Origin of the sequence: Streptomyces sp. NPDC047853 (assembly GCF_043204535.1) — a bacterium.
In the GTDB taxonomy this organism is placed as follows: domain Bacteria; phylum Actinomycetota; class Actinomycetes; order Streptomycetales; family Streptomycetaceae; genus Streptomyces.
The window spans coordinates 1-115343 of the sequence record NZ_JBIDCI010000004.1 but is presented as its reverse complement, the minus strand read 5'-3'; the positions used below and the strand labels follow the sequence as shown (position 1 = coordinate 115343).

Genomic DNA, 115343 nt, shown 5'->3' with positions numbered 1-115343 from the left:
GGGCTTACCACCGCACCCACGGACTGCCGGTGTGCATCACCCGGTGTTCCAACAACTACGGCCCGTACCAGAACCCCGAGAAAATGATCCCGCTCTTCGTGACCCGGTTGCTGGACGGGCGGAAGGTTCCGCTCTACGGGGACGGCGGAAATGTGCGGGACTGGTTGCACGTGGACGACCACTGCCGGGCCATCGCGCTGGTGGCGGAAAAGGGAGCGGCGGGCGAGGTCTACAACATCGGCGGTGGTACCGAACTGACGAACCGCGACCTCACCGGGCGGCTGCTGCGTATGGTCGGCGCGGACTGGTCCATGGTGGAGAACGTGGCCGACCGAAAAGGCCACGACCGCCGGTACTCGGTCGATATCACGAAGATTTCCGCGGAACTCGGATATCGCCCGCGGATCTCCTTCGACGAAGGACTGGCAGAAACCGTCGAATGGTACAAGAAGCGGCGGGACTGGTGGCAGCCGCTGAAGAACCGCGGCACATCAGTTCAGTAGATTGAATTCGAGAGGTCGAGAGGTCGAGAGTCCGCTGCATCGGACCGTTCTCTCATCGATTCGAATCGTGGATATGGGCGGTCATAGCACATGGCACGTTCGCGTAGGAAAACCGTCGGAGGAGTATCCGCGCGCTAGCGGCCGGCCGTGGCGGCGGGCACCAGCCATGCGGCGATCTCCTCGGTCACCGCCGGAGCGTGTGCGTTGAGATAGAAGTGACCACCCGGGTAGACGGTCATCTCGAACCGACCCGTGGTGTGGCCGGCCCATGCGCGGACCTCGTCGGTCGTGGCCTTGGGGTCGGCGTCCCCCGTCAGGGCGTAGACGGGCGTCGACAGCGGCGGACCGGGCTCGTAACGGTAGGTCTCGGCGGCCTTGTAGTCGGCGCGGATCGACGGCAGGACCATGCGCCGGATCTCGTCGTCCTCGAGCAGTTGGGACTGGGTGCCGTCCAGACGGCTGATCTCCGCCAACAGGCCCTCGTCGTCCCGCAGGTGAACCCGCTCGTCCCGGGGCGCGCTCGGTGCCCGCCGCCCGGACGCGATGAGCGCGACGGGCAGGCAACCACGTGCCTCCAGGCGCAGAGCCACCTCGAAGGCGACCGTGGCACCCAGAGAGTGCCCGAACAGCGCCAAGGGCTTGTCCTGCCACGGACCGAGGACCTCGACGATCTGGTCGGCCAGGTCCCGCACCGTCTCCAGACACCGCTCGTTCCTGCGGTCCTGCCGGCCCGGGTACTGCACGGCCAGGGTTTCGACACGCGGAGCGAGACGCTGCGAGACCGGGAAGTAGTAGCTCGCGGAGCCACCCGCGTGCGGCAGGCAGAGCAGACGGACCGGTGCCTGGGGTGCTGGATGGAAGCGGCGCACCCACAGGTCGCTCGCGTCGCTTGTCGCCATCGCGTTCGTCGTCCCTTCCGATCGGTGTCGTCCGCCTCCCCGGATGGGAGACGTCCTCGACGTTCGCCGCCCGCGTCCGCCCCCCGGCGCGCGGTCACACATCGGCCCAGGCCCAGACGATCGCAGTGCCGCCGGCCGCCGACAACCCCTAACGAACGCGGACGACCGTCTGGTAGGGGGTGTGTTCACGAGGCAGCGGCGGGAGCCCGGGGCGGGCCGGCTCGGCGAGCCCCCGGTCGGGACCGCGGTGCTCGGCCCCGACCGGGCGCCCTGTTCCGGCCGGCCTACGCCATCGGTTCGGCGAGGGCCATGAGCCGGTTCGGCAGGTCGGTCCGGCTCTTGACGTCCAGCTTCCGGTAGACCCGGGTGAGGTGCTGCTCCACCGTGCTCACCGTGATGTACAGCTCGTTGGAGATCTGCCGGTTGGTACGCCCACGGGCCGCCAGTACCGCGACCCGGCGCTCGGCCTCGCTCAGCAGACCGTCCTGGTCCCGGGTCTCGAAGCCGTCCGAGGACGCGTCCGAGGGCGAGCCCGCCGTCGGCGTCGCCCCGCCGGTGGCAGCCCGCCGCTGCATCATCTGCTGCGGCAGCGCCGCGGCCCTGCCCGAGCCCTGGGCCAGCTGGTTGGCACGAACGAACAGCCGGGCCCGTCTGGACTCACCGGCCTGCGGAAGCGTCTGACTCGTGTCGGACAGGGCCCGGGCCAGCTCGTGCTGGTCGCTGCACGCCTGCAACACGGTCACCGCCTTGGACAGCAGCTTGCGCCGGAGAACCGGCGTGGCCGTGGAAGCGAGCAGCCGCAGCGCCCGGCCCCGGGTGCGGTCGTCCAGTCCACGGGACACCTGGAGCTGCTCCCGGAGCAGTTGTGTGGCGCGCGTTGCGTTGCCGAGGCCGAGCTGCACCCGGGCCTGCTCCAGGCGCCACGGGAACAGACCGGCCACGTCGATGCCCCAGGAACGGACCAACTCACCACTCCGGTGCAGATCGGCCGCGGCCGCCTGGTGCTGCCCCGTGGCCAGATGGTGCCGGCCCCGGGCGATCAGGTAGTGCGCGCCCACCGGAGTGCGGAAGACACCGGCCGGTACCGGCTGCGACAGCCAGCGTTCGGCCTCGAACAGCCGGCCACTCTCGGTCGTGCACGTGATCAGGGTGCCCAGCGGACCACCGACGGCCACGCCCCAGGCGGGCGCCGGCAGGTCCTCCAGCGCCAACCGCGCGCCCCGCTCGGCCGCGTCCAGATCGCCCAGGCGCAGCGTCGCTTCCGCGTGGATCGCCCGGATGACCCCCCGCCAGGCCGGTATGTGCTGGACGCCCTGTCGGGCGAGCAGCCGTTCGCCCCAGGCCACGACCCGGTCGGAGGGGCCGGCGCAGAGCAGGGCCAGCAGGGGAGCGGTCAGCAGGCCCAGGGAGCCACTGTCCAGGTGATGCCGCTCCAGCAACTGCTCCGCGGCGGCCACGATGTCCACACCGCCGGTCGGCATCAGGGCGTTGCCGAGCACCGACACGGCCTGCAGCAGCGGACTGCCGGAGTTCGTCGCCGTCGCCGCCCGCATCCAGGAGCCGGGATCCTCCCGTACCGCCCCCAGGTAGTCCGGATGGGACAACGCGATCAGCAAGCGGATCAGCCGCAGCTCGTGCGACGCGGGGCCGTGGTCGTCCGCGCCACAGCCGCTGATCGCCTCGGCCGCCTCCTCCGCACGACCCTGCCACAACAGGTACGGCACCGCGGACACGGCCGTCGAGTGAGACGACTCGTCGGACCGCGCCGCCTCCACCAACTGGCTCACCTGACCGGTCACGGCCAGCGGATTGACCTGCCACCGGGCAGTGATCAGCATCGCCATCAGGGAGTTGCGCCGGTCCTTGTCGGTCTCGGCCCGGCCGCCCAGGCGCAGACACGCGGCGGCGTGGTCGGGGCGGCCGGTGGACAGCGCGTGCGCCGCGGCGTCCCGGAGGACGGGCACCACCCAGGCAGCGTCCGTCCACGCGGAGGCCACCAGATGCTCGGCGACCACGCTCGCTTCGGCACCGTTCTCGTGCAACACCTCGGCCGCCCGCTGGTGCAGCCGCCGCTGCTCCTCGGCCGGCATGTCGGAACGCACCGCGAGCAGGATCCGTGGATGGCGCAGCCGGCCCGCGTGGACGAGCCCCGCGCCCTCGAGGACGCGGACGGCGGGCACGGTGGAGTCGGGCAGCACGTCGAGCAGCTGACCGAGCAGCTCCGGTGAGGCCGGGCGGTCCAGCGCCGCGAGGGCCTGGGCCACCAGGCGAACGCCCGGCTCGTGGCGGTAGAGGCAGTCGAGCACGGCCCTCTCGAAGGTGTCACCGGCCCTCGCTCCGCCGTCGGGGGCGCTGTTCGTCCCGCGGTGGGCCCGTTCGTCGACCAGCGCCTGGGTCAGCAGCGGATTGCCGCCGGTCACCCGCAGAATGCGCCTGGCCTCCTCGTGCACGTCCGGTGCGGCGGCCTCGGTGCCGTGACCGCCGTGCGCCCCGGCCTCCTCGCCGAGCAGCCGGGAGACGGAGTCGACGGTGAGGAGCGGCAGGGTGACCCGGGTGAAGCGAGGCAGACTGCGCAGCTCCGCGTGGAACAGCGGATGCGCCGGGCGCAGCGTCGTCGCCTCCGAGAGCAGCACCATGATGCGTGCGTTTCTCAGTCTTCGGGTGACATAGAGCAGACAGTGCAGTGAGGCGGCGTCCGTGTGCTGGAGGTCGTCGACCGCCAGGACCAGAGGCCCTCGGTTGGCCAGGGTCAGGAACGTGTCGAAGGCGGTCCGCAACAGCGGTGCCCACAGTCCGTCCGCTGTCAAGGCCTCCGCTAAGATCTCGGGCGCCGCGCCGCTCCTCGCCTCCGCCGTGGGTACCGCGAGCGCGACCTCGCGTATCAGCTCCTCGACCTCCCGGACACCGTCGGATTTCAGCCGAGCGCTGTGCAGGAGTTGACCGAGCACCCCGAAGTGGAGTCCTTGCTCGGCGCGTGACCCGGCGGCGCTCAGAACCTGCCCACCGGCGGTGGTGGCCCACTCCCCGAAGGTCTCCAGTACCTGCGTCTTACCGCTTCCCACGGCGCCGGTGACCAGCGCCACCTGTCCGTGTCCGTGCTTCTCACAGGCGTGGAACGCCCAGCGTAGATGGGCCAGTTGTTCGTCTCGATGGACCAGCATGACTGGCGTCTGCCTCCCCGTTAGCAGTTCCGAACGGGGATTGCCAGGCGCCGGCCGGCACAGCATCCGCAGCTCCCCCGTTCACACGTGTCCGAGCGCGTGCAAGGGTGACCCCTGGGCCACGTCTGGGCGGCCCTTCTGAACTGTTTCGAACTCAACTCGTCCTCGACTTGGACAAGTTTTTTGAGAATCTTTCACAGTTACCGGCCATGCCACAACGGCATCGCCACTAACAACGTGACGGATGACATGACGAGTTGTCGACGAGACGGGGGAGCCGGCCGCGAAGCCCCTGGTAGACGTGCTGCTGTCGGCGAGCGACGTAGCCGTTTGCCGACTGAGGGTCATGTTCACCGGTCCGTCGCCCGCGCGGGACGGGACCCTGGCCGGGTGCGCGCCGTCCGAAACCGGCCGGCGCGTCTAGGGGCGCGGGCGGGCGATTAGGGGTGCTGCCGATGGCCTGATGCGAGGAGGATCGGAGGCAGGGTCGTCGTGTTGGAAGGTAGGGCTGGTATGTCGCTCCAGGAGCCTGTCTCGCCGGTCGGGGAGTCGCCCACGTCCACGGCGGACCGCATCGCCGATCTGGCCGCCCGGCACGAAGAGGCCGTCGTCCTGGCCGAGAAGAAGGCCGCGGACCGGCAGCACCTCAAGGGGAAGCTCACCGCCCGCGCGCGCATCGACCTGCTGCTCGACCCCGGCTCGTTCGTCGAACTCGACGAGTTCGTGCGCCACCGGACCGTCGAGGCAGGCATCCCGCGCCCTTACGGCGACGGGGTGGTGACCGGTCACGGCACCATCGACGGACGTCAAGTGTGCGTCTTCTCCCACGACTTCACCACCCTCGGCGGCAGTATGGGCGAGGCCTTCGGCAGCAAGGTCGTGAAGATCTACGACTTCGCCATGAGCGTCGGCTGCCCCGTCATCGGCATCAACGACTCCGGCGGCGCCCGCATCCAGGAAGGCGTGATGTCCATCGCCTACTACACCGAACTGGGCGTCCGCAACGTTCACTCCTCCGGCGTGATCCCGCAGATCTCCCTCATCATGGGCCCCTGCGCGGGCGGTTCGGTCTACTCGCCGGCCCTCACCGACTTCACGGTCATGGTCAAGGACATCTCCTACATGTTCGTCACCGGACCCGAGGTCGTCTCCGCCGTCATGGGCGAGCAGGTGACCGCCGCGCAACTCGGCGGCCCCGCCGTCCACGCCGAGGTCTCCGGCAACGCGCACTACGTCGGCGACGACGAGCAGGACGCCATCTCGTGGGTGCAGACCCTCCTCGGCTACCTGCCGCCCAACAACCTGGACCCGGCCCCGGTCTACGACCACGACTGCGCCCCCGGCATCACCGAAGCGGACCTGGCTCTCGACACCGTCATCCCCGACAGCGAGCAGCAGGTGTACGACATGGCCGACGTCATCACCGCGGTCCTCGACGACGGCGACTACCTCGAGATCCATCCGGACTTCGCCCGCAACATCATCTGCGCGCTCGGCCGGGTCGAGGGCCACTCGGTGGCCGTCGTCGCCAACCAGCCCGGACACCTCGCCGGCGTGCTGGACATCGACGCCTCCGAGAAGGCCGCCCGCTTCATCCGCTTCTGCGACTCCTTCAACATTCCCGTCCTCACCTTCATGGACGTGCCCGGCTACCTGCCCGGCGTCGGCCAGGAGCACCAGGGCATCATCCGGCGCGGCATCAAGCTCTTCTACGCGTACGCCGAGGCCACCGTCCCCAAGATCACCGTCATCACCCGCAAGGCCTACGGCGGCGGGTACGCGGTGATGGGTTCCCGGCAGATCGGCGCCGACCGCGTGATGGCCTGGCCCACCGCCGAGATCGCCGTGATGGGCGCCAACAGCGCCGTGCCCCTCCTGCACCGCCGCGAGCTGGCCGCCGCTGCGCCCGAGGAGCGCGCGGCGGTCAAGGAGAGCCTCGTCGACGACTACCGGCGCAGGTTCGGCAATCCCTACGAGGCCGCCGCGCACGGCTACGTCGACATGGTCATCTCGCCCTCCCGCACCCGGCACGAGGTCGCCAGGGCGCTGGCGAGCCTGCGGAACAAGCGGCAGGCGCGCCCGGCACGCAAACACGGGAACATTCCCTTGTGACGTCGTTCGTCGTGCCGGCCGCACCCGTACGCGGCCCCACCGGTGTGCGCGGGCCGCTCCGTCACCGGCCGGGTGACGGAGCGGCGAGGTCGATCAGGTCGCCGCCCTCGTACAGCGCGCGGCACGCACGGCGCTGCACCTTGCCGCTGGAGGTCTTGGGTATCGCGCCCCTGCGCACGAGGAGGACCGTGTCGACCGTCAGGTGATGGTGGTCGTGGACGGCGCGGACCACCCGTGCGCGCAGGCTCTCCGTGCCATGGGACCGCACCGTCCGGCCGTCGGCCTCGACGACGAGCACGAGGTGCTCCTTCTCGTCGCGTTCGACGGCGAACGCGACGGCGCAGTTGGGGTGCAGGCCGTCCACGGACTTCTCCGCCGACAGTTCCACGTCCTGCGGGTAGTAGTTGCGGCCCTGGTGGATGATCAGGTCCTTGAAGCGGCCGGCGACGTGCAGTTCACCGTCGTGCAGGAAGCCCAGGTCACCGGTGCGCAGGTAGGCCCGCCCGTCCTCCGGGCGCCCGTCGGCGTCCCTCATCCGTGCGCGGAAGGTCTCCGCGCTCGCCTCGGGCCGCCCCCGGTACTCCGCCGCCACGCACGGTCCGTGGACCCAGATCTCGCCGATGACGTCCGGCGGGCAGCCGCGCGAGGTGCCGGGATCGACGATCCGCACCTCGGTGCCCGGGACGGTGCGGCCGCTGCTGGTGACCGGGACGGCGCCGGGTGTCCGCGCGTCGACGATCTCGGCGCGGCCCTCCCGCAGCGCCGTCGCGGACAGCCACACGGCCGTCGGTTCGCGGTCCTGGTCGCTGCCGGTGACCTTGAGGGTGTTCTCGGCGAGTCCGTAGCCCGGGCACATGGCCTCGGGCCGGAAGCCGTGCGGGACGAAGGCCTCGGTGAAGTCCCGGATCGCACGCCAGCGCACGGGTTCGGCGCCGTTGGCCGCCACGCGCCACGAGGAGAGGTCACCGACCCCGCCGGCCTTCCCCTCCGCCGCCACCCGCGCGCACATCTCGTAGGCGAAGCTGGGCGCCGCGGAGTGGGTACCGCGGAACCGGGCGATCGCCTCCAGCCAGCGGGCGGGCCGGCGGATGAAGGCGGCGGGCGCCATCAGGTACGAGGGGATACCGGCCCACAGCGGCATGACGACGCCGAAGAGCATGCCCATGTCGTGGAAGAGAGGGAGCCAGTTGACCACGGTGCCCTCGGGTGCGCACGGCCACAGGGCGTCCGTCTCGGCGACGTTGGCGAGGAAGTTGGCGTGGGTGACGACCACGCCCTTGGGGTCGCCGGTGGAGCCCGACGTGTACTGGAGCAGGGCGACGTCGTCCAGACCGGGAGCGGGACCCCGTACGACCGGCCCCGGCACGTCGTCCCCCACCGAGGCGGCATCGGCGGTGTCGAGGACCGTGAGGCCGAGGAGGTCCTCCAGGTTCCCGAACCGGTCCTCCAACTCCAGCCTGGCGGAGGTCTCGGTCAGCACGGCCGTGGCGCCGGCGTCCTGCGCGATGCGGCGGATGCGCTCCACGTCCTTGAGGTGGCGCGGTGTCTGGACGGGCGCCGCGGTCACCTTGGACGCCATGCATCCCAGGAGCGTACGGACGAACTCCAGCCCCGACGGATACATGAGCACGGCGCTCTGTCCGCTCATGCCCCGGGCGGCGAACCACCGGGCCCGGACGTCCACCGCATCGGCGAGCTCGCGGTAGGTGAGCGACTCCCGGGGGTCCTCACCGTTGTACAGGAAGACGTAGGCGGTGTCGTCGGGTTGCCGCTCACCGCGTCGGCGCACCAGTTCGGGCAGCGTCGGTGTGCCGCCGTCCGGGCGGACGTCATCGAGAACAGTGGCCATGGGGCAGGTCTCCTTGTCCTGTGGTCCTTCTGCCGACAGCCGGTGCAGGTGGCCGCCGGACGTGCCGGAGCCGTTCGAGGCCGGCGTGCCGCCCGGGGCGCGACACGGCAGCACGCCGAGCACGGGCGGACGGAGTGCGGGGGACAACGACCGGCCTCGCGGTGGTGCACGGGGTCACGGCCGCGGCCGCACGCTCCGTGCACGGGCCGGCGAGGGCGTCGACGTGCGGGTGATGGCGGCGCGGTTCCTGTGCGGGGCGCGGAATCGGTCAGCCTGGGGAAGGGGCGGCGTGGGGGTCGGTCACTCGGGCCCACGCCGAGAACGGCCGGGACGCCGACACGGCAGCGTCCTGCGGCAGAAGGATGTCAGAAGCATACGTCGGCCGCCGCCCCGTGCCTTTCGTGATCACCCCTAAGTTGCCTGCGCAGCCCCTACCGGGAGCCGGAGGGCCGATGCGCCCGCTCGTCGACCGGGCGCGGTCGCCGCCCGGGACGCGCGTCGGGGTGGCCGAGGTCAGGTGCGGGGGAGGTAGGGGTTGTTCCCCGTTCGCAGCAGTCCATAGGTTCTGAGCGCGAACCGAGCATAAGGAACGAGTCCGAACTGTTTCCGTCGGCGGGCCCGCCTGGAGGACGACAATGCGCATACTCTTCGTCACGCACGCGGAGAAGACGCACTTTTTCAGCATGGTGCCGCTGGCCTGGGCACTGCGAACAGCGGGCCACGAGGTCCGGGTCGCCACCCAGCCGGACATGGCGGAGGGCGTCAGCGAGGCGGGGCTCACAGCGGTTCCGCTGGGCTGCGACCACCGGTGGAAGCAGGTCATGGAGGCCAACCAGGACGAGGAGTGGCCGGCCCGGGTCGCCGAGGCCGTCACCCACTCCGCGGACCTGGGGCACGACGAACTCCTGCGGTTCTTCGACGAGACGACCGAGCGGTACTTCCGCATCGTCAACAACGACGAGTTCCTCGACGCGCTGGTCGAGTACTCCCGGTGGTGGCAGCCCGACCTGATCGTGTGGGAGCAGTTCACCTGGGCCGGCGCCGTCGCCGCCCAGGTCACCGGCGCCGCGCACGCCCGCATGCTGTGGGGGGCGGACGTGGTCACCCGCTCCCGCGACGACTTCCTGGCCCGGCTCGCCGAGCGTCCCGAGAGCGAGCGGGTGGACCCGCTGCGGGACTGGCTCACCGAGGCCCTCGCCCGGCACGGTGCCGCCTTCGACGAGACCGTGGTCAACGGGCACTGGACGATCGACACCAACCCGCCCAGCCACCGGATCGACAACGGACTGACCGTGGTCGGTGTGCGGTACGTGCCCTACAACGGGCGGGCCGTGCTCCCCGAGTGGCTGGCCGCCGAGCCCGCGAAACCCCGCGTCGCCGTGACCGCCGGCATCTCGGTCCGCAGCTACTTCGGGTTCGACATCTTCGGCATCAGCGCCCTGCAGGCGTTCGCCGGGCTGGACATCGAACTGATCGCCACACTGCTGCCCGGCCCGGGAGAGTCGGTGGACGACGCACCGGAGAACACCACCGTCGTCGACTTCGTGCCCATGCACGGGCTGCTGCCCAGCTGCTCGGCCGTCATCCACATCGGCGGCGCGGGGGTGCAGTCCACCGCCGCCTACTACGGCGTCCCCCAGATGATCCTGCCGGGCCTCTGGGACACCAAGGTCCGCGGCGCCCTCCTGGACCAGTCCGGCGCGGGCATCTCTGTGCCGGCCGAGCAGTTCACCCCCGAACAGGTCCGTGAGAACCTGGTCCGCCTGCTGGAGGACCCGGCCTTCCGCGAGGGAGCCGCCGCACTCCGCAAGGACGTACTCGCCGCGCCCTCGCCCAACGAGGTCGTCCCGGTCCTCGAGGACCTCACCGCCCGCCACCGCGCGAACGGTTGAGGGGAGGGCCGCGGCCCGGAAGGAGGAGAACGGTCATGACCACGCGCGTATGGGACTACCTCGCCGAGTACGAGGCGGAGCGTGCGGACATCCTCGACGCCGTCGACCAGGTGTTCCGCTCCGGACAACTGATACTCGGACCCTCCGTCGCCAGCTTCGAGGCGGAGTTCGCCGCCTACCTCGGACTGGCGCACGGCATCGGTGTCGACAACGGCACCAACGCCCTCGTCCTCGCGCTGCGCGCCCTGGGCGTGGGACCGGGCGACGAGGTGATCACGGTGTCGAACACCGCCGCCGCCACCGTCGTCGCCGTCGACCAGGTCGGAGCCACCCCCGTCTTCGTCGACGTGCGCGAGAGCGACCACCTGCTGGACACCGCCCAGGTCGAGGCCGCGATCACCCCTCGCACCCGCTGCCTGCTGCCCGTCCACCTCTACGGCCAGTGCGTCGACCTCCCCTCGCTGGAGGCTGTCGCCACCCGGCACGACCTGACGATCATCGAGGACTGCGCCCAGGCGCACGGTGCCAGACGGCACGGCCGACTGGCCGGCACCACCGGCAGGGCCGCGGCGTTCTCCTTCTACCCGACGAAGGTCCTCGGTGCCTACGGCGACGCCGGAGCGGTGGTCACCGACGACGCGGAGACCGACGCCGCGCTGCGCAGGCTCCGGTACTACGGCATGGACGAGCAGCGCAGCGTCGCCCGGACTCCCGGTCACAACTCCCGACTCGACGAGATCCACGCCGAGATCCTGCGCCGCAAGCTGCGGCGGCTCGACGGGTACATCGAGGCCCGCCGCCGGATCGCGGCCCGCTACGACGAGGCGCTCGCCGACACCGACCTGGTCCTGCCCGCGGTGACACCCGGCAACGACCACGTCTACTACGCCTACGTGGTACGGCACCCCCGGCGCGACGCGATCATCGAGGCCCTTCGGCCGCGAGGCGTTCACCTCGGCGTGCACTACCGCCGGCCGGTGCACACCATGGACGGGTTCGCCCACCTGAAGCAGGCCGAGGGCTCGCTGCCGGTCACCGAGGCGCTGGCGGACGAGATCGTCTCCCTGCCGATGTACCCGTCGCTCCCCGAGGAACAGCAGGACGAGGTGATCGCGGCCCTGCGCGAGGTGCTGCGCACCGTCTGAACCGGGCGGGCCGTCGCGGCGGACCGCACGGCTCAGCGCGCCCGCGTCCCGGTGAGCGGCCGGGAGGCGGGCGCGCGGCGCGGTCGGCGCTCAGCGGGAGAGCCGCAGGGGGAGTTCCAGCAGCCCGTGCAGGTTGAAGTGACTGTTGATCGGCAGGTCCTCGCGGAGCAGCTCGATCTTCGTGTACCGCTCCAGCAGCTTCGAGAACACGGTGGCCGCCTCCAGGCGCCCCAGCACCGCGCCCAGGCAGAAGTGCGGACCGGCGCTGAACGCCAGCGTCTTCGGCTCGGTACGGGCCAGATCCAGGCGGTCGGGGTCGGGATAGCGCTCCGGGTCCCGGCCGGCGGCGTCCAGGAACCCGATCACATGGGAACCCGGCGGAATGACCTTGCCGCCGAACTCCATCTCCGCGGTGGCGATCCGGCTGGACAGGGTCACCGGCGGGTCGAACCGGGACAGCTCGTCCACGGCGGTCGCCATCAGCCCCGGATCCGCACGCAGCGCCTCCAGCGCCTCGGGCTGGCGCAGCAGGGCCAGCATGCCGTTGCCGATCAGGTTGACCGTCGTCTCGTGCCCCGCGTTGAAGATGAGCAGGATGTTGGCGACGACCTCCTCCTCGGTGAGCTGCTCGTTGTCCTCCGCCGTCATCAACACCGACAGCAGGTCGTGGTCCGGGTCGGCGTCGCGCCGGGAGGCCATCAGGTCCAGCAGGTAGGCGCGGAACTCCGGCTCCGCCTTGTTCATGGCGATGCGTCTGCGGGGCGTCACATCGGGGTCCAGGATGTAACCGACCTTGTCCGTCCAGTCACGGCACTTCGCGCGGTCCTCGACGGGTATCCCCAGCAGCTCCCCGACCACCGCGACGGGCATCGGCAGCGCCAGGTCCCGGATCAGGTCGACCTCGCCCTCGCCCATGCTGTCGAGCAGACCGTCGACGATCTCCCCGATGCGCGGCCGCAGACGGTCGATGTAGCGCGGCGTGAACACCCGCGCGATCAGCTTGCGCAGCCGCCGGTGCTCGGCTCCGTCCTGCAGCAGCAGCCACTTGCTGACGCTGCGCATGGCCGGGCAGGTCGGCCCGCCCCGGCTCATCGCCCACCCCGGGTCCTTCGGGAAGGCGCTGGAGGAGTGCGGTGAGCGCAGCAGCGCCTCGACGTCGTCGTACCGGGTGAGCAGCCAGTACCCTGCCGCGATCTCGTGCACCGGATCGGCCTCGCGCAGCCGCTTGTAGTAGGCGAACCTGTCGGCGGCGAGGGCGGGATCGTTCGGGTCGTAGAGAACGCTCATGCCGTCCATCCCCTTGTTCGCCGGCCGATGTCTGCCCCACAGGCTAAGTGGGCCGCCGAGACGCCGAGAACCCCTAAAGCCTGGTCACAGAGGTGCCGGGCCGGGCCCGGCGGGAACTCCCGCTGATCGGTTAGGGGTTGAGGCTAGGGGGGCGTCCTTCCGTAGGGTGACGGCCGGTGCAGACGGGCTGCTCGACGCGCGGGGAGTGACGGCATGTCGGAGCTTGAGGCGGAGCGCAGGGCGCAGTACCAGACGACCGTGGTGCAGGGGGCCCTGCGCACCGCGGCTGCGGGCGGTGACCCGTACGCCTCGATCCTGCTCGTCCCGGACGATCCCTACCCGTTCTACGAGCAGCTGCGCGAGCGGGGGACGCTGCACCGCAGCGCGGTCGGTGTCTGGACGACCACCAGTCACCGCGTCGCGAACCAGATCCTGCGGGACCGGCGCTTCGGTGTCCGTACGCCGGAAGGGGAGAAACCTCCCGAGTTCATGCCGTTCGACAACTCGATGCTCGGACTGGACCCGCCCGACCACACGCGGTTGCGCAGGCTCGCCACCCCCTCGCTCAACCCGCGCCGGCTCGCCCACTGGCAGCCGTACGTCGAGCGGTTCACCGACGAGCTGATCGACGAGATGCTCGCGGGTCGCGGTCAGGTCAACTTCATGCGGGCCTTCGCCCAGCGGCTCCCGCTGCGGGTGATCGGCGACCTGGTCGGCATCCCGCCCCACCACCGGCAGCTGTTCTTCCGGCTCAGCCGCCGCATGGCCTACCTGCTCGACGGCGTGGCCACCGTCCCGGCGGCGCGGGGCGTGGTGGCGGCCATCGGCGAGATGACGGTGATGTTCCGGGAGATCATCGCCGAGCGGCGGGCCGACCCGCGCGAGGACCTGATCAGCGATCTGCTCCCGGCGGTCGAGGACGGCCGGATGACGATGGACGAGATGGTCCCGCTCTGCATGTTCCTGCCGCTGGCCGGCACCGAGACCACCGTCAACCTCATCGGCAACGGCCTGCTGGCCCTCCTCGAACACCCCGAGCAGTGGGACATGCTGGTCGCCGACCCGTCGTGGGCGGCCGCCGTCGTACGCGAGACCCTGCGCTACGACCCGTCGGTGCAGCAGTACCGACGGATCGCGCACACCGACCTCCAGCTGGAGGGCGAGACGATCGCCGCGGGCGAGGAGGTGGCCATCTGCGCGGGCGGCGCCAACCGGGATCCGGAGGTCTATCCCGATCCCGGACGGTTCGACATCACACGGGACCCGGGACCGGAGAACCTGGCCTTCTCGGCGGGCATCCACTTCTGCCTCGGCGCCGCGCTGGCCCGTATGGAGGCGGAGACCGCCCTCGCCGCCCTCGCCGCCCGGGTACCCGAGATCCGCCGGGCCGGACCGGTGCGCAGGCGTGGGTCCTTCATCGTCCGCGGGATGCTCCAGTTCCCCGTCGACCTGCGCTGAGTACCGGCAGCGGAGGTGGCGCGACCCGCGCGTGGCGCGGTGACGCGAGATAAGGGGCGGCCTCACCCCATAGGGGTTGTCCGCCTTCGCGAGGCGTCCATAGCGTGCGGACGCGGATGTGTTGGACACGGCACCCGCGCCATGGCGGCTCCGGGTGGACCGTGGCCGAGCGGGAGCCTGGGAGGCACTGGCAGATGGCAGAGGACGAGACGCTCCGGGACTACCTCAAGCTGGTCACGATCGATCTGCGCAGGACGAAGCAGAAGCTGCGCGACCGTGAGGCCGCCGACCAGGAGCCGATCGCGATCATCGGCATGAGCTGCCGCTACCCGGGCGACGTCCACACGCCCGACGACCTGTGGCGGTTGGTGGCCGCGGAGCAGGACGCGATCTCCGGCTTCCCCGGGGACCGGGGCTGGGACCTGACCCGGCTCTTCGACGGCGACCCGGACGGCGAGGGGCACAGCTCCGCACGCCAGGGCGGCTTCGTCCACGACGCGACCGCCTTCGACGCCGACTTCTTCGGTGTCTCCCCCCGCGAGGCGCTGGCGATGGACCCCCAGCAGCGGCTGCTGCTCCGGGCGGCCTGGGAGGTGTTCGAGCACGCCGGCATCGACCCCCACTCGGTCCGCGGCACCCGCACCGGGGTGTTCGCGGGCGGCAACGACCAGGGCTATCTGCGGCTGCTGGCGAACGAACCCGGCTCCGTGGGACACCAGCTGACCGGGGGCGCGACCGCCGTGATCTCCGGCCGGGTCGCCTACACCCTCGGCCTGGAAGGGCCCGCGGTGACCCTGGACACGGCGTGTTCGTCGTCGCTGGTCGCCCTGCACCTGGCCTGTCGGTCACTGCGCAGCGGCGAGAGCACGCTCGCCCTGGCCGGTGGCGTCACGGTCATGGCCACACCCGGCGTGTTCACCGAGTTCACCCGACAGCGCGGACTGGCCGCCGACGGCCGCTGCAAGTCCTTCTCCGTGGACGCCGACGGCACCGGCTGGTCCGAGGGCGTCGGCCTCCTGCTGGTCGAGCGGCTCTCCGACGCCGTGCGCAACGGCCACGAGGTGCTGGCGGTGGTGCGCGGCAGCGCCGTCAACCAGGACGGCGCGTCCAACGGGCTCACCGCCCCCAACGGACCGTCCCAGCAACGCGTCATCCTCCAGGCGCTCGCCGACGCCCGCCTCTCCGCGTCCGACGTGGACGTGGTCGAGGCGCACGGTACGGGCACGAGGCTGGGGGACCCGATCGAGGCGCAGGCGCTGCTCGCCGCCTACGGCCAGGACCGGCCCGAGGGGCGCCCGCTGCTGCTCGGCTCGGTCAAGTCCAACATCGGGCACGCGCAGGCCGCGGCGGGGGTCGCCGGTGTCATCAAGATGGTGCAGGCGCTGCGCCACGAGCAGCTGCCCCGGACGCTGCACGTGGACGAGCCGTCCGCGCAGGTGGACTGGTCCGCGGGCGCGGTGGAGCTGCTGACCGAGGGACGGTCCTGGCCCCGGGGGGAGCGGCCGCGCCGGGCGGGTGTGTCGTCGTTCGGGGTGAGCGGTACCAACGGCCACGTCATCCTGGAGGAGGCGCCCGCCGCGAGCGCCGTGGAGGAGACGGCCGAGCCCGGGGCGGGCACGGAAGACGGACTGTTGGCGTGGCCGCTGTCCGGCCGCTCCGCCGACGCGCTGCGCCGCCAGGCCGGGCGGCTGCTGCCGGTGGCCGCCCAGGCGCACCCGGCCGATGTGAGTCACTCCCTGGCGACGGGGCGTGCGGCGCTGGAACACCGGGCCGTCGTGCTCGGTGCCGGCCGGGAGGAACTGCTGGCCGGGCTGCGGGCGTTGGCCGAGGGCCAGGACACACCGTCGGTGGTGTGCGACAGGGCCGTGCAGGACGGTCTGGCGCTGCTGTTCTCGGGTCAGGGCTCGCAGCGGCTGGGGATGGGCCGGGAGCTGTACGAGGCCTTCCCGGTGTTCGCGGAGGCTTTCGACGCGGTGGGTGCGGGTGTCGATCTCGAGCGTCCGTTGCGTGAGGTGGTGTTCGGCGAGGACGCGCGGTTGTTGGAGCGGACCGTCTACGCGCAGGCGGGACTGTTCGCGCTCGAAGTGGCGCTGTTCCGCTTGGTGGAGTCCTGGGGTGTGGCCCCGGATGTGCTGGTGGGGCACTCGATCGGTGAGCTGGCGGCGGCGCACGTGGCGGGGGTGCTGTCGCTGGAGGATGCCTGTGCGTTGGTCTCCGCGCGAGGACGGTTGATGGACGCGTTGCCCGAGGGCGGGGCGATGCTGGCCGTGGAGATGGCCGAGGAAGCTCTGGAGCTGCCGGACGGGGTGGACCTGGCGGCGGTCAACGGACCCACGTCGGTGACGGTCTCGGGCGAGGCGGAGGCGATCGCGGAGCTGGAGGAGCGGCTGCGGGCCCAGGAGACACGCGTCAAGCGGCTCGCGGTCTCGCACGCCTTCCACTCACGGCTGATGGAGCCGATGCTGGCCGACTTCGCGGCCGTCGCGCGGTCGTTGACCTACCACGCCCCGCGGATCCCGGTCCGCACCACGGCCCCCGGTGCGATCGACACCCCGGAGTACTGGGTGGGTCAGGTGCGGGAACCGGTCCGATTCGCGGACGCCGTGCGCCAGGCCCGTGACATCGGTGCCGGTGTGTTCCTCGAACTCGGTCCGGACGGTGTGCTCTCCGCCCTGGTCCCTCACCTCACCGAGGACGCGACCACCGCCCCCGCCCTGCGTCCCGGCCACGACGAGCACGCCACACTGCTGCGTGCCCTCGCGTGCGTCCACGCGCGCGGTGCGGATCTCGACCGGGCCGCCGTGTTCGCGTGCGCTGGTGGCCGCCGTATCGCGCTGCCCGTGTACGCCTTCGCCGCCGACCACTACTGGCCCTCCGGTGTCTCCTGGGCCGGTGATGTCGCGTCCGCCGGCCTCGGTGTCACCGATCACCCGCTGCTGGGCGCGGGGGTCGCGCTCGCGGAGGACGACGGGTACCTCTTCACCGCCCGGATCTCGACGGCCACCCAGCCCTGGCTGGCGGAGCACCGGGTGCACGGCCGGATCGTGGTGCCCGGCACGGCGTTCGTGGACCTCGCGGTGCGAGCCGGTGAACAGGCGGAGACCGAGCGGCTGGACGAGCTGGTGCTGGAGGCGCCGCTGGTCGTGCCCGAGGACGGCGCGGTGCAGGTGCAGCTGGCCGTGGGCGCCGCCGACGACGAGGGCAGACGGACCCTCACCCTGCACTCCCGGCGCGAGGACGGGGGCGCGTTCGGCGGCTGGCCGGACCGTCCTTGGACCCGGCACGCCACCGGCGTCCTCGCCCCACGGCCCCCGGCCGTCGCCGAGGACCCCGAACTCGTCGGGGTATGGCCGCCCCAGGGCGCCACACCCGCCGACCCGGTCGCGCTCTACGAGCGGCTCGGCGCCGCCGGGCTGGAGTACGGCGGACTGTTCCGCGGCGTGTCCGCCGTGTGGACGCGTGGTCGGGACGTCTTCGCCGAGCTCGCCCTGCCGGAGAGCGCCGCCACCGGCTTCGGGCTGCACCCGGCCCTGCTCGATGCCGCGCTCCAGTCGGCCGCCGTGCAGGGGGACGGCGGCGGAACCGGCCTGCCCTTCTCCTGGTCCGGGGTGACGCTCTGGGCCTCCGGGGCGACCCTCCTGCGTGCCCGGGTCTCACCCGCGGACGACGGCGACGGTGTCCGTGTGCGGGCGGTCGACCCGGCGGGCAGCCCGGTCGTCACCGTGGAGCGGGTCGTCACCCGGCCCGCCCCGGCCCTCACCGACGAGGCGCCACAGCCCGACGACCTCTACCGGCTGGAGTGGACGCCGGTCCCGGCGGCCGGCCCCGGTCCCGGCGCATTGGCGCAGATCGGGGGCGGCGAGCCGCTCGTCGACCGGAGGGGCACGCTCGACGACCTCGCCGACAGCGGCCGGACACCCACCCATCTCGTGCTGTCCGCCTGCCCGGACGCGCACCTCTCGACCGGCGCGCGGGCCGTACTAGCGCGGACCACCGAGGTGCTCGCACTGCTGCGGTCCTGGCTCGGCGACGAGCGGTACGCGGACAGCAGCCTGATCGTCGCCACCCGGGGGGCGGTGCAGGCGGACCCCGCCGACACCGTGCCCGACGTGGCGGGAGCCGCCGTACAGGGCCTGGTGCGCTCGGCGCAGTCGGAGCACCCCGGCCGCATCGTCCTGGTCGACCTGGACCCGTCGGCCGAGCACGACGCCCGGGCGCTCGCCCTGGCGGTCATGTCCGGCGACCCCCAGACCGCCGTACGCGGCGACAGTGTCCTCGCGGCACGACTGACGGCGGCGGACCGCGGCCTCGTACCGCCTCCCGGCGGGGCCTGGCGCGTGGGGGTGACGGAGCGCGGCGCGGTGGAGAACGTGGCGCTGCTTCCGGCGCCGGACGCGGAGGGCGAGCTGCACCCGGGGCAGGTGCGGGTGGCGGTGCGTGCGGCGGGCGTCAACTTCCGTGACGTGCTGAACGTGCTGGGTATGTACCCGGGCGAGGTGCCGGTCGGCGGCGAGGCCGCCGGCGTGGTGCTGGAGGTGGGCCCCGGGGTGACGCGCTGCGCGGCGGGGGACCGGGTGATGGGGTTCTTCGACGGCGCGATGGGCCCGGTGGCGGTGACCGACGAGCGGCTGCTGGCGCAGGTGCCGCACGGGTGGGGTTTCCCGCAGGCGGCGGCGGTGCCGATCGCCTTCGTCACGGCGTACTACGGGCTGGTGGACCTGGCGGGGCTGTCGGCCGGCGAGTCGGTGCTGGTGCACGCGGCGGCCGGTGGCGTCGGGATGGCGGCGGTGCAGGTGGCGCGCCATCTGGGCGCGGAGGCCTACGGGACGGCGTCGCCGGCGAAGTGGGGGGCCACGGGCCTCGACGCGGAGCACCTCGCGTCGTCGCGGGACGTGGACTTCGAGGGGGTGTTCAGGGAGCGGACCGGTGGGCGCGGGGTGGATGTGGTGCTCAACGCGTTGGCCGGTGAGTTCGTGGACGCCTCGGCGCGGTTGCTGGTGCCCGGGGGACGGTTCGTGGAGATGGGCAAGGCGGACGTGCGGGAGGCGGACGCGTTCGCCGGGTGTGCCTACCGCGCGTTCGACCTGCGGGAAGCGGGGCCGGAGCGGATCGGGGAGATCCTCGCCGAGGTCCTCGCCCTGTTCGCGGCGGGCACGTTGGAGCTGCCGCCGGTGCGGGTCTTCGACGTGCGGCGGGCGCCGGACGCCTTCCGTTTCATGAGCCAGGCCCGGCACGTGGGCAAGGTCGTGCTGTCGGTACCGGCCGCGTGGGACCCGGAGGGCACGGTGCTGGTCACGGGGGGTACGGGGGCGCTCGGCGCCCTCACCGCCCGGCACCTGGTCGAGGAACACGGCCTGCGCCACCTGCTGCTGGTCGGACGCCGGGGAGCGGAGGCCGACGGCGCCGCCGCACTGAGCGCCGAACTGACCGCCCTGGGAGCCGAGGTCACCGTCGCGGCCTGTGACGTCACCGATCCCGAGGCGCTCGCGGCCCTGCTCGCCGAAGTCCCGGCACGGCATCCGCTCACCGCCGTCGTGCACGCGGCGGGCATCCTCGACGACGGCCTGGTGGAGTCGCTCACCGAGGACCGGCTCGAGGCCGTCCTCGCGCCCAAGACGGCAGCCTCCGCGCTGCACGAGGCGACGGCCGGTGCCGACCTGGCCGCGTTCGTCATGTACTCCTCGATGTCCGGGACCTTCGGCAGCCCCGGGCAGGCCAACTACGCCGCGGCCAACGCCTACCTGGACGCCCTCGCCCGTCACCGGCACGCCCGCGGACTGCCCGCACTGTCCCTCGCCTGGGGCCCCTGGGCCGGCACCGGCGGCATGGCCGACGCGCTCACCGAATCCGAGGCGGCCCGCATCCGCCGCTCCGGATTCCCGCCACTGAGCCCCGAGCGGGGCCTCGGCCTGCTGGACACCGCCCTGGCACTGCCCGACCCGGCGCTGCTCCCCACCGTCCTGGACACCGCCCGGCTCGCCGCCTCCCCGGCGACGCTGCCCCCGCTGCTGCACGGCCTGGTCCGTCCCGCACGGCGGGTCGCCGACCGTACCGTCGCCCCCGGTGGCCTCGCCGAGCGGCTGCGCCGGCTGCCCGCGGAGGACCGGGCCCGCACCGCGCTCGACCTGGTACGCGGTCTGGTTGCGTCGGTGCTCGGCTTCGCGTCGCCGGACGCGGTGGACCCGTCACGGCCGTTCAAGGACCTCGGCTTCGACTCGCTGACCTCGGTGGAACTGCGCAACCGCATCGGCCGGACGGCCGGCCGCAGGCTGCCCGCGACCCTCGTCTTCGACCACCCGACCCCCGAGGCACTCGCCGCCCACCTCGTCACGGAGGTCCTCGGCGACCCCGCCGCGCCCGTACCCGCCCTGCCCGCCACCAGCCGTGTGGAGACCGCCGGCGACCCCATCGCGATCGTCGGCATGGCCTGCCGCTTCCCCGGCGGGGCCGACACCCCCGAGGCGTTGTGGCGGCTCGTCGCCGAGGAGACCGACGCCGTCGGCGACTTCCCCACCGACCGGGCCTGGGACCTCGCCCACCTCTACGGCGAGAGCGAGCAGACCGACGACCGGCGGACCTTCGAGGGCGGCTTCCTCCAGGACGCCGGCGGATTCGACCCGGCGTTCTTCGGTATCTCGCCCCGTGAGGCGCTGGCGATGGACCCGCAGCAGCGGCTGCTGCTGGAGACCTCCTGGGAGGCCTTCGAGCGGGCCGGCGTCGACCCGGCGGGGCTGCGCGCCACTTCCACCGGCGTCTACGTCGGCACCGCCACCTCCGGATACGGCCTCGGCCGGTTCGACGTGCCCGACGGCTCCCGCCCCCACGTCCTCACCGGCACCGCGACGAGCGTCATCTCCGGCCGGCTGGCCTACACCTTCGGGCTCGAAGGGCCGGCGGTGACCGTGGACACCGCGTGCTCGTCGTCGCTGGTGGCGCTGCACCTGGCCATCGGGGCACTGCGGCGCGGAGAGTGCGCGATGGCGCTGGCCGGCGGTGCCACCGTCATGTCGGTACCGGGCATCTTCACCGACGCCGCGCAGGGCGGCGCGCTCGCGCCCGGCGGCCGTTGCCGGGCCTTCTCCTCCGACGCCGAGGGCACCGGCTGGGGCGAGGGCGTCGGCATGCTCCTGGTCGAGCGGCTCTCCGACGCGCGCCGCAACGGGCACCCGGTCCTGGCCGTGGTGCGTGGCAGCGCGGTCAACCAGGACGGCGCGTCCAACGGCCTCACCGCCCCCCACGGCCCCGCCCAGCAGCGGGTCATCCGGGCGGCGCTCGCCGACGCGGGCCTGGACACCGCCGACGTGGACGCGGTCGAGGCGCACGGCACCGGCACGGAACTCGGCGACCCCATCGAGGTCCAGGCCCTGATGGCCACCTACGGGCGCGGGCGTGACGCGGAACAGCCGCTGTGGCTGGGCTCGCTGAAGTCCAACATCGGGCACACCCAGTCGGCCGCCGGCGTCGCCGGGATCATCAAGATGGTGATGGCCCTGCGCCACGGCGTGCTGCCGCGCTCGCTGCACATCACCGAGCCCACCCGGCACGTGGACTGGGACGGCAGCGGGGTCCGGCTGCTGACCGAACGGGTGGAGTGGGCGGACGGCGAGCGTCCGCGCCGGGCGGCCGTCTCGTCCTTCGGCATGAGCGGGACCAACGCCCACACCATCCTCGAACAGGCCCTCCCCGAGCCGGCTCCGGAACCGTCCGCGACCGACGGCGGCGCGGAGGTCGCCCTGCCCTGGCTGCTCTCCGCCCGCACCCCCGCCGCCCTGCGCGCCCAGGCACGACGGCTCGCCGACCACCTCGACGCCGACCCGGCGCCCGCCGGCCAGGACGTGGCCCACTCCCTGGCCGCCACCCGCTCCCGTTTCGAGCACCGCGCCGTCCTCCTCGGCCCCGACCACCACGCGCAGCTCACCGCGTTCGCCGAGGGCGCCCCCGCGCCCGGAGTGGTGACGGGGACCGCGGGGCGGACCGGCCGGGTGGCGTTCGTGCTGCCCGGCCAGGGCTCCCAGTGGCCCGGCATGGCCGACCGGCTGCTGGCGGAGTCCGCGACCTTCCGGACCACGCTGCGGTCCTGTGCCCAGGCACTGGAGGAGCATCTCGACTGGTCGGTGGAGGACACGCTGCGCGGCCTGCCCGGGGCCGGGGACATGGCACGGGCCGACGTCATCCAGCCCGTGCTGTTCGCGACGATGGTCGCGCTCGCCGGGCTCTGGCGCGAGCACGGCGTCGAGCCGGAGGCGGTGGTCGGCCACTCGCAGGGTGAGATCGCGGCTGCCCACCTCGCCGGCGCGCTGTCCCTGGAGGACGCCGCGCGGGTCGTCACCCACCGCAGCCGCCTGCTGTCCCGGGTGGTCGGCCAGGGGGCGGTGGCCTCGGTCTCGCTGCCCGCGCAGGAGGCGCTGACGCGGCTGGCACGCTGGGGCGACGCGCTCAGCATCGCCGCCGTCAACGGGGTGTCGTCCGTCTCCGTCGCCGGCGACGAGGCACCCCTGGACGAGTTCCTCGCCGAGCTGGAGGCCGAGGGCGTACGGTGCCGCAAGCTCCGTATCAAGGGCGCGGCGCACTCGTCCGTCGTCGAGCCGCTGCGCGAGGAGGCGCTCGCGGTGCTGGCGCCCGTACGGCCCCGTGCCTCGCGCATCCCCTTCTACTCCACGGTCACCGGTGGACTGCTCGACACCACCGCACTGGACGCGGAGTACTGGTACCGCAACATGCGGCAGACCGTGCAGTTCGCCCCGGCCACGCGCGCACTGCTCGCCGACGGGTTCGGCGTCTTCGTCGAGTGCAGCCCCCACCCGGCACTCGCCGGGGCCGTACAGGAGACCGCGGAGGACGCCGGCGCGTCCGACCCCGTGCTGCTGGCCTCGCTGCGCCGTGAGGAGGGCGGGCTCGAACGGTTCTCCGTCTCGCTCGCCGAAGCGTTCGTCCGGGGCGTCGGCCCCTCCTGGGCCTCCCGGGGCAGCGCCGTCGACCTGCCCACCTATCCCTTCCAGCGCGACCGCTACTGGTGGGAGCCCCTCCCGGAGGAGACGGCCGGCCCCGCCCAGGGCGGTACGGCCGAGGAGGGCCGTTTCTGGGCAGCGGTGGAGGGCGGCGACGCCGAAGCGCTCGCCGAGTCCCTCGGCACCGACGCCCTGGCCCCCGCACTGCCCGCACTCGCGGCGTGGCGGCGGCGCTCCCACGACCGGTCCACGGTGGACGGCTGGCGCTACCGGGTGGAGTGGAGGCACACGCCCCTCACCGGGCCCGGCCGGCCCGCGCTGACCGGCACCTGGGCGATCGTCGCGGGGGAGGAGCAGGAGGACCTGGCCGGCCGGCTCGCCGCGCTCGTGACCCGGGCCGGCGGCACGGCCCAGGTGACCGCCGACCCGCCCGGGGAACCGTCCGGGGAACGGCCGCTGTCCGGGGTGATCTCGTTGCTCGCCCTCGACTCCCGCCCGCACCCCGTCCGCCCCGGCATCAGCGTCGGTGCCGCGCGGAACCTCGCCCTGCTGCGCGACGTGACCGCCCGCCCGACCCCGGTCCCGGTCCACCTGGTCACCAGCGGCGCCGTCTCCGTCGGCCGCATGGACCCGCTACGGGACACCGCCCAGGCCGCCACCTGGGGGCTGGGCCTGGTGTCCGGCCTGGAACGTCCCGACTGCTGGGGCGGCCTCGTCGACCTGCCGGAGCAACCGGACGACCGGGTGCTCGACAAGCTGCTGCGGCTGATCGCGCGGCAGCCCGAGGGCTCCGGGGGCTCCGCGGACTCGGGGCACTCCGCCACGGAGGACCAGGTGGCCCTCCGTCCCGCCGGCGTCTTCGTGCGCCGCATGGTCCGGGCCCCGAAGAGCACGCCGGTCCGGTCCTGGCAGCCCGGTTCCACCGTGCTGATCACCGGCGGCACAGGCGGCATCGGACGGCACCTCGCCCACCACATGGCCGCCCGGGGCGCGCGCAAGCTCGTCCTCACCGGTCGCCGCGGCCCGGACACCCCCGGGGCCCGGGAACTGGCCGCCGAACTCACCGCACGAGGCGTCGAGACGATCGTCGCCGCATGCGACGTCACCGACCGGAACCAGATCGCCGCGCTGCTCGCCGAGCACCCCGCCGACACGGTGATCCACGCCGCCGGAGTGGCGCAGGCGACCGCGCTCGCCGACTGCGGGGAGACCGAACTCGCCGCGGTGACGGCCGCCAAGACCGTAGGGGCCCGGCACCTGGACGAACTGGCCGGTGACGTCGGCACGTTCGTCCTCTTCTCCTCCGGCGCCGGTGTCTGGGGCGGCGCGGGCCAGGCCGCCTACGCGGCGGGCAACGCCGTGCTCGACGCACTGGCCCAGGACCGCCGGGCCCGGGGCCTGGCGGCCACCGCCGTGGCCTGGGGCGGCTGGGCGGACGGCGGCATGGCCGACGACGGGCGGGCCGTCGCGGAACTCGGCCGGCGCGGACTGCACGCGATGGATCCCCGCCTCGCCCTCGAAGCGCTCGACCAGGCGCTGGACGCCGACGAGACCTGCCTGACCGTCGCCGACATCGACTGGGCACGCTTCGCGCCCGGCTACAGCGCGGCCCGCGCCCGCCCGCTGATCATGGACATCCCCGAGGCCCGGGCCGCGCTCACGACGCCCGAGACCCCGGCCGACCGCGCCGAGGAGACCGGCGAACTGCACGACCTGCTGGCCGGACTGACCGGACCGCAGCGGACCCAGCACCTGCTCGACCTCGTACGGGAGCACGCCGCCGCCGCGCTGGGCTACACGGACACCGCCGCGATCGAGGCCGGCCGCGCCTTCCGCGACCTGGGCTTCGACTCGCTGATGGCCGTCGACGTGCGCAACCGGCTGCAGGCCGCCACGGGCCGCAAGCTGCCGCCGACCCTGGTGTTCGACCATCCCACCCCCGCCGACCTGGCGGACCACCTGCTCGTCGAGGTGCTCGGCGAGCAGGACACGGCGTCGGGCACCGCGGCCCGAGCCGGCGGCGCCGCCGCGGACGAGCCGCTGGCCGTGATCGGCATGAGCTGCCGGTACGCCGGCGGAGTGGACTCGCCCGAGGACCTGTGGCGGCTCGTGCTGGACGGCACCGACGCCATGGGGCCGTTCCCGTCGGACCGCGGCTGGGACGTGGAGCACCTCTACCACCCCGACCCCGACCACCCCGGCACCTCCTACGTCAAGGAGGGCGGGTTCCTCGCGGACGCCTCCCACTTCGACGCGTCCCTCTTCGGCATCAGCCCCCGTGAGGCGGTGGCCACCGACCCGCAGCAGCGGCTGCTGCTGGAGGCGACCTGGGAGGCGATGGAACGGGCCACGATCGACCCGTCCTCGCTGCGGGGCAGCTCGACGGGCGTCTTCGTCGGCACCTCGTTCGTCGGTTACGGCATCGGGGCCCAGCAGCCGGGCAACGAGGCCGAGGGCTTCTTCCTCGCCGGCACCGGTACCGCCGCCGCGTCGGGCCGCATCTCCTACACCTTCGGCCTCGAAGGGCCCGCCGCCACCGTCGACACCGCCTGCTCGTCCTCCGCCGTCGCCATCCACCTGGCCTGCCAGGCACTGCGGAACAACGAATGCGACCTGGCGGTCGCGGGCGGCGCCGCCGTCCTGGCCACCCCCGCCTCCTTCACGGAGTTCAGCCGCCAGCGCGGCCTCGCCGCCGACGGCCGGTGCAAGCCGTTCGCCGCGGCGGCCGACGGCACCGGCTGGGGCGAAGGGGTCGGCATGATCCTGGTGGAGCGCCTCTCGGACGCGCTGCGCGCCGGGCACCCGGTCCTCGCGCTGATCCGCGGCACCGCCGTCAACCAGGACGGCGCCTCCAACGGCCTGACCGCCCCCAGTGGCCGCGCCCAGCAGAAGGTCATCCGCCAGGCGCTGGCCAACTCCGGTCTGGACGCCGCCGACATCGACACCGTCGAGGCGCACGGCACGGGCACCACCCTCGGGGACCCCATCGAGGCGCAGTCGATCCTGGCGACGTACGGCCAGAACCGCGCCGAGGACCGGCCGCTGTGGCTCGGCTCGGTGAAGTCGAACATCGGTCACACCCAGTCGGCGGCCGGCGTGGGGGGCGTCATCAAGACGGTCATGGCGCTGCGCGAGGGGATCCTGCCCGGGACCCTGCACATCGACGCGCCGACCCCGCACGTCGACTGGTCGACCGGCGCGGTCGAGCTGCTGACGGAGACCACCCCCTGGCCCGACACCGGTGGGCGCCCCCGGCGGGCCGGCGTGTCCTCCTTCGGCGGCAGCGGCACCAACGCCCACCTGGTCCTGGAGCAGTACGTGGAACAGCCCGCGCCGGGCCAGGACCCGGAGCGCGCCCCCGAGGCCGATCGGGAACCCGAGGCCGGCCGGGCCCTTGAACCGGACCGGGCTCCCGAGCTCGACGGCGTGGTGGCACCGTGGGTGCTGTCCGCCCGGGGCGTGGCAGCGCTGCGGGGCCAGGCCCTGCGGCTCCTCGAACACCTGGACGCCGCACCCGCCGCCCATCCCGCCGATGTCGCCCACTCGCTGACCGCCACCCGGGCCCTGCTCGGACACCGCGCCGCCGTGGTCGCCGCCTCCGACGCCGACCGCCGGGCCGCGCTCCTCGCCCTCGCCCGCGGCGAGGCCGCGCCGCACCTGGTCCAGGGCGTGGAACGCTCCGGGAAGGTCGCCTTCGTCTTCCCCGGGCAGGGCGGCCAGTGGGAGGGCATGGCCGTCGAACTGATGGAGACCTCCGAGGTCTTCGCCGCCGAGCTGTACGCGTGCGGCGAGGAGTTCGCCCGCCACCTGGACTGGTCGCTGATCGACGTGCTGCGCGGCGCCGAGGGCGCCCCGCCGCTGGACCGGGTCGACGTGACACCGGTCGTGCTCTTCGGTGTGACCGCGGCGCTCGTCGCCCTCTGGCGGGCCCACGGCGTCGAACCCGACATGGTCCTCGGCCACTCGCAGGGCGAGATCGCCGCCGCCTACGCCTCCGGTGTCCTCTCGCGCGCCGAGGCGGCCCGGGTCGTCGCCCTGCGCGGCAAGGTGCTCCTCCCGCTGGCCGGCATCGGCGGCATGGCGTCCGTGGCCCTGCCGGCCGACAGGACCCGCGAGCTGCTGGAGCCGTGGGGCACGCGGCTCTCCCTGGCCGGGATCAACAGTCCCGCGTGGAGCGTGGTCGCCGGGGAGCGCGAGGCACTGGGCGACTTCCTCGCCGCCTGCGAGGCGGACGGCGTCCGGGCGAGACGCATCCGGGTGGACTTCTCCTCGCACTGCGCCCAGGTGGAGCCGGCCGCCCGGGAGCTGGCGGACCTGCTCACCGGCCTGAGCCCCACGACGGGCGGTGTCCCCTTCCACTCCACGGTCACCGGCGAGCGGACCGACGGAGAACTGCTCGACGCCGCCTACTGGCAGCGGAACCTCGTCACCCCCGTCGACCTGGACCGGGGCGTGCGGGGGCTGGTGGAGCAGGGTGCCCGGTTCCTGGTGGAGATCGGTCCGCACCCGGTCCTCGCGCCCTCGCTCGGCGAGATCCTCGACGACATCCCCGACCTCGCCCCGGGCGAGGTCACCGTGCTCGGTACGCTCCGCCGCGACCAGGGCGGCATGGAACGCTTCCTCCTCTCCGTCGCCGAACTCCACACCCACGGGGGCGCGGCCGACCTCACCGCGCCCCTCGCGGGACTGCCGGTGCGGACCGTTCCCCTGCCGGTGTACCCCTTCCAGCGGGAGCGGTACTGGCTCGACACCGCGTCCCCGGGCGTCGGCGACCTCGGCGCGGCAGGCCTGAGCGGCACCGGGCACCCGCTGCTGACCGCCGTGCTGACCCTCGCCGACGGCGCGAGCACCGTGTTCACAGGGCGGCTGTCCGCACGCACCCACACCTGGCTGGCCGACCACGCCGTTCTCGGCGCCGTCCTGCTGCCGGGCACCGCCTTCGTGGAGATGGCCCTGCACGCCGGCGCCCGGGTACAGGCCCCGGTACTGGAGGAACTCGCCCTGGGCACCCCCCTGGTGCTGGGCGAGGACCACGCCGTGGAGGTGCAGCTCACGGTCGGCGCCCCCGGCGAGACGGGCCGCCGGGAGGTGGCCGTCCACGCACGCGACGCCGACCTCCAGGACGCCCCATGGGTCCGGCACGCCACCGGCACCCTCGCGCCCGCCGTCGCGCCCGCTGCCCGCTCGCTCACTACCTGGCCTCCGCCGGGCGCCGAGCCGGTCGAACTCACCGGCTTCTACGACGCCATCGCCGACGCCGGCTACAGCTACGGCCCCGCCTTCCGGGCACTCACCGGAGCCTGGCACCGTGACGACGCGCTCTACGCCGAGGTGCGTCTGTCCGACGAGGTGTCCGACCAGGGCTTCCTCCTCCACCCGGCGCTGTTCGACGCGGCCCTGCACGGCATCGGCCTGCTGCGCCGCCTGCGCGACGGCGCCGAGGCCGGCCGTAGCGCCGACCTCCCCTTCATGTGGCGGGAGGTGACGCTGAGCGCCACCGGTGCCGCGACCCTCCGCGTGCGGCTCACCGAGTCCGACGACGGCGTCGGCCTCGAACTCTTCGACGACACCGGAATCCCGGTCGGCGGGGTGGGGGCCCTGGTGGCGCGGCCGGCGGGCGCCGAACTGGCAGCTGTCCGCCACGGTCTGGCCGACACCCTCCTGCACGTGGACTGGGGCACCGAGGTGCCGCTCCCCGCCGCCGCTCCCGGCCGGCTCGCCCTGCTCGGGGACGACACCTGGCTGGACGGGGCGTTCGGGGAGACGAAGCCCGACGAGGCCGACCTCGTCGTCGCACCGTTCGTCGACCCCGCCACCGGAACCGGCACGGCCGGCGCCGTGGAGGAGGCGGTCACCCGGGCCCTCGGCCTCGTCCGTGACCGGATCGCCGACGAACAGCGCACCGGACAACCGCTGGTGCTGGTCACCCGGGGCGCGGTCGCCACGGCGGACGACGACCTGACGGACCTGGTCAACGCCCCCGTGCGCGGCCTGGTGCGCTCCGGGCAGGCCGAGCACCCCGGCCGGTTCCTGCTGGTCGACCTCGACCCGGCGGCCGAACCGGACCCCGCGCTCCTGCACAGGGCCGTCGTCGCCGCGCTGGAGGCCGGGGAGACCGAGGTCGCCGTACGCGGCGGGCGGGTCCTCGCGCCCCGGCTGGTCCGCATGCCCGTCCCCGGAGGACGGACCGACGGGACGGAACCGGAGCCGCGTACCGGCCTGGAGACGGCCGACGGCACGGTACTCGTCACCGGCGCCACCGGCACCCTCGGCAGCGCCCTCGCCCGGCACCTGGTGCGACACCACGGAGTGCGGCACCTCCTGCTCGTCAGCCGCAGCGGTCCCGCCGCCCCCGGCGCAGACGAACTGGTCGCCGAACTGGCGGACCTGGGAGCCCGGGCGACCGTGACCGCCTGCGACGTGGCCGACCGCGAGGCACTGGCCGCCACCCTGGCCCGGATCCCCGCACGGCACCCGCTGACCGCGGTGGTGCACACCGCCGCCGTCCTGGACGACGGCGTGATCACCCAGATGACGGACCGGAGCGTCACGCGCGTGCTCGGGCCCAAGGTGCGCGGGGCGGTCAACCTGCACGAGCTGACCCGGGACGCGGACCTCACGGCGTTCGCGCTGTTCTCCTCCGCGGCCGGTGTGCTCGGCGGAGCGGGGCAGGCCAACTACGCGGCGGCCAACGTGTTCCTGGACGCCTTCGCCGCGCACCGCCGCCGACTGGGGCTGCCCGCGGTGTCGCTGGCGTGGGGGCCGTGGGCCGAACGCACCGGACTGACCGGGACCCTCACCGAGGCCGACGTGCGCCGCGTGACCCGCTCCGGCATGAGCACACTGACCACGGAGGACGGCATGGCCGCCTTCTCGGCGGCCTGTGCCGCCGACCGGCCGCTGGTGGTGCCCATGGCCTTCCGGCCGGCGGCCCTGCGGGGGCGCGACCTGGTGCCCCCGCTGTTCAGGACGCTGGTTCCCCGTCAGAAGCAGCGGTCTCAGACCGGCTCGGGGGACCCCGCGGCCCTGCGGGCGGCGCTCTCCGGAGTGCCCGAGGCGGACCAGCGGCGCGTCGTGCTCGACCTGGTCCGCGGCCAGGTGGCCGCCACCCTCGGCTTCGCCACCCCCGGGGAAGTCGACGTCGACCGGGGCTTCCTGGAACTCGGCATGGACTCCCTGACCGGCGTGGAGCTGCGCAACCGGCTGGCCGCCTCCACCGGGCTGCGGCTGCCCGCCACGCTCGTGTTCGACCACCCGAACTGCACCGAACTGGCGCGCCGACTCCGCGCCGAACTGGCTCCCGAACCGGTACGGGAGGCCGATCGACTGCTGGCCGAACTGGCCCGACTGGAAGCCGACCTGACGCGGATGGACGGCGACGAGGAGGACCGGGCCCGGCTGGCGGCCCGCTTGCGGTCCCTGGCCGACCGGTGCCAGGGCGAGCAGACCAGGCGGGACGACAATCTGGACTCCGCCTCGATCGAGGAGGTCTTCGACCTCCTCGACACCGAGTTCGAGACGCCGTGAGAGGACGCGAACAGCAGATCATGAGCGACACGGACCCGGACCAGCACGAGAAACTGCTCGCCTATCTGAAGCGGGCCACGACGCAACTGCGCGACGCCAACCGCCGCGTACGCGAACTGGAGGACCGGTCGCGCGAACCGATCGCCGTGATCGGCATGGCCTGCCGGTACCCCGGCGGCGTCCGCTCCCCGGAAGACCTGTGGAAACTCGTCGAGTCCGGCACGGACGCGCTCGGCCCGCTGCCCACGGACCGGGGCTGGGACCCGGCACGGACGTCAGCCGCGCCACGCGGGGGATTCGTCCACGACGTCGGCGACTTCGACGCCGGACTGTTCGGCATCAGTCCGAGGGAGGCCGACGCCACCGATCCCCAGCAGCGGCAGCTCCTCGAAGCGTCCTGGGAGGCGTTCGAACGGGCGGGCATCGACGTGCGCACCCTGCGCGGTGGACGCACCGGCGTCTTCGCCGGCGTGATGTACCACGACTACCCGTCGGTGGTCGATCCCGAGGCGCTCGACGGCTACCTGGGCACGGCCAACGCCGGCAGCGTTCTCTCCGGCCGCATCGCCTACACCTTCGGGCTCCAGGGGCCGGCGGTCACCGTGGACACGGCCTGCTCCTCCTCCTTGGTGGCGCTGCACCTCGCCGCCCAGGCGTTGCGCGCCGGCGAATGCGAACTCGCCCTGGTCGGCGGGGTCACGGTCATGTCCGGGCCGATGATGTTCGCCGGTTTCGGCCTGGAAGAGGGCAGTGCCGCCGACGGCCGCTGCAAGGCGTTCGCCGCCGCCGCCGACGGCACCGGCTGGGGCGAGGGCGTCGGCGTACTCCTCGTGGAGCGGCTGTCGGACGCCCGGCGCCACGGGCACCGGGTGCTGGCCGTGGTGCGCGGCAGCGCGGTCAACCAGGACGGTGCCTCGAGCGGCCTCACCGCCCCCAACGGACCCGCCCAGCAGCGCGTCATCCGCCAGGCCCTGGCGAGCGCGGCACTCGTACCGGCCGAGGTCGACGCGGTCGAGGCCCACGGCACCGGCACGACCCTGGGTGATCCGATCGAGGCGCAGGCGTTGCTGGCCACCTACGGCCAGGAGCGTACGGAACCCCTGTACCTGGGCTCGATCAAGTCCAACATCGGGCACACCCAGGCCGCCGCCGGGATGGCGGGTGTGATCAAGATGGTGGAGGGGCTCCGCCGGGGCGTGCTCCCGAAGACGTTGCACGTCGACGCGCCCACGCCCCAGGTGGACTGGTCGGCGGGTGCGGTGGAGCTGCTGACGGAGACACGCCCCTGGCCGGAGACCGGCCGACCTCGTCGGGCCGGGGTGTCCTCGTTCGGTGTCAGCGGTACCAATGCGCATGTGGTTCTGGAGGGGGTCGCGGCCGAGGAGTCCGGGGTGGGGGGTGACGGCGGGGGTTCGGGTTGTTCGTCGTCTGTGGGGGTGTGGGTGCTGTCCGGGCGGGACGAGCGTTCTCTGCGTGCTCAGGCTGGGCGGTTGCGTGGGTTTCTCGTGGCGCGGCCTGAGGTGGCTGTGGTGGATGTGGGGTTCTCGCTGGCGACGACGCGGGCTGCGTTGGAGTGTCGTGCGGTGGTGGTGGGCGGTGGGCGGGAGGAGTTGCTGGCGGGGCTGGGGTCGTTGGCCGAGGGTGTGCCGGGTGTGGGTGTGGTGAGGGGGGAGGTGGGTTCGGGCGGGACGGGGTTCCTGTTCTCGGGTCAGGGTGCGCAGCGGGTGGGGATGGGGCGGGAGCTGTACGGGGCGTTTCCGGTGTTCGCGGAGACTTTCGACGCGGTGTGTGCGCGGGTGGATGTGGGGCGTCCGTTGCGGGATGTGGTGTTCGGCGAGGACGCGGGGCTGTTGGAGCGGACGGTCTATGCGCAGGCGGGGTTGTTCGCGTTGGAGGTGGCGCTGTTCCGGCTGGTGGAGTCGTGGGGTGTGGTGCCGGATGTGCTGGTGGGGCATTCGATCGGTGAGCTGGCCGCCGCACATGTGGCCGGGGTGTTGTCGTTGGAGGATGCCTGCGCGTTGGTGTCGGCGCGGGGGCGGTTGATGGACGCGCTGCCCGAAGGCGGGGCGATGCTCGCCGTCGGGGTGTCCGAGGAGGGGATGGAGCTGCCCGGGGGCATAGATCTGGCGGCCGTGAATGGTCCTGCCTCGGTGACGGTGTCGGGCGATGCGGATGCGGTCGCCGGTCTGGAGGAGCGGCTGCGGGCGCAGGGTGTGCGGGTGAAGCGCCTCGCGGTCTCGCACGCCTTCCACTCCCGCCTGATGGAGCCCATGCTGGCCGACTTCGCCGCCGTCACCGAGGCGTTGACCTACAACGCCCCGAGGATCCCGATCCTCACCACCGCCCCGGGTGCGATCGACACCCCGGAGTACTGGGTGGGTCAGGTGCGGGAGCCGGTGCGTTTCGCCGACGCGGTGCGTGAGGCGTATGGGACCGGGGTCACGCGGTTCGTGGAGTGTGGTCCGGACGGGGTGTTGTCGGCGCAGGCGGGGCTGTGTCTGGCCGAGCAGTCCGGGGTGACGGTTGTTCCGTTGCAGCGTGCGGGCGGTGAGGGTGTGGGTGCTCTGCTCGCGGGGATCGGGGCGGCCCATGTCGCCGGAGTGCGGTGCGACTGGGGGGCGGTCTTCGGCTGCCTCGGCGGTCGCGCCGTGGACCTCCCCACCTACGCCTTCCAGCACCAGAGGTACTGGCCGCTGCCCGCCTCCGGTACCGGCGGCGCCGGCGGGCAGGGCGCCGACGACGCCTTCTGGAGCGCGGTGCGCCGAGGTGACGCGGACGCCGTGGCCGGACTGCTCGGTGTGGACACCGGCGAGGAACGGGAGCGGCTCGACGACACGTTGTCGGTGCTGGCGGGTTGGCACGACCTCTGTTCCTCCCGGAGCCTGCGCTACCGGGAGGAGTGGCAGCCGGTCTCCCTTCCCGCGGACCCGGTTCTCGTGGGCGGCTGGTTGGTACTGGCGCACCCCGAGCACGGGGACATCGCCGCCGACTGCGCCGAGGCGATCCGACGCAGCGGCGGACACCCGCACGTCCAGGCGATCGATCCTGCCGACGCGGCGGCCGGACTCCGGACACTGGTGAAGGGTTCCTCCTCCGACCGGCCCTGGGCAGGAGTGCTGTCACTGCTCGGCCTGGCCGACGACACCGCCGTGGCCACCGGACTCGCCCTCGTCCAGGCGCTGGCCGACACCGAAACGCGCCTGTGGTGCGCCACCCGCGGCGCCGTGGCGCTGCCGGGCGAGGAGCCCCCCGCGGCAGGCGGCCACGCCCTGTGGGCGCTGGGTCGGGTGGCCGCGCTGGAACATCCCGCGCTGTGGGGAGGGCTGATCGACCTGCCCGAGACCGGGGTCGGCGACGCCTCCCTGGTCGCGCTCCTCTCCGGGGTCACCGCCGAGGACCAGGTCGCCCTCCGGGACGTACCGCTCGCACGTCGGCTGGTCACCGCGGCTCCGGTCACCGCCACGCCCTGGCACCCGCGGGGCACCGTCCTGATCACCGGCGGAACGGGCGCTCTCGGCTCCCGCGTCGCCCGGTGGGCGGCCCTCGGCGGGGCCACACGACTGGTGCTGGCCGGTCGGCGAGGTGCCGAGGCACCCGGCGCCGACGAACTGGTCGCGGAGCTGACGGAGCTGGGGGCCGAGACCGCGGTGGTCTCCTGCGACTTCTCCGACCGGGACGCCGTCGCCGCGCTGCTGGCCGCGTACCCGCCGAACGCCGTGGTGCACGCCGCGGGCGTAGGGGGCCTGGGCAGGCTGGCCGAACTCACCGAGGACGACCTGGCGGCGGCTCAGGCGGGAAAGGCGGCCGGCGCCGAGAACCTGGACGCACTCTGCGGCGACCTCGACGCCTTCGTGCTGTTCGGCTCGGTCGCCGCCGTCTGGGGCGGTGCCGGACAGGCCGCGTACGCCGCCGCCAACGCCCGGCTGGAGACCCTGGCCCTGCGGCGGGCGTCCCGTGGGGCGCCCGCGACCTGCCTCGCCTTCGGCGCCTGGGACGGAGAGGGCATGGCGGAGGGCGCGGGCGCCGAACTCGCCCGTCGGGGAGTCCTGGCGATGGACCCGGACCTGGCGATCGCCGCCATGGCCGACGCGGTCGCGGACACCGCCCCCACGGTCACCGTGGCGGACATCGACTGGCCGGTGTTCGCGCGGACGTTCACCTCCTCCCGGCCCAGTTCCCTGCTGGTCCGGCTGGAGGGCGGCGCGGCCGCCGGCGGGGCGGAGGCGGCCGGAGCGCCCGGCGACCTGCGCGCGGACCTTCTCGCCCTGCCGCGGTACGAGCGGTCCGAGAAGGTCCTGGAACTGGTACGAGCGCAGACCGCCCTGGTGCTCGGGCACGCGCACGGCGGTGACATCAAACCCGACCGCGCGTTCCGGGACCTCGGATTCGACTCGCTCACCGCCGTGGAGATGCGCAACCGGCTCACCGCGGTCAGCGGCCTGTCACTGACCGCCACGGTGGTCTTCGACTACCCGACGCCCGCCGAACTCGCCGAGCACCTCCTCGAGGAGTGCGGCATCGCCCCGGACGTCGACGAGGGCGAGGCCGACGAGGAACAGCGCGTGCGCGCCGCCCTGGCCGCCGTACCGACGGCCCGGCTCCGGGAGGCCGGACTGCTCGAACCCCTGCTGAGACTGGCGGGGGAGAAGACCGACGACGTGGAAGCGCCGACCGCGCACGCGGTGGACGAACTGGACGGCGAGGCACTGCTGAAGCTCGTCGAAGCCAACGACGGGGAGCACTGACCATGGCGGCGTCCGCCGACGAACGTTACGTCGAAGCCCTGCGCACCCTGATCAAGGAGAACGAACGGCTCAAGACCCGCAACCAAGAGCTGGTCGTCGCCGGGCACGAGCCGATCGCCATCGTCGGGATGGCCTGCCGGCTGCCCGGCGGGGTGGACTCGCCCGAGTCGCTCTGGGACCTGGTGTCCGCCGGAGGCGACGGCATCAGCGAGTTCCCCGCCGACCGTGGCTGGGACCTCGGCTCCCTGTACGACCCGCACTCCCGGGGTGAGGGCACCTCGTACTCCCGCCAGGGCGGCTTCGTCCACGACGCGGGACGCTTCGACGCGGACTTCTTCAGCATCTCGCCGCGCGAGGCCGCCGCGATGGACCCGCAGCAGCGTCTGCTCCTGGAGGCCTCCTGGGAGGCGTTCGAGCGAGCGGGCATCGACCCGAGGGAAGTCAAGGGCAGTCCGGTCGGGGTGTACGTCGGAGCCGGGACCTCCGGCTACGGCGTCGGCGTCCCCGTCGCCGAGGAGGCGGCGGGCTACGCGCTGACCGGCACCGCGACCAGCGTGCTCTGCGGCCGGGTGGCGTACAGCTTCGGCTTCGAGGGGCCGGCGGTCACGGTGGACACGGCGTGCTCGTCGTCCCTGGTGGCGCTGCACCTGGCCGTACGCGCGCTGCAGGCCGGCGAGTGCACGATGGCGCTGGCGGGCGGGGTCACCGTCATGGCCACGCCGGCCGCGTTCGTCGAGTTCAGCAGGCAGCGCGGACTGGCACGTGACGGCCGCTGCAAGGCGTTCGCCGCCGCCGCCGACGGCACCGGCTGGAGCGAGGGCGTCGGCGTACTCCTCGTGGAGCGGCTGTCGGACGCCCGGCGCAACGGGCACCGGGTGCTGGCCCTGGTACGCGGCAGCGCGGTCAACTCCGACGGCGCCTCCAACGGGCTCACCGCCCCCAACGGGCCCGCCCAGCGCCGCGTCATCCTGGACGCGCTGGCCGCCGCCCGCCTCTCCGCCGCCGAGATCGACGCGGTCGAGGCCCATGGCACCGGTACGACCCTGGGTGACCCCATCGAGGCGCAGGCGTTGCTGGCCACCTACGGCCAGGAGCGTACGGAACCCCTGTACCTGGGCTCCCTGAAGTCCAACATCGGCCACACCCAGGCCGCTTCCGGCGTGGCCGGAGTGATCAAGATGGTCCAGGCGATGCGGCACGGCGTGCTCCCCAGGACCCTCCACGTCGACGCGCCCAGCCCGCACGTCGACTGGTCCTCGGGCAGCGTCGAGCTGCTGACCGAGAACCGGTCGTGGCCCGACTCCGGAGCGCCTCGTCGGGCCGGGGTGTCCTCGTTCGGTGTCAGCGGCACCAATGCGCATGTGGTTCTGGAGGGGGTCGCGGCCGAGGAGTCCGGGGTGGGGGGTGTCGGCGGGGGGTCGGGTTGTTCGTCGTCTGTGGGGTTGTGGGTGCTGTCCGGGCGGGACGAGCGTTCTCTGCGTGCTCAGGCTGGGCGGTTGCGTGGGTTTCTTGTGGCGCGGCCTGAGGTGGCTGTGGTGGATGTGGGGTTGTCGCTGGCGACGACGCGGGCTGCGTTGGAGTGTCGTGCGGTGGTGGTGGGCGGTGGGCGTGAGGAGTTGCTGGCGGGGCTGGGATCGGTGGCCGAGGGTGTGCCGGGTGTGGGTGTGGTGAGGGGGGAGGTGGGCTCGGGCGGGACGGCGTTCCTGTTCTCGGGTCAGGGTGCGCAGCGGGTGGGGATGGGCCGGGAGCTGTACGGGGCGTTTCCGGTGTTCGCGGAGGCTTTCGACGCGGTGTGTGCGGGTGTCGATCTTGAGCGTCCGTTGCGGGAGGTGGTGTTCGGCGAGGACGCGGGGCTGTTGGAGCGGACCGTCTATGCGCAGGCGGGGTTGTTCGCGTTGGAGGTGGCGCTGTTCCGGCTGGTGGAGTCGTGGGGTGTGGTGCCGGATGTGCTGGTGGGTCATTCGATCGGTGAGCTGGCCGCCGCGCACGTAGCGGGGGTGTTGTCGTTGGAGGATGCCTGCGCGTTGGTGTCGGCGCGGGGGCGGTTGATGGACGCGCTGCCCGAAGGCGGGGCGATGCTGGCCGTCGGGGTGGCCGAGGGCGAGGTCCAGCTGCCTGACGGTGTGGACCTCGCCGCGGTCAACGGTCCTGCCTCGGTGACGGTGTCCGGTGCGGCGGAGGCGGTGGCGGGGTTGGAGGAGCGGCTGCGGGCGCAGGGTGTGCGGGTGAAGCGGCTGGCGGTCTCGCACGCTTTCCACTCCCGCCTGATGGAGCCCATGCTGGCGGAGTTCGCGGAGGTGGCGCGGTCGTTGACCTACCACGCGCCTCGGATTGCGGTCCTGTCCACGGCTCCGGGTGCGATCGACACCCCGGAGTACTGGGTGGGTCAGGTGCGGGAGCCGGTGCGTTTCGCCGACGCGGTGCGTGAGGCGCATGGCACCGGGGTCACGCGGTTCGTGGAGTGTGGTCCGGACGGGGTGTTGTCGGCGCAGGCGGGGCTGTGTCTGGCCGAGCAGTCCGGGGTGACGGTTGTTCCGTTGCAGCGTGCGGGCAGTGAGGGTGTGGGTGCTCTGCTCGCGGGGATCGGGGCGGCCCATGTCGCCGGAGTGCGGTGCGACTGGGGGGCGGTCTTCGGCTGCCTCGGCGGTCGCGCCGTGGACCTCCCCACCTACGCCTTCCAGCGGGAGCACTTCTGGGCGGTACCGCCTTCCACCGAAGGCGCCGACCCAGCGGATTGGCGGTACGCGGTCACCTGGCACCCTCTGCCGGAAGCCGGGCGCCCGGTACTGCGGGGGACCTGGCAGGTACTGGCAGACCCCGATGCGCCGGAGGACGATCTGGTCGCCTGGTGCGCCGAAGCGCTGGGCGCCCACGGCGCCACCGTCGTCGTAGGCCCGACGCCCGCCCCGGACGTCGACGGGCTGATCCTCCCGCACGACCCCCGGCCGCACCCCGCCCGTCCGGAGCTGTCCCTCGGGCTGGCCGCACTGCTCGCCGCGGTGCGCGGAGAGGGTGCCCCGGTGTGGGTACTCACCCGGGGTGCGGTCACGACCGGTGCGGATGACTCCGCCGTCGACCCCGGGGCGGCACAGCTGTGGGCTATGGGCCGGGCAGCCGCGCTGGAGAAGCCGCACCGATGGGGCGGCGCCGTCGACCTTCCGCGCGTCCTTGACGCGGAAGCCGCACGGAGACTGGCCGCCGTGCTCGTCGGTACGGGCGAGGACCAGGTGGCCCTCCGCGCCGAGGGAGTCCTCGCCCGGAGACTGGCTCCGGCACCCGTGCGTCCGGCCGAGCCCTGGCGGCCGCGCGGCACCACCCTGATCACCGGCGGCACCGGCGCGCTCGGTGCCCATGTCGCCCGATGGCTCGCGGACCGCGGCGCCCCACACCTGGTGCTGGCCGGCCGGCGCGGTGCCGAAGCCCCGGGCATGACCGACCTCGCCGCCGAACTCACCGCGGCGGGGACCGAGGTCACGGTCGCCGCCTGCGACGTCGGCGACCGCGCGGCCCTCGACGAGCTGCTGGCCGCGTACCCGCCGAGCGCCGTGGTGCATGCCGCCGGAAGCGGTGACTTCGGCACCCTCGACGACGCGAGTGAAGCCGACATCGCCACCGTGCTGGCCGCCAAGGTCACCGGAGCCCTCCACCTCGACGACGCGCTCCGGGACGCGGACCTCGACGCCTTCGTGCTCTTCTCCTCGGTCTCCGGCGTCTGGGGCAGCGGCGGCCAGGCCGCCTACGGGGCGGCCAACGCCGCTCTGGACGCCCTCGCCTCCCGTCGTGCCGCCCGGGGTCTGCCCGCCACCTCCGTGGCGTGGGGTCCTTGGCACGGCAGCGGTATGGCCGGCGCGGAGGAGACCGCCGACTACCTGCGGCGTCGCGGACTGCGCACCATGGAACCGGCCAAGGCACTCGAGGCTCTGGGCGCGGCGGTGGACGGCGGGGACGTCTCCGTGGTCGTGGCCGACGTGGAATGGGCACGCTTCCTTCCCGCCCTCACCGCCGCGCGACCGCAACGGCTCTTCGACGGACTGCCCGGCGCCTTGCCGCAGGACGGGGGAGCGGAGCCGGCCGGGAGGGCCGACGCGGAGGCGGGTTCCCCGTTCGCGGTCCGCCTCGCCGCGCTCGATGCCAAGGAAAGACGGCGGGAACTGGTCGAGTCGGTGCGTGCCCGCGCCGCCGTCGTCCTCGGTCACCACGACGCCGATGCCGTCGAACCGCGCAGGGCCTTCAGGGACCTGGGTTTCGACTCGCTCACCGCCGTCGAGCTGCGCGACCTCCTCGCCGAAGTCACCGGTTTCAGCCTGCCCGCCACCGTCGTCTTCGACCACCCCACCCCGGCCGCGCTGGCCGAACATCTCGACGACCTCATCCTGCACCTGGACGGTGACGGGGGCGTGACGGCCTCCGCCACCGCCGACGAGCCCGTCGCCATCATCGGTATGGCCTGCCGCTACCCCGGAGGCGTCACCTCGCCGGACGAGCTGTGGCAGTTGGTCGCCGAGGGCCGCGACGGCATCACCGACTTCCCCGAGGACCGGGGCTGGGACACCGCACGTCTCTACGAACCCGACGGCACGCCGGGCACCTCGTACGTCCGTGAGGGCGGATTCCTCGGCGACGTGGCCGCGTTCGACGCCCCGTTCTTCGGCATCTCACCCCGCGAGGCGGTGGCCACCGACCCGCAGCAACGCCTGATGCTGCAGGTCGCCTGGGAGGCCCTGGAGCACGCCGGTGTCGACCCCACCGCGCTGCGCGGCAGCGACACCGCCGTGTTCGCGGGCACCAACGGGCAGGACTACCCGATCCTGCTCGCCGGGGATCCCGACATCAGCGAGGGACACCAGGGGGCCGGCAATGCGGCCGCCGTGCTCTCCGGCCGCGTCGCCTACACCTTCGGTTTCGAGGGACCCACCCTCACGGTGGACACCGCGTGCTCGTCGTCCCTGGTGGCGCTGCACCTGGCGGTACGCGCCCTGCGGGCCGGCGAGTGCTCGATGGCCCTGGCGGGCGGCGTCACGGTGATGTCCACACCGACCGCCTTCGTGGAGTTCAGCCGACAGCTGGGGCTCGCGGCCGACGGTCGCTGTAAGGCGTTCGCCGCCGCCGCCGACGGCACCGGCTGGGGGGAGGGCGTCGGTGTGCTGCTGGTGGAGCGGCTGTCGGACGCCCGGCGCAACGGGCACCGGGTGCTCGCCGTGGTACGCGGCAGCGCGGTCAACTCCGACGGCGCCTCCAACGGGCTCACCGCCCCCAACGGGCCCGCCCAGCGCCGCGTCATCCGCAGGGCGCTGGCCGACGCGGATCTGCGGTACTCCGACGTCGACGTGGTGGAGGCGCACGGTACGGGCACGAAGCTGGGCGACCCGATCGAGGCGCAGGCGCTGCTGGCCACCTACGGTCAGGAGCGTGGGGAACCCCTCTACCTGGGCTCACTGAAATCGAACATCGGGCACACCCAGGCAGCCGCCGGGGTGGCCGGCGTGATCAAGATGGTGGAGGCGCTCCGCCGGGGCGTACTCCCGAGGACGTTGCACGTCGACGAGCCCACGCCCCAGGCGGACTGGTCGACGGGCGCGGTGGAGCTGCTGACCGAGGCACGTCCCTGGCCGGAGACGGACCGGCCCCGCCGGGCGGGGGTCTCCTCGTTCGGCGTCAGCGGCACCAACGCCCATGTGGTGCTGGAGGCCGCGCCCGCGGGAGAGCACGCGGAAACACCAGCCCCGGCCGGGGACAGCACCCCGCTGCTCCCGCTGCTGCTCTCCGCCCGTACGGCGGACGCGCTTCCGGCGCAGGCGGAGAAGCTGCGAGCGGCCCTCGACGAGCACCGGATCGCTGATGTGGCCCACTCGCTGGCGACGACCAGGGGAGCCCTGGAGCACCGGGCCGTGGTGCTGGCAGCCGACACCGAGATGGCGGACGCCGCCCTGCGGAACCTCGGCGGCGCTGTCGTCGGACGGGCCGAGGAGGACGGCTCCCTGGCGCTGCTGTTCTCGGGTCAGGGTGCGCAGCGGGTGGGGATGGGGCGGGAGCTGTACGGGGCGTTTCCGGTGTTCGCGGAGGCTTTCGACGCGGTGTGCGCGCGGGTGGATGTAGGACGTCCGTTGCGGGAGGTGGTGTTCGGCGACGATGCCGGGCTGCTGGAGCGGACCGTCTACGCGCAGGCGGGGTTGTTCGCGCTGGAGGTGGCGCTGTTCCGGCTGGTGGAGTCCTGGGGTGTGGTCCCGGATGTGCTGGTGGGGCATTCGATCGGTGAGCTGGCCGCCGCGCACGTGGCGGGGGTTCTGTCGCTGGACGACGCCTGCGTGCTCGTGTCGGCCCGGGGTCGGTTGATGGACGTGCTGCCCGAGGGCGGGGCGATGCTGGCCGTGGAGGTGGCAGAGGAGGATCTGGAGCTGCCCGACGGAGTGGACCTGGCGGCGGTCAACGGGCCCACGTCGGTGACGGTGTCGGGCGATGCGGATGTGGTCGCCGTTCTGGAGGAGCGGCTCCGGGCGCGGAAGATTCGGGTCAAGCGGCTGGCGGTCTCGCACGCCTTCCACTCCCGCCTGATGGAGCCCATGCTGGCCGACTTCGCCGCCGTCACCGGGGCGTTGACCTACCACGCCCCGCGGATCCCGATCCTCACCACCGCCCCGGGGGCGATCGACACCCCCGAGTACTGGGTGGGCCAGGTGCGCGAGCCGGTCCGCTTCGCCGACGCGCTCGGCCGGCTCACCGGGGTGCGGACGGCACTGGAGCTGGGCCCGGACGGAGTGCTGTCGGCGGCCGCCTCGGCGCTGCTGGACCAGGCCATGGCCGTACCGGCACTGCGGCGTGGGCGCGACGAGGCCGAAACGCTCCTCCGTGCCGTGGGGACCCTGCACGTACGGGGTATCGCGGTGGACTGGTCCGCCCTGCTCGCCCCCGTCGGCGGCCGGCGCGTCGAGCTGCCCACCTACGCGTTCGCCCGCGAGCGCTACTGGCCCTCGGTCCCGGCGACGGCACGCCCCGGTGACGTGGTCTCCGCCGGGCTGGGGGAGACCGGACACCCGGTCCTCGCCGCCGGTGTGGATCTCGCCGACGACGGTGGCCTGTTGTTCACCGGACGTCTCTCCCTCCGTACGCACCCGTGGCTCGCGGAACACCGTGTGCACGGCCGGATCGTGGTGCCCGGCACGGTGTTCGTCGATCTCGCGGTGCGCGCCGGCGACGAGACGGACTGCGACGTGGTGGACGAACTCGTCCTGCACACACCGCTGGTGCTGACCGCCGGGGAGTCCGTCCAGCTCCAGGTCACCGTGGGCGCCCCGGGCGAGGAGGGGGACCGGGAGATCACCGTCCACTCGCGTACCTCAGGTGACACCGGCTGGTTCGGGCAGCCGTGGACCAGGAACGCCTCCGGCACACTGCGGACGACCACCACCCCCCAGGCCGTGCCGGAGCCGACCTGGCCGCCGGCCGACGCGCGGGCCGTGCCGGTCGACGCTCTCTACCCCGAGCTGGCCGCGGCCGGCCTGGACTACGGGCCCGTCTTCCAGGGCCTGCGCGGAGTGTGGCGAGCGGGTGAGGAACTCTGGGCCGAGGTCGAACTGCCCGAGACGGCGCACGCCGACGCCGGACGCTTCGGACTGCACCCCGCACTGCTCGACGCCGCGCTCCACTCGCTCGCCGTGCGGGCGGAGGCGTCCGACGGCCCCGCCGGACCCCCCGGACTGCCGTTCTCCTGGTCCCGGATCGCGCTCACCGTCTCCGGTGCCACCAGCCTCCGCGTGCGTGTCTCACCCCGCGGCGCCGACGGGGTGGAGCTGGTGGCCGTCGACCCCGGCGGGCAGACCGTCGTCTCCGTCGGGCGAGTGGTGCTGCGTCCCCTCGCCGAGGCCGCCGCGACCGGTGCCGCCCCGTCGCGGCCGCTGCACCGGGTGGACTGGACTCCGCTCCCCGACATGGCCCGCACCCCCGGCACCTGGGCGGTCCTGGGCTCCGACCCGTACGGCGCGGCCGAGGCGCTCTCCGAGCTGGGGGCCGACTGCGCGCGGGCGTCCGACCTGGCCTCGGCCTCGGCCGACCTGCTGCTGGCCACCTCCGCGCCCGACGCCGGCCGCGATGACGCCGCCGCCGGCCGCGACGACGCCGCCGCCGACCGCGACGACGCGGAGGCCCGGGTGACCGCGATGCTGGCCACCGTCCAGGAGTTCCTGGCCCGCGAGGACACCGACGCCACCCTCGTGGTGCTCACCCGGGGCGCTGTCGCCGTCGACGCGGGCGACGACCTGTCCGACGTGGCGGGTGCCGCCGTGCGCGGGCTGCTGCGCAGTGTGCAGTCGGAGCACCCCGGCCGCCTGCTGCTGGTCGACGTCGACGCCGACCCGTGGACCGCGCTGCTCAGCACGCCCGGCGCGGACGAACCGGAACTGGCCGTCCGCGACGGCCGGTTGTACGCCGCCCGTCTGGCCTCGCTCGCCGAACGCACCCTGCGGGCTCCCGAGGGCCCGTGGCGTGTGGGTGTGGTGGAGCGGGGCGCCGTCGAGGGTGTGGGGCTGGTGGCCGCGCCCGACGCGGAAGGCGCCCTGGAAGCAGGCCAGGTGCGGGTGGCGGTACGAGCGGCCGGCATGAACTTCCGGGATGTGCTGAACGTGCTGGGGATGTACCCCGGGGAGGTGGAGTTGGGGGGCGAGGCCGCCGGTGTGGTGGTGGAGGTCGGGCCCGGGGTGTCGAAACTGGCCGTGGGGGACCGGGTGCTGGGGTTCTTCAGCGGTGCGATGGGCCCGTTGGCGGTGGCGGACGAGCGGTTGACGGCCCCCCTTCCGCAGGGGTGGTCCTTCGTTCAGGGTGCCGCGGTTCCGATCGCGTTCGTGACGGCGTACTACGGCCTGCTGGACGTGGGAGGTCTGTCGGCCGGGGAGTCGGTGCTGGTCCACGCGGCCGCGGGCGGGGTCGGCATGGCGGCGGTGCAGATCGCCCGGCACGTGGGAGCCGAGGTGTACGGCACGGCCTCGCCCGGCAAGTGGGGCGCGACCGGGCTGGACGCGCAGCACCTGGCCTCCTCCCGGGACCTGGGGTTCGAGAAGGTCTTCGCGGAGCGTACGGCCGGTCGCGGGGTGGACGTGGTGCTGAACGCCCTGGCGGGTGAGTTCGTCGACGCTTCGGTCCGGCTGCTGACCGCGGGCGGACGGTTCGTGGAGATGGGCAAGGCGGACGTACGCGATCCGGACTCGGTGCCCGGCCGGACGTACCGTGCGTTCGATCTGAGCGAGGCGGGTCCCGAGCGGATCGGGCGGATGCTGGACGAGGTGCTGGCTCTGTTCGCGCGGGGCGTGCTCAGCCTGCCGCCGGTGCGGACCTTCGACGTACGGCGGGCGCCGGAGGCGTTCCGCTTCATGAGCCAGGCCCGGCACGTGGGCAAGGTCGTGCTGTCCCTGCCGCGTGCGGTGGAGCCCGGCGGCACGGTGCTGATCACCGGTGGCACGGGTGCTCTGGGCGCGTCGGTCGCCCGGTACCTGGTGGACCGGCGCGCGGTGGACCGGCTGCTGCTGCTCAGCCGCCGCGGCCCGGACGCCGAGGGCGCGGACACGCTGAGGTCGGAGCTCGAGGCGGCCGGAGCGCGGGTCGAGATCGTGGCCTGCGACGTCACCGATGCCGAAGCCCTGGCCGAGGTGCTGGACGGGCGGCGCGTCAGCTCCGTCTTCCACCTCGCGGGTGTCCTCGACGACGGGGTGGCCACCGCCCTCACACCCGAGCGGGTCGCCCCGGTGCTGGCGCCCAAGATCACCGCGGCCCGCGCTCTGCACGCACTCCTGCCCGAAGCCGAGGAGTTCGTGCTCTTCTCGTCCGTGTCCGCCACCCTGGGCAGTCCCGGCCAGGCGTCGTACGCGGCGGCCAACGCCTACCTCGACGCCCTGGCCCGCCACCGCCACGGCAGGGGCCTGCCGGCCCTGTCCCTGGCCTGGGGCCCGTGGGACGTCGGCGCGGGCATGCTCGGCGTGCTCACCGACGGCGACCGCCTGCGGGCCACCCGCTCCGGTCTGCCCGTGCTCACCGCCCACGAAGGCCTGGCCCTGCTCGACGAGGCCCTCGCCGGGCCCGACCCCGCCGTGGTGCCGGGTGCCGTCGACGTCACCGGGTTCGCCGGCCGCCCCGACGTGCCGCATCTGCTGCGCGGTCTGGTACGGGGCCGTCGGCGCACCGCCACCGCGGCCCGGGAGACCGGCTTCGCCGACCGGCTGCGGGCCCTGCCTCCCGCCGAACGGGCGCAGGTGCTTCTGGACCGGGTGAGGTCGGAGGCGGCCACCGTGCTCGGCTTCGCCGGAGCGGAAGCCGTCGAGCGGGACCGGGCGTTCAAGGACCTCGGCTTCGACTCGCTGACCGCCGTGGAACTCCGCAACCGGCTCGGCGCGGCCACCGGCATCCGCCTGCCCGCCACCCTGGTGTTCGACTACCCGACGCCCGACGCGCTCGCCGAGCGGCTCGGGGCGGACCTGGTGCCGCCCGCCCACGACCCGGCGGAGGCCATGATGGCCGGGCTGGACCAACTGGAGGCGGCATCGGACGACTTGACCGACAGCGACCGCTCCCGGCTACGGGTCAGGATGAGCGCCCTGCTCGCCCGGTGGGCGGACCGACCCGACGGCCCGGACACCGCCGACGAGGCCCGGGACGCCGATCTGTATTCCGCCACCGAGGAGAACATCTTCGCGCTCATCGACAACGAGCTGGAGAGCCCGTGACCCACCCACCGGGCGCCGGAATCGACCCATACACGTTCAGTGCGGGCGTATTCCGCGGACAGTTCCAGGAATGCCTTCCACGGTCGGCGCGTGATGACGCGGACCGGTCCGCGCGGTCCCAGCCGCTCGGCGTATTCGGACGACGCGACCCCTTTCCTCGGACCGGATATTCCCGGCGTCCCGGCCCGCTGCCCGGGCCCCCGGAGCGACCTCACGGTCCGTCCCCCCTAGGGGTGGGCTAGGGGTTGTCCGCGGCTTCGAGTCGTTCGTAGCCTCGGTGAGGGTTTTTGCTGGCGGTAATGGGGCGGTTTTCCCGGGGACCCGAAATCATTCGGCAACCCACAACACTTCGCATCACGCGGCCCGTGTGAGCTGTGCGAGATTCCCGGCGCGAAAAAATGAACTGCCGGTCCGGAGAAGGTGGCATCGAGTGGCCGACAATCAGAAGTATCTCGACTACCTCAGGCGGCTCACCGCGGACCTGCGGCAGACCCGGCGCCGGCTGCGGGAGGTCGAGGCGCGCGGGAGCGAACCCGTGGCGGTCGTCGGCATGGGCTGCCGCTACCCCGGCGGTGTGCACTCCCCGGAGGACCTCTGGCACCTGGTCTCCGAGGGCCGTGACGGGATCTCCGGCTTCCCCCTCGATCGCGGCTGGGACACCGCCGTCCACGACGACGACCCCGATGCCGCCGGCACGACGTACGTGCGGGAGGGCGGATTCCTCCACGACGCGGGCGAGTTCGACGCCGACCTGTTCGGCATCTCCCCCCACGAGGCGCTCGCGATGGACCCCCAGCAGCGGCTGATGCTGGAGACCTCCTGGGAAGCCCTGGAACGCGCCGGCATCGACCCGCTGTCCCTGCGCGGATCCCGTACCGGCGTCTTCATCGGTTCCTCGTCCTCCGCCTACGGCACCGGTCTGCGCACCCTCCCGCAGGGCGTCGAGGGCCACCTGCTCACCGGCAGCGCGCCCAGCGTCGTGTCCGGCCGCGTCGCCTACGCCCTGGGCCTCGAAGGGCTCGCGGTCACCGTGGACACCGCCTGTTCGTCCTCGCTGGTCGCCACCCACCTCGCGGTGCAGGCGCTGCGCAACGGCGAGTGCGACACGGCGCTCGCGGGCGGCGTCACCGTCATGACCAGCCCGGGCATCTTCACCGAGTTCAGCAGGCAACGAGGCCTCGCGGCCGACGGCCGCTGCAAGCCGTTCTCCGCCGACGCCGACGGCACCGGCTGGTCCGAGGGCGCCGGCGTCCTCGTGCTGCGCCGCCTGTCGGACGCCCGCCGCCGCGGCGACCGGGTGCTCGCCGTGATCAGAGGCTCCGCGGTCAACCAGGACGGCGCGTCCAACGGCCTGAGCGCCCCGAACGGCCCCTCGCAGGAACGCGTCATCCGTGCCGCGCTCGAGAACGCACGGCTCGCCGCCGCCGACATCGACGTGGTGGAGGCGCACGGCACCGGTACCACCCTGGGCGATCCGATCGAGGCGCAGGCGCTGCTCAACGCCTACGGTCAGGACCGGCCCGCCGACCAGCCGCTGTGGCTGGGTTCGATCAAGTCCAACATCGGGCACGCCCAGGCCGCGTCCGGTGTCGCCGGCCTCATCAAGATGGTCATGGCCCTGCGCGCCGGGGAGCTGCCGCCCACCCTCCACGTCACCGAACCCACCCCGCACGTCGACTGGTCCCAGGGCCACGTCCGGCTGCTGACCGACCCCATGTCCTGGCAGCAGAACCCCGAGCGGCCCCGCCGTGCGGGCGTCTCCTCGTTCAGCATCAGCGGAACCAACGCCCACCTCCTCCTGGAGGGTGCCGACGCCACGGCCGCACCGGCCGAGGACGAGGCCGACGACGGGGGCGAGAGGGGGGCCGAGGAAGAGGCCGGGCGCAGGGCCGACCACACCGACGAGCCCGCGCCGCGCATCGCCGACACCACGACGCTGCCCTGGATCCTCTCCGCCCGGACCCCCGAGGCGCTGCGGGGCCAGGCCGAACGGCTGGCCGAGGTCGCCGGCGACCTCGACCCGGTCGGTGTCGCGCGCACCCTGGCGGTCTCCCGCGCGGTGTTGGAGCACCGGGCGGTGGTGGTGGGGCCGGATCGTGTGGGTGGGTTGGGGGCGTTGGCGGGGGGTGTGGCGCATCCGGGTGTGGTGCGGGGTGTGGCGCGTTCGCGGGTGTCTCCGGTGTTCGTGTTTCCGGGTCAGGGCTCGCAGTGGGCGGGGATGGCCGCGGAGTTGCTGGAGCGGGAGCCGGTGTTCGCCGAGGCGATGGCGGAGTGCGGGAGGGCGTTGGAGCCGTTCACCGACTTCTCGCTGGGGGAGGTGGTGCGGGGTGAGGGTGTGGAGCTGGAGCGGGTGGAGGTGGTCCAGCCGGTCCTGTGGGCGGTGATGGTGTCGTTGGCGAGGTTGTGGGCTTCGGTGGGGGTGGTGCCGGCCGGGGTGGTGGGTCATTCGCAGGGGGAGATCGCGGCGGCGGTGGTTGCCGGGGGGTTGTCGTTGGAGGACGGGGCGCGGGTGGTGGCGTTGCGGGCGCGTGCGATCGCCCGGGAGTTGGCGGGGCGGGGCGGGATGGTGTCCCTGGCGGTGCCGGTTGTGGAGGCGGAGGCGCTGGCGGGGCGGTGGGCGGGGTTGTCGGTGGCGGCGGTCAACGGGCCCGGTTCGACGGTGGTGTCGGGTGAGGCGGGTGCGGTGGAGGAGTTGCTGGCGCACTGCGAGGGGGAGGGTGTCAGGGCGCGGCGGGTTCCGGTGGACTACGCCTCGCACTGCGGGCAGGTGGAGCGGATCCGTGGGCGGCTGCTGGAGGATCTGGCCCCGATCGCTCCGGTGTCCTCCGCGGTGCCGTTCTATTCGACGGTGACCGGTGTGCGCATGGACTCCGCTGGGCTGGATGCGGAGTACTGGTTCGGGAATCTGCGCAATACGGTGCGGTTCGAGGAGGTCACGCGTGGCCTGCTGGCCGAGGGGCGCACCTTGTTCGTGGAGGTGAGTCCGCATCCGGTGCTGGCTGTGGGGGTGCAGGAGAGTATCGAGGCGGCGGGTGGTGCGGGGGTGGTGCTGGGGACGTTGCGGCGTGGTGAGGGGGGTGCGCGGCGTTGGGTGAGCGCGTTGGCCGAGGCCCATGTGCACGGCGCCCCCGTCGACTGGACGCGCGTACTGCCGCAGGCCGATCCCGTCGACCTGCCGACCTACGCCTTCCAGCGCGCCCACTACTGGATGACCGCCCCGCCCGAGGCGGTGGGCGCCACGAGCGGCACCACGGACGCCGACCCCGTCGAGGCGGACTTCTGGGAAGCCGTCGACCGGCTCGACTACGAGCAGGTGTCCGGCACCCTGCGCCTGGACTCACGTGACGGCCTGGAGTCCGTCCTGCCGGCGCTGGCGGTGTGGCGTCGGGACCGGGCCGAACACTCCACCGTGAACTCCTGGCGCTACCGCGAAGCCTGGCAGCCCCTCGACATCCCCCGGGCCGGCACCCTCGACGGGCGCTGGCTCCTGCTGCACACCAAGGGCGTCGACACCGACCACGCCGAACGCTGCGCCCGGGCGCTGCTGGAGGCGGGTGCGGAACCGGTCGACGTCACGGTCCCCGACGACTCCCTCGACCGGTGGGGGCTCAGCGAACTCCTGCGCGAGGCGGCCGGAGGAGCCGAGGGGGCGGAACCGGTCACCGGAGTCCTGTCGCTCCTCGCCGACGACCATCGGGCCCATCCCGAGGACGGGGCGGTGACCGTCGGCCTCGGCGCGACCCTCACGGCCGTCCAGGCACTGGCCGATGCCGAAGTCACCGCCCCGCTGTGGTGCGTCACGACCGGCGCCGTCGCCACGCACCGCGCCGACCGGATCGTCGACCCCGCCACCGCCCGCCTCTGGGGGCTGGGCCGGGTGGCCGCGCTGGAGCACCCCGAGCGGTGGGGCGGACTGATCGACCTGCCGGCCGACCCCGAGCCCCGGGCGACGGCCCGCCTCGCCGCCGTGCTCGCCGGCACGGAGGACCAGGTCGCCGTCCGGGCCGAGGGCGTCTACGCGCGCCGCCTGCTCCACGCGCCGGCCGCCGACTCCCCGGCCGGGAAAGCGGTACCCGAGGCGGTGCTGATCACCGGTGGCACCGGCGCGCTGGGCGCCGAGACCGCCCGCATGCTCGCCCGCCGGGGCACCCGGAAGCTGGTACTGACCAGCAGGAGGGGCCCCGGCGCGCCCGGCGCCGCCGAACTGGTCGCCGAACTCGCCGACCTGGGAGCCACCGCGGTCGCCCTCGCGTGCGATGCCACCGACCGGGACGCCCTGGCCGCCCTGCTCGCCGAGCACCCGGTCACCGGAGTCGTGCACGCGGCCGGAACCGATCCGGCCCAACCGCTGGACTCCACCTCCGTACCCGTCCTGGCCGAGGGACTGCGGGCCAAGGCCGTCGGCGCCGAGCACCTCGACGCGCTGCTGCCCGACGCCGAACTGTTCGTGCTGTTCTCCTCCATCGCCGGAGTGTGGGGGAGCGGGGGCCAGGCCGCCTACGCCGCCGCCAACGCCCACCTCGACGCCCTCGTCGCGGCCCGCAGGGCCGCCGGCCGGACCGGCACCGCCGTGGCCTGGGGCTCCTGGGCCGAGATCGGCATGGCCGCCCGGGACGGAGCCGACGCGTACCTGAGGCGCCGGGGCCTGCGCCCCATGCCGCCGGGGCTGTGCGTCACCGCCCTGGAGCACGCCATCGACACCGGCGACACCTGCGTGGTCGTCGCGGACGTCGACTGGGCGCGCTTCACCCCGGCCTTCACCAGCCGTCGGCCCAGCCCGCTGCTCTCGGCCCTCCCTGAGGCCACCGAGGCCCTGAGCGGGGGACCGGCCGACGAGGACCGGGTCTCGGCCGTGCGGAGCCTGCTGGCCGGGCTGCCGGAGTCGGAGTGGGCCCGTACCGTCCTGGACCTGGTCCGCCGGGAGACGGCGGCGGTCCTCGGCTACACCGAACCGGTCGACGCCGACCGCCCGTTCAAGGACCTCGGCGTGGACTCCCTCACCGCCGTCACCGTCCGCAACCGGGTGGCCGGCGCTCTCGACCTGCGCCTGCCCACGACGCTGGTCTTCGACCATCCGACCCCCTCGGACGTCTCCCGCCACGTGCTCTCGCTGGTCAGCGGCGACGACCGCGAGACCGTCACGACGGCCGAGGCGTCCGACGAGCCCCTGGCGATCGTCGGCATGGCATGCCGGTACCCGGGTGGCGCCTCCTCGCCCGAGGCACTGTGGCGGCTGGTCACCGAGGGCATCGACGCGGTCGGCGGCTTCCCGTCCGACCGCGGGTGGCCCACCGACGACGACACGGGGCCCGGCACCTCCTACACCCGCGTAGGAGGCTTCGTACACGACGCCACCTCCTTCGACGCCGACCTGTTCGGCATCTCACCGCGCGAGGCCATGGCGATGGACCCGCAGCAGCGGCTGCTGCTCGAGACCTCCTGGGAGCTGTTCGAGCGCGCCGGTCTGGGACCGCACACCGTGCGCTCGACGCCCACCGGAGTCTTCATCGGTGCCTCGCCGTCCGGATACGGAGTGGGCGTCACCGTCCCCGGCTCCGAAGGACACTCGCTCACCGGAATGTCGGGCAGCGTCCTGTCCGGCCGGGTGGCCTACGTCTTCGGGCTGGAGGGCCCGACGCTGACCGTGGACACCGCCTGCTCGTCGTCCCTCGTGGCCCTGCACCTCGCGGCGCGGTCGCTGCGCGCCGGCGAGTGCACGATGGCCGTCGTCGGCGGCGTCGCGGTGATGACCAGCCCCGGCGTCTTCTCCGAGTTCGCCCGGCAGGACGGCCTGGCCTCCGACGGCCGCTGCCGGGCGTTCTCCGCCGACGCGGACGGCACCGGCTGGGGCGAGGGGGTGGGGCTGCTGCTGGTGGAGCGGCTCTCCGAGGCGCGGCGCAACGGGCACGAGGTGCTGGCGGTGGTGCGCGGCTCCGCGGTGAACTCCGACGGCGCGTCCAACGGGTTGACGGCGCCGAACGGCCCCTCCCAGCAGCGGGTGATCCGGGCGGCGCTGGCGACGGCCGGTCTGGGACCGCACGAGGTGGACCTCGTGGAGGCGCACGGCACCGGCACGAAGCTGGGTGATCCCATCGAGGCGCAGGCCCTGCTCAACGTCTACGGACAGGAGCGCGACCCCGAACGCCCCCTGTGGCTGGGGTCGTTGAAGTCCAACATCGGACACGCCCAGGCCGCGGCCGGGGTCGGCGGCATCATCAAGACGGTCATGGCGCTGCGGCACGGCGTGCTGCCCCGTACCCTGCACGTGACCGAGCCCACCCCCGAGGTGGACTGGACGACGGGCGCGGTCGAACTGCTCACCGAGGCCCGTCCGTGGCCGGAGCTGGACCGCCCCCGCCGAGCGGGAGTGTCCGCCTTCGGTATCAGCGGCACCAACGCACACGTGGTGCTGGAACACGCTCCCGCTCCGACCGGCTCCGCGAGCCCCGCGCGCCGGGCGGCCCCGCCCCTGGTCCCATGGGTGCTCTCGGCCCGCACTCCGCAGGCGCTGCGGGAGCAGGCCGTCCGACTGGCCGAGCGGGTCACGCGGGACGATGCTCTCCACCCGGTCGACGTGGCGGTCTCCCTGGCGGACGGCCGGGCCCCTCTGGAACACCGCGCCGTCGCCCTGGGACACGACCGCGAGGCCCTGCTCACCGAGCTCGCCGACCTCGCTGACGCCGGCCACCTGACCGTCCGCGACCTCGCCGACTCCGGCCGCCTGGCGCTGCTGTTCTCGGGTCAGGGTTCGCAGCGGTCGGGGATGGGCCGGGAGCTGTACGAGGCGTTCCCGGTGTTCGCGGATGCCTTCGACGCGGTGTGTGCGCGGGTGGATCTCGAACGTCCGTTGCGGGAGGTGGTGTTCGGCGAGGACGCGGGGTTGCTGGAGCGGACGGTCTACGCGCAGGCGGGGTTGTTCGCGTTGGAGGTGGCGCTGTTCCGGTTGCTGGAGTCGTGGGGTGTGACCCCGGATGTGCTGGTGGGGCATTCCATCGGTGAGTTGGCCGCCGCGCACGTGGCGGGGGTGTTGTCGCTGGACGATGCCTGCATGCTCGTGTCGGCGCGGGGGCGGTTGATGGACGCGTTGCCGGGCGGCGGGGCGATGCTGGCCGTGGAGGTGGCCGAGGAGGACCTGGAGCTGCTTGACGGGGTGGACCTGGCGGCGGTGAACGGGCCCACGTCGGTGACGGTGTCCGGGGAGGCGGAGGCCATCGCCGGTCTGGAGGAGTGGTTCCGGGCGCAAGGTGTGCGGGTGAAGCGCCTCGCGGTCTCGCACGCCTTCCACTCCCGCTTGATGGAGCCGATGCTGGCCGAGTTCGCGGCCGTGGCGCGGTCGTTGGCCTACCACGCCCCGCAGATCCCGGTCCTGACCACCGCTCCCGGTGACCTGGCCACGTCCGAGTACTGGGTGGGCCAGGTGCGCGAGCCGGTCCGTTTCGCCGACGCGCTCGGCCGGTTCGCCGGGGTGCGGACGGCGCTGGAGCTGGGCCCCGCCGGGGTGCTCTCCGCCCTCGCCCAGGAGCAGGTCGACGGCCTGGTGGCGGTTCCCGCGCTGCGCTCGGGGCACCGCGAGGCGGAGACGCTGCTGCGCGTGGTGGCCCGGGCTCACGTACGGGGCGCGGAGGTCGACTGGCCGGCGGTGACGGGTGCGGGAAACCGGGTCCAGCTGCCCACCTACCCCTTCCAGCGCACCCGCTACTGGTCCGACCCCCCGGCGCCCGACGCGACCGCGGCACCGGCGCCCGCCGTCTCACCGGCGGAGTCCCGCTTCTGGGCGGCCGTCGACGACGGCGACGTCGAGTCCCTGGCCGCCACCGCGGGCCTCGACCCGGCGGCGCTGGAACCCCTGCTGCCGGCCCTGTCGGCCTGGCACAGCGACGCCCGCGCGTACGAGACCGTCGGCGCCTGGCGGTACCGGATCGCCTGGAAGCCCCTGGAGGAGCCGTCCACGGCATCCTGCGCGGGACGGTGGCTCCTGGTGGCCACGGACGACGCCGACGCGACGGTCGACGCCTGCCGCGCGGCGCTCACCGAACGGCAGGGCGACGTCGACCTGCTCCTCGTCGACCCCTCCCACACCGACGCGGAGGAGTTCGCGGACCTGCTCCGCGACTACGTCGTCCCCGGCGAACGACTCCGCGGCGTGGTCTCCCTGCTCGCCCTGGACGAGACGCCGCACCCGGACCACCCGGTGCTCACCGCCGGCCTGGCCGGCACCCTCTGCCTGCTGCACGCCGCGCTCGACGTCGACCCGGGCCCGTTGTGGACCCTCACCGCGGGCGCCGTCGGCGCGGGCGAGGACGAGGCACCGACCAGCGCGGCCCAGGCTGCCGTGTGGGGCCTGGGCCGGGTGGCGGCGCTGGAACACCCCCGCCACTGGGGCGGTCTGGTCGACCTGCCCGCCGACGGCCTCGGCGACGACCCGGGCCTGGCCGCCCGGCTCGCGGCGACCCTGACCCGCACCGACGGCGAGGACCAGGTGGCGGTCCGGGCCGAGGCCACCCTCGGACGACGGCTGCGCCACGCCGACCCCGTCCCCCCGCGTCCCGGTACGGGATGGACACCGGACGGCACGGTACTGATCACCGGCGGCACCGGTGCCATCGGCGGCCACGTCGCCCGCTGGCTGGCGACCGAGGGCGCCGAACACCTCGTCCTGCTGAGTCGGCGCGGCCCCGACGCCCCGGGCGCCCGCGACCTCACCGGGGAACTCACCGCCCTCGGCGCCCGCGTCACCGTCGTCGCCTGCGACCTGCAGGACCGCGACGACGTCGGCCGGGTGCTCGACGCGCTGGCCGCCGACGGCGTCACCGTCCGGACCGTCATGCACACCGCCGGCCTGGGCGTGCTGGCCCCGCTCGCCGACACCGGCGTCGCGGACCTCGCCCACCTGGTCGGCGGCAAGGTCGCCGGCGCCCGGCACCTCGACGAACTGCTCGACCCCACGCGACTGGACGCCGTCGTCCACTTCTCCTCCATCGCCGCGACGTGGGGCGTCGGACAGCACGGCGGCTACGCGGCCGGCAACGCCTACCTCGACGCGCTCGCCCAGCAGCGCAGCCGGGAAGGCGCCCCCGTCCTCTCCGTCGCCTGGGGGCCGTGGGACGGCGGCGGCATGGTCGACCAGGCCGCCGTACAACCGATGCTGCGCCGCGGCATCTCACTCCTCCAGCCCGGCCCCGCCCTGGTCGCCCTGCGCCAGGCACTCGAGGCCCGCGAACCGTCCACGGCCGCCGCGCAGGTCGACTGGGAGCGGTTCGAACCCTCCTTCACCGCGCTGCGCCCCAGCCCGCTGCTGGCCGAACTGCCCGAAGTACGTGCCCTGACGCCCGCCGGGGTCACAGCCGCTCCCGACACGGTGCAGGACGGGTTCCGCGGCCGGCTGGCCGGGCTGTCGCCGGTGGAACGCGAACGCGCGGCGCTGGAGCTGGTCCGCACCCACGCCGCCGTCGCGCTCGGCCACGCGCGAGCCGAGGACATCGAGCCGGAACGCACCTTCCGCGACCTGGGCGCCGACTCGCTGACCGCCGTTGCGCTGCGGGACGGGCTGGCCTCCGCGAGCGGCCTGACCCTGCCGGCCACGCTCGTCTTCGACCAGCCGACGCCCGTCGCGCTGGCGGAGCACCTGCTGGGCCTGCTGATGCCCGAGGACACCGTCGACGACCTGCCGTCGGCGGACGACCTCGACCGGCTCGAGGCGGCGCTCGCCCGCCGTTCCGGCGACGACCTCGACCGGGTCCGGATCGTGATGCGACTGGAGTCGCTGCTCGCCACGGCACGGAGCGGGACCGGTACCGGTACGGCCTCGGCCGAGAGCGCCGCCCTGGCCGACCGGCTGGGAGACGCCACGGACGACGAACTGTTCGATCTGGTCGAGAGGGATCTGGGACTCAAGTGACCGCCGCCGCTCCAAGAACCCCGCAGGAGAGCCCGATGACGACCGAAGCGAGCAAGAGCCCCACCGAGCACAAGCTCCGTGACTACCTCGGCCGGGCCATCGCCGAACTGCACGACACGCGGCGGCGGTTGCGCGAGGCCGAGTCGCAGGAGCACGAGCCCATGGCCGTGGTGTCGGTGGCCTGCACCCTGCCCGGCGGCGTGCGCTCGCCCGAGGACCTCTGGCGGCTGCTCGCCTCCGGCACGGACGCCGTCACCCCGTTCCCCGGCGACCGCGGCTGGGACGACGGTCCCCTGGTGGGCGCCGAGGGCGTCGCGGCCCCCGAAGCGTCCCAGGGCGGCTTCCTGCACGACGCGGGCATGTTCGACCCCGCGTTCTTCGGCATCAACCCGCGCGAGGCGCTCGCCATGGACCCGCAGCAGCGGCTCGTCCTGGAGTCGGTCTGGGAGGCGATGGAGCGAGCCGGAATCCATCCCGACACGCTGCGCGGCTCCCGTACGGGCGTGTTCATCGGCACCACCGGGCAGGGCTACGGCATCAACATGCAGGCGGGCATGGCCGGTACCGAGGGCTACCAGCTCACCGGCAGCGCCACCGCCGTCCTCTCCGGCCGTATCGCCTACACCCTGGGCCTGCGGGGGCCCGCCGTCAGTGTGGACACCGCGTGCTCCTCGTCGCTGACCGCCCTGCACCTGGCGGCCCAGTCCATCCGCGCCGGTGACTGCTCGATGGCCTTCGCCGGCGGGGTCACCGTCATGCCGCACCCGATCGCCTTCCACGAGTTCAACCGTCAGGGCGGCCTGGCCTCCGACGGCCGGTGCAAGGCGTTCTCCGCCGACGCGGACGGCACCGGCTGGAGCGAGGGCGTCGGCGTCCTGCTCGTCGAGCGGCTCTCCGACGCCCGCCGCAACGGCCACCCGGTGCTCGCGCTGATCCGCGGCAGCGCGGTCAACCAGGACGGGGCCTCCAACGGCCTCACCGCCCCCAGCGGTCCCGCCCAGGAACGTGTCATCCGCGCTGCGCTCGACGACGCCCGCCTGACGCCCGACCAGGTCGACGCCGTCGAGGCGCACGGCACCGGCACCACGCTCGGCGACCCCATCGAGGCGCAGGCGCTGCTGGCCACCTACGGCCGGGACCGGGACCGTCCGCTGTGGCTCGGCTCGCTGAAGTCCAACATCGGCCACGCCCAGTCCGCCGCCGGGGCCGCCGGCGTGATCAAGATGGTGCTGGCGATGCGCCACGGCGTGCTGCCCCGCACCCTCCACGCCGACGTGCCCACCCCGCACGTGGACTGGTCCTCCGGCCGCATCGAGCTGCTCACCGGGGAACAGCCCTGGGAACCCGGAGAACAGCCCCGCAGGGCGGCCGTCTCCTCCTTCGGCATCAGTGGCACCAACGCGCACGTCATCCTGGAGGAAGCACCCGCCGAGGCCCCCGCAGAGGGGCTCGCCGAAGGGCCCGCGACCCGTCGGCCCGCCCCCGGCACGGTGCCGCTGCCGGTGTCCGGCCGGACCGCGCCAGCCCTGACGGCGCAGGCCGAACGGCTGCGCACCTTCCTCGACGACGGGGCGGGGGCCGCCGGCGAACTCGTCGACCTCGCCCACTCCCTCGGCGCGACCCGCCGGTCCCACGAGCACCGCGCCGTGGTCCTCGCCACCGACCTGGCACACGCCCGGGCCGGCCTGCGGGACGTCGAAGAGGGCCGCACCGGACCCGACGTGCTCACCGGCGCCGTACGGCCCGGCCTGACCGCCTTCCTGTTCACCGGACAGGGCGCGCAGCACGCGGGCATGGCGCGCGACCTGTACGCCACCTTCCCGGTGTTCGCCGAGGTCTTCGACACGGTGTGCCGGAAGGTGGGCGGTGAGCGGCCACTGAAGGAGGTCGTCTTCGAGGACGGCGCGGCACTGGACCGCACCGTCCACACCCAGCCGGCCCTGTTCGCCGTGGAGGTCGCCCTCTTCCGCCTGGCCGAGTCATGGGGCCTGCGCCCCGACGTACTGGCGGGCCACTCGATCGGCGAACTGGCCGCCGCCCACGTCGCGGGCATCCTGTCGCTGGACGACGCCTGTCGCCTGGTCGCGGCCCGCGGCCGGCTGATGGAGGACCTGCCCGAGGGCGGCGCGATGCTGGCCGTCGAGGCGGCCGAGGGCGAGATCGAACTGCCCGCGGGCGTGGACCTCGCGGCGGTCAACGGTCCGACGTCCCTGACGGTCTCGGGTGACGCCCGCGCGATCGGCGCGCTGGAGGAACGGCTGCGCGGTCAGGGCCGCAAGGTCAAGCGGCTCGCGGTCTCGCACGCCTTCCACTCGCACCTGATGGAACCCATGCTCGCCGCGTTCGCCGCGATCGCCCGCGACCTGACCTACCACCCGCCGACGATCCCGCTGGTCTCCACCGTCGGCCCCGACAGCGACCCGACGACCTGGGAGCACTGGGTCGGACAGGTCCGGTCGACCGTCCGGTTCGCCGGCACCGCCGAGGAACTGGCCCGCCAGGGCGTCACCCGGTACGTCGAGGTGGGCCCCGACGGACTGCTCAGCGCCCTGGTCGGCGCCGAGGACGACACCGCCGTCACCGTTCCGCTCCAGCGCAGGGGCCGCGACCAGACGGACAGCCTGCTGCGGGCCGTGGCGCGGCTGCACGTCGCCGGGCTCGACCCCGACTGGGCGGCCGTCCTGGAACCGTGGAGTCCCCGCCGGGTGGACCTGCCCACCTACGCCTTCCAGCGGCAGCGCTACTGGCCGACCCTCACCAGCCCGGCCGACCTCAGGACGGTCGGCCTGAGCGGCGCCGGACACCCGCTGCTGGGCGCGCTCGTCTCGGTGGCCGGTGACGGGGGCCTCGTGCTCACCGGCCGGCTGTCCCGCACCACCCACCCCTGGCTCGACGACCACCGTGTGCTCGGTGCGGTACTCGTCCCGGGCACCGCGCTCGTCGACCTCGCCCTGCACGCCGGCAGCCAGGTGGGCTGCGCCGTGGTGGACGAGCTGACCCTGGACACCCCGGTGCACCTGCCCGAGTCGGGCGGTCTCCGGATCCAGGCGGAGGTGGGCCCCCCGCTGGCGGACGGCTCCCGGGAGATCGCCCTCTACACCCGCCCCGACGAGGCCGACGGGATCGTGGGCACCGACGGCGGCTGGGTCCGGCACGCCACCGGCGTCCTGGCCCCCGCCCGTCCGACGGCGGGCGACACCCTGGCCGAGTGGCCGCCGCGCGACGCCCAGCCGGTGGCACTGGACGACTTCTACGCCACCGCGGCGGCCGCAGGCCTCGACTACGGGCCCCTCTTCCAGGGCCTGCGCGGCGCCTGGCGCGCCCCCGACGGCGCGGTCTACGCCGACGTGGCGCTGCCCGTCGTGGCCGACGACGCGGCCGCCCCGGACGCCGGGGGCTTCGACCTGCACCCCGCCCTCTTCGATGCGGCCCTGCACTGTGCGGCCCTGAGCGGCCCCGCGCAGCAGGACCCGGCCGTCCGGATCCCGTTCAGCTGGTCCGGCGTCACCCTCCACGCCAAGGGCGCCACCGCCCTGCGCGTACGCCTGACCCCCGCCGGTACGGACGCCGTCTCGCTCGAACTCGCCGACCCGACGGGACGGCCGGTCGCCTCCGTGGAGTCCCTGGTGCTGCGTCCGGCGGCGCCCATGGAGGGCCGGATCCCGCCCGACACGCTCTTCCGCGTCGAGTGGACCGCCCTGCCCGCCTCGGGCCCGGCCGCCCCGTGGACGGTCGTCACCGGCGCGAAGGGACTGACGGCCCTGGACGAGCCTCCCGCCCTGGTGGCCGTCCACACCGACACGGACCCCGGGGACCCCGACGGCCCGGTGACGCTGGACGGGCCCGCCGCGGTCCGCCGCGCCGCCCACCGTGCCCTGGAGTACGTGCGGACCTGGCTCGCCGACGAGCGCTTCGCCGCCTCCCGTCTCGTCCTGCTCACCCGAGGCGCCGTGCCCGCCGGGGACACCCCGGTCGACCCGGCCGCCGCCGCGGTGTGGGGGCTGGTGCGCAGCGCGCAGACCGAGCACCCGGGACGTTTCGTCCTGCTCGACCTGGACCCGTCCGAAGGCTGCACACCGGTCACCGGCCTGACGGAGGCCGACGAACCGCAACTCGCTCTACGTGACGGCCGGTGGTGCGCGCCCCGTCTCGTCCGCGCCGCCGTTCCCCCCGTCGCGCCGGACCCGGCTCAGGCACACGGCACGGTACTCGTCACCGGTGGCACCGGCGTCCTGGGGGGCCGCGTCGCCCGGCACCTGGCCGCCCGGCACGGTGTCCGCGAACTACTGTTGGTGAGCCGACGCGGCCCCGAAGCACCCGGGGCCGACGAACTGATCGCCGAGCTGGCCGCCCTGGGGGCCCGCGCCCGTGCCCTCGCCTGCGACGTGGCCGACCGCGAAGCGCTCGCCGACGTACTCGCCGGCATCCCCGCCGACCGGCCGCTGACCGGAGTGGTGCACGCCGCCGGCATCCTGGACGACGGCGTGGTCACCTCCCTGACCCCCGACCGGCTCGACGCGGTGCTGGACGCCAAGGCGGCCTCCGCGCTGCACCTGGACGACCTGGTCGGCGACGTCTCCCTGTTCGTGCTGTTCTCCTCCGCCTCGGCGACCTTCGGGTCCCCCGGCCAGGCCGGCTACGCGGCGGCGAACGCGGTCCTGGACGCCGTCGCCCGCCGCAGGCCGGGCGCCGTCTCCGTCGGCTGGGGCCTGTGGGCGGAGACCTCCGGCATCTCCGCCGGGCTGGACGAGACGGGACGGGCCAGGATCCGGCGGGTGGGCTCCGCGCTGGCCACCGACGAAGCACTGGCCGTCCTGGACGCCGTCCGGACGGGCGACACCCCGCACCTGGTCGCCCTCCGTCTGAACCTCGCCGAGCTGCGGGAGGCCGCGGACCGCGACCCGGCCGGGGTGGCGCCCCTGCTGCGGGGTCTGGTCACCCGCCGCGTCCTGCCCGAGGTGGGGCGTGCGGTGCGCGGTGCCGCCTCTCCGCTGGGCGAGCGCCTCGCCGGCCTCGGGGAGGCCGAACGGACCGAGCTGCTCGCTCAGGTGGTGCGGTCCGAGGTCGCCGGTGTCCTCGGGCACACCGGTGCGGAGCCGATCGAGGACCACAAGCCGTTCAAGGACCTGGGCTTCGACTCGTTGACCGCCGTGGAACTGCGCAACCGGCTCGGCGCCGTGACGGGCCTGCGGCTGCCCGCGGGTCTCGTCTTCGACCACCCCTCCCCGCAGGCCCTGGTGGCCCACCTGCTGCCCCGCCTGATCGGGGCGGACACCGCGGCGCCGGTGCGGGCCGACCGCACCGGCGGCAGCGACGAGCCCATCGCCATCGTCGGGATGAGCTGCCGCTACCCCGGCGAGGTGAACAGCCCCGAGGACCTGTGGCGCCTGGTGGCGACGGGCTCCGACGCCATCGGTCCCTTCCCGGACAACCGCGGCTGGGACACCACGGCCCTCTACGACCCCGACCCCGACGCGGCCGGCAAGTCCTACGTCCTCCAGGGCGGCTTCGTGCACGACGCGGACCGCTTCGACCCCGTGCCCTTCGGCATCTCGCCGCGCGAGGCGCTGGCGATGGACCCCCAGCAGCGGCTGATGCTGGAAGCCTCCTGGGAGGCCTTCGAACGGGCCGGACTCGACCCGACCTCGCTGCGCGGCAGCTCCACCGGAGTGTTCGCCGGACTCATGTACCACGACTACGGTGCCACCGTGACCGTGCTGCCGGAGGGGGTCGAGGGCTACCTCGGCACCGGCACCGCCGGCAGCGTGCTGGCCGGCCGGGTGTCCTACACCTTCGGGCTCGAAGGCCCGGCCATGACCGTGGACACCGCCTGCTCGTCGTCCCTGGTCACCCTGCACCTGGCCTGCCAGGCGCTGCGCAACGGCGAGTGCGACATGGCGCTGGCGGGCGGCGTCACGGTGCTCTCCACCCCGGGCGTCTTCGTCGACTTCAGCAGGCAGCGCGGCCTCGCCTCCGACGGCCGCTGCCGCTCGTTCTCCGCGGACGCCGACGGCACCGGCTGGGCCGAGGGCGTCGGTGTGCTGCTGGTGGAGCGGCTCTCGGACGCCGTCCGCAACGGGCACGAGGTCATGGCGGTGGTGCGCGGTTCCGCGGTCAACCAGGACGGCGCGTCCAACGGACTGACCGCGCCGAACGGTCCCTCGCAGGAACGCGTGATCCGTGCCGCGCTGGCCGCCGCCCGGCTGACCGCCGCAGACATCGACGTGGTGGAGGCGCACGGTACGGGTACGACTCTGGGTGATCCGATCGAGGCGCAGGCGTTGCTGAACGCCTACGGTCAGGACCGGCCCGCGGGGCGGCCGTTGTGGCTGGGGTCGTTGAAGTCCAACATCGGGCACACGCAGGCCGCGGCGGGTGCGGGTGGTGTGATCAAGATGGTGCAGGCGCTGCGGCACGGGGTGCTGCCGCGAACCCTGCACGCGGACGAGCCCACCCCGCACGTGGACTGGTCCTCCGGGGCCGTCGAACTGCTCACCCAGGCCCTGGCCTGGCCCAGCGGAGAGCAACCGCGCCGCGCCGCGGTCTCCTCCTTCGGCATCAGCGGCACCAACGCGCACGTGGTACTGGAGGAATACCGCGCGCCGGCACCGTCGCCCGCGCCCGTCGACGACAGCGCGCCGGCGCGGCCCGCTCTCCCGGTGCCGCCCTGGATCCTGTCCGGCAAGAGCGCGGCCGCCCTCCAGGAGTCGGCCGCCCGGCTCCTCGCCGTGGCGGACGAAGCGGACCCCGAGGACGCCGCGTGGCGACTGGCCACCGGACGCGCGGTGTTGGAGCACCGGGCGGTGGTGGTGGGGCCGGATCGTGTGGGTGGGTTGGGGGCGTTGGCGGGGGGTGTGGCGCATCCGGGTGTGGTGCGGGGTGTGGCGCGTTCGCGGGTGTCTCCGGTGTTCGTGTTTCCGGGTCAGGGCTCGCAGTGGGCGGGGATGGCTGCGGAGTTGCTGGAGCGGGAGCCGGTGTTCGCCGAGGCGATGGCGGAGTGCGGGAGGGCGTTGGAGCCGTTCACCGATTTCCCCTTGCTGGAGGTGGTGCGGGGTGAGGGTGTGGAGCTGGAGCGGGTGGAGGTGGTCCAGCCGGTGTTGTGGGCGGTGATGGTGTCGTTGGCGAGGTTGTGGGCTTCGGTGGGGGTGGTGCCGGCCGGGGTGGTGGGTCATTCGCAGGGGGAGATCGCGGCGGCGGTGGTTGCCGGGGGGTTGTCGTTGGAGGACGGGGCGCGGGTGGTGGCGTTGCGGGCGCGTGCGATCGCCCGGGAGTTGGCGGGGCGGGGCGGGATGGTGTCCCTGGCGGTGCCCGTCCTGGAGGCGGAGAAGCTGGCGGCACGGTGGGCGGGGTTGTCGGTGGCGGCGGTCAACGGGCCCGGTTCCACGGTGGTGTCGGGCGAGGCGGGTGCGGTGGAGGAGTTGCTGGCGCACTGCGAGGGGGAGGGTGTCAGGGCGCGGCGGGTTCCGGTGGACTACGCCTCGCACTGCGGGCAGGTGGAGCGGATCCGTGAGCGGCTGCTGGAGGATCTGGCCCCGATCGCTCCGGTGTCCTCCGCGGTGCCGTTCTATTCGACGGTCACCGGTGTGCGCATGGACTCCGCTGGGCTGGATGCGGAGTACTGGTTCGGGAATCTGCGCAATACGGTGCGGTTCGAGGAGGTCACGCGTGGCCTGCTGGCCGAGGGGCGCACCTTGTTCGTGGAGGTGAGTCCGCATCCGGTGCTGGCTGTGGGGGTGCAGGAGAGTATCGAGGCGGCGGGTGGTGCGGGGGTGGTGCTGGGGACGTTGCGGCGTGGTGAGGGGGGTGCGCGGCGTTGGGTGAGCGCGTTGGCCGAGGCCCATGTGCACGGCGCCCCCGTCGACTGGACGCGCGTACTGGAGGACCGCACCGGCAGCGGCGTCGGGCTGCCCACCTACCCGTTCCAGCGGGACCGCTTCTGGCCCGAGAACAGGGCGCTGCCCGCCGACGTCTCCGCGATGGGCCTCGACCGCACCGACCACCCGCTGCTCGGCGCGGCGGTTCCCGTGGCCGGCACGGACGGCCTGCTGCTCACCGGACGGATCGCGGCGGACACCCACCCGTGGATCGCCGACCACGTCCTGCTCGGCACCGTCCTGCTCCCCGGCACCGCACTGGTCGAACTCGCCGTCCGGGCCGGCACGTCGGCCGGCTGCCCGCACCTGGACGACCTCGCCCTGGAGGCCCCGCTCACCCTGCCCGAGGGACGGGCGGTCATCCTGCAGGTGGTCGTCGCGGACAGCGTTCCTGCGGAGAGCACCCGCTCCCTCACCCTCTACTCCCGCCTCGAGGGCGACGAGGGGCCCTGGACCCGCAACGCGAGGGGCACCGTGCGTGCCGCCGACCCGGCCGGTCACGTCCCGGAGCCGGTTCCGTGGCCACCCACGGACGCCGAACCGGTCGACCTGGCCGGGTTCTACGAGCCCGCCGCCGACAGCGGTTACGGCTACGGTCCCGCCTTCCGGGGCCTGCGCTCCGTCTGGCGGCGGGACGACGAGGTGTTCGCCGAGGTCACGCTCCCGCAGGACGTCCGCGCCGGCGCCGAGGGCTTCTCCGTGCACCCCGCCCTCTTCGACGCCGCCCTGCACGCCATCGGAGCCGGCGGGCTCCTTCCCGGCACCGGCGGGGTGCGGATCCCCTTCGCGTGGCAGGGCGTCACCCTGCACGCGGCGGGCAGCACCGAACTGCGGGTCCGGCTGAGCCGCTCCGCCGAGCGGGAGGCCGTACGCCTGGAGGCCGTGACCACCACCGGCGCCCCGGTGGTCCATGTCGAGTCGCTGGACCTCCGACCGGTCTCCGCGGCCCAGCTGGCCTCCGCGAACGGGCCCGGCGACGCGCTGTTCACCACCGACTGGACATCCGCCGCACCCGGGCCGTTCCCCACGTCCTGGGCCGTGGTCGGCGGCGACGTCCTCGGCGCCGCCGACCACCTGGCCGACGAGAACCTCGCCGTCGAGTGGCACGCCGACACCGCCGCGCTGCTCGCCTACGCCGACGCGGGGATGAACGTGCCCGAGGTCGTCCTCCTCTCGGGGGCGGGAACGCCGGACGAGGACGACGCGCAGGCCGTGCACGAGCGGGTGGCCGAGGTCCTCGACTCGGCACAGACACTCCTCGCGGACCGGCGCTTCGACGGGTCCCGCATCGCGCTGCTCACCTGCGGTTCCGTCGCCGTCCGGGACGGTGAGGACATCACCGACCTGCCCGGCGCGGCCGCCCGGGGACTGCTGCGGTCGGCACACGCCGAACACCCCGGCCGGTTCGTCCTCGTCGACACCGACGGCGACCTCACCGGACTCGCCGAGGCACTCGTCCCCGACGAGCCGGAGACCGCCCTGCGCGGCGGTTCCCTGCTGGTGCCACGCCTGGTCCGGGCCCGGCCCGCGGGCGAGCCCGCACTGCCCACCGGGACCGTCCTGGTCACCGGCGGCACCGGCGTCCTCGGCGGCCTGGTGGCCCGGCACCTCGCCACCGCCCACGGCATCACCGACCTGCTCCTGCTCAGCCGTTCCGGCCCGGACGCCCCCGGAGCCGCCGATCTCGCCGCCGACCTCGCCGCGCTCGGCGCGCGGGCCGACATCGTGGCCTGCGACACCGCCGACGCCGACCGCCTCGCCGAGGTGCTGACCGGCCGCCGGATCGCCACCGTGGTGCACGCGGCGGGCGTCCTCGACGACGGTGTCTTCGAGTCGATGACGCCCAAGCGCGTCGCGGCCGTACTGCGCCCCAAGGCCGACGCGGCGTTCCACCTGAGCAGACTGACCGGGGCCGAACTGTTCGTGTTCTTCTCCTCCGCCGGCGGCACCTTCGGGCCGGCCGGCCAGGCCAACTACGCCGCCGCCAACGCCACTCTGGACGCCCTGGCCGCCCGGATCCGGGCCCGGGGCGGGGACGCCCTCTCCATCGGCTGGGGCATGTGGGCCACCGGCACCGGCATGACCGGCCACCTCGCGGACGCCGCACGCGAGGACGCGACCGGCAGCGGAACCGCTCTGTCCGACCGGGACGGCCTCGCCCTGCTCGACGCCGCCCTCACCGCCGGCCGCGCCCACCTGGTGGCGGCACGCCTGGACCTGGCCGCCCTGCGGGCCCGCGCGGACAGTGTTCCGGTGCCCGCACTGCTGCGCACCCTCGTCCCACCGCCGGTCCGGCGGGCGGCCGAGGGCGAGAGGCCGGACGCGCCGTCGCTGAGCGCCCGTCTGGCTCCCCTCGACCCGTCCGAGCGGCGGCAGGTGGTGCTCGACCTGGTCCGCGGCCACGCGGCCGCCGTCCTCGGACACGCCTCCGCCGAGGCCATCGACCCCGAGACGGGCTTCGTCGACCTGGGATTCAGCTCGCTCAGCGCGATCGAGATCCGCAACCAGCTCAGCGCCGCCACCGGCCTGCGGTTGACGACCACGTTGGTCTTCGACCACCCGACCGCCAGTCGCCTGGCCGACCACCTGCTGGACCAACTGGTCGTCGAGAGCGCCGAGTCCGGCCCCGCCGCGCTCTTGGCCGACCTCGATCGGCTCGATGCGGCCCTCGCCGGGACCGGTCCGGGCGACGAGACCCGCAGCCGCGTGATCTCGCGCCTGCACGCACTGCTCGCCCGGCACGACACCGCGGACGGTTCGGGCCTCGTCACCGCCGCCGGAAACCTCGACGCGGCGGACGACGACAACCTCTTCGCCTTCATCGACAACGAACTGGGAGCCTGAGGCGATGCCGGACGAGACCGTCGGCGCACGTGCCGTGTCCACCGAGGACAAGCTGCGGGACTACCTGAAGAGGGTCACCACGGACCTCGCCTCGGTCCGTCAGCGGCTGCGTGCCGCGGAGTCCACCGAGCACGAGCCGATCGCCATCATCGGCATGTCCTGCCGCTTCCCCGGCGGAGCGGACTCGCCCGAGGCGCTGTGGCGCCTGGTGCGGGACGGTGTCGACGCGATGGGTCCCTTCCCCGCCGACCGCGGCTGGGACATGACGCACTTCGAGACCGGTGTCGCCGCGGACGTGGACTTCTCCCGGGAGGGAGGCTTCCTCGACGGCGTCGCCGACTTCGACCCGTCGCTGTTCAACATCTCGCCGAACGAGGCGCTCGCGATGGACCCCCAGCAGCGGCTGATGCTGGAGACCTCCTGGGAGGCCGTGGAACGCGCCGGCATCGACCCGCTGTCCCTGCGCGGGAGCCGCACCGGCGTCTTCACCGGTGTCATGTACAACGAATACGCCTCGCGCATCATGTCCGTCCCGGACGAGGTCGCCGGGCACCTCGGCACCGGAAACAGCGGAAGTGTCGTCTCCGGCCGGGTCGCCTACACGCTGGGGCTGGAGGGCCCCGCCCTGACCGTGGACACCGCCTGCTCGTCGTCGCTGGTGGCGCTGCACCTGGCCATGCGGTCGCTGCGCAGCGGGGAGAGTTCGCTGGCCCTGGCCGGCGGCGTGGCCATCATGGTCACCCCGAACACCTTCTTCGACTTCGCCCTGTCCGGCGGTCTCGCCTCCGACGGCCGCTGCAAGGCCTTCTCGGCGGAGGCCGACGGCACCGGCTGGGCCGAGGGCGTGGGTGTGCTGTTGGTGGAGCGGCTCTCGGACGCCGTCCGCAACGGGCACGAGGTGCTGGCGGTGGTGCGCGGTTCCGCGGTCAACCAGGACGGCGCGTCCAGCGGACTGACCGCGCCGAACGGTCCCTCGCAGGAACGCGTGATCCGTGCCGCGCTGGCTGCCGCCCGGCTGACCGCCGCCGACATCGACGTGGTGGAGGCGCACGGTACGGGTACGACTCTGGGTGATCCGATCGAGGCGCAGGCGTTGCTGAACGCCTACGGTCAGGACCGGCCCGCGGGGCGGCCGTTGTGGCTGGGGTCGTTGAAGTCCAACATCGGGCACACGCAGGCCGCGGCGGGTGCGGGTGGTGTGATCAAGATGGTGCAGGCGCTGCGGCACGGGGTGCTGCCGCGGACCCTGCACGCGGACGAGCCCACCCCGCACGTGGACTGGTCCTCGGGGGCCGTCGAGCTGCTCACCGAGCCGCTGGAGTGGCCGAGCGGGGAGCAGCCGCGCCGTGCCGCGGTGTCCTCCTTCGGTGTCAGCGGCACCAACGCGCACGTGGTGCTGGAGGAATACCGCGCGCCGGAGACCGCCGCCCCGCCCGTGGAGGAGGACGGGGCGGGGGGAACCGCCCTCCCGGTGCTGCCCTGGATCCTGTCCGGGCGCAGCCCGCAGGCGCTGCGAGGCCAGGCCGGACGGCTGCTCAGCCACCTCCAGGACGTCGGGGAGGAGAACGCCCCGACGCCCGTGGACATCGGATACTCCTGCGCCACCACCCGGGCGACGCTGGAGCACCGTGCGGTGGTGCTGGCCGAGGACCACGCAGGGTTCCGCCGCGGCCTGACCGCCCTGGCCGAGGGCCGGGAGACCGCGGAGGTCATCGCCCGCACCCAGGACCCCGGGCAGGGCGGCACGGTGTTCGTGTTTCCGGGTCAGGGCTCGCAGTGGGCGGGGATGGCCGCGGAGTTGCTGGAGCGGGAGCCGGTGTTCGCCGAGGCGATGGCGGAGTGCGGGAGGGCGTTGGAGCCGTTCACCGACTTCTCGCTGGGGGAGGTGGTGCGGGGTGAGGGCGTGGAGCTGGAGCGGGTGGAGGTGGTCCAGCCGGTCCTGTGGGCGGTGATGGTGTCGCTGGCGAAGCTGTGGGCCTCGGTGGGGGTGGTGCCGGCCGCGGTGGTGGGTCATTCGCAGGGGGAGATCGCGGCGGCGGTGGTTGCCGGGGGGTTGTCGTTGGAGGACGGGGCGCGGGTGGTGGCGTTGCGGGCGCGTGCGATCGCCCGGGAGTTGGCGGGGCGGGGCGGGATGGTGTCCCTGGCGGTGCCCGTCCTGGAGGCGGAGGAGCTGGCGGGGCGGTGGGCGGGGTTGTCGGTGGCGGCGGTCAACGGGCCCGGTTCGACGGTGGTGTCGGGTGAGGCGGGTGCGGTGGAGGAGTTGCTGGCGCACTGCGAGGGGGAGGGTGTCAGGGCGCGGCGGGTTCCGGTGGACTACGCCTCGCACTGCGGGCAGGTGGAGCGGATCCGTGAGCGGCTGCTGGAGGATCTGGCCCCGATCGCCCCGGTGTCCTCCGCGGTGCCGTTCTACTCGACGGTCACCGGTGTGCGCATGGACACCGCTGGGCTGGACGCGGAGTACTGGTACGGCAATCTGCGCAATACGGTGCGGTTCGAGGAGGTCACGCGTGGCCTGCTGACCGAAGGACGCACCCTGTTCCTGGAGATCAGCCCGCACCCCGGCCTCAGCCTGGGCATCGGCGAGAGCGTCGAGGCCCTCGGGCTGCGCGCCTCCGTACTGTGCACCCTGCGCCGAGGCGAGGGCGGGGTCCGGCGCTGGCTCACCGCGGTCGCCGAGGCCCACGTGCACGGCGTACGCGTCGACTGGGCCGCGGTGTACGCCGGCCACGGCGGCACGCGCGTCGAACTGCCCACCTACGCCTTCCAGCGTCGCCGCTACTGGCTGGACACCGTCGCACTCGAACCACCCACCGCGGACCGCCCGCAGGACTGGTTCTGGTCCGCCGTCGAGCAGGAGGACCTGCCCGCCCTCCAGCGCATGCTCGACGTGAGTGGCCGGACCCCGCTCGAAGAGGCGCTGACCGCTCTCTCCGCATGGCACCGGCGAGACCGCGAACGCAGCCGGATCGAAAGCTGGCGCTACCGGACCGCCTGGACACCCGCCGCGCTCCCCGCCGGGCGACTCGACGGCCGCTGGGTCGTGGCCGTACCGCCGGACCACCCCGCACACCCGCTGGTCACCGCCGTCTCCACGGCCCTGGCGGAGGCCGGCGCCGCCCCCGAACCCTTGCCCGTCTCCCACCACGACGAGCGCGGCGACCTCGCCGAGCGGCTGCGTGGTGCGAGCGGCGTGCTGTCGTTGCTCTTCCTCACCGAGGGCCCCGTCCCCGAACACCCCGCCACCCCGGCCGCCTTCGCCGCCGCCCTCACCCTGCTGCACGCCGTGCACGACACGGGTGAACCGCTCCGCCTGTGGTGCGCCACCTCCGGCGCCGTCGCCGCCGCACCGGGGGACACGGTCACCCACCCGGACCAGGCTCTGGCATGGGGGCTCGGCCGGGTCGCCGCCCACGAGTACACCCAGTGGGGCGGCCTCGTCGACCTGCCCGCCGAACCCGAACCGCGCGCCCTCGCCCGGCTCGCCACCGTCCTCGCCGGCACCGACGAGGACCAGGCGGCGCTACGCGCCACCGGGATCTTCGTACCCCGTCTGCGCCGCGCCGAGCCCACCCCGCCCCGCCAGGTGTGGCAGCCGTCCGGCACCGTGCTCGTCACCGGCGGCACCGGCGGCATCGGCGCACACGTCGCCCGGTGGCTCGCCGCCTCGGGCGCGGAGCACCTGCTGCTGCTCAGCCGGCGCGGTCCCGAGGCCCCCGGCGCGGCGGAGCTCGTCGCCGAGCTGCGGGAGTCGGGCACCGACGTCACCGTGGCCGCGGTGGACGCGGCCGACCACGACGCGCTGGCCGCCGTCCTCGCGGACCTGCCCGCCGCCCAACCGCTGACCGCCGTCTTCCACGCCGCCGGGATCGTCGACTCGAGCATCCTGGACTCGCTCACCCCGGACCGCGTCGAGACCGTGCTGCGGGCCAAGGTCGGCGGCGCCCTCACCCTGCACCGGGCCACCGCGCACCTGGACCTGTCGGCCTTCGTCCTCTTCTCGTCGCTCGCCGGCGTCTTCGGCTCGGCCGGCGAGGGCAACTACGCCCCCGGCAACGCCTTCCTGGACGCCTTCGCGCAGTACCGCCGTTCCCAGGGCCTGGTCGCGACCTCGGTCGCCTGGGGCTCGTGGGCGGGCGCCGGAATGGCGGAGGGCGACTTCGGCGACGTCCTGGAGCGCCACGGCATCCACCGGATGGAGCCCGAGCACGCCCTGGCGGGCCTGCGTACGGCGCTGGAGGGCGACGAGACCACGCTCGCCCTCGCCGACATCCGCTGGGAGGTCTTCTCCTGGTTCTTCACCGCCACGCACCCCAGCCGCCTGCTCGACGAACTCCCGGACGTGCGCACACTCCGGCAGACCGCACAGCAGGACCCTGCCCGGGGCAGCACCACCGACCAGGAGAGCCTCTCCCCGGCCCAGCGGCTGGCGGGGGCCTCGGAGGCGGAGCGCAACCGGTTCCTGCTCGACCTGGTCCGGGACCAGGTGGCGCTGGTACTCGGCTACGAGTCGGGGTCCGAGGTGGAGCCGGGCCGGGCGCTCGGTGAACTCGGCCTCACCTCGGCGGGCGCCGTCGAACTGCGCAACCGCCTCACCTTCACCACCGGGCTGCGCATCTCCGCGACGGTCGTCTTCGACCACCCCAGCCCCCTGGCCCTCGCCCGCTTCCTGGCCACCGAGATCACCGGCGGGAGCGAGGACGGCATCGCCGACGCCGCCGCCGCGGCGGTGCCCGGGCGCGACGGCACCCTCCTCGTGGACGACCCGATCGTCATCGTCGGCATGGCCTGCCGCTTCCCCGGCGGCGTCCGCTCCCCGGAAGACCTGTGGAGGCTGGTCGAGTCCCGCACCGACGCGATGGGGCCCTTCCCGGCCGATCGCGGCTGGGACCTCGACGCGTTCGGCGGCGACTACCCGCGGACGGGCGGTTTCCTCCCCGACGCGACCGACTTCGACGCCGAGCTGTTCGGCATCTCGCCGCGCGAGGCGCTGGCCATGGACCCGCAGCAGCGACTGCTCCTCGAAGCCTCCTGGGAGGCGCTGGAGCGCGCGGGCATCCACCCCCGGTCGCTGGCCGGTTCACGCACGGCGGTGTACGCCGGCACCGGAGGCCAGGACTACCTGGCCGTGCTGGCGGGCGACCCCGTGGCCGGCGAGGGCTACCTGGTCACCGGCGGTTCCCCCAGCGTCCTGTCCGGCCGGGTCGCCTACGCCTTCGGGCTGGAGGGCCCGGCGGTCACCGTGGACACCGCCTGCTCGTCGTCCCTGGTCGCCCTGCACCTGGCCTGCCAGTCGCTGCGGCACCAGGAGAGCGACCTCGCCCTGGTCGGCGGAGTCAACGTGATCTCCCTGCCGTCCGTCTTCGCCGAGTTCAGCAAGCAGCGCGGCCAGGCCGCCGACGGCCGCTGCAAGGCCTTCGCCGCCTCTGCGGACGGCGCCGGATGGGGAGAGGGCGTCGGCGTACTGCTGGTCGAGCGGCTCTCGGACGCCCGCCGGCGCGGACACGAGGTGCTGGCCGTGGTCCGGGGCAGCGCCGTCAACTCCGACGGCGCCTCGAACGGCCTCACGGCGCCGAACGGGCCCGCGCAGCAGCGGGTGATCCGCGCGGCGCTGGCCTCCGCCGGACTGGAGGCGACCGACGTCGATCTGGTGGAGGCGCACGGTACGGGCACACGGCTCGGTGATCCGATCGAGGCGGAGGCACTGCTGGCGACGTACGGCAGGGACCGCTCGGAACCCCTCTACCTGGGGTCGGTGAAATCCAACATCGGGCACACCCAGGCCGCCGCCGGTGTCGTGGGCGTGATCAAGGCCGTCATGGCGTTGCGGCACGGGGTCCTGCCGGCGACGCTGCACGTGGACGAGCCGACCCCGGAGGTGGACTGGTCGTCCGGCACGGTGGAACTGCTCACCGAGAACCGCACCTGGCCGGAGGCGGGCCGTCCGCGCCGGGCGGGGGTCTCCTCGTTCGGGATCAGCGGCACCAACGCCCACACCATCCTGGAAGAGGCGCCGGAAACGAGCCGGGGACCCGTCGACGGGCGCGGCGAACGTCCCGACCTCCCGTTGCCCGTCGCGCTGTCCGGCGCCACGCCGGACGCACTCGCCCGGCAGGCCGCCCTGCTCGCCGGGCTGGACGCGGACACCGCCGACCTGGCGCACTCCCTGGCCACCACGCGGGCCGAACTGGCGCACCGCGCCATGGTCCTCGGCTCCCACACGTCCGCCCTGACGGCCCTCGCCACGGGCGAGCACACCCAGGACGTGGTGAGGGACAAGGTCGTGCACGGTGGCCTGGCGCTGCTGTTCTCGGGTCAGGGTTCGCAGCGGTCGGGGATGGGCCGGGAGCTGTACGGGGCTTTCCCGGTGTTCGCGGATGCCTTCGACGCGGTGTGTGCGCGGGTGGATCTCGAGCGTCCTTTGCGTGAGGTGGTGTTCGGGGAGGACGCGGGGTTGCTGGAGCGGACGGTCTACGCGCAGGCGGGGTTGTTCGCGTTGGAGGTGGCGCTGTTCCGGTTGCTGGAGTCGTGGGGTGTGACCCCGGATGTGCTGGTGGGGCACTCGATCGGTGAGCTGGCGGCGGCACACTGCGCGGGAGTGCTGTCGCTCGACGATGCCTGCGTGTTGGTGTCCGCTCGGGGTCGGTTGATGGACGCGTTGCCCGAGGGCGGGGCGATGCTGGCCGTGGAGGTGGCCGAGGAGGACCTGGAGCTGCCTGACGGGGTGGACCTGGCGGCGGTGAACGGGCCCACGTCGGTCACGGTGTCCGGTGAGGCGGCAGCGATCGCGGAGCTGGAGGAGCGGCTCCGGGCGCGGGAGATACGGGTCAAGCGCCTCGCGGTCTCGCACGCCTTCCACTCCCGCTTGATGGAGCCGATGCTGGCCGAGTTCGCGGCCGTGGCGCGGTCGTTGGCCTACCACGCCCCGCAGATCCCGGTCCTGACCACCGCTCCCGGTGACCTGGCCACGTCCGAGTACTGGGTGGGCCAGGTGCGCGAGCCGGTCCGTTTCGCCGACGCGCTCGGCCGGTTCGCCGGGGTGCGGACGGCGCTGGAGCTGGGCCCCGCCGGGGTGCTCTCCGCCCTCGCCCAGGAGCAGGACGACACCCTGGTCCCCGTTCCCGCGCTGCGCCCGGACCGTCCCGAGGCCGCCACCCTCGTCCGCGCCGTCGCCCGCCTGTACACCCGGGGCGTTCCCGTGGACTGGTCCAGCTACCTCGCCCCCTTCGAGGGCGCCCGCATCACGCTGCCCACCTACCCCTTCGCCCGTCAGCGGTACTGGCCCGAACCGGTGGCCGCCCCCCGCCCCGTCGCCGGGGAGAACCCGGCCGAGCGTGACTTCTGGGCGGCCGTGGACTCGACCGACGCCGATGCCGTCGCCGGTGCGCTGTGCCTGGACGACGAGCAGCGCGACGGCCTCGGCGCCGTCCTGCCCGCGCTCGCCGCCTGGCGGGAGCAGAACCGTCACAAGGCCACCACCGACGCCTGGCGCTACCGCGTCGGCTGGAGCCCGGTCACCGACCGCCAGGCGCGGCTGACCGGCACCTGGCTCCTGGTCACCGGGGGCGAGGTGCCCGGCGGGCTCGTCGAGGGCCTGCGTGGTGCGGGTGCCGACCTCGTCGAGCTGACGGAACCCGGCACCGACCGCGCGGAGTGCGCGGAGGCGCTGGCCCGTGCGGCCTCGGCCGCCGCCGAGCGCGGCCGTCCCGTCGCCGGGCTGCTCGCCCGCGTGGACACCGCCGCCGACCTGCTGCGGCTCGTCCAGGCCCAGGGCGACGCCGGCCTCACCGCACCGCTGTGGTGCCTCACCTCCGGCGCGGTCGCGGTCGCACCCGGTGACGTGTGCGACCCGTCGGCCGCCCAGCTGTGGGGCCTCGGCCGCGTCGCCGCACTCGAACACCCCGACCGCTGGGGCGGGCTGGTCGACGTACCGGCCCACCTCGACCGGCGAGCGGCCGACCGGCTGGTCCAGCTGCTGGCCGGAGAGTCGGGCGAGGACCAGGCGGCCGTCCGGCCGACGGGGCTGCACGCCCGTCGTCTGCGGCGCGCCCCCACCGGCGCGCCCGGGCAGCCACGGCCTGCCGAGTGGCACGCCGACGGTCCGGTCCTGCTCACCGGGGGCACCGGTGCGCTCGGCGCCAAGGTCGCCCGGCTGCTGGCCGAGCGCGGTGCCACCCGCGTGGTCGTGGCGAGCCGCCGCGGCCCCGCCGCACCCGGCGCGTCCGACCTCGTCGCGGACCTCGCGGAGCGTGGCTGCGACGCCGTCGTCGTCGCCTGCGACCTGAGCGACCGCGGCGCGGTGGCCGAGTTGCTGGAGCGCCACCCCGTGACCGCGGTCGTCCACGCCGCGGGGATCGTCGACGACGGTGTGCTCGACGCGCTGACCCCGGAGCGGCTCACCGCCGTACTCGACGCCAAGGCCCACTCCGCCGACGCGCTGGACGAGCTCACCGGCGAACTGACCGACTTCGTCGTCTTCTCCTCGGTCGCGGGCGTCATCGGCAGCGCCGGACAGGGCCCCTACGCGGCCGCCAACGCGCACCTCGACGCCCTCGTGGAACGCCGCCGCGCCCGGGGCCTGCCCGGCACCGCCCTCGCCTGGGGCGCCTGGGCCGGGGCCGGCATGGCCGCCGACCCGGCCGCCGCCGCCCGCCTGGCGCGCGGCGGACTGCCCGGCATGGAGGAGAGCCGGGCCCTGGAGGCACTGGCCACCGCCCTCACCGAGAGGGACGGCGCGCTGGTCGTCGCCGACATCGACTGGGAACGCTTCGTGCCGGGCTTCACCGCGGTCCGGCGGAGCAGGCTGTTCGCCGAACTCCCCGAGGCCGTCCCGGTCGTCCGCGGAGTCCGGGCCACCGGCCCGGTCACTCCCACCGCGCCGGGCGCGGACGCCGCCGAGCAGGCCCGCCACGTGGACCACCTCGTCCTGGAGGCCGTCGCGGGCGTCCTCGGTCACGGTTCGCCGGCCGACGTCGACCGCGAACGCGCCTTCCACGACATGGGCTTCGACTCCCTCACCGCCCTGGAGCTGCGCAACCTCCTGGCGGCCCGGACCGGGCTCACCCTGCACGCCGGCCTCGTCTTCGACTTCCCGACCCCCGGCGCCCTCGCCGAACACCTGCTCACCTCGCTGTCCGGCGGAGCCGCCGCCTCCGACACCGTCCGGCCCGGGGACGGGGGCCGGGCGGCGGCCGACGAACCCATCGCCATCATCGGCATGTCCTGCCGCTTCCCCGGCGGAGTCGACTCGCCCGAGGCGCTGTGGCGCCTGGTGCGGGACGGCGTCGACGCGATGGGTGACTTCCCCGCCGACCGGGGCTGGGACCTCGACACCCTGCTCGGCCACGACGGCCCCTCGCACACCCGCGCGGGCGGCTTCCTCGACGACATCGCCGCCTTCGACGCGGGCCTGTTCGGCATCTCCCCGCACGAGGCGCTCGCCATGGACCCGCAGCAGCGGATGCTGCTGGAGAGCGCCTGGGAGGCGTTCGAACGCGCGGGCATCGACCCCACCTCCGTGCGCCGGAGCGACACCGGAGTGTTCGCGGGCACCAACGGCCAGGACTACCTGGCGCTGCTGCTCGGCTCCGAGGCCGCCACCGCGGGACACCTGGGCACCGGCAACTCCGCCAGCGTCCTCTCCGGCCGGATCTCGTACACCTTCGGTCTGCGCGGACCCGCCCTCAGCGTGGACACCGCCTGCTCCTCGTCCCTGGTCGCGCTCCACCTCGCCGCCCGGTCCCTGCGGGCGGGGGAGTGCTCGATGGCCCTGGCCGGCGGCGTCACCGCGATGCCGCTGCCCGGCACCTTCATCGAGTTCAGCACCCAGGGCGCGCTCTCCTCCGACGGCCGCTGCAAGGCCTTCTCCGCCGACGCCGACGGCACCGGCTGGGGAGAAGGCGTCGGTCTGCTCCTGCTGGAGCGGCTCTCGGACGCGGAACGCAACGGACACCGCGTACTGGCGGTGGTGCGGGGCAGCGCGGTCAACCAGGACGGCGCATCCAACGGTCTGACCGCGCCGAACGGCCCGTCGCAGGAGCGGGTGATCCGGGCGGCGCTGGCCGACGCACGGCTGACCGCCGCCGAGGTGGACGCCGTGGAGGCGCACGGTACGGGCACGAAGCTGGGCGATCCGATCGAGGCGCAGGCGCTGCTGGCGACGTACGGGCAGGGGCGCGAAGAGCCCCTCTACCTGGGGTCGGTGAAGTCGAACATCGGGCACACCCAGGCGGCCGCCGGTGTCGCGGGCGTCATCAAGATGGTGGAGGCGCTGCGGCACGGCATGCTGCCCGCCACCCTGCACGCGCGGGAGCCCTCCGCGCAGGTGGACTGGTCGGCGGGGGCCGTGGAACTGCTGACCGACGCCCGGCGGTGGCCGGAGACGGACCGGCCGCGCCGGGCGGGTGTGTCCTCGTTCGGGATGAGCGGCACCAACGCCCACGTGATCCTGGAGAGCGCGCCACAGGCCCTCGACGCGACCGGCGCCGTGGTGGGGGAGAATCCGTCGGCAGCCGGTGCGGTGGTGCCGTGGCTGCTGTCGGCGCGGAGCGGGGAAGCGCTGCGCGGGCAGGCGGAGCGGCTGCTGACCGCCGGTGAAACCGATCCCGTGGACGTGGCCTGGTCGTTGGCCACCGGGCGCGCGGTGCTGGATCAGCGTGCCGTGCTGCTGGGCCCCGACCACGCGACCCAGCTGCGGGCACTGGTGGCCGCCGAGGAGACGGCCGGAGTGGTGCGCGGCGGCGCGGTCCGGGGCGGCACGGTGTTCGTGTTCCCCGGACAGGGCTCCCAGTGGGCCGGCATGGCGGCCGAACTGCTCGACGCGGAACCGGTGTTCGCCGCGCGGATGGAGCAGTGCCGGCGGGCGCTGGAGCCCTTCACCGACTTCTGCCTGCTGGAAGTGGTCAGGGGCGAGGGGGCCGAACTGGAGCGGGTCGAGGTCGTGCAACCGGTGCTGTGGGCGGTGATGGTGTCGCTGGCCGAGCTGTGGGCTTCGGCGGGCGTCGCCCCGTCCGCGGTGGTGGGACATTCGCAGGGAGAGATCGCGGCCGCGGTGGTGGCGGGAGCGCTGTCGGTGGACGATGGGGCGCGGGTGGTGGCGCTGCGGGCGCGTGCCATCGCCGACGAGCTGGCCGGGCTCGGCGGGATGGTGTCGCTGGCCGTCTCGCGCGAGGTGGCACAGGAGTTGACCGACCGCTGGGAGGGACTCTCGGTCGCGGCGGTCAACGGCCCCGGCTCGACGGTCGTCTCGGGGAACGTGGCGGCGCTGGAGGCACTGGTCGCCCACTGCGCCGCCGCCGGGATCCGGGCCCGCCGCCTGCCGGTGGACTACGCGTCGCACTCCGCGCACGTCGAGCGGCTGAGGACCCGTCTCCTGGCCGACCTCCGCGACGTGGACCCGGCGCCCTCCTCCGTGCCCTTCTACTCGGCACTCACCGGCGGACGGATCGACACGTCCACGCTGGGCGCCGAGTACTGGTACGACAACCTGCGCGCCACCGTCCGCTTCGAGGACGCCACCCGCGCCCTGCTGGACGACGGGAACCGGCTGCTGATCGAGGTCAGCCCCCACCCCGTGCTCACCGTGGGCCTGCGGGAGACCCTGGACGACACGGACCTCCCCGGCGCCGTCCTGAACACCCTGCGACGCGGCGAGGGCGGCCGCGAACGCTGGCTCACCGCGCTCGCCGAGGCCCACGTACGCGGAGTCGGGATCGACTGGCAGCGCCTCCTCCCCGAGGGACGGCCGGTCGATCTGCCCACCTACGCCTTCGACCGCGACCGCTACTGGCCCGACCCCGTCGAGCACTTGGCCGGCGGGCGGGCCGGCTCGCCTCCCGGAGGCACGGACCAGGCGGACCAGGCGGAGCAGGCGTTCTGGAACGACGTCGAACGCGGCGACACCACCGCCGTCGCCAGGACCCTGGGCCTCGACGCACCGGGCCTCGACCAGGTGCTGCCCGCCCTCGCCTCCTGGCGGCGGGCCCGCCGCCAGGAGGCCACCGTGGACTCCCGGCGCTACGAGGTGACCTGGCGCCCCCTGGTCGGCCTGCCGACCACCACGCCGACAGGACGATGGCTGCTCGCCCTCCCGCCGGCCGGCGCCGAGGCGGAGACGGAGACCGTACGCACCGCCCTGGCCCACGCCGAGGTCACCGAGGTCCGCGTCCCCGCCGACACCGAACGGAGCGAACTGGCGCGGACCCTGGCCCAGTTGTCCGCACCGCACGACTTCACGGGGGTCGTCTCGCTGCTGGCGTTCGCCGACCGGCCGCACTCCGGGGACGAGGTCCTCGCCCCCGGAACCGGCGACACCGTCACCCTGCTGCAGGCGCTCGGCGACATCGGGATCGGCGCACCCCTGTGGTGCCTCACCCGCGGCGCGGTCGCCGTGGGCCGCTTCGACCCGGCGGCCGACCGCGGCCGGGCCATGCTGTGGGGCCTGGGCCGGGTGGCCGCGCTGGAGCACCCCGAGCGCTGGGGCGGGCTCATCGACCTGTCCGAGACCGCGGACGCCCGCTCCGCCGCCCGGCTCGGCACCCTCCTGGCAGGCGCCGCCGAGGACGAGGACCAGCTGGCGGTACGACCCTCCGGGGTGTTCTCCCGCCGGGTACGGCGTGCCGCGCCGGAACCCGTCACGGCCCCGTGGACCCCCGGCGGCCCGGTCCTGGTCACCGGCGGGACCGGGGCGCTCGGCCGCGAGGTCGCCCGCTGGCTCGCCCGACGCGGCGTCACCGAGCTGCTCCTCGTCAGCCGGACGGGACCGGAGGCCCCCGGTACCGGTGAACTGGTCGCCGAACTGGCCGGGATCGGAGCCACCGCGGTCGTCGCCGCCTGCGACGTCGGCGACCGGGCGGCCCTCGCCGCCCTCCTGGAACGCCACCCGGTCACCGGCGCCGTCCACACCGCGGGCATCTCGACCACCGCGCCCCTGGCCGCCACCTCACCGGCCGAGATCGCCGACCACGTCCGGGCCAAGGTGCTCGGCGCGGTCCACCTGGACGCCCTGCTGGGCGACCGCGCCGACCTCTTCGTGCTGTTCTCCTCGATCGCCGGTGTCTGGGGCGGAGGAGGGCAGGCCGCGTACGCCGCCGCCAACGCCCACCTCGACGCACTCGCCGAACACCGCAGGGCCCACGGTCGGGCGGCCACCGCCGTCGCGTGGGGAGCCTGGGACGGCAGCGGCATGGTCGCCGACCGGGACGCCGGCGACTACCTGCGGGAGCGGGGCATCACCCCCATGCCGCCACAGCTGTGCCTGGCCGCCCTGGCCTCCGCCGTCGACTCCGGCCGCGCCACCGGCGTGTTCGCCGACGTCGACTGGGACCGCTTCGTTCCCACGTTCACCGCCCGCCGTCCCAGCCCCCTGGTGAGCGACCTGCCGGAGGCGACCACCGGCCGGGCCGACGCGTCCGGGGCCACGGCCGGGGCCGACGACAGCGCGGAGGGCCGCGCGCTGCGTGCGAGGCTCAAGGCGGCCGGCGCCGCCGACCGTCACCGCCTCCTGCTCGACCTGGTGCGCACCGTGGTCGCCACCGTGCTCGGCCACCCCGGCCCCCGGGCCGTCGACCCCGACCGCGTCTTCACCGAACTCGGCATCGACTCGCTCACCGCGCTCCGCGTCCGCGACGGCCTGGCCGGGGCCACCGGTCTCCGGCTCCCGGCCACCCTGGTCTTCGACCACCCCACCGCCCGCGTGGCCGCCACCGAACTGCTCTCCCTGCTGGGCGCCGCGGAGCCGGCCCCCACGCAGGCGCCCGCACGTCCCGCCGAGCGGGCCGAGGCGGACGACCCGGTCGTCATCGTCTCCATGAGCTGCCGCTACCCGGGCGGCGCCGACTCCCCGGAGAACCTCTGGGAGGTGGTCGCGGCCGGGACCGACGCCATGTCGCCCTTCCCCGTGGACCGCGGCTGGGACCTGCCGGACGCGGCCGACTTCACCGCCGAGGGCGGATTCCTGCACGACGCCGCGGAGTTCGATGCCGACCTGTTCGGCATCTCACCCCGCGAGGCCGTCGCCATGGACCCGCACCAGCGGCTGCTCCTGGAGAGCGCCTGGGAACTGCTGGAGCGCGGGGGCATCGCGCCGACCGCCGTACGGGGCACCCGCACCGGCGTCTTCGTCGGCGCCTCCGCCGGCGGCTACGCCCTGGCCGGCGTCCTGCCGGAGGGCTCCGAGAGCCACGCCATGACCGGCGCCTCGGGCAGTGTGCTGTCCGGCCGCGTCTCCTACACCTTCGGCCTGGAGGGCCCCGCGGTCACCGTGGACACGGCCTGCTCGTCGTCCCTGGTGGCCCTGCACCTGGCGGCGCAGTCGCTGCGCAACGGCGAATGCTCCATGGCGCTCGCGGGCGGCGTCACCGTGATGCACTCGCCCGTCGTCTTCGCCGAGTTCGGCCGCCAGGGCGGCCTCGCCTCCGACGGCCGCTGCCGCTCCTTCGCCGCCTCCGCGGACGGCACCGGCTGGGGCGAGGGCGTGGGCCTGGTGCTGCTGGAGCGGCTCTCGGACGCGCGCCGCAACGGGCACCGGGTGCTCGGCGTGGTGCGCGGCAGTGCGGTCAACCAGGACGGTGCCTCCAACGGCCTGACGGCGCCGAACGGCCCCGCGCAGCAGCGGGTGATCCGCGCCGCGCTGGCCGCGGCCGGTCTGGAGGCCGCCGAGGTGGACGCGGTGGAGGCACACGGTACGGGCACGAAGCTGGGCGATCCGATCGAGGCGCAGGCGCTGCTGGCCACCTACGGCCAGGACCGCGAGGAACCCCTCTACCTGGGGTCGGTGAAGTCCAACATCGGCCACACCCAGGCCGCTTCGGGCATCGCGGGCGTCATCAAGACCGTCGAGGCGATCCGCCGGGGCGTGCTGCCCAGGACACTGCACGTGGACGAGCCGACCCCGGAGGTCGACTGGTCGACCGGCGCCGTCGAACTCCTCACCGACGACCGGCCCTGGCCGCGGACGGGCCGTGCCCGCAGAGCCGGAGTGTCCTCGTTCGGGATCAGCGGCACCAACGCCCACGTCCTCATCGAGGAGGCTCCGCCGGAGCCGGAGCCGGAGCCGGAGCCCGAGACCGCACCGGCGCCGGCCGGCCGGAGCGGGAGTGTGCCGGACACCGCCGCCCCGCTCCTGCTCTGGCCGGTCTCGGGACGGTCCGAGGCCGCACTGCGGGCCCAGGCCGACCGGCTCCGCTCGCACGTCGACCGCACCGGCGCCACGCTCGACCTGCGCGCCGCCGCCCACCACCTGGCCACCGCCAGGGCCGCCCTGGAGCACCGCGCCGTCGTGCTGGCACGCGACGCCGAAGGGCTCCGCCGCGGACTCGCCGGGCTCGCCGGGGCGGCCGGCACCGCGGCCGGGACCGTCCGTGGCGAGGCCGGGCGCGGGGATCTCGCCTTCGTCTTCTCCGGTCAGGGCGCGCAGCGCGTCGGCATGGGCCGCGAACTGTACGAGACGTACCCGGTGTTCGCCGACGCCTTCGACGCGGTCTGCGCCCACCTCGACCCGCACCTGGACCGACCGCTGCGCGAGGTCGTCCTGCACGACGCCGACGCGCTGGGCCGCACCGCCTGGACCCAGCTCGGCCTCTTCGCCTTCGAGGTCGCGCTCTTCCGGCTGCTGGAGTCCTGGAGCGTGGGCCCCGACCGGCTGGCCGGGCACTCCGTGGGCGAGGTCGCCGCCGCGCACGCCGCCGGCGTCCTCTCGCTCGCCGACGCCTGCACCCTGGTGGCCGCCAGAGGACGGCTCATGGGGGCGCTGCCCGAGGGGGGCGCGATGATGTCCGTGCGGATGACCGAGGCCGAGGCGCACGCCGCTTTGAGCGGGTACGAGGCCCGGGCGGCGGTCGCCGCCGTCAACAGCCGGGACGACGTCGTCCTCTCCGGCGACGCCGACGCCCTGGCGGAGCTGGCCGAGGAGGCCGGGCGGACCGGTCGTACGCTCCGCTTCCTGGACGTCTCGCACGCCTTCCACTCCCCGCGCGTGGACCCCGTGCTGGACGACTTCGCCGCCGTGGCCGCGTCCCTGGAGTACCGCCCCGCCCGCATCCCGCTGGTATCGACGGTCACGGGCCTCCCCGACGACGGCGCGATGTCCGCTCCGGAGTACTGGGTCCGCCAGATACGCGCCACCGTGCGCTTCTCCGACGCCGTCGGCACCCTGCTGGACCAGGGCGTGACCCGCTTCGCCGAGATCGGCCCCGGTGCCGCGCTCACCGTCCCGCTGGAGCGGAACCTGGAACGCGCCCGCTCCCTCGACGACACCACCGACGCCCTCTGCGTGGCGCTCCAGCGCTCCGGCAGGGAGGAACCCGCCGCGTTGCTCACCGCCGTCGCCCGGCTGCACACGGCCGGCGTCCCCGTCGGCTGGGACGCGCTCCTCGGACCCGTCACCGGGCCCCGCCCCGACCTGCCGACGTACGCCTTCCAGCGACGCCGCTACTGGCCCGAGCCGCACCCCACCGCGGCACCGCCCGCCGCGCGTACCGGCCGCCACCGCCCGCTTCTCGACGAACTCCCCGAGGTCCGGGCCCGGTCCGCCGCCGCGCGCGACACGGCAACGGAACCGGGCACGGTCCACGGCCTCGCCGGTCTCGACCGGCCCGGGGCGGCGCTCGACCTCGTCCGCGGCACGGCCGCCACGGTGCTCGGCCACACCGACGCCGCGTCCGTCGCCCCCGACCGGCAGTTCCTGGAACTCGGCGTCGACTCGCTCGCCGCGCTGGAGATCCGCGGCTCCCTGGAGCGGGCGACGGGCCTGTCCCTGCCCGCCACCGTCGTCTTCGACCATCCCACACCCGCCGCCCTCGCCCGCCACCTCGCCGCCGCCACGGCCGCCGACGGCGGGGCCCGGGGCAGCACGGTGCCCGCCGTGACGCTCGGCATCTCGCCCACCGACCGGAACCCGGTCGGCCTGCTGGACTCCCTCTACCGGGAGGCCGTGAGCACCGGGCGCATCACGGAGTTCCTCGAACTGGTCGGCGAGACCGCGAAGTTCCGGCCGATGGCCGACGACGTGACCGAGGCGGGCGGACCGGCGGCGCTCACCACCCTGGCCGACGGCCCGGCGTCCGAGCTGCTGGTCTGCGTCAGCGGACTGACGGCCGGGGGCGGTCCCCAGGAGTTCGTCCGACTGGCCGCGCCCCTGCGCGGCGCACGGCGCGTGGCCGCGGTGCCCGTCCTCGGCTACGGGCGCGGCGAGTTGCTGCCCGCGACCCCCGAAGTCGCCCTCGACTGGCAGGCCCGCGGCATCCTCGCCCACGCCCAGGACACGCCGGTCGTCCTCTTCGGGCACTCCGGTGGCGCGATCCTCGCCCACCGCCTCGCCGTGCGCCTCGCCGAACTCGGCGCGCCCCCGGCCGGGCTGGTGCTGGCGGACGTCTACCGGCTGGACGACCCCCAGATGGCCGACTGGAGCGCCGAACTTTCCGAAGGGGTCTTCGAACGGGCGGAGCAGTTCGTGCCCATGGACGACAGCCGTCTCACCGCGATGACCTGGTACGGCAACCTGTTCTGGGAGAACCCGCGCCCCGACACCCGCGTTCCCACGCTCCTGCTGCGTGCCTCGGAGCCCCTGCGCGAGCCCGCCGACGGCCGCGACTGGCGCAGCTCGTGGAAGGCGGCCCGCGACGTCGTCGACGTACCGGGCAACCACTTCACGATGATGGCCGAGCACGCCGGCACCACGGCCCGCGCCGTCCACCGGTGGATCGAGGAGCTGCCCCGATGACCGCGCCGGAGCCACCCCACCGGCACTCCGGCCGGCCTCGCCCCTGAGCCGGCGTCCGGGCCCCGCAGCCCGCCCGGGCGCCCGGACAGCTCACATCCCACACCTGAGGAAGGCCCCCATGGTCACAGACCAGAGCCCCGAGGCGCCCCTGAAGACGGTGCGCGGCTGCCGTCTCGTCACGCTCCCGGACAACACCGACCCGCGCGGCTCCCTCACCGTGATCGAGCGGGGACAGCACGTCGACTTCCCCGTGGAGCGGGTCTTCTTCGTGCACGGAGTACCGCCGCAGGCGGTCAGGGGGCTGCACGTGCACCGGGAACTGCACGAGCTGATCGTGGCCGCCGCCGGATCCTTCGAGGTCGTCGTGGACGACGGCTTCTCGCGCGCCACGGTGCGCCTGGACCGTCCGGACCAGGCGCTCCACGTGGAACCCGGTGTGTGGACCGAGTTCGCCGGCTTCTCGCCCGACGCGCTCTGCCTGGTGCTCGCCTCGGCCCCCTACGAACTGGACGACTACCTCTACGACTACGACGAGTTCGTGCGGACCGCACGCCTTCCCCGTGCCGGAGCCGTCGCCGGCCTGGTGGGGACGGACGGGCCGGGCGACCGGCACCTGGACACACAGACGACCGAACGACCCCTGGGAGCAGACGCGTGAGGACCGACCGGCACCAGACCATCTACGAACGCGGCGAGATGTACGAGGCCTTCTACCGGGGCCGGGGCAAGGACTACACGGGCGAGGCCGACCTGGTGACGTCCCTGGTACGGGAACGGCTGCCGGAGGCCGACTCGCTGCTGGACGTCGGCTGCGGCTCGGGCGACCACCTCGCGCGCTTCGCCGCCTCCTTCGGGCACGTCGAGGGCCTCGACCTGTCCGAGGACATGGTGCAGCTGGCCCGGAAGAACACCGGGGTCCCCGTCCACCGGGGCGACATGCGCGACTTCACCCTCGACCGCACCTTCGGCGCGGTGGTCAGCCTGTTCAGCGGGGTGGCGTACTGCGCCGACCCCGACGAACTCACCGCCACCCTCCGCAGCTTCGCCCGCCACCTCGTGCCCGGCGGCGTCATCGTCATCGAACCCTTCTGGCTCCCGGAGGACTTTTTGGAGGGCTACGTGGGCACCGACACGGTCGAGTCGGGCGGGCGTACCTACGTCCGCGTGTCCCACTCCGTCCGCGACGGCGGGGTCAGCCACATGGAGGTGCACTACCTGGTGGCGTCCGCGGAGGACGGTGTCACGCACCTCTCCGACGTGCACCGCACCACGCTGTTCACCCGCGAGGAGTACGAGAGCGCCTTCGTCCGCGCGGGATGCGAGGTCGAGTACGTGAAACGCCCGCTCGCACCGCGTGGCCTGTTCGTCGGGACCGCCCCCGCCGCCTGACCGGCGGCCGAGCCCCCGAAGGAACCCCGAGGCGACGTCAGGGTCGTAGGGGTCGTCCCGTAGGGGGCGTAAGGGGGATCAACCGATCGGTTGATCCCCCTGACGAGCGTGATGGGCGATGTGCCGACCGGGCCCGGCCCGGCACGGTGGAAGCATGACTCTCATCGAAGTGAGCGACCTGCGCAAGAGCTACGGCGGACGTCCCGTCGTGGACGGCGTCTCCCTCGCGGTGGAGGAGGGTGAGATCTTCGGGGTCCTCGGACCCAACGGCGCCGGCAAGACCACCACCGTCGAGTCCATCCTCGGACTGCGCGTCCCGGACAGCGGCACGATCCGCGTGTGCGGTCTCGACCCGGTCGCCGACCGTGCGAAGACGACCCTCATCGTGGGCGCGCAGCTGCAGGAGAGCGAGCTGCAGGGAAAGCTGACCGTCACCGAGGCACTCCAGCTCTACGCCGGCTGCTACCCCCGCCCCGCCGACTGGCGCGCCCTGGCCGCGCGCCTCGGCCTGGAGGAGAAGCTCGACACCCGGTTCGCGCAGCTCTCCGGCGGCCAGAAGCAGCGGCTGGCCATCGCGCTCGCCCTGGTCGGCAGCCCCCGGGTCGTCATCCTGGACGAGCTGACGACCGGCCTGGACCCGGCGGCGCGCCGCGAGGTGTGGTCGCTGATCGAGGAGGTCCGGGCGAGCGGCGTCACCATCCTCCTCGTCACGCACTTCATGGAGGAGGCGCAGCGGCTGTGCGACCGGGTCGCGATCTTCGACCGGGGGCGGGTCGCCGCACTGGACACCCCCTCCGGCCTGGTGGCGCAGTCCGCGAGCGGCACCGTCATCTCCTTCACCCCCTCCCGCCCGCTGGACGAGGACGTCCTCGCGGCCCTGCCGGGCCTCGCCTCCGTCTCCCACCACGACGGACGGATCACCCTCGCCGGAACCGACGAGACCGTGAACGCGGTGATCACCCTGCTCGCCCGCAACCGGGTCAGCGCCCACCAGCTGCGCGTCACCGACTCCACCCTCGACGACGCCTTCCTCAACCTGACGGGAGCCGACGCATGAGCGCCGCCACCGCACCCCCGGTACCCTCCACCACCGCCACGCCCCGCCCCGGGCGGGCCGTGCTCCGCGCCGAACTGCTCCTGTTCTTCCGCGAGCCCGGCTCGGTCTTCTGGGTCATGGCCTTCCCGACGCTGCTGCTGGTGGTCCTCGGCTTCATCCCCTCCATGACGGAGCCCATGGACGAACTCGGCGGTCTCACCACCGTCGAGGCCTACGTACCCGTCGCCGTGCTCCTCTCCATGATCATGGCCGGTCTGATGGCCATGCCCCCGGTCATCACCGGCTACCGCGAGCGCGGCATCCTGCGCCGGATGTCCACCACCCCGGTGCGCCCCACCGCCGTTCTCGGTGCCCAGGTGGGACTGCACGCCGTCGCGTCGCTGATCTCCGCCGTGCTCACCCTCGCGGTGGGGCGCGTCGTCTCCGACGTCGGCCTGCCGGGCGAGGTCCTGGGCTACGCGCTGACCCTGCTGCTGGCGGTGGTGTGCCTGATGGCGCTCGGCGCGCTGATCTCCGCGCTGTCCCCCACCGCGAAGATCGCCCAGGCGGTCAGCCTGACGGTGTTCTTCCCCGCGATGCTCGCGGCCGGCGTCTACATGCCCGTCCAGCAGATGCCCGACCTGATGGCCTCCATCGTGGAGGCGCTGCCCTTCGGCGCCGCCGCCCAGGCCCTCAACCAGGCCACCGCCGGCGACTGGCCGGACTGGATCCACCTCGGCGTGCTGGCCCTGTGGACGCTGGTACTGTCCGCGTCCGCCACGCGCTGGTTCCGCTGGGAGTGACGAACGTGTCACGCGCGCCGGGTGCCATGGCCGACACTGAGGGCGTGGCACCCGATGCGACCCTCCCCGTCCCCGAGCCGCAGGCCGCGCCCCCCGCGCAGCCCCGGCTGCTCCTGCGCTTCAGCCCTCCCGTCCTCCTCGGTGTCGGCCTGGTGCTCGCCGCGGCGACCTCGTCCCTGGTCGGCATGGACGGCACCGAGTGGACGGCGGCCGGGATACTCGCCGCCGCGGCGCTCGCCCTGCAACTGTGGTGGGACCGCGCGGCACGCGGCCGCCCCGGCCCCGGCCCGGCCGGCGCCCTGTACTACGCGCTGCGCTCGGTCCTGGCGTTCGGCCTGGCCTGGATCAACCCGTTCTGCGCCTTCTACGCCGCGGCCGGATGCTTCGACACCGAGCGCCTGGTGCCCCGCCGCTGGGTTCCCCTCGGCCTGCTGGCCACCGCCGCGACGATCGCTGGCGCGCAGATCGGCGGCCTGCCCCCCGACGACACGGCGAGCTGGGTGTTCTACGGCATGCTCGTCGCCGTCAACACGGGAATCTTCCTGACCGTCCAGCAGGACACGGAGAAGGAGGAGGACCGCGCCCGCGAACGGGTGGAGACGATCCGCGAGCTGGAGCACGCCAACAACGCGCTGGAGCGGGCCCTGGTGGAGAACGCCGCCCTGCACGACCAGCTGATGCTCCAGGCGAGGGAGGCCGGGATCGCCGACGAGCGCCGCCGGCTCGCCGCGGAGATCCACGACACCGTCGCCCAGGACCTGACCGGCGTCATCACCCAGCTCCAGGTCGTCACCGACACCCAGGAACAGGGCCCGGCCCGCGTCCACGCCGAACGCGCCCTGCACCTGGCCCGCCACAGCCTCGGCGAGGCACGCCGGGCCGTCGCCAACCTCGCGCCCGTCGCACTGGCCGAGGACGACCTGCCCGAGGCGCTGAAGAAGACCGTCGTCCGCTGGTCCGAACGCACCGGGGTACAGGCCGAGTTCGCCCTCACCGGCTCCGACGAACCGCTGCACGAGGAAGTACAGGGGACGCTGCTGCGCATCGCGGCGGAGGCCCTGTCCAACGCGGCACGCCACGCCGGGGCCACCCGGGTCGGCGTGACCCTCTCCTACATGGGCGAGGAGGTCGTGCTCGACGTGCGCGACGACGGCCGGGGTTTCGACCCGTCCGCCCTGCCCGAGCGCGACACCGTGTCCGGGTTCGGCCTCAAGGGCATGCGGGCCCGCGCGGAGCGGCTGGCGGGGGAGCTGACCGTGGAGTCCGAGCCGGGCCTGGGCACCGCCGTGTCGGCACGCGTACCGTCGGTGCCCTATGGACGCTGAGAACAACGGGACGATCACCCTGCTGATCGCCGACGACCACCCGGTGGTGCGCGACGGCCTGCGCGGCATGCTGGAGCCCGCGGACGGCTTCACCGTGCTCGGAGAGGCGTCCGGCGGCACGGAGGCGGTCGAGATGACGCTGCGCATGGACCCGGACGTCGTCCTGATGGACCTGCGCATGCCGGCCGGCAGTGGCGTGGAGGCCATCGCCGAGCTGTCCCGGCGGGGCGCACGGGCCCGCGTGCTGGTGCTCACCACCTACGACACCGACTCCGACACCCTTCCCGCGATCGAGGCCGGGGCGACGGGATACCTGCTGAAGGACGCGCTGCGCGACGAGCTGTTCGCGGCCATCCGGGCGGCGGCGGAGGGCCGCACCGTGCTGTCCCCGGCGGTCGCCTCACGCCTCGTCACGGCGGTGCGCGGCCCCGCCCGGCGGCCTGTCGACGACACGCTCTCCGCGCGGGAACTGCAAGTGCTGGAGCACGTGGCGCGCGGCACGTCCAACCGGGAGATCGCCCGTGAGCTGTTCATCAGCGAGGCGACCGTCAAGACGCACCTGACCCACATCTACGACAAGCTGGACGCGAGGGACCGGGCCGCCGCGGTCGCGGTCGCCTACCGTCGCGGCCTCCTGGGCTGACCACGCCCCGTACCCCCCTGGGCCGGACCGCGCCGCCGCCCCCTAGTCACCTGGTCAGGGGCGGCGGCGCCAAGGCTAGGGGTTGGCCGCTCGTCGGGCCCCTGGCTAGCGTCGGAGTGCTTCAGCCGAGGAAGAGCGGCCGGACCACGGTGGGCGCGTAACCGTCTGCCCTGGCAGCCGGCCGGATTCGGGTCCGGCGATCTCGCGCCGTCAAGTGATTTCGGGGCATTCATGTCGGATACGTACACCGGTGGTTCCGAGGCCTTCGCGATCATCGGGTACGCGTGCAGGCTGCCCGGCGCGCCCGGACCTGCACCGCTGTGGGACCTGCTCGCCACGGGGACCGACGCGATCACCGACATCCCCTCCGACCGCGCGCGCGTTCCCTCGGTCACACGCGGCGGGTTCATCGAACGGGCCGCGGACTTCGACGCCGGCTTCTTCGGCATGTCCCCGCGCGAGGCCGCCGCCACCGACCCGCAGCAGCGCCTCGCCCTCGAACTCGCCTGGGAGGCGCTGGAGGACGCCCGGCACCTCCCCGCGGGCCTCAGCGGCAGCCGCACCGGCGTCTTCCTCGGCGCCATCTGGGACGACTACGCCGCACTCCTGCACCGTGCGGGGGACGCCGGCATCGACCGGCACTCCATGCCGGGACTGCAGCGCGGCCTCATCGCCAACCGCCTGTCCTACACCCTCGGGCTGCACGGCCCCAGCCTCACCGTGGACGCCGGCCAGTCCTCCTCCCTGGTCTCCGTCCACCTCGCCTGCGAGAGCCTGGCGCGCGGCGAGTCCGAGCTGGCCCTCGCCGGTGGTGTCAACCTCGTCCTGGCCCCCGACAGCACCGTCTCCGCGCTGCGCTTCGGCGGACTGTCCCCGGACGGCCGCTGCTTCACCTTCGACGCCCGCGCCAACGGGTTCGTACGCGGTGAGGGCGGTGGGGTCGTCGTCCTCAAACCGCTGGCCCGCGCCCTCACCGACGGCGACCGGATCCACGCGGTCGTCCACGGCAATGCCGTCAACAACGACGGCGGCGGCCCCAGCCTCACCACCCCCAGCGCCGCCGCCCAGGAGGCCGTCCTGCGCGCCGCACACGCCCGCGCCGGGATCGCCCCGGACGCGGTCGGCTACGTCGAACTGCACGGCACCGGCACCCCGGTCGGCGACCCCGTCGAGGCCGCCGCCCTCGGCGCCGCCCTCGGCACCGCACGCACCGCGCCGCTGCCGGTCGGCTCGGTGAAGACCAACATCGGGCACCTCGAGGGCGCGGCCGGCATCGCGGGCCTGCTGAAGGCCACGCTCGTCGTCGAGCGGGGCGTCGTCCCCCCGAGCCTCAACTTCGCCTCCCCGCCCGCCGGTATCCCGCTGGAACGGCTGAACCTGCGGGTGCAGACCGAGGCGAGCCCGCTGGGCGGCGAGGGATTCGTCGGGGTCAGCTCCTTCGGCATGGGCGGGACCAACTGCCACCTGGTGCTGGGCCCCGCACCCGACCCGCTGGCCCGGCCGGCCACCGAGCCGCCGACTCCCACAGCCGACGGGACCACTCCTCCCGTGCCCGTGCTGGTCTCCGGCCACACCACGCAGGCGCTGCGCGCCCAGGCCGCCCGGTTGAAGGACGCGGTGGAGGGAGCCGACCTGGCCGTGGCGGACGTGGCCCACTCGCTGGCCACCACCCGGACCCGCTTCGCCCGGCGCGCCGTGCTCCTCGCCGAGGACCGGGAGCAGCTGCTCGCCCAGCTCTCCGCGGTGGCCGCCGGACTGCCGGCGACGGGCGTCAGCGAGGGCGCCGCGCGCACCGGACGGCTGGCCATGATCTTCTCCGGGCAGGGTTCGCAGTGGCCCGCCATGGCCACCGGACTCCTCGACACCGACGAGGTGTTCACCGGTGCGCTCCACGCCTGCGCGGAGGCGCTCGCCCCGTACACCGACTTCTCGCTGACGGACGTCCTGCGCGGCGCCGAGGGCGCGCCCACGCTGGAGCGGGTCGACGTCGTGCAGCCCGCGCTCTTCGCCGTGATGGTGGCGCTGGCCGAGACCTGGCGGTCACTGGGTGTCGTCCCCGACGCCGTCGCCGGACACTCCCAGGGCGAGATCGCCGCGGCCTGCGTGGCGGGCGCGCTGTCGCTGCCGGACGCGGCCAAGGTCGTCGCCCTGCGCAGCCGCGCCATCGGCGCCCTGGCCGGACAGGGCGGGATGCTGTCCGTGCAGGCCGGGGCGGCACAGGTCCGCCCGTGGCTGGAGACCGCGCCCGCCCTCTCGATCGCCGCCGACAACGGACCCACCGCGGTCGTGGTCTCCGGACCGGTGGACGCCCTCGACGACTTCGCGGCACGGTGCGTGACGTACGGCGTCGAGACCAGGCGCGTACCGGTGGACTACGCCTCGCACTCCTCGCACGTCGAGCTGATCCGGGACGAGCTGCTGACCGCGCTCGCGGACATCGAACCCCGGACGTCCGAGGTGCCGTTCCTCTCCACCGTCACCGGCGAGTGGACCGACACGGCCGGCCTGGACGCCGCCTACTGGTACCGCAACCTGCGGTCCACCGTCGAGTTCGCCGCCGCCGTCCGGCGGCTCGCCGACGAGGACTTCCGCTTCCTCGTCGAAACCACCCCGCACCCCGTACTGGTGGCCGCCGTACGCGACACCCTGGCCGAGCTGGACGCGCCCGACACCGCGGTGGTCGGCTCGCTGCGGCGCGGCGAAGGGGGGCGCGCGCGGCTGCTCGCCTCCGCCGCCGAACTGCTCGCCCACGGCCGCGACGTCCGGCTGCCCGCCCCGCCGGGCACGGTCGTGGACCTGCCCACGTACGCCTTCCAGCGGAAGCGCCACTGGCGGCCCGGCGAGGCCGCCGCGCTCTGGAACGGCACCGGCGAATCCGTCCGGGACGCCGCCGACCCGGCCACCGGCGCCGACCCGGACACGGCCGCCACCCCGGACGACTCACTGCGCGACCGGCTGCGCGCCCTCTCGCCGCAGTCCGCCCGCAGCACGGTGCGCGAGCTGATCCGGTCCCACGCCGCCGTGGTCGGCGGGTTCGCCGCGGCCGGGGACGTGGACCCGGAACAGACCTTCAAGGCCCTCGGGATCGCCTCCCTGACCCTGGTCGAGCTGCGGACGCGGCTCGCCGCGGCCACCGGGCTCACCCTGCCGCCCACCTTCCTCTTCGACCACCCCACCCCGGCCGCGGCCGCCCGCCACCTGTGCGACGTGCTGCGCGGTGAGGACGCCGCCCGCCCCTCCCGCGCCACGCCCGCCCCGCAGCCCGCCGACGCCGACGACCCCGTCGTCATCGTCTCCATGGCCTGCCGCTTCCCCGGCGGCATCGACTCGCCCGCGGCGCTGTGGGACGCGCTGAGCGAGGGCCGCGAGGTACTGACCGGCCTGCCCGAGGACCGGGGCTGGCAGCCCGCCCTGGCCGCACTCGACACCCCACTTCCCACGGCCGGCGGGTTCCTGGACGACATCGCGGGCTTCGACGCCGGGCTCTTCGGCATCTCGCCGCGCGAGGCCGTCGCCATGGACCCGCAGCAGCGGCTGCTCCTCGAGGTCACGTGGGAGGCGCTGGAGCGGCTCGGCACCGACCCGGCCGACGTGCGCGGCAGCCGCACCGGCGTCTTCGTCGGGGCCACCGCGCAGGACTACGGCCCCCGGATGCACGAGCCCGCCGAGAGTTCCGAGGGCTACCTACTGACCGGTACGACCGCGAGCGTCGCCTCCGGCCGGATCGCTTACGCCTTCGCGTTCGACGGTCCGGCGGTGACCGTGGACACCGCCTGTTCGTCGTCGCTGGTGGCGCTGCACCTGGCGGCGCAGTCGCTGCGCGCGGGGGAGTGCTCCACCGCCCTGGCGGGTGGCGTCACCCTGATGGCGACGCCCGGTGTCCTCGTCGAGTTCGCGCGGCAGGACGGCCTCTCCCCGGACGGCCGCTGCAAGGCGTTCGGGGCACGGGCCGACGGCACCGGGTGGTCCGAGGGCGCGGGCATGCTCGTCCTGCGCCGCCGGTCCGACGCGCTGGCCGACGGGCAGCAGGTGCTGGCCGTGCTGCGGGGCTCCGCCGTCAACTCCGACGGGGCCTCCAACGGGCTGACCGCACCCAACGGCCTGGCCCAGCGCCGGGTCATCCGGGCGGCCCTCGACGCGGCCGGCCTGGAACCCTCCGACGTGGACGTGGTGGAGGCGCACGGCACCGGGACACGGCTGGGCGACCCGATCGAGGCGCAGGCACTGCTGGCCACCTACGGGCAGGACCGGGACGCCGGACGCCCGCTGTGGCTGGGGTCGTTGAAGTCCAACATCGGGCACACCCAGTCCGCCGCCGGTGTCGCCGGCGTCATCAAGACGGTCCTGGCGCTGCGGCACGGCGTGCTGCCCCGCACCCTGCACGCCGACGAGCCGACGCCGCACGTGGACTGGTCGGCGGGCGCCGTGCGGCTGCTCACCGAGAACGTGACCCTGCCTCCCGCGGACCGGCCGTACCGGGCGGGTGTCTCCTCGTTCGGCATCAGCGGCACCAACGCTCACGCGGTCATCGAGGCGGCACCCGCACCGGCCGTCCCGGACGAGGAGGAACCCGCGCCCCGCCTCGCGCTGCCCGTACTCCTCTCCGGGCACGGGGCCGCCGCCCTGCGCGCCCAGGCGGCCCGGCTGCGCGCCTTCCTGGACGCCGAACCGTCCGTACCGACGACCGCGATCGCCCGGTCGTCGGCGACCACCCGCTTCCCGCTGGACCACCGCGCGGCCCTCTTCGCGGCCGACCGCGAGGAGCTCGCGGCCCGCCTGGACGCGGTGACGGAGGGCCACGACGCGGCCGGTGTGCTGCACGGGGTCGCGTCGCCCGGACGCACGGGGTTCCTGTTCACCGGCCAGGGTGCGCAGCGGGTGGGGATGGGGCGGGAGCTGTACGGGGCGTTTCCGGTGTTCGCGGACGCCTTCGACGCGGTGTGTGCGGGTGTCGATCTCCAGCGTCCGTTGCGGGAGGTGGTGTTCGGCGAGGACGCGGGCCCGCTGGAGCGGACCGTCTACGCGCAGGCGGGGCTGTTCGCGCTGGAGGTGGCGCTGTTCCGGCTGGCGGAGTCCTGGGGAGTGGTCCCGGACGTGCTGGTGGGCCATTCAATCGGTGAGCTGGCGGCGGCACACTGCGCGGGAGTGCTGTCGCTCGACGATGCCTGCGCGTTGGTGTCCGCTCGGGGTCGGTTGATGGACGCGCTGCCCGAGGGCGGAGCGATGCTGGCCGTGGAGGTGGCCGAGGAGGACCTGGAGCTGCCCGACGGAGTGGACCTGGCCGCGGTCAACGGACCCACATCGGTCACGGTCTCCGGTGAGGCGGCAGCGATCGCGGAGCTGGAGGAGCGACTCCGGGCCCAGGAGACACGCGTCAAACGGCTGGCGGTCTCGCACGCCTTCCACTCCCGCCTGATGGAGCCCATGCTGGCCGACTTCGCCGCCGTCGCGGAGTCGCTGACCTACCACGCCCCCCGGATCCCGGTCCGCACCACGGCCCCCGGTGCGATCGACACCCCGGAGTACTGGGTGGGGCAGATACGCGAGCCCGTCCGGTTCGCCGACGCACTCGCCTCGCTCCCCGAGGTGCGGACCTTCCTGGAACTCGGCCCCGACGGCGTCCTGTCCGCCCTCGTCCCGGTCCTCCTGGAGGAGGCTGTCGCCGTACCGCTGCTGCGTCGCGGCCAGGACGGCACCGGGCCCGCCCACGCCGCCGCGGTGCTGTGGACCCGCGGCGTGCCACTGGACTGGGCGGCCGTCGCCGGTACGGGCGCCTCCCGCCTCGTGGAACTACCCTCCTACGCCTTCCAGCGCACCCGCTACTGGACCTCCCGGACCGCCTCCACCACCGCACTCGCCGCCGCGGGCGTCAACACGGCCGGCCATCCGCTGCTGGGTGCCGTCGTGCCCCTGGCGGGCGACGGCGGGCTGGTCTGGACCGGCGTCGTCGGCCTCGCCACCCACCCCTGGCTGGCCGACCACATGGTCCACGGCCGGGTCGTGCTGCCCGGAACCGCCCTCGTCGATCTCGCCCTCCACGCGGGAACCGGCGCGGGGCTGCCAGGACTCGCCGAGCTGACCCTGCGCGAGCCCCTGGTCCTGCCCGAACAGGGCGCCGTCCAGCTCCAGATGACCGTGGCCGACCGGACCGTCGAGATCCACAGCCGCCCCGACGGCGATCCCGGTGCGCTCTGGACCACCCACGCCGCCGGCGTCCTGGAGCCGGTCCGCCCGCTCGCGGACGCCCCCGGGACACGCGACCCCTGGCACCCCACGGGTACGGCCACCGCACCCGGTTACGACGCGCTCGCGGCCGCCGGCCTCTCCTACGGCCCCGCCTTCCGGGGCCTGCGCGCCACCTGGCACGACGGGGACACGGTGTACGCGGAGGTCGAGCTGCCCGAAGGGCCGCAGGCCCCGCTGTACGACGCCGCGCTCCACGCCCTCGGTGCCACCGGCCTGCTCCGCGAGGACGGCGCGACCCTGCTGCCGTTCGCCTGGTCCGGCGTGACCCGGCACGCCCTCGACGCCACCGCGCTGCGCGTCACCCTGACCCGGCGCGGTGCCGACGAGTACACGGTCCGCCTCGCCGACCCGGCGGGCGCGCCCGTGCTGACGGTGCGGTCGCTCGCCTTCCGGCCCGTGACCGCCGACCGGCTGGGCGACACGGCCTCCGGCGTGCTCCACGGCGTCGACTGGGCCCCCGCCGGCGACGGGGACCGCGACGTGCCGTACGCGGCCGTACCGGTGGGCCCCACCGACCTCCTCGACACGGTCACCGCGGCAGGCTCCTTCCCCGGCCCGGCCACCCTGGCGGACGTGGCGGCCGTGGCGACCGTGCCCGGCACGGTGCTCGCCTGCGTGGGCGCCGGCCCGGAGCCGTCCGCGACCGGCGCGGCCCTCGCGCGGCGCACGCACGACACGGTCAGTGCCGTACTCGGACTGGTGCGCGACTGGGTGGACGACGAGCGCCGCTCCGGCAGCCGGCTGCTGGTCGTCACCCGGAACGCCGTCGCCACGGCCGACGGTGAGAGCGTCGATCCCGCCGCCGCCGCGGTCTGGGGCCTGCTGCGGTCCGCGCAGGCCGAACACCCGGGCCGGTTCGGCCTCGCGGACCTGGACGGCACGGCAGCGTCGGCCGCCGCCCTCGCCGCCGGCCTGCCCGCCGACACACCCCAGGTCGCCCTCCGCGCCGGCACCCCGCTCACCCCGCGCGCGTCCCGGCTGCGGGCCGGAGCCACCCCACCGTGGGGCCCGCACGACACCGTTCTCATCACCGGCGGCACCGGGGCGCTCGGCGCCCGCGTCGCCCGCCACCTGGTCTGCGCGCACGAGGTCGCGGGTCTGGTGCTGCTCAGCCGGCGCGGCCCCGAGGCGCCGGGTGCGGCCGCCCTCGCCGCCGAACTGACCGCGCGGGGGACCACCGTGGTGGTCGTCGCCGGTGACGCCGCCGACCGGGGCGACCTCGACCAGGTGCTCGCCGACCACCCCGTCACCTCCGTCGTCCACACCGCGGGCGTCCTCGACGACGGCCTGCTCACCTCGCTGACCCCCGAACGCGCTGCCGCGGTGCTGCGCCCCAAGGCCGAGGCGGCCGCCCTCCTCGACGAGGCGACCCGCCACCTCGGCCTCACCTCCTTCGTCCTGTTCTCGTCCGTGGCCGCCGCCTTCGGCACCGCCGGCCAGGCGTCGTACGCGGCGGCCAACGCCTTCCTCGACGGGCTCGCCGCCCGCCGCCGCGCCGAGCACCTGCCCGCCGTCGCGGTGGGCTGGGGGCTGTGGGGCGGAACCGAGGGCATGGCCGCCGGACTCGGTACGACGGACCGCGTGCGCTTCGCCGCGCTGGGCGGCGCGCTCGACCCCGACCGGGGCGTGCGGCTGCTCGACGCGGCCGTGACCGCCGGGCCCGCCCACGTACTGGCCACGGCCGCCGAACCCGCCCCCGGCGACGGCTACGTACCGCCGCTGCTGCGGCATCTGGCGCGCCCCGTGCTCCGTTCGGCCGCCGCCCGGTCGTCCGCGGGCGCCGACGGCCTCGCCGCACTGCCCGAGCCCGAGCGGACGCGCGCCGTCGAGGAGTTGGTGCGAACGACCGTCGCGGCCGTGCTGGGACACTCCTCCGGTACCGGAGTGGACACCGGCCGCACCTTCAAGGACCTCGGTTTCGACTCCCTCACCGGCGTCGAACTGCGCAACCGGCTCGCCGCCGCCACCGGGCTGCGGTTGGCCGCCACCCTGGTCTTCTCCCACCCCAGCCCCGCCGCGCTGACCGCCCACCTCTGCGAGGAGCTGAGCGGCACCACCGCGGACACGGCCGTACCGCGCCCGCGGAACGCCGCCGGTGCGGACGAGCCGATCGCCGTCGTCGCGATGAGCTGCCGCTACCCGGGCGGTGTGGACGGCCCGGAGGAACTCTGGCGGATGGTCCGGGAGGGCCGCGACGGCATCACCGGCTTCCCCACCGACCGCGGCTGGGACCTCGCGCGCCTCCACGATCCCGACCCGGCCAGCCCCGGCACCACCTACGCACGGCACGGCGGCTTCCTGCACGATGCCGCCGACTTCGACGCGGAACTGTTCGGCATCTCGCCGCGCGAGGCGCTGGCGATGGACCCCCAGCAGCGGCTGCTGCTGGAGCTGTCCTGGGAGGCCTTCGAGCGGGCCGGCATCGACCCGGCCGGCCTGCGCGGCAGCGACACCGGTGTCTTCGCCGGCGTCATGTACCACGACTACGCGCAGGCCGCCGAGGCCCTTCCCGAGACCGAGGGCTACCGGGCCACCGGGGGCGCCGGCAGCGTGGTGTCCGGTCGGATCGCCTACACGTACGGGCTGGAGGGCCCGGCCGTGACGGTGGACACGGCGTGTTCGTCGTCCCTGGTGGCGCTGCACCTGGCCGCGAGGTCCCTGCGTGCGGGCGAGTGCTCGATGGCCGTCGTCGGCGGTGTCACCGTGATGTCCGCACCCGGCGTGTTCGTGGACTTCAGCAAGCAGCGGGGACTCGCGCCCGACGGCCGCTGCAAGTCCTTCTCGGCGGACGCGGACGGCACCGGCTGGTCGGAGGGCGCCGGGGTGCTGCTGGTGGAGCGGCTGTCCGACGCGCGACGCCACGGGCACACCGTCCTCGCGGTGGTGCGCGGCTCGGCCGTCAACCAGGACGGCGCGTCCAACGGCCTCACGGCGCCGAACGGCCCCTCGCAGCAGCGGGTCATCCGCGCCGCTCTCGCCGACGCGGGCCTGGCGCCCGGCGACGTGGACATGGTGGAGGCGCACGGTACGGGCACGAAGCTGGGCGACCCGGTCGAGGCGGAGGCGCTGCTGGCCACGTACGGGCAGGGCCGGGACGCGGAACGACCGCTGTGGCTCGGGTCGTTGAAGTCCAACATCGGGCACACCCAGGCGGCGGCGGGCGTCGGCGGCATCATCAAGACGATCCTGGCGCTGCGGCACGGCGTGCTGCCCCGCACCCTGCACGCCGACGCACCCTCGTCGCACGTGGACTGGTCGGCGGGAGCGGTGGAACTGCTCACCGAGGAGCGGGAGTGGCCGTCGGCCGGGCGACCCCGCCGCGCGGCGGTCTCGTCGTTCGGGATCAGCGGCACCAACGCGCACACCGTGATCGAACAGGCACCGGACGGGGACGAACCAGCCCCCCGCCGGGACACCCGAGTGCCGGACACGCTCGTGCCCTGGGTGCTGAGCGGTGCCTCGCCGGAGGGACTGCGCGCCCAGGCGGCCCGGCTGCGCGAGACGGCCGCGGCCGAGGAGCCGGCCGACATCGCGCTCTCCCTGGCGACCCGGCGCGCGGCACTGGAGCACCGGGCGGTGGTGCTGGGGACGGGCCGCGAGGAACTGCTGCGCGCACTGGACGCGCTGGCGGCCGGACGCGGCCAGGCGCCGGCCGGAGTCGCCTCGCCCGGGCGCACGGGGTTCCTGTTCACCGGTCAGGGTGCGCAGCGGGTGGGGATGGGCCGGGAGCTGTACGAGGCGTTTCCAATGTTCGCGGACGCCTTCGACGCGGTGTGTGCGCGGGTGGATGTGGGGCGCCCGTTGCGTGAGGTGGTGTTCGGCGAGGACGCCGCGTTGTTGGAGCGGACGGTGTTCGCGCAGGCGGGGTTGTTCGCGCTGGAAGTGGCGTTGTTCCGGCTGGTGGAGTCGTGGGGTGTGGTGCCGGATGTGCTGGTGGGTCACTCGGTGGGGGAGATGGCCGCGGCGCACTGCGCGGGAGTGCTGTCCCTCGACGATGCCTGCGTGCTGGTGTCGGCGCGGGGACGGTTGATGGACGCGTTGCCCGAGGGCGGGGCGATGCTGGCCGTGGAGGTGGCCGAGGAAGCTCTGGAGCTGCCTGACGGGGTGGAGCTGGCGGCGGTGAACGGGCCCATGTCGGTGACGGTGTCGGGGGAGGCGGAGGCGGTCGCAGGGCTGGAGGAGCGGCTTCGGGCGCAGGACGTGCGGGTGAAGCGGCTGGCGGTCTCACACGCCTTCCATTCCCGCCTGATGGAGCCGATGCTGGCCGACTTCGCGGCCGTGGCCCGGTCGTTGACCTACCACGCCCCGCAGATCCCGGTGGACACCACCGCCCCCGGCGACCTGGCCACGCCCGAGTACTGGGTGGGCCAGGTGCGCGAGCCCGTCCGTTTCGCCGACGCGCTCGGCCGTGCTCACGGGGCCGGCGCCACCCGCTTCCTGGAACTCGGCCCCGACGGCCCCCTGTCCGCCCTCGTCGCGCACCTCACCGAGGACGTCATCGCCGTCCCCGCCCTGCGCTCCGGCCACGACGAGCACATCACGCTGCTGCGCGGCGTCGCCGAGATGTACGTACGCGGCGCCGACATCGCCTGGGACAGGTACTTCGCGCCGCTCGGGGGCCACGCCGTCGAGTTGCCGACCTATGCCTTCCAGCGCCGGCGCTACTGGCCCGACACCGCGGCCGACGGCGGCGGCACGGCCCCCCGGGAACGGGCCGAGGCCGGATTCTGGACGGCCGTCGCCGGGCGGGAGGTCGACCGGCTCGCCGACACCCTGGGCCTGCCCGACGACGAAGCACGGCGCGGACTGGCCGACCTGATGCCGCACCTCGCGTCCTGGCACGACCGCCGGCGCACCGAGGCGGCCGTCGGTTCCTGGTACTACCGGGCGGTCTGGCGGCCCGTCGCTCCGGCGCCCACCGTGCTCGACGGCGTCTGGCTCGTCATCGGCCCGGACAGCCCGGTCAACGCTGACACCCCGGTCGGCGCAGACGCCCCGGACGCCCCGGACGCCCCGGACGCCCTGGACGGGCAGGTCGCCGACGCGCTGCGCCGCAGCGGCGCCACCGTGCTCGCCCACCCGGACCCCGGAGCCGACCGGACCGCCCTCGCCGACCGGTTGCGCTCCTGCGGCGAACTCGCGGGCGTCGTCTCGCTGCTGGGGACCGACACCGGTGTCTCCCGCACGGGGGCGGCCCTCAGCCGGGGGCTGGCCGCCACCCTGGCGCTCACCCAGGCCTGCGCCGACACCGACGTCCCCCTGTGGACCCTCACCCGGGGTGCGGTCTCGACCGGCCGCTCCGACGGCCCACCCGACCCCGCCCAAGCCCAGATCTGGGGATTCGGCCGGGGAGCCGCCCTCGAACTCCCCCATGTCTGGGGTGGGTTGGTCGACCTGCCCGAGATCCTGGATGCCCGGGCGGGGAACCGGCTCTGCGCCGTACTCGCTGCCGGCGGCGCACGCGTCGGCGACGGAGAGGACCAAGTGGCGATCCGGGCCGAAGGCGTCTTCGCCCGCCGTCTCGTCGCCGCCACACCGATCGCCCCGACCGCGGCCCCCGTGCCCCGCACCGGCAGCGTGGGCAGCACCGGGGGCACCGGTGGCACCGTGCTGGTCACCGGCGGAACCGGCGCGCTCGGTGCCCAGGTGGCCCGCCTGCTCGCCGCGCGCGGCCACAGCCGGCTGCTGCTCGTCAGCAGGCGCGGCCCCGAGGCGCCCGGCGTCGCGGAGCTGGCCGCCGAACTGGCGGCAGCGGGCACCACGGCGACGGCCGTGGCCTGCGACGCAGCCGACCACGACGCGCTCGCCGCCCTGCTCGCCGGGATACCGGAGGAGCACCGGCTCACCGCCGTCGTGCACGCGGCCGGTGTGCTGGACGACGGCGTACTCGACAGCCTGACACCCGAACGTTTCGAACAGGTGCTCCGGGCCAAGACCCTGGCCGCCGAGAACCTCGACACCCTCACCCGCGACCTCCCGCTCGACGCCTTCGTCCTCTTCTCGTCCTTCACCGGCGCCGTCGGCACGGCGGGCCAGGCCAACTACGCCGCCGCCAACGCCCATCTCGACGCACTCGCCGAGCGCCGCCGCGTCCAGGGGCTGCCCGCCACGTCGATCGGCTGGGGGCCGTGGGCGGAGACCGGTATGGCCGAGGACGAGGCGCTCACCCAGCGGCTGCGCCGTTCCGGACTGACCCCCCTGCCACCGGACCTCGCCGTCACCGTCCTCGGGCGGATGCTCGGCGCCGCGGTCGCCGACGGCGACGGGACGCCCGACGCCGCCGCCGTCGTCGTCGCGGACGTCGACTGGAGGCGGTTCGCCACCGGCTTCACCGCGGCACGCCCCAGCCCGCTGCTGCGCGAACTCGTCCCCGCCGACACACCGGACGGTGCCGAGGACTCCGGCGACGCCACCGGCCTCGCGGCGCGCCTCGCCGCCGCCGGTGAGGGCGAGCGACGCCGGATCACCGAGGAACTGGTACGCACCCTGGCGGCCTTCGTGCTGGGCCACGGTACGGCGGCCACCGTCGCACCCGACAAGGCCTTCCGCGACCTGGGATTCGACTCACTCACCGCCGTCGAGCTGCGCAACGCCCTGCGGGCCGCCACCGGGCTCCCGCTCCCGGCGGGCCTGATCTTCGACCACCCCACACCGGCCGCCCTCGCCACCCGGTTGCGCGCCGAACTGACCGGCGGCACCGGGACCGCCGCCACCGCGACCCCTGGCCTCCCCGCGCCCGCCGCGCCCGAGGACCCCGTCGCCATCGTCGCGATGGGCTGCCGGTTCCCCGGCGCGGCCACCCCGGAGGAGTTCTGGGATCTGCTCTCCCGAGGCCTCGACCTGGTGGGCGACTTCCCCGTCGACCGGGGCTGGGACCTGCGCGGCGCCCCCGACTTCGCACGTCGCGGTGGCTTCCTGCCCGACGCGGCCGGCTTCGACGCGGACCTGTTCGGCGTCTCCCCCCGCGAGGCGCAGGCCATGGACCCGCAGCAGCGGCTGATGCTGGAGATCTCCTGGGAGACCTTCGAGCGGGCCGGTGTGGACCCCGCCTCCCTCCAGGGCAGCCGTGTCGGCGTCTTCGTGGGCACGAACGGCCAGGACTACGCCGGGCTGTTCCCCGCCACCGGATCGGGGCTGGAGGGCCATGTGGCCACCGGCAGCGCGGCCAGCGTGCTGTCCGGCCGGATCTCCTACACGTACGGGCTGGAGGGCCCGGCCGTCACGGTGGACACCGCCTGCTCGTCGTCCCTGGTCGCCCTGCACCTGGCGGCGCAGTCACTGCGGACGGGGGAGTGCTCGATGGCGCTCGCCGGCGGTGTCACGGTCATGGCCGCGCCCACCGCGTTCCTGGAGTTCGCCCACCAGCGCGGCCTGGCGGCCGACGGGCGCTGCAAGGCCTTCTCGGCCGACGCGGACGGCACCGGCTGGGGCGAGGGCGCCGGGCTGGTCCTGCTGGAGCGGCTCTCGGACGCCCGGGCCCAGGGCCATCGCGTGCTCGGGCTGCTGCGGGGCAGCGCGGTCAACCAGGACGGTGCGTCCAACGGCCTGACCGCGCCGAACGGCCCCGCGCAGCAGCGGGTGATCCGCGCCGCGCTGAACTCGGCCGGGCTGTGGCCCTCGGAGGTCGACGCGGTGGAGGCACACGGCACCGGTACGAGGCTCGGCGACCCGATCGAGGCGGAGGCGCTGCTCGCGACGTACGGCAGGGACCGCTCGGAACCCCTCCACCTGGGGTCGGTGAAGTCCAACATCGGACACACACAGGCGGCCGCGGGCATCGCCGGCGTCATCAAGATGCTGCTGGCGATGGCCCACGGAGAGCTGCCCCGCACCCTGCACGCGGCACAACCGTCACCGTCGGTCGACTGGGACTCGGGCAGCCTGAGCCTCCTCACCGAGACCACTCCGTGGACGACCCGGGCCGACCGGCCGCGTCGGGCGGCCGTCTCCTCGTTCGGGATCAGCGGCACGAACGCCCATGTCGTCCTGGAACAGGCCGACGTCGCCGTACCCTCGGCGCCGGCCCAGGGCTCCGTACTGCCGTGGGCCTTCTCGGCCCACTCCGGCGCTGCGCTGAACGCGCGGGCGAAGGGGCTCCTGACGCTCTGCGACGACCCCGGCGTCTCCGGTGTCGCGGCGGGCCGGGCACTCGCCACGACGAGTCTCGGCCTGGCACACCGCGCCGTCGTGCTCGCCGAGGACATCGCGGGGTACGCCGAGGGCCTGACGGCACTGACGACGGACGAGCCGTCCGCCAGAGCCGTCCGAGGAACAGCCCGTGAAGGATCGACGGCGCTGCTGTTCTCCGGTCAGGGTTCGCAGCGGTCGGGGATGGGCCGGGAGCTGTACGAGGCGTTCCCGGTGTTCGCGGATGCCTTCGACGCGGTGTGTGCGCGGGTGGATCTCGAACGTCCGTTGCGGGAGGTGGTGTTCGGCGAGGACGCGGGGCTGCTGGAGCGGACGGTCTACGCGCAGGCGGGGTTGTTCGCGTTGGAAGTGGCGCTGTTCCGGCTGCTGGAGTCGTGGGGTGTGACCCCGGATGTGCTGGTGGGCCATTCGATCGGTGAGCTGGCCGCCGCTCACGTGGCCGGGGTGCTGTCGCTGGACGACGCCTGCATGCTCGTTTCGGCGCGGGGGCGGTTGATGGACGCGTTGCCGGGCGGCGGGGCGATGCTGGCCGTGGAGGTGGCCGAGTCCGAGTTGCCGTTGCCTGACGGGGTGGACCTGGCGGCGGTGAACGGGCCCACATCGGTGACGGTCTCCGGTGGGGCGGCAGCGATCGCGGAGCTGGAGGAGCGACTCCGGGCGCGGGAGATACGGGTGAAGCGCCTCGCGGTCTCGCACGCCTTCCACTCCCGCCTGATGGAGCCGATGCTGGCCGAGTTCGCGGCCGTCGCGCGGTCGTTGACCTACCACGCCCCGCAGATCCCGGTCCTGACCACCGCTCCCGGTGACCTGGCCACGTCCGAGTACTGGGTGGGCCAGGTGCGCGAGCCGGTCCGCTTCGCCGACGCGCTCGGCCGTGCTCACGAGGCCGGTGCCACCCGCTTCCTGGAACTCGGCCCCGACGGCGTCCTCAGCAGCCTCGTCCCCGGTGCGGTGCCCGCGATGCGCCGGCGCCGTCCGGAGGTGGAGTCCCTGTTCGCGGCCGTCGCGCGGCTGTGGGTCGGGGGGATGGCGGTGGACCTGGCGGCGGTGTTCCCCGAGGCCCCGCCCGTCACCCTGCCGCCCTACCCCTTCCAGCACACCCGCTTCTGGCCCGAAACCGTCCCGGCCGGGCAGCGCACCGCTTCCGGAGAGGGGCGGTATGAGGTCCGCTGGGTGCCGGTGACCGAAGAAGCCGCCCGGCCGACCGGCACGTGGTTCCTGGTCACGCCGCCCGGCGAGGACGGCGGCGCCGACGCCGGCGCCGACGACATCAGCCGCGCGCTGCACCGCGCCGGCGCACGTACCCTCGTCATCCCCGGAGACACCGACCGCGCCACCCTCGCGACCCGGTTCCGCGCCGCGACGGCGGAGACCACCCCGGCCGGTGTGCTGGCTCTGCCGGCCGCCGCGGGCTCCGCCGCCCTGCCCTCCGTGGTCGCCCTCGTGCAGGCGCTCGACGACGCGGCCGTCCCGGGCCCGCTGTGGTGCGCCACCCGGGGCGCGGTGCGGGTCTCCACGGACGACCCGGGGCCCGACCCCGAGCAGGCGGCCGTCTGGGGCTTCGGCAGGGTCGCGGCCCTGGAGATGCCCCGCGGCTGGCGCGGCCTGGTCGACCTCCCCGCCGAGTGGGACGACCGGGCCGGCGTACGGCTGGCCGCGCTGCTCGGCGCCGACGGCCCCGAGGACCAGGTGGCGATCCGCCGGACCGGCGTACTCGGCAGGCGCCTCGTCGAGAGCGCCCCCGGCAACGGGGACCGTACGCCCGTCGAGTGGCGGCCGGCCGGCACCGTGCTGGTCACCGGCGGTACCGGCGCACTCGGCGCGCACACCGCCCGGCTGCTCGCCCGGCAGGGCGTGGCGCACCTGGTGCTCGTCGGGCGCCGGGGCCCGGACGCGCCCGGTGCCGGTGAACTCGCCGCCGAACTGACCGCCCTCGGCAGCCGCGTCACCCTCGCCGCCTGCGAGGTCACCGACCGCGCCGCGCTCGCCGGGGTACTCGCCGGCATACCCGAGGACCTGCCGCTCACCGGCGTCGTGCACGCGGCGGGGACGGTGGACGACGGAGTGATCGGCTCGCTCACCCCGAGCCGCGTCGGGGACGCGGTGCACGCACGACTGGCGGCCGTCCGCCACCTCGACGAACTGACCGCGGACCATGACCTGGACGCGTTCGTGCTCTACACCTCCTTCGCCGGGGTCGTCGGCAACCTCGGCCAGGCCGCGTACGCCGCGGGCAACGCCGCGCTGGACGCCTTCGCCGAGCGGCGCCGAGCGGCCGGGCGCACCGCCACGGCGCTCGCGTGGGGGCCCTGGGCCGGAGCGGGCGTGGGAGCGGGCACGGCCGCGGGCGAGCAGCAGCAGCGCACCGGCGTCACCCCGCTGCCGCCCGAGCAGGCCCTCCGGTCGCTGGCGGCGGCCCTCGCCGAGCAGCGGACGACGCTCTGCGTGGCCGGCATCGACTGGAGCCGCTTCGGCCCCGTCCTGGAAGCGGGGCGCGGCGGGCGCCTGCTCGACCTGCTGCCCGCCGCGGTCAGGCCCGCGCCGCCCGCCCCCGACCGGCAGGGACCGGGCCTGGCCGGACGGCTGGCCGGCGCGCCGCGGGCGGAGCAGGAACGCATCCTGGTCGACCTGGTGGTCTCCCGGACCGCCGCGGTACTCGGCCACGGCACCCCGGCCGCCATCGACCCGGACCGGCACTTCCGCGACCTGGGCACCGACTCGGTGATGGCCGTCGAACTGCGCAACCTGCTCGACGTCGCCACCGGGCAGACCCTGCCCGCGACCCTGGTGTTCGACCACCCGACCCCCGCCGCCCTCGCCACGCACCTGCGCGGCCTCCTGGTGAGCGACCCGGCCGCCCCGGCGGGCGGCGAGAGCGCGGTCGCCCGGCTGGAGAAGCTCGAGGCGGCGCTCGCCGAGACCCCCCTCGACGGCGCGGAGACGGCGGTCCTGCTGGCCCGCCTGCGCGACCTCACCGACCGGCTCGGCGCCGCGGCGACCGTGCCACCCGCCCGCTCCGAGCCCAAGACCGCGGACCTCGACCTGGCCGCGGCGAGCGCCGACGACCTCTTCGACCTCATCCACAACGAATTCGGCAAGTCCTGACGCCATGTACGGTCCTGCCCGCTGGGAGTCGCATCGATGACGAACGAAGAGAAGCTGCTCGACCACCTGAAGTTCGTCACGGGTGAGCTGCGGCAGGCGCACCAGGAGCTGCGCGCACAGCGGGAGCGGGACTCCGAGCCCATCGCCATCGTGTCCATGGCCTGCCGCTTCCCCGGCGGCGTCCGCACCCCGGAACAGCTGTGGCAGCTGGTCACCGAGGGCCGCGACGCGGTCGGCCCCTTCCCCACCGACCGGGGCTGGGACCTGGGCGCCCTGCTCGACCCGGACCCCGAGCGGCCCGGGAGCAGCTACGGTCACGAGGGCGGATTCCTCCACGAGGCCGCCGAGTTCGACGCCGGGCTCTTCGAGATATCGCCGCGCGAGGCCGTCGCCATGGACCCGCAGCAGCGACTGCTCCTGGAGACCTCGTGGGAGGTCTTCGAACGGGCCGGCATCGACCCGAAATCGGTGCGCGGCGGCCGGATCGGCGTGTTCGCCGCCACCAACGGCCAGGACTACGCCACCGCGCTCGCCGCCGACCCGCAGGCGGCCGAGGGCTATCTCGCCACCGGCGCCGTCGCGAGTGTGCTGTCCGGGCGGCTCTCGTACGTCTTCGGCCTGGAAGGCCCCGCCCTCACCGTGGACACCGCGTGCTCGGCGTCGCTGGTGGCGCTGCACCTGGCCGTGCAGTCGCTGCGCAGGGGCGAGTGCACCATGGCTCTCGCGGGCGGCGTCACGGTCATGGCCACGCCCGCCGCGTTCGTCGAGTTCTCCCGTCAGCGGGGGCTGGCGGCCGACGGCCGGTGCAAGGCATTCGGGGACGGCGCGGACGGCACCGGCTGGGGCGAGGGCGTCGGGATGCTGCTGGTGGAGCGGCTCTCGGACGCCGTACGCAACGGCCACGAGGTGCTGGCGGTGGTCCGCGGGTCGGCCGTCAACCAGGACGGCGCCTCCAACGGCCTGACCGCGCCGAACGGTCCCTCGCAGCAGCGGGTCATCCGTGACGCGCTGGCCTCGGCGGGCCTGGCGCCCTCCGACGTGGACCTGGTCGAGGCGCACGGCACCGGCACGAGGCTCGGCGACCCGATCGAGGCGCAGGCGCTGCTGTCCGCCTACGGCCGGGGCCGCCCCGCCGACCGCCCGCTGTGGCTCGGCTCGGTGAAGTCCAACATCGCCCACACCCAGGCCGCCGCCGGTGTGGCCGGCGTCATCAAGACGGTGATGGCGCTGCGGCACGGGGTGCTGCCCCGTACCCTGCACGCCGACGAGCCCACCCGGCAGGTGGACTGGTCGACCGGCGCCGTACGGCTCCTCACCGAGAACCGCCCCTGGCCCGGCCCCGACCGGACCAGACGCGCCGCCGTCTCCTCCTTCGGGGTGAGCGGCACCAACGCGCACACGGTGCTGGAGCAGGCGCCCGAACCCGACCCCGGCCCCGAGACAGGGGAAGGCCCGGCCGTGCCGCCGTCCGCGGCCGCCGAACCGCCGCTGATCCCGCTCCCGCTCTCCGCCGCCACCCAGCGCGCTCTGCGCCGGCAGGCGGTGGCACTCCACGCGCACCTGGCCGAGCGGCCCGAGGCACGCCTGGCCGACCTCGGCCGCTCGCTGGCCACCACCCGCGCGACGCTGGCCGCGCGGACCGTCGTACTGGCGGCAGGACGCGACGACGCGCTGCGGGCGCTCGCGGACCTCGGCGAGGGCACGGTCCCGCCGGAGGCGGAGACCGGCACGGCGGCACCCGGGCGCACGGCGTTCCTGTTCTCGGGACAGGGCGCGCAGCGGGTCGGGATGGGGCGGGGGCTGTACGAGGCCTTCCCCGTGTTCGCCGATGCGCTCGACGCGGTGTGTGCGCAGGTCCACCTCCCGCGGCCGCTGAAGGACGTGCTGTTCGGGGAGGACGCGGAGCTTCTGGCACGCACCGCGTACACACAGCCCGCTCTGTTCGCCGTCGAGGTGGCGTTGTTCCGGCTGGTGGAGTCCTGGGGGCCGGCCCCGGACATGCTGGTGGGCCACTCGATCGGTGAACTGGCCGCCGCGCACCTCGCCGGGGTGCTCTCCTTGGAGGACGCGTGCGCCCTGGTGTCGGCGCGCGCCCGGTTGATGGACGGGTTGCCGCGGGGCGGCGCGATGCTCGCCGTCGAAGCGGCCGAGGACGGGCTGGAACTGCCCGACGGGATCGACGTGGCGGCGGTCAACGGGCCCACCTCGGTCACCGTCTCCGGGGACGCCGCCGCGATCGACGCCCTGGAGGAGCGGTTCCGGGCACGGGGTGTGCGGGTGAAACGGCTGGCGGTCTCGCACGCGTTCCACTCGCGCCTGATGGAGCCGATGCTCGACGAGTTCGCGGCCGTCGCCCGGTCGTTGACGTACCGTGCCCCGACGCTCCCCGTCGTCACCACCGCTCCCGGGGACCCGGCCACCCCCGAGTACTGGGTCGGGCAGATCGTCGCACCCGTCCGTTTCGCGGACGCCGTGCGCCGGGCCCACGGGTTCGGCGCCACCCGCTTCCTCGAACTCGGCCCGGACCGGTCCCTGTCCGCGCTCGTGCCCTACCTCGTCGAGAACGCGACCGCCGTGCCCACCCTGGGCTCCGGCCCGGACGAGGCCGCCTCGCTGCTGCACGGCATCGCGCGGATGCACGTGCACGGCGCCCCCGTCGACTGGGCGGCGCCGCTCGGCACGGCGGGCGCCCGGCGTGTGGAACTCCCCACCTACCCGTTCGAACGGCAGGCGTACTGGCCCGACGCGCGGCTGAGCGCCGGGGACCTGACCTCCGCCGGCCTCGGCGCGACGGGGCACCCGCTGCTGGGCGCCGCCGTGTGGCCGGCCGTCGGGGGAGGGGTGCTGCTCACCGGCCGGCTCTCCGCCGCCACGCACGGCTGGCTCACCGACCACACGATCCTCGGCGGTGTCCTCGTCCCGGGCACCGCGTTCGTCGAACTCGCCTGGCAGGCCGGGGAACACGTCGGCTGCGGGGCCGTGGACGACCTCACCCTGACGGCGCCGCTCGTCCTGCCCGCGCGCGGCGGTGTGCAGATCCAGGTCAGCGCCGGAGCCGAGCGCGAGGACGGCACCCGCCCTCTGGAGATCCACTCGCGTCCCGACGGCCAGGAGGAATGGACCGGCCACGCCGTCGGACAGCTCGCCGCCGCTCCGACCGCCGCTCCCGCCGGCACCGTGCGGACCTGGCCCCCGGAGGCCGAGCCGGTGGACCTCGACGGCTTCTACGAGCGGGCCACCGGGGCCGGTTTCGCCTACGGTCCCGTCTTCCAGGGGCTGAAGGCCGCCTGGCGGGCGGGCGATGACCTGTACGCCGAGGTGGAGCTGCCCGAGTCCGCCCACCGCGATGCGGGCCGCTGCGGACTGCACCCCGCCCTGTTCGACGCCGCGCTGCACCTCACCGGCCTCGACCCGGACCGGGCCGGGCTGCCCTTCGCCTGGCAGGGCGCCACCCTGCACGCGACCGGCGCCACCCGGGCCCGCGTCCACCTCGCCCCCGCCGGCGCGGACGCCTGGACGCTGCGGATCAGCGACCCCGAGGGCACCCCCGTCGCCACCGTCGAGTCGCTCACCCTGCGGGCCGCGACCGCCGCCGGCCCGCGCCACGACGACTCGCTGTTCCTCCTCGACTGGACGCCGGTGCCCGTGCCCGGGTCGGCCCGGCGGGCATCGCTCACCCTGGCCAACGACGGACTCGGCGCCTTCCTGGCCGCGTTCTCCGGTGCCGCACCCGACGTCGTCGCCTGGCCCGTGGCGGACGCGGACACCGAGGTCGCCGTCACCGAGGTCCTGGCCGGCATCCAGGCGTGGCTGGCCGACGAGCGGTTCGCCGCGTCCCGGCTGGTGCTGATCACCCGCCGTGCCGTGGCCGCGGTACCCGGTGACGATGTCACCAATCTGTCCGGGGCGGCCGTCGGCGGTCTCGTTCGGTCCGCGCAGGCCGAGCACCCTGATCGCTTCGTCCTGCTGGACGTCGACACCGACACCGACCCCGGCAGCGGGACCGACACCGGGACCGGGACCGGCACCGACATCCGCACCGACGCCGACCTGCTCGCCGTGCTCACGGACGGCGACGAACCCTGGCTCGCCCGGCGCGGCGGCACCCTGCTCGCCCCCAGGCTGGCCCGCGCCTCGGCGTCCGGCGCACTCGCCGTGCCCGACACGGAGGCCTGGCGACTCACCGCCGACCGCGCCTCCGGCTCCCTCCGCGACCTGGCCCTCGCGCCCGCCTCCGAGGCGACCGCGCAGCTGGCGCCGGGCGAGGTACGGGTCGAGGTGCGTGCGGCGGGGGTGAACTTCCGCGATGTGCTGATCGCCCTCGGGCAGTACCCGGACCCCACGGCACTCATGGGGTCGGAGGCCGCGGGAGTCGTGGTCGAGGTCGGCCCCGGGGTCGGGGACCTCGCACCGGGCGACCGCGTCTTCGGCCTGTTCGAGGGGGGCTTCGGGCCGCTGGCGGTGGTGGACCGACGGATGGTGGCGCCGGTCCCGCCGGAGTGGACCTTCGCGGAGGCGGCCTCGGTGCCGATGGCCTTCCTGACGTCCTACTACGCGCTGGTCGACCTGGCGGGGCTGACCGCCGGCGAGTCGGTGCTGGTCCACGCCGTCGCCGGTGGCGTGGGGATGGCCGCCGTACAGGTCGCACGGCACCTGGGCGCCGAGGTGTACGGGACGGCCTCACCGGCGAAGTGGGCGGCGACCGGACTGGACCCGGCCCACCTCGCCTCCTCGCGCGACCTGGGCTTCGAGCAGGCTTTCGCCCAGCGCACCGAAGGGCGCGGTGTGGACGTCGTCCTGAACGCGCTGGCGGGCGAGTTCGTCGACGCCTCGGCGCGGCTGCTGGCCCCCGGCGGCCGCTTCGTGGAGATGGGCAAGGCGGACCTGCGCGACCCGGACTCGTTCGGCGACCGCCGCTACCGCTCCTTCGACCTCGGCGAGGCAGGGCCGGACCGGTTGCAGGAGATGCTGCGGGAGGTCCTGGGGCTGTTCCGCGCCGGCCGGTTCACCCTGCTGCCCGCGCGGGCGTGGGACGTCCGGCAGGCGCCGGAGGTCTTCCGGCACGTCGCCTCGGGCGGCCACGTCGGCAAGAACGTCCTGATGCTGCCGCGGGCCCTCGACCCGGAGGGCACGGTCCTGATCACCGGTGGCACCGGCACCCTCGGATCGCTGCTGGCCCGGCACCTGGTCGAGCACCGGGGGGTACGACACCTGGTCCTCACGAGCCGGAGCGGTCCCGCCGCGCCCGGCGCGCGGGAACTGGCGGAGCGACTCGGCGCGCTCGGCGCCCAGGTGCGGGTGGCCGCCTGCGACGCCACCGACCGGGAGGCCCTGGCCGGACTGCTGGCCGGCCTCCCCGCCGAACACCCGCTCACCGGGGTCGTGCACGCGGCCGGTGTCGCCGACGACGGTGTCGTCGAGGCGCTGACGCCCGAGCGGGTCACCGGCGTGCTGCGCCCCAAGGCCCAGGCCGCGCTCGCCCTGCACGAACTGACCGCGGGCCACGACCTGGCCCTGTTCACCGTCTACGCGTCCGCGTCCTCCGCCTTCGGCTCCCCGGGCCAGGCCAACTACGCCGCCGCCAACGCCTTCCTGGAGGCGCTGGCCCAGCACCGCCGGACCCGGGGGCTCGCCGCGACCGCGCTCGGCTGGGGCCTGTGGGCCGAGGAGAGCGCCATCAGCGGCGGCCTCGGTACCACCGGTCTCGCCCGCGCCACCCGCGTCGGCGGCGCGCTCTCCGCCGACGAAGGACTCGCCCTCTTCGACGCCGCCCACACCACCGGTCTGCCGTACCTGCTCCCACTGCGCTTCGACGCGTCCGTCGCCCGGACCCTGCGGCCCGTGCCCGCGCTCCTGCGCGGCCTGGTACGCGCCCCCGCGCGCCGCGCCGCCGGTACCGTCACCGGCGGTTCCGGCCTCGCCGGACGCCTCGCCGCGCTCCCCGCCGCCGAACAGCGCCGCCTGCTCACGGGACTGGTGTGCGCCGAGGCCGCGACCGTCCTCGGGCACACGGGCGCGGACGCGGTCGCCCCGGACCGGGTGTTCAAGGAACTCGGTTTCGACTCCCTGACCTCCGTCGAACTGCGCAACCGCATCAACGCGGCCACCGGCCTGCGCCTGCCCGCGACGCTGCTGTTCGACCATCCCACCCCGGCCGCGCTCGCCGACCACCTCGGCACCGAACTGGTCGGCGAGGTCGGGCCGGCGCACCGGGCCACCACCGGTTCCGCCACCGACCACGGCGAGCCGATCGCGATCATCGGCATGTCGTGCCGGCTGCCCGGCGGTGTCCGGTCGCCCGCGGACCTGTGGCGGCTCGTGCACGCCGGAGAGGACGCCATCACCGCCTTCCCGACCGACCGAGGCTGGGACATCGACACCACGGACCTGCCCTACGCGCCGCTCGGCGGTTTCCTCGACGACGTGGCCGGGTTCGACGCCGGGCTGTTCGGGATCTCGCCGCGCGAGGCGCTGGTGATGGACCCGCAGCAGCGCCTGCTGCTGGAGACGGCATGGGAGGCGTTCGAGGCAGCGGGGATCGACCCCCTCGCGGTCGCCGGTAAGCCGATCGGCGTGTTCGCGGGCGCCGCCTCCTCGTACTACGGCCTCGACAAGGCCCTCCCGGAGGACGTCGCCGGCTACCAGCTCACCGGCGGCGCCACCAGTGTCCTCTCCGGCCGGGTGGCGTACTCGTTCGGCCTGGAGGGGCCCGCCGTCACAGTGGACACGGCGTGCTCGTCGTCGTTGGTGGCGGTGCACCTCGCGGTGCAGGCGCTGCGGGGCCGTGAGTGCGACATGGCCCTGGCCGGCGGAGTGACGGTGATGGCCGGCTTCGGGGTGTTCGACGAGTTCAGCCGCCTGGACGGACTGGCCGAGGACGCGCGGTGCAAGGCGTTCGCGGAGGCCGCGGACGGCACGGGCTGGTCCGAGGGCGTCGGCCTGCTGCTGGTGGAGCGGTTGTCCGACGCGGTGCGCCGGGGACATGAGGTGCTGGCGGTGGTGCGGGGCAGTGCCGTCAATCAGGACGGGGCGTCGAACGGTCTGACGGCGCCCAACGGTCCCTCGCAGGAGCGGGTGATCCGGCAGGCGTTGGCCAACGCGCGTCTTGAGGCGTCGGACGTGGACGTGGTGGAGGCGCACGGGACGGGGACCAGGCTGGGTGACCCGATCGAGGCGCAGGCGCTGCTCGCGACGTACGGACAGGGCCGGAACGAGGACCGTCCGGTCTGGCTGGGCTCGGTCAAGTCGAACATCGGGCACACGCAGTCGGCGGCGGGTGTGGCGGGCGTCATCAAGATGGTGCAGGCGCTGCGCTCCGGAGTGGTCCCCGCGACCTTGCACGTGGCGGAACCGACCTCGCATGTCGACTGGTCGGCCGGCGGAATCCGGCTGGCGGTCGAGTCGCGGGCGTGGCCCGAGACGGGGCGTGCGCGTCGGGCGGGTGTGTCGTCGTTCGGGATGAGCGGCACCAACGCGCACGTGATCCTCGAACAGGCCGAGGAACAGGCCGAGGAACAGGCCGAGCCGGTGACGGCCCCGACGCCGGAGTCCGGGGTGGCTCGCGGCGGGGTGGTGCCCTTGGTCGTGTCGGCGCGGTCGGCGGGCGCGCTGTCGGGCCAGGCGGATCGGTTGCGGGAGCTGCTCTCCGGTGCGTCGGGACCCGATCTGGTGGACGTGGGCTGGTCGTTGCTGTCCCGGGCGGAGTTGGAGCACCGCGCGGTGGTTCCGGCAGCCGACCGGGAGGCCGCGCTGGAGGGCTTGGGTTCGGTGGCCGAGGGGGCGGCCGCCGGTTCCGTACGGGGCGTGGTGAGCGGGGAGCGTGGCGTGGTGTTCGTGTTTCCGGGTCAGGGGTCGCAGTGGGTGGGGATGGGGCGGGAGTTGGCGGGTTGGTCGGGGGTGTTCCGGGAGGCGTTGGCGGAGTGTGAGGTGGCGTTGGAGCCGTGGGTGGAGTGGTCGTTGTGGGAGGTGATCGAGTCGGGTGATGAGGGTTTGTTGGGGCGGGTGGATGTGGTGCAGCCGGTGTTGTGGGCGGTGATGGTGTCGTTGGCGCGGTTGTGGCGTGGGTGTGGGGTGGTGCCGTCTGC

General features: G+C 74.4%; 22 protein-coding genes and 1 pseudogene (1 of these 23 running past the window's edge). 19 read left to right on the top strand and 4 right to left on the bottom strand.

The genetic code is table 11. The features are described 5' to 3' along the window. On the top strand, positions 1–503 hold the 3' portion of the coding sequence (gene rfbB, locus ACGF5T_RS09620) for a dTDP-glucose 4,6-dehydratase (protein WP_366766902.1). The gene continues 487 nt to the left of window position 1, outside the view; the window shows 503 of its 990 coding nt (coding positions 488–990); the start codon falls outside the window, past its left edge; it ends in the stop codon at positions 501–503. A gap of 134 nt (positions 504–637) precedes the next feature. Here the strand turns inward: rfbB and ACGF5T_RS09615 are convergent, their stop codons facing one another. Then, entirely contained in the window at positions 638–1402 is a 765-nt protein-coding gene (locus ACGF5T_RS09615) for an alpha/beta fold hydrolase (RefSeq protein WP_356612442.1), read from the bottom strand. A 284-nt stretch (positions 1403–1686) separates the two neighbouring features. Further along, a complete protein-coding gene (locus ACGF5T_RS09610; RefSeq protein WP_366766903.1) occupies positions 1687–4563 on the bottom strand; it encodes an AAA family ATPase in 2877 nt (958 codons plus the stop codon). 513 nt (positions 4564–5076) lie between these two features. Between ACGF5T_RS09610 and ACGF5T_RS09605 the strand changes: the two genes are divergently transcribed. Next, positions 5077–6675, top strand: coding sequence for an acyl-CoA carboxylase subunit beta (locus ACGF5T_RS09605; protein ID WP_356612439.1), 1599 nt, complete (start codon positions 5077–5079; stop codon positions 6673–6675). Between the two features lie 61 nt (positions 6676–6736). Here the strand turns inward: ACGF5T_RS09605 and ACGF5T_RS09600 are convergent, their stop codons facing one another. Next, the gene (locus tag ACGF5T_RS09600; protein WP_366766904.1) at positions 6737–8524 is read right to left on the bottom strand and encodes a fatty acyl-AMP ligase; all 1788 of its coding nucleotides are present in this window, start codon (positions 8522–8524) and stop codon (positions 6737–6739) included. A gap of 635 nt (positions 8525–9159) precedes the next feature. Between ACGF5T_RS09600 and ACGF5T_RS09595 the strand changes: the two genes are divergently transcribed. Together ACGF5T_RS09595 and ACGF5T_RS09590 are read left to right on the top strand one after the other, a co-directional pair. After that, on the top strand, positions 9160–10416 hold the full coding sequence (locus ACGF5T_RS09595) for an activator-dependent family glycosyltransferase (protein WP_356612436.1): 1257 nt from the start codon (positions 9160–9162) through the stop codon (positions 10414–10416). Positions 10417–10451: 35 nt separating this feature from the next. After that, on the top strand, positions 10452–11561 hold the full coding sequence (locus ACGF5T_RS09590; RefSeq protein WP_366766905.1) for a DegT/DnrJ/EryC1/StrS family aminotransferase: 1110 nt from the start codon (positions 10452–10454) through the stop codon (positions 11559–11561). Between the two features lie 90 nt (positions 11562–11651). Here ACGF5T_RS09590 and ACGF5T_RS09585 read toward each other — a convergent pair whose 3' ends face one another. Continuing rightward, a complete protein-coding gene (locus ACGF5T_RS09585) occupies positions 11652–12848 on the bottom strand; it encodes a cytochrome P450 (protein ID WP_356612433.1) in 1197 nt (398 codons plus the stop codon). A gap of 213 nt (positions 12849–13061) precedes the next feature. On the opposite strand from ACGF5T_RS09585, the gene ACGF5T_RS09580 reads away from it, so the two are divergent. The 15 genes and pseudogenes from ACGF5T_RS09580 to ACGF5T_RS09510 form a co-directional block, all read left to right on the top strand. Next, a complete protein-coding gene (locus ACGF5T_RS09580) occupies positions 13062–14306 on the top strand; it encodes a cytochrome P450 (protein WP_366766906.1) in 1245 nt (414 codons plus the stop codon). A 194-nt stretch (positions 14307–14500) separates the two neighbouring features. Further along, positions 14501–30781 carry a type I polyketide synthase gene (locus tag ACGF5T_RS09575; protein WP_366766907.1) on the top strand — a complete coding sequence of 5427 codons (16281 nt, stop codon included), beginning with the start codon at positions 14501–14503 and terminating at the stop codon, positions 30779–30781. 32 nt (positions 30782–30813) lie between these two features. Continuing rightward, positions 30814–35526: pseudogene (locus ACGF5T_RS09570) on the top strand (type I polyketide synthase); the annotation flags it as partial. Continuing rightward, positions 35523–46232: an SDR family NAD(P)-dependent oxidoreductase gene (locus tag ACGF5T_RS09565; protein ID WP_392887599.1), complete on the top strand. Its 10710-nt coding sequence runs from the start codon at positions 35523–35525 to the stop codon at positions 46230–46232. The pseudogene ACGF5T_RS09570 and the gene ACGF5T_RS09565, both read left to right, overlap by 4 nt. A 430-nt stretch (positions 46233–46662) precedes the next feature. Then, on the top strand, positions 46663–56130 hold the full coding sequence (locus ACGF5T_RS09560; RefSeq protein ID WP_392887384.1) for a type I polyketide synthase: 9468 nt from the start codon (positions 46663–46665) through the stop codon (positions 56128–56130). After that, complete coding sequence (locus tag ACGF5T_RS09555) at positions 56127–66848, top strand: type I polyketide synthase (RefSeq protein ID WP_392887382.1); 10722 nt, start codon at positions 56127–56129, stop codon at positions 66846–66848. Before ACGF5T_RS09560 ends, ACGF5T_RS09555 begins: the two co-directional genes overlap by 4 nt. A 34-nt stretch (positions 66849–66882) precedes the next feature. Continuing rightward, positions 66883–84564, top strand: a complete 17682-nt coding sequence (locus ACGF5T_RS09550; RefSeq protein ID WP_392887596.1) for a type I polyketide synthase — start codon at positions 66883–66885, stop codon at positions 84562–84564. 118 nt (positions 84565–84682) lie between these two features. Beyond that, positions 84683–85222, top strand: coding sequence for an FdtA/QdtA family cupin domain-containing protein (locus tag ACGF5T_RS09545; protein ID WP_366768824.1), 540 nt, complete (start codon positions 84683–84685; stop codon positions 85220–85222). After that, on the top strand, positions 85219–85953 hold the full coding sequence (locus ACGF5T_RS09540; protein WP_366768825.1) for a class I SAM-dependent methyltransferase: 735 nt from the start codon (positions 85219–85221) through the stop codon (positions 85951–85953). The genes ACGF5T_RS09545 and ACGF5T_RS09540 overlap by 4 nt, the downstream gene beginning before the upstream one ends. Before the next feature lie 154 nt (positions 85954–86107). Next, a complete protein-coding gene (locus ACGF5T_RS09535) occupies positions 86108–87010 on the top strand; it encodes an ABC transporter ATP-binding protein (protein WP_356612453.1) in 903 nt (300 codons plus the stop codon). Continuing rightward, entirely contained in the window at positions 87007–87792 is a 786-nt protein-coding gene (locus tag ACGF5T_RS09530) for an ABC transporter permease (protein ID WP_356612454.1), read from the top strand. The genes ACGF5T_RS09535 and ACGF5T_RS09530 overlap by 4 nt, the downstream gene beginning before the upstream one ends. A 26-nt stretch (positions 87793–87818) precedes the next feature. Next, positions 87819–89117 (top strand): sensor histidine kinase, encoded by a 1299-nt coding sequence (locus tag ACGF5T_RS09525; protein WP_361019101.1) that lies wholly within the window; start codon positions 87819–87821, stop codon positions 89115–89117. Further along, entirely contained in the window at positions 89107–89760 is a 654-nt protein-coding gene (locus ACGF5T_RS09520) for a response regulator transcription factor (RefSeq protein WP_356612458.1), read from the top strand. The genes ACGF5T_RS09525 and ACGF5T_RS09520 overlap by 11 nt, the downstream gene beginning before the upstream one ends. A 231-nt stretch (positions 89761–89991) precedes the next feature. After that, positions 89992–107259, top strand: coding sequence for a type I polyketide synthase (locus ACGF5T_RS09515; RefSeq protein ID WP_366768827.1), 17268 nt, complete (start codon positions 89992–89994; stop codon positions 107257–107259). A 36-nt stretch (positions 107260–107295) separates the two neighbouring features. After that, positions 107296–115343: SDR family NAD(P)-dependent oxidoreductase (locus ACGF5T_RS09510; protein ID WP_366768828.1), on the top strand; the 8048-nt coding region annotated here is incomplete at its 3' end.

Coding starts and splice junctions, on each gene's coding strand:
- ACGF5T_RS09615 (WP_356612442.1), bottom strand. CDS start 1,402: ATGGCGACAAGCGACGCGAGCGACCTGTGGGTGCGCCGCTTCCATCCA.
- ACGF5T_RS09610 (WP_366766903.1), bottom strand. CDS start 4,563: ATGCTGGTCCATCGAGACGAACAACTGGCCCATCTACGCTGGGCGTTC.
- ACGF5T_RS09605 (WP_356612439.1), top strand. CDS start 5,077: ATGTCGCTCCAGGAGCCTGTCTCGCCGGTCGGGGAGTCGCCCACGTCC.
- ACGF5T_RS09600 (WP_366766904.1), bottom strand. CDS start 8,524: ATGGCCACTGTTCTCGATGACGTCCGCCCGGACGGCGGCACACCGACG.
- ACGF5T_RS09595 (WP_356612436.1), top strand. CDS start 9,160: ATGCGCATACTCTTCGTCACGCACGCGGAGAAGACGCACTTTTTCAGC.
- ACGF5T_RS09590 (WP_366766905.1), top strand. CDS start 10,452: ATGACCACGCGCGTATGGGACTACCTCGCCGAGTACGAGGCGGAGCGT.
- ACGF5T_RS09585 (WP_356612433.1), bottom strand. CDS start 12,848: ATGAGCGTTCTCTACGACCCGAACGATCCCGCCCTCGCCGCCGACAGG.
- ACGF5T_RS09580 (WP_366766906.1), top strand. CDS start 13,062: ATGTCGGAGCTTGAGGCGGAGCGCAGGGCGCAGTACCAGACGACCGTG.
- ACGF5T_RS09575 (WP_366766907.1), top strand. CDS start 14,501: ATGGCAGAGGACGAGACGCTCCGGGACTACCTCAAGCTGGTCACGATC.
- ACGF5T_RS09545 (WP_366768824.1), top strand. CDS start 84,683: ATGGTCACAGACCAGAGCCCCGAGGCGCCCCTGAAGACGGTGCGCGGC.
- ACGF5T_RS09535 (WP_356612453.1), top strand. CDS start 86,108: ATGACTCTCATCGAAGTGAGCGACCTGCGCAAGAGCTACGGCGGACGT.
- ACGF5T_RS09530 (WP_356612454.1), top strand. CDS start 87,007: ATGAGCGCCGCCACCGCACCCCCGGTACCCTCCACCACCGCCACGCCC.
- ACGF5T_RS09525 (WP_361019101.1), top strand. CDS start 87,819: ATGGCCGACACTGAGGGCGTGGCACCCGATGCGACCCTCCCCGTCCCC.
- ACGF5T_RS09520 (WP_356612458.1), top strand. CDS start 89,107: ATGGACGCTGAGAACAACGGGACGATCACCCTGCTGATCGCCGACGAC.
- ACGF5T_RS09515 (WP_366768827.1), top strand. CDS start 89,992: ATGTCGGATACGTACACCGGTGGTTCCGAGGCCTTCGCGATCATCGGG.